This is a genomic window from Mycolicibacterium helvum, from assembly GCF_010731895.1.
Taxonomy (GTDB): Bacteria; Actinomycetota; Actinomycetes; order Mycobacteriales; family Mycobacteriaceae; genus Mycobacterium; species Mycobacterium helvum.
Window position 1 is genome coordinate 575371 of record NZ_AP022596.1, and the last position, 115343, is coordinate 690713.

Below are 115343 nucleotides of genomic sequence, written 5' to 3' on the forward strand. Positions count from 1 at the left end.
AGTACATGATCCAGCTGCCATACGACCCGAGTCTGGCCATCTTGCGGTAGTTCTCCGGACCGCGCTGCAGGCCCCTGTCGAACACGATCTTGTTGTCGTCGAGCAGCGGCGCGAGTCGGTTGAGCTGCTCGATATCGCCCTTCAGCGGAGCCCGAGCCTGGCTGAGAAGGCTTGTCAGCGAGGATGTCCCGTTATCCAGCGAGGTGATCGCGGTGCCGATGGGATCGCGATCCTGCGCCAGGCCGCTGATCAGTTTCTCCAGCTTGTCGATGGCTCCGGAGAACTTGTCGCCGTCCTTGGCGAGCGTGTCGACGACGACCCGGAGGTTGTCGATCAGCTGCTCGACGGTTTGACTGTTGTCGGCCAGGGCATTCGAGAACGACGATGTCTTGCTCAGCAGTGAATCGAGCGTGTCACCCTGGCCCTGCAGGATGTTGATCAACGACGCGGTGAGTGCGTTGACGTCCTGGGGGTTGAGCCCCTGGATCACCGGGCGCAGGCCACCGAGCAAGAGATCCAGGTCCAGCGCACCCTGGGTGCGGTCCTTGGGTATCTGAGCCCCCGCAGGCAGCACCCTGGCCGAGCCGGGACCATCGATCAGTTCCAGGTAGCGGTCACCCGTCAGATTCAGATAGCGCACTGCCGCTTGGGTTCCGGTGGTCAAGACGACGTCGCGATCGGCATCGAATTTGACCAGGACGCTCTTGTCCGGCTGTAGATCCACGCTGTTGACCGTGCCGACCCGGACTCCGGCGACGCGCACCGTATCGCCGTCCTTCAGCCGCGACGCATCACCGAACACCGCCGAGTACCCGGACGTCGAGCCGCTGCGGTAATTGCTGAACGTCAGAAACAGGAAGGCGGTCAGGACCACCATCACGACAGCGAACACCCCGAACTTCACGAGTGTGCTTGTGGTGCGCATTATCCCGGTTGTCCGATCTGTGCGGTATTGCGCGGCGGGCCGTCCAGCGGGCCGAACAACAGTTGCTTGAGACCGTCGGAGTTGAGCAGGATGCCCTGGTTGCCGTACTGCCACGGGTTGATGCCGGTGTCGGTGACGAGGTACTTCGACCGGTTGCCGTAACCGATGTAGGGCAAGCCCATGCACTGCGGGCCGCCCTTGGCCGCAACCTTGGGCAGGTTCGACGGATAGCGGTAACGCTCGATGCCGAGGGTGAAGGCGACGTTGACCAGAACGCCGGGGTCCATCAGCGGCGGCTGCAGCCGAACGAAGTTCATGCCTTCGAGTGTGCAATTGATTGCCGGCGCATATTCGTTGAACAGGGCCGTGGTGGGCGCCAGCAAGTGGAGCACCTTGCTCAGCGCCGGCTGGTTGGTGCCAAGCACGTCGTTGCCCTGATCGGCGAGCCCGATCATGTTGACCAGGAAGGTATCCAGGTTCTGCCGCTCATCGACAATGCTCTGGCTGACCTTGTTCGCGTTCTGTACGGTGCGAACCAGATCCGGGGCGGCGTCGGCGTAGGCGGCGGCGACCGGTGCGGACAGTTCGATGTCTCGCGCCAGGTTCGGCAGGCTTGGCTCGATTTTTGCCAACAGGCTGTCGAAGTCGGCCACCGTCTGGCCGAATTGCTTGCCGCGCCCGGCGAACGCCGACGAGAGTGCGCCGAGGGTCTCGTTGAGCTGGGCCGGATCGATCTTCTTCAGGATCTGCGTCAGCTGCTGGAACACCGTATTGATCTCGACGGTGACATGCTGACCCTGCAGAACCTGGCCGGGGTACATGGGTTTCAGTGACGGATCAGCGGGTGGTTCGAAGTTGACGTACTTGGCGCCGAAGACCGTCGTCGAGGCGATGTCGGCGACGACGTTGGACGGAATCTTGCGCAGCTGTGCGGGATCCATCGCAAGGTGCAGGACGGCCGCGCCATCGGGGCGGGTTTCGATCGAGTCAACCTTGCCGACCTGGACACCGCGCATCTTCACTCTGGCGTCAGGGTTCATCACCAGGCCGGCGCGGTCGGAGATCACGGTCACCGGAACCGTTTTGGTGAAATCGCCACGGAACAGCCCGACAGAGACAGCGACGATCGCGGCGACAATCACGACCGTCGCCAGACCCGCCACCGGTCGCGCCCAGCCGCGTGCGCCGAAGTTGTGGCCAGTTCTGGCCGCCACCGGCACTGCGTTGGTTTCGGTTTCCGATCGGTCGGCCGGCCCCGGACCAAGGTTTCGCGTCACTCTTCTCCCTATCCGGACAGGTTGAAGTTGCCGTTGGATCCGTAGATGGCCAGGGAGACCAGCAGGGTGACCGAGACGACCACGATCAGGGAGGTCCGGACCGCGTTACCCACCGCAACCCCGACTCCCGACGGGCCGCCGGTGGCGAAGTAGCCGAAGTAGGTATGGATCAACAAAATCGTGATCGCCATCAACACCGCCTGCAAAAAGCTCCACAGCAAGTCAATCGGATTCAAAAACGTGTTGAAGTAATGGTCATAGAGGCCCCCGGACTGACCGAACAACACCACCGTCGTGAACTGGCTGGCCACAAAACTCAAGATCACCGCGATCGAGTACAACGGCGTGATCGCCACCATCCCGGCCACAATCCGCGTCGAGACCAAGTATTCGACCGGAGGGATACCCATCGATTCCAGGGCATCGATCTCCTCATTGATCCGCATCGCCCCCAACTGCGCGGTCACCCCCGCCCCGAACGTGGCCGCCAACCCAATCCCAGCCACCACCGGCGCACTGATCCGCACATTGATAAACGCCGCCAAAAACCCGGTCAACGCCTCAATACCAATATTGCCCAACGAGGAATAACCCTGCACCGCCAACGTGCCACCAGCAGCCAACGTCAAAAACCCGACGATCACCACAGTGCCGCCGATCATCGCCAACGTCCCGGCACCCATCGAGATCTCCGCGATCAACCGGATGATCTCCTTACGGAAATGCACCGTCGCATGCGGCGTACCAGCAATCGCCCGCCCATAAAAAATCGTGTGATCACCAATACGACCAAACGTCCCCAACGGACGGCGCACCTGACGCGCGATCCGCGGATACAAAGCCTGCAACGACGCCACCCCCGGACCTACCGCGCACTCATCCGGATACCAATGGCCGTCACGACCACGTTCACCACAAACAACGCCATGAACGCGTACACCACCGTCTCATTGACCGCATTACCCACCGCCTTGGCGCCACCACCAGTGATCGTCAACCCCCGATAACAGGCCACCAAACCCGCGATCAACCCGAACAAGGCCGCCTTCACACACGAGATGATCACCTCCGGCACCCCGGTCAACAACGTGATTCCCGCCGCGAACGCCCCCGGATTCACATCCTGAACAAACACCGAAAACACGTAACCACCCAAAATCCCGATGATCACCACCAACGAATTCAACAGCAGCGCCACCAAACCCGACGCCAACATCCGCGGCGTCACCAACCGCTGCACCGGATTAATCCCCAGCACTTCCATCGCATCGATCTCTTCACGAATCGTGCGCGACCCCAAATCCGCACACATCGCCGTCGCCCCAGCACCCGCCACAATCAACACCGTCACCAACGGACCCACCTGCGTCACCGCACCAAAAGCCGCACCAGCCCCCGACAGATCCGCAGCCCCAACTCCCGCAACAGAATATTGAGCGTGAACGACACCAACACCGTGAACGGAATCGCCACCAACAACGTCGGCGCCAACGACACCCGCGCCACAAACCACGACTGCTCCAAAAACTCCCGCCACTGAAACGGCTTCCGAAACACAAACCGCACAGCATCCGCAGACATCGCGAACAAACCACCAATAGCCTGCATCGGACCCGACAAACCGCTCAGAGCGACGCCCGGCGACCAACGATCCGGCCCCTTACCCGCCATCGGTGCCCGGCCCTTCCAGAATCGTCACCGCGGCTACCGCAGTCGGCCCACCGATGTTGTGGGCCAGCCCGATTCGGGCTCCGTCCACTTGGTTTGCGGCGCTACCACGGAGTTGTTCGAAAAGCTCTACGCACTGGGCCACTCCGGTGGCACCAGGTGGGTGCCCCTTGGCCTTCAGGCCGCCGCTGGGATTCACTGGCAGCGCTCCGCCAACACAAGTCACTTCGGCCTCCATCAACTTGTAGGCCTCCGCATGTTCGGCGAAGCCGAGATCTTCATAGCTGATCAGCTCGATGCCGGTGAAGAAATCGTGAACTTCAGCCACATCGATATCAGCAGGCGCCAAACCTGCCATACTGAACGCTCTCTTGGCTGCGCGAACGGTAGCGGGGAACGTGGTCAGGTCGGCCTTGTGCTGATGCATCACCGAGTCCAGGCCGAGGCCCACGCCCCGTATCCACACCGGGCGGTCGGTGAAGCGGTCCACGACATCTTCGGTGGCCAGCAAAAGTGCTGCGGCACCGTCACTTTGGGGCGCACAGTCATACACGCCGAACGGTGTCACCACCGTCGGCGCCGCGAGCACCTCGTCAACGGTAACCTCAAAGCGGAGACGAGCCTTCGGATTGGTCACTCCATGCCGATGATTCTTCACCGCAACCATCGCCATGTGCTCACGGGTGGCGGGGGTTTCGTGCAAATAGCGCGCAACGTGAAGCGCGAATCCGGCCGGCGCAACCAATCCCAGCGGGTAATCCCACGCCATGTCTCGGGCCATCGCCTCCCACTCCCACAGCAATTGCTTGGAAGCGGTCTCGCGAAGTTTGTCCGCACCCATCACCAATGCCACGTCGGCCGCCCCCGACGCAACGCCGTAGAGGGCATTGCGGACCGCGTCGTTGCCGGTGGCACAAGAGTTCTCGATCCGCGTGACAGGGAGGTCGGGCAGGCCGAGAGAGTCGGCCAGGATGCCTGCCGGAAATCCGTCCGGGGTTCCCATCGCGCCGAACCACGCTGCGTCAATCTCAGACTTGTTGACGCCCTTGTCAACGCGCGCGGCGCACTCGGCGAACGCCATCGGAAGCAGATCCTTCAGACCCAGGGCGAAATGTTCGCCGAACGCCGTCATTCCGGCGCCCACGATCGCGACGCGCCTCATGCCGCACCCCACGACCGGACGGACGGTTCCCGTGGCGTTGCGGCCTGATACGGCTCGAACGAGTACCCGTAGTCGGGCACACCGGATCTCATCGCAACCCGGCGCAGTGTGAGCCGTCCGCGGTCACCGATTCGCACCGCCCCGGCTTCCACCCCGGTGACCTTCACCAAGGCGCGGATAGTGACGTCATCGAGCTCGACGATGACCAACGAGTACGGAGTGCGCAGGCCTGGCACCGGAATATTGACGGTGACCTCGGTGTAGACCGTTCCCGCCCGGGGCAACGGCACCAGCTCGTAGTCGGTGGTCAGCCGGCCTTCCTCATCGAGGCGGTAACGGGGCGGAAAGTCCAATTCGTCGCTGCCACTGTGCCGGCCGGCCTCCCATCGCACCTTGGCCTCGAAGGCCCGTTCGTAGGCCGCGAGCGAGATCGGGATCTCGCGGCCCGTACCGACGTTGGTCTGGGGGCGCGGACGCGCCACCGGTTCGCGCCGGTAGACCGCGGCGTCTCCGCCGACCACGGTCACCCCGGACAGGCTGGCCTGCTCGACGGCCACCAACGGGCCGTTGGTGCGTGACTCGGCAAGCGCTGCCAACGCGAACAGCCCGGCACTGGCCCCCGATGTCGGCAACGTCGGCGGGTCACCGCCGCACAGTTCGGCGACGCGGTCGTGGTCCACTCCGGCCAGAGCCACCGGGGTGTCGAGCCAGGCAGCCGCCAGCGAGGCGACCAGGCCGCGTTCGTGAAGCAGTCGCGGGTCGCCATAGTCGTGGACCACGCCGCTGGCGTTTCGGGTGCGGACTGGAAGACTGCGCGCCACCCGCGCTGCGGTGCGCACCTGCAGTCCGCTGTCCGCGGTCAGGATCGCCGCCGCCCCAGCAGGATCCAGATCGGCGCCGATGACCAGCGTGCGCGGTCGGGCCGAACTGACCGCGTCCAGCGTGGCCGGCGCTCCCCCCAGTCGCTCGTCGACCTCGAGCTCGGGATCCAGTCCAAGGCCGGCGAGCAGCACCGCGGCGTTGCTGCTTTCCAGCAGCGGCAGGTCCCTGCTGACCAGCACGACCCGTTCGACGGCGCTGCCTTCGGACAGCGCCGCCCGGCCCGCTTCGACAGCCAGCGTGATTGCGTCCTCATCATCGCCGGCAATGCGATGCGCCTCACACCCCCACGGCGGTAGGTAGGTGCCAATGGCGATGATGTGCGGCATCAGTTCTCCGGCGCCACTTAGGTGACCGCGCCGGCGGTTTTGAGTTCGATAATGCGGTCCCAGTCCAGGCCGAGTTCGGCGAGGATCTCGTCGGTTTGTTCGGCGAATCCCGGCGCCGGCCCGGTCAGCGGTGCGGCGACGTCGAACTGAACCGGATTGGCGACGAGTTCCAATTCGCCTGCCTGCACGATGTATTCGTTGGCACGGATCTGCGCGTCCTGGGCCGCCTGCAGGGTGTCCTGCACTGGCGCCCACGGCCCCGCCAGCGTCGAGAACCGCTCGCTCCACTCCGGCAGCGGCCGCTTGGCCATGGCCTCACGCAGGATGTCCACGGCGGCGGCGGTGTTCTCCGCGATCGATTCCGCGGTGGCGAACCGCGGGTCATCGGCCAGTTCACCGAGCTCCATGTGCTTGCACACGTCGGCCCAGAACTTTCCTGGCTGCATCATCACAAACGAGATGTAGCGGTTGTCAGCGGTCTCATAGAGCCCGACCAAGGGATTGATCGGCGAACCATGCACACCCGGCGGCGGCTGCACCATCAGCTGCTGGAGGTGTTGAGTCAACGCCACGGTATGCCCCATCGACCACAGTCCACTGCCGAGCAGGGACACGTCGACCACCGACGGTTCACCCGTGCGCTCGCGCTGGAACAGTGCGGCCGCGATACCGCCCGCGAGATTAGTGCCCGAGATCGTGTCACCGTAGGCCGGTCCCGGCGGGGCGATCATGCCTTCGATGCCCGGCGGCGTGATGGTCGCGGCGGTGCCGGCGCGGCACCAGAAGGCGGTCATGTCGTATCCGCCCTTCACCGATTCCTCGCCGCGCGGACCGAGCGCACTGCCACGCGCGTAGATGATCTTCGGGTTGACGGCTCGGATGTCGTCGACGTCGATCCCGAACTTTTGGCGGTGGCCAGGCAGGAAACTGGTGAGGAACACATCGGCGCGGCGCGCCAGTTCGAGCAATACCTCTTTGCCCTCAGGCACCGACATATCCAGCCCGATGCTGCGCTTACCCCGGTTGGCGTGCTCGATGTTCGGGTTGGGGTCACCTTCGACCCGCAGCGGGCCGGTCTGCCGCAGCCCGCGCTGCGGATCTCCAGTCACCGCATGCTCGACCTTGATGACGTCGGCACCCCACTCCCCGAGCACCGCTCCGCACGAAGGTACAAAGCCGTACATCGCGACCTCGAGGACGCGAACCCCTTCCAGCGGCCTCACGACACGACCGCCGCGAGAGTCTTGCGCTCGAGGAATTCCTCCAGGCCTGCCACACCCATCTCCCGGCCGACACCGGACTGTTTGTAGCCACCGAACGGGCTGTCCGGACCGAAGTAGTTGCCGCCGTTGATCCCCATCGTCCCGGTACGAATCCGCCGGGCGATCGCCAGCGCACGGTCGTGGCCGCCGAACACCCCACCGGACAGGCCGTAGATGGAGTTGTTGGCGATCCGGACCGCGTCGTCGTCGTCGGAGTAGGCGAGGACGGCCAACACCGGCCCGAAGATCTCTTCCTGCGCGAGCTCACTGTCGGGCTCGACGTTGGTGATCAGAGTCGGCTCATAGAAGAAGCCGGGCCCGTCGACCTTCTTGCCACCGGTGACCACAGTCGCGCCAGCGGCAACCGCACGCTGGACCATGCCGTCCACCTTGGCGCGCTGGGTGTCGTTGATCAGCGGTCCCATATAGGTGGCCGGATCAGCCGGGTCGCCGTAGCGGACCATGCCCATGAAGTTCTTCACCAGCTCGACGATCTCGTCGTGGTTCTTGCGGGGCACCAGCAGCCGCGTGGTGATCGCGCACCCCTGACCGGCGTGCGAGCAGATCATGAACGCCGCCATCATGGCGCAGTTGTTGAAGTCGGCGTCGTCGAGCACGACCATGGCCGACTTGCCGCCCAGCTCAAGAAAGACCTTCTTGATGGTGTCGCTGGCCGCCGCCATGATCTTGCGTCCGGTGGCCGTCGACCCGGTGAAGGTAACGACATCCACGTCGGGGCTGGTGGTCAGCGCGACGCCGACCGCGGCGTCGGTGGAGCTGATCACGTTGACCACACCGGCCGGGATGTCGGTGTACTTCGCGATCACCTCACCGAGCGCCAGCGTGGTCAGCGGGGTGTCCGGCGCGGCCTTGAGGACAACGGTGCAGCCGGCGGCGAGCGACGGACCGAGCTTGGCCAGCGCCAGCTGATTGGGATAGTTGTAGGCGATGATGGCGGCCACCACGCCGGCGGCTTCCTTCTCCACCCAGCGATGGTGGCGCTGCCCGCGACTCTCGATCTCGCCGAGGTCTTCGCTCATCGCGTAGGTCTTCAGCAGGTTGGCGTAATAGCCGACGATCCTGATCGGGTCGTCGAGCTGGGCACTCTCGGTCAGCGCGCGCGTCGCGCCGACCTCGGCGATCGTCAGCGCACGCAATTCGTCGCTGTGCTCCACCAACGCGGTATGAAGCTGTTCCAGGCAACGGATCCGCAGTTCGACGTTGGTCGACCAGTCGGTCTTGTCGAAGGCCGTGCGGGCCGCGGCGATCGCACGCTCAGCCTCGGCGACGCCCGCATTGGGTGCGTAGCCGACCACGTCACCGTTCGCCGGATTGACCGACGGATAGGTGTGCGCAGACCCGACGAGCTGGCCGGCGATCAGCATGTACCGCTCGGACACCTGGCCCCCCGCCGCTTGCTCACTGCTCGCGATGTGTGCCGTCGCGTCCTGGGCCGGCATCAGCATGTCCTCCCGTCGTGGATAACTTGATTCTCATATCCGGCGAATCATACATTCGGCTCATGAGAACTCAAGCCGCATTCGCGGAACCTCTTGGTATCGGACACGCGTCCGATAAATGCGGCTTCGTACCGCATCTCCGCAGTTAGACACATTGCGCGGAAGTGTCTTGCGAAATGGATCACACCGAGAGTAGCGTTCTCATATCAGAAAGGGCGATTCTTGACATTCGAGATCTGCTGGATCCGCAACGCTGCTGCGTGCGGACGCCCCGTGGCCACGATCGATCTGAATCCCGCCGGGACTGACTTCTCCTACGTCGCTGATGTCACCGACCGCGCGCAGATCCACGCCACGCTCGCCGCCGTCACACCCGACCACACAGCGGTTCACGGCGTTGATCACGTATCGACACACACCGACAGCTAGCAACGAAAGAGAGGAACACCTGTGGGACGAGTCCAAGGCAAGGTTGCCTTCATCACCGGCGCTGCACGCGGGCAAGGCCGTAGCCATGCCCTGAGGTTGGCCGAAGAGGGCGCCGACATCATCGCCGTCGACTTGTGCAAGGACGTCGAGACCATCGGCTACAAGATGGCCACTGTCGAGGATCTCGAGGAGACCGCCGAACTGGTGAAGAAGACGGGGCGGGGCATCGTCACCGCACAGGCCGACGTGCGCGAGGCCGCCGAACTCAAACAGGCGCTCGAGCAAGGCCTCGCCGAGTTCGGCAAGGTCGACATCGTCGTGGCGCAGGCGGGCATCGCCGGAATGAAGGGCCAGCCGCCCCTGCAGGCTTGGTGCGACGTCATCAACACCAATCTCATCGGCACCATCAATGCGATCCAGGTTGCGCTGCCTCATCTAGAGGAGGGTGCCTCGATCGTCGCGACCGGCTCCACCGCAGCGCTGATGGACGCTCATCAGAAGGACAACCCGGGCGCCGACCCCGGCGGCATGTCCTACATGGTCGCCAAACGCCTGCTATCCCACTATGTCCACGATCTGGCGACTGAGCTCGCGGTGCGAGGCATCCGGGCCAACGTCGTGCACCCGACGAACTGCAACACAGACATGCTGCAGAGCGAGCCGATGTACCGGTCCTTCCGTCCGGACCTCGAAAATCCCACCCGCGCGGACGCCGAACCGGTGTTCGGCATCCAGCAGGCGATGAAGGTGAATTTCGTCGAGCCGTTGGACATCAGCAACGCCGTCCTGTGGCTGGCATCCGACGAGGCGCGCTACGTCACCGGCATGCAGCTGCGCGTTGATGCCGGCGGCTACCTCAAGTGGTACGACTACCACGTCTAGCTCGGGAAGGGAAACTGTGAAGGTCCGGGTTGACCAGGAGCGGTGCCAGGGACACACGCTGTGCGCCATGATCGCTCCAGATATGTTCCAGCTCAGTGATATCGATGGCAGTTCGTCAGCCGTCACCGAGGCGGTCCCACCTGACCAAATTGAGCTCGTTCGCGAAGCTGCGCACTCCTGTCCCGAACAGGCGATCCTCATCGAAGAGGACTGAGGACCTTCTGCCCAACCATGAACTATCAAGGGAGACAATGCCTTGAGCATCGATGACGCCACCGGCGACACCGAGCGGAAGCAGCCGACCTATCACTTCGATCGGCATACGCCGGAGTATCGGCAGCAATTCGAGAAGATCACCGAAGAAATGCAGTCTCGGTGCCCGATGGCCTGGACTGACGTCTACGACGGCCATTGGGTAGCCGCCGGCAGCAAAGAGGTATTCGAGCTGGCGCGGTGTCCGGCGGTATCCAACCATCACGACCTCACCGGCGAGACCCCCTACAAGGGCATCACGATCCCAAAGGCCCAGCGGGCGACCGTGGTTCGCGGCGGCATCTTGGAGATGGACGAGCCTGAGCACAGCGACTACCGCGGAGCGCTGAACCCGTACCTGTCCCCCGCCGCGGTCAAGCGCTGGGCACCGTTTGTCGACGAGATCGTCCGCGCGTCTCTCGACGAGAAGATCGAGTCGGGGCATATCGACTTCGTCGACGACCTCGCCAACATCGTGCCTGCGGTCCTCACGCTGGCCATGATGGGCATCGAGCTGAAGAAGTGGCCGGTCTACAGCGAACCCGCGCACCTGTCCGTGTCCACCCCGGAACACTCCCCGGACGCCCCCCGCGTCGCGGAGATGAACCGGCAGATGGGCCTCGACATGGTCACCACCATGATGGAGATCAGAGAGAATCCGCGGCCTGGCCTGGTGAACGCGTTGCTGCAGCTGCGTATCGACGGTGAGCCCGCCCCCGATCTGGAAATCCTGGGCAATCTCGGGTTGATCATCGGCGGCGGCTTCGACACCACCACCGCGCTGACTGCCCATTCACTGGAATGGCTGAGCGCGAATCCCCTTGAGCGCGAGCGACTCAGCCGTGAGCGGGACAAGCTCCTTGATCCGGCTACCGAAGAATTCCTGCGGTTCTACACTCCCGCACCCGGCGACGGACGCACCTTCTCCGGCGACGTGGACGTCGAGGGGCATCAGTTCAAGGAGGGTGAGCGGCTCTGGTTGTCCTGGGCGATGGCCAACCGCGACCCTTCGGTGTTCGAGAAGCCCAACGAGGTCATCCTCGACCGGAAGGGCAACCGGCACTTCAGCTTCGGAATCGGCGTTCATCGCTGTGTCGGGTCGAATGTCGCGCGCACGGTGTTCAAGGCAATGTTGACCGCCGTGCTCGACCGCATGCCTGATTACGTGTGCGATCCCGAAGGCACCGTGCACTACGAGACCATCGGCGTCATTCAAGGCATGAAGCACTTGCCTGCCGACTTCACACCGGGGCCGCGTCTTGGACCCGGGCTCGACGAGACCCTGGAGCTGCTCCAGAAGGCTTGTGTAGAGCAGGGACTCGCGCGACCCATCACTGAGCACAAAGAAGCAGCCGTCATCGACTGGCGCTGACCTGTTCTGCGCCGAACCGTCTGAAAACGACTCGTGGCCCCTCCTTTTGGAGGGGCCACGACTCGTTGTGAGGTTAGGCAGCACCCTTCTTAGCGCTGCCGCCGGACGCACCGGACTTCTTCGCCGAGGTGGAACCCTTGGCCGAGCTATCGCTCTTCGCCGAGGTGGAACCCTTGGCCGAGCTATCGCTCTTCGCCGAGCTGCCCGACTCGGCATTCGAGGAATCCTTCGCCGGCGCCTTGGGAAGCGACGGCAACGACACCTTCGGTGGTGCAGGCAACGACAACTTCGGCGGTGCAGGCAACGACAACTTCGGCGGTGCGGGCAGCGACAACTTCGGCAGCGACGGGGTCGACGCCGTCGTGCTCGGAGTCGTAGCCGCCGACGAATCGGCGGCCTTCTTGGCGGCCGTCGGTGCGGGAACCTTCAGCGAGACCGTCGGCGCATTGCCGGCGATGCTCGTTACCGTGTCGTTGACGCCCGCTGCCGTGGCGGCCGCTGCGGCACCGGCCGCGGCCAGCGTTGTCGCCGCTGCTCCGCCGCCGGCATTAATGCCACCACCGATGTGGATACCACCGATGTTGATGTTGATCGCCGCTGAGATGCTCGCGTTCAACGCCTTCGCGAATGCGGTCAGCTGAGCGCTGATATGCGCCCCTGCCGACGCCAGCGCGTTGACGACGGCCTCTGGCGACGGGAATGCAGCAAGTGCGGCCTTGATTGCCGTATCCAGTGCTGCACCACCGACGATCAGCCCGTTGTTGAGAGCGCCGATCAACGCATTGCCGGCTGCCACACCGGCATTGAGACCCGCCTGGAGCACCGCAGCACCGTTGTTGAACAGTTCCTGTCCGGCCGCAAGTGCCGTCTGAAGGCCACCGCCGACTGCTCCGGAGAGCGCATCCACGAACACCGCCGGGTTCGGGAACGCTGCCACGGCCGCGTTGAACGCCGCGGCGAGTGTCGCACCGCCGTTCGCCAGCGCGTCGATGATCGCCTGTGCCCCATCGAGGTTCAGGTTGAGCGCGGCCTGCAACGCAAGCCCGAGGTTGACATTGATGTTACCGAGAGCGTCGACGAACGCGTTGATGAACGCCGCCGGGTTCGGGAAGGCCGCCAGCGCCGCCTGGAACGCCGCCGCCAGCGCGCTTGCCGGATTGCCGAGTGCGTTGAGCAGCGCCTGGAAAGCCGTCGACCCAGCCGCGATGCCAGCCTGGATCGTGTCGGCCAGTTGGCCGGTGAACGTGGTGAACGCGTTCGCCAGGATGCCCAGCGTTGGGTTGATCGCCCCCAACGCGTTGGCGAATGCCGCCACGAAGGCCTGTGGGCTCGGGAAGTTGGCCAGTGCGGCGTTGAACGCCGCGGCCAGTTTCGCCCCACCGGAGATCAGGGCGTTCAGGAACGCCTGTGGTCCGTCGATCGCCACGTTGAGCACTGCCTGCAAGGCCAGCCCGAGGTTGACATCGATATTGCCGAACGCCTGCACCAACGCATTGATGAACGCCGCCGGGTTCGGGAACGCCGCCAACGCCGCCTGGAACGCCGCCGCCAGAGCACTAGCAGGGTTGCCCAGCGCATTGAGCAGCGCCTGGAAACCGGTGAGCCCGGCCGCAATTCCCGCCTGGAGCGTCGCATTCAACTGACCCGTGAACGTCGTGAACGCGTTCGCCAACACGCCGAGGGTCGGGTTGATCGCCGCGAGTGCACCGGTCAGTGCCGCGACGAACGCCGCCGGGCTCGGGAAGTTGGCCAGTGCGGCGTTGAACGCCGCGGCCAGTGTCGCCCCACCGGAGATCAGGGCGTTCAGGAACGCCTGTGGTCCGTCGATCGCCACGTTGAGCACTGCCTGCAAGGCCAGCCCGAGGTTGACATCGATATTGCCGAACGCCTGCACCAACGCATTGATGAACGCCGCCGGGTTCGGGAACGCCGCCAACGCCGCCTGGAACGCCGCGAACAAGGCACTAGCCGGATTACCGAGCGCATTGAGCAGCGCCTGGAAACCGGTGAGCCCGGCCGCAATTCCCGCCTGGAGCGTCGCATTCAACTGACCCGTGAACGTCGTCAGCGCATTGGCCAGCACGCCGAGGGTCGGGTTGATCGCCGCGAGTGCACCGGTCAGTGCCGCGACGAACGCCGCCGGGCTCGGGAAGTTGGCCAGTGCGGCGTTGAACGCCGCGGCCAGTTTCGCCCCACCGGAGATCAGGGCGTTCAGGAACGCCTGCGGTCCGTCGATCGCCACGTTGAGCACTGCCTGCAAGGCCAGCCCGAGGTTGACATCGATATTGCCGAACGCCTGCACCAACGCATTGATGAACGCCGCCGGGTTCGGGAACGCCGCCAACGCCGCCTGGAACGCCGCCGCCAGAGCACTAGCAGGGTTGCCCAATGCGTTGAGCAGCGCCTGGAAACCGGTGAGCCCGGCCGCAATTCCCGCCTGGAGCGTCGCATTCAACTGACCCGTGAACGTCGTGAACGCGTTCGCCAACACGCCGAGGGTCGGGTTGAACGCCGCCAACGCACCGACGAACGCGTCGACGAAGGCCTGTGGGGACGGGAAGTTGGCCAGTGCGGCGTTGAACGCCGCGGCCAGTTTCGCCCCACCGGAGATCAGGGCGTTCAGGAACGCCTGCGGTCCGTCGATCGCCACGTTGAGCACTGCCTGCAAGGCCAGCCCGAGGTTGACATCGATATTGCCGAACGCCTGCACCAACGCATTGATGAACACCGCCGGGTTCGGGAACGCCGCCAACGCCGCCTGGAACGCCGCGAACAAGGCACTAGCCGGATTACCGAGCGCATTGAGCAACGCCTGGAAACCGGTGAGCCCGGCCGCAATTCCCGCCTGGAGGGTCACAGCCAGTTGGCCGGTGAACGTGGTGAACGCGTTCGCCAACACGCCGAGGGTCGGGTTGATCGCCGCGAGTGCACCGGTCAGTGCCGCGACGAACGCCGCCGGGCTCGGGAAGTTGGCCAGTGCGGCGTTGAACGCCGCGGCCAGTTTCGCCCCACCGGAGATCAGGGCGTTCAGGAACGCCTGCGGTCCGTCGATCGCCACGTTGAGCACTGCCTGCAAGGCCAGCCCGAGGTTGACATCGATATTGCCGAACGCCTGCACCAACGCATTGATGAACACCGCTGGATTCGGGAACGCCGCCAACGCCGCCTGGAACGCCGCGAACAAGGCACTAGCCGGATTACCGAGCGCATTGAGCAACGCCTGAAAGCCGGTGAGCCCGGCCGCAATTCCCGCCTGGAGCGTCGCATTCAACTGACCCGTGAACGTCGTGAACGCGTTGGCAAGGATGCCCAGAGTCGGGTTAACCGCTGCAAGCGCACTGGTAAGCGCCCCAACGAAGTCTGCCGGGCTCGGGAATGCGGCCACCGCAGCATTGAACGCCGCGGCCAGCGTGGCACCGCCGGCGAGGAGAGCGTTGGCCAAATCCGCCGCACCCTGGATACTGACGTTGAGCGCAGCCTGCAGGGCCAGCCCGAGGTTGATGTTGACATTGCCGAACGCCTGCACGAGGGCGTTGATGAAGATCTGCGGCTCCGGGAAGGCAGCCAACGCATTGTTGACGGCGTGGGCAAGGGCGCTTGCGCTGTTGAGCAGACCGTCGACGACCGACTGCACCGCGGTGTTACCCGAACCGATTCCGGCGATCAGGGCGGCTTGCAGCGCGTCGCCCAGCTGAGTGATCACGGTATCGGCAGCGCCGTTGAGGGCATTGAGCCCGCCGCGCACTCCGTTCCAGCCCTCGTTGATCGCCTGGATCACCTCTGTCAGCGTGGACAGCGACACGTCGGCCAGAGCCGACAGCGCCCGGTCTTGGGCGAAGTGCAGGTTAGGTGGTGTCACCTGAATGGGCGCCAGCGCAATCGCGCTCGCGCCAAATACTGCCACCCCCGCGGTCAGATATGACCGAACAGCAACGTCCATGACTATCCCTTCAAATGGCTGTGCCCCCGACATCGGCGAACTTACCTGAGAAGAACCTAAGTAGCCAAGCAGTTGTTCTGAGATTTCCATGGTTGCTGTGTCGTCCGAGTTAACGAATACAGCAGCATTAGCTGAACGGTAATTAGCTACGCTTATTTAACGCACTTGCATATTTATCGACAGCAAAGAATGGAACGTCTGCTGCCGGCTCCGAGCCCCAGAGGGATCAAGATCCTCCTGGGGCCGGCCCGTTCCGCTGCTGGACGTCGTCAAACCCAGTGACTCCTGGTACGAACGTGGTCGGCAGCTGCGCCCGGCCTCGCCCAGCGTTGGCCTACCAATCCGATGCGCCCGACGGTCACACAGCAAGTGATCCGGGTTCCGTGGCCGCCCAAGCGCTCGTTCGCCACGTCCAACGTGCAGCGAGGACCAGTTCAGGAAATATTCACAGAGATTCACAGCGGGCGACACGCCCGCTGTGGCGCGAGAGCGCCTCCCCGGCTTGTGGTCCGGCACCATCGGACCACCCTCAATCCACAGGCCCAGGCCCATGGCACGCCAGTTTGGAAGATCACGGTTTGAACCGCGGCGCGGCTGGGAACAAAGTGGTCAGTGAGTTCAGCCCGGCCAGGCCAAGACGGGTCAGACCAGCCTTGAGCGCACAGCGTCGCCAGCCAAGCGAGCGACCATTGAATTTACCTGCGCGCCACATAGTTGGTATTCGCTGTCAATTTTTCTGAATGAGCGCTTTGATTGATCCATGAGTTAACTGCGTGCCAACAGGCCGAATCTCTGGCATGGGTTAACCTAGAAAATCCTGAGAGTTCGATCATCGGCCCCTGAACCCGTCCAGCAAACATTGGATGACGACCGGTGGCTGGGTGGTGCACCAGTGCTCCGGCGCACGGACAGGTCGGGGTTATACCGAACGCCGCGCCACAATTAACCTCGGCGCAGAGTACCGACGCGACCAGCACACCGTCGCCCATGAGGTGCGGCCACGACGAGCAGACGAGCCCGAACTTCCCGCCCTATTTACCGCGGGGCAGGCCCAGCACCTGCTGGGCGATGATGTTGCGCTGAATCTCCGAGGTTCCCCCGGCGATCGTGCCCGAAAAGCTTCGCGCATGACGCTCGAACCAGCTGGCGAAGTAGTGGTCCAGATTCATGTGGGCATATGGTCCCGTGCTGCACGGATGCACAAGCCCATCGGAACCTGCTGCCGCAAGCGCATATTCGGATGCCCGAAGCTCGGCTTCGGATCCGAACAGCTTGACCACGGAGACCGACGCCACGTCGGATTCACCACGCGCGGCCTTCGCCAGTCCTGAGGAACCCATCAGGCGCAATGCCTGGTAGTCCATGATCATCGACGCGTACTGGTCTTTTTCCAGCGGCGTCTTCGGCTCGAAGTCGCCGATCATATTGGCGATGCGGTCGGCGAATCCCAGCCACATCATCGTGCGTTCGTGGCCCAACGATCCGTTGGCCACGCCCCAACCGCCGTTGAGCGGGCCGACCAGATTTTCAGCCGGCACCCGCACGTCGGTGAAGAACACCTCGTTGAAATCCTTGTCGTCGATCCCGCAGATCGACGCGAACGGCCGGCAGACCACCCCGGGGAGGTCGGTCGGGATGATCAGCACGCTGATGCCCTTGTGCTTGGGCGCATCCGGATCGGTACGAACGAACGTCAACAGGAAGTCGGCATCGTGCGCACCAGATGTCCACACCTTCTGGCCGTTGACCACGAAATCGTCGCCGTCGCGTACCGCGCGGGTTCGCAGTGAGGCCAGATCCGATCCTGCGCTCGGCTCGCTCATGCCCAGCGACGCGGTCTTCTCACCCTTGAGGACCGGCACCGCCCAGCGGTGCTTCTGCTCATCGGATCCGGCCGAGATCAGCGACGCCGCAATGATATTGACACCCTGCGGATTGAAGCTGTGATAGATCCGCCGCTTGCACAGTTCCTCAAGATGCACGAACTGCTGCAGGATCGAGGCGTTGCGGCCACCGAACTCGGGCGGCTGGGCGGGCAACAGCCAACCGTTGTCGAACAGCAGCCGTTGCCAGCGCCGCGCCCAGGCCGGCATGTGCGACACCGACCGTGGCCGCTCGAGGGTCTGCGCCTCGGTGGGCAGATTGGCGTCCAGGAACGCGCTGAACTCGTCGCGGAAGGACTCGACCTCGGGATCGAATGAAAGCTGCATCTAGAGTTCCCTGTACTCCTCGGCGATGAGGGCACGGTGCTCGGCAGCACCGCCCAGCATCAGCTCTCCGGACTTGGCGCGCTTGAGCGCGAATTGGACATCGTTCTCCCATGTGAAGCCCATGGCCCCGAAGAGTTGCAGGCCGTGTCGGAACACCACCGACTGGCAATCGCCGGCCGCGGCCTTCGCCATCGAAGCGGCCAACCGTCTGCGCGGGTCGTCGGCACTAATGGCCAAGGCGGCGAAGTACGCGAGCGCACGGGCCCTTTCGATCGCGACGTGCATGTCGACCGCCTTGTGTTGCACGGCCTGGAAGGAGCCGATCGGAACCCCGAACTGGTGACGGTCGCGCACATGTTGCAGAGCCAGGTCGAGAACACGCTGGCACGCTCCGACAGTCGTGATCGCCAGTCCGGTCAGCGCGATATGACGGGCCTGCTCGGGCGCGGAGTGCACGCGATCGTCGTCGGAGACGAGCACGCCGGGAAAGGTCACGTCAGCGATGTGTAGCACCGGATCGAATACCGGGATGCGGGTGATAGTCGCGGCAGCGGCCTCGACAATGAAAACCCCGCCGTCGGTCAGCACGGCCAGCTTCTGCGCTCGGTCGGCGTCTAGGACGTATCGGGCGGTCCCAGACAGCACCCACCCGTCGGCATCTCGATGCGCGGTGACCCCGCCGAACACCGCGGCGCCCGGCTGCTTCGGGTCGTAGCGGTCCCCGGCCAACGGCGCGAACTGCGTGAGAGTGGCCAGGAACGGGGTCGGATCGGTCGCGCGGCCGAACTCTTCGAGCACGATCGCCAGCTCGACGGCGTTCTCAGGGTCGGCCAACTCGGTCCAGCCAGCCTCCGCGTGGGAGTCCCACAGGGGGCCCGGGTCGACGCCATCCTCGGCGATTCCGCGAATCAACGAAGCGGGGCACTGCTTGGCCACCGCATCGCGGACAGTGTCCTGCCACAACCGCTGATCAGCATCGAATTCCAGTAGCACCCGCCGCCTCCTGCCCGGACCGGACCAACCCGAATGGAAATATGATTCTCCATTCGCGCGTCATCGGTTCTCCCTAGACGGTATCGCACTCTAGCGGCTGATTTGCTTGCTGCCTACGGACGGGTGAGGCAAAGTGGTAATGACGTTCTACTCTCAATCACGAGAACATTATTCTTGCCCGTGAAGAACTACGATTTACACTGAGGCAGACACCCCGGAAGGTGGGTTTGGTGATAGAGCACCGCGACGGGACGACGACGCCCGTGATCGACGCGAGCGTGCACATCTTCTTCGGGTCGACCCCCGAGTTGCGCGGCGTGATGCGGGAGCCATTCAAGAGTCGCGGCTTCCCCGATTACGAGATGGACTGGTACGGCGCCCCCGGCGGCGAATACCTCAGCGAGGCTCGCGGGCCGGACGGCCAGTACCCCGGCTCCGACCCGGCCATCGTCGCCCAGCACCTGTTCGCCGATCGCGGCGTCGACGTCGCCGTCCTGCACCCGATGGGCCGGGGCATCATGCCCGACCGTCACTTGGGCACCGCGATCCTGGCCGCCCACAACGAGATGCTGATCTCATGCTGGCTGGATCACCCCGAATTCGGCGAGCGATTCCGCGGCACCATCCGGGTCAACCCCGACGACATCCGCGGCGCGCTGCGCGAAATCGACAAGTACAAGGACCACCCCGGCGTGGTGCAGATCGGCATCCCGCTGCAGTCCCGCGAGCTGTACGGCAAGCCGCAGTTCTGGGAGCTGTGGGAAGCGGCCGTCGAGGCCGGTCTGCCGGTGGCCGCCCACATCGAGACCGGCGAGGGCATCGCGTTTCCGCCGACCCCGTCCGGACACACCAGGACCTTCGAGCAGTACCTGAGCTTCATGTCGCTCAACTACATCTACCACCTGCTGAACTTGATCGCCGAGGGCGTTTTCGAACGGCTGCCGGAGCTGAAATTCGTCTGGGCAGATGGCGCCGCGGACATGGTGACGCCGTTCATGTGGCGGATGGACTGCTTCGGACGCCCGCATCTGGAGCAGACACCGTGGGCTCCCAAGATGCCCAGCGACTACCTGCCCGGCCACGTCCACTTCATCCACAACAGCCTCGATGGGCCGGGGGACGCCGACTTCGCCGACGAATGGCTGTCGTTCACCGGCAAGGAGGACATGCTGATGTTCGGCTCGAGCTATCCGCACTGGCATTGCGCCGACGTCCTCGACTTGCCCACGGCGTGGACTGCCGAGCAGCGCGAAAAGGTCTGCTGGCGCAATGCCGCGCAGCTCTACGGCATAGATATTCCGGCCGTCATCAGAACACACTGAGTCGCACAGCGAGCTGAGGAGAAACTATGACTCTGACCCACATCCAGGAACGGGTCGCTCCTGCCGAGCGCATTGCGATCCGTTGCGTCGACTCCGATGTACATCCGGTCCCCCGCCGCGGCGTGCTGCAGGAGTACATCCCGGAGCCGTTGCGTAGCAAGTACTTCAGGAATCACCGTGTCGGCGAGACGATCTACTACGACGCCCCCGATTACGCGCACGCATACGCGATGCGGGTCGACACCTTCCCCGACGACGGCGAGTTCGCCTGCAGCGATCCAGAACTTGCACTTCGGCAGGCCGTCATGGAGGCCGGCGCCGACGTCTGCATCCTCGAACCCGCGCACGCCCCCTGCCGGCTACCGGAAGCGACCGCGGCATTGTCCTACGCGCACAACAGCTGGCAGGCCGAGCACTGGCTGGACAACAAGACCAACTGGCACGAACGCTGGCGCGGCTCGATCCTGGTGGCCACCGAAGACCCCCTCGGCGGCGCCCGCGAAATCGAGAAATGGGCCGAGCACCCGTACATGTCGCAGATCCTGATCAAGGCCGAACCCCGCCCGTCGTGGGGTGACCCGCAGTACAACCCCCTCTGGGAAGCCGCCACCAAGCACGACATGCCCGTCAGCTGCCACCTATCCCGCGGTTTCTTCGAGACTCTGCCGATCCCACCGGTCGGCTTCCCGAGCTACAACCACGATTTCATGGTCAGCTACTCGCTACTGGCCGCCAACCAGGTGATGAGCCTGATCTTCGACGGAGTCTTCGACCGCTACCCCACCCTGCGCATCGTGTTCGTCGAGCACGCCTTCAGCTGGATCCTGCCGCTGATGTGGCGCATGGACGCCATCTACTCCGCGCGCAAGTCCTGGCTGGACATCACGCGCAAACCGTCCGAGTACGTCAAAGAACACATCAAATTCACCACCCAGCCCCTGGACTACCCCGAAGACAAAACCGAACTGCTACGGGCCTTCGAATGGATGGAATGCGAGAAGATCCTGCTCTTCTCCTCCGACTACCCGCACTGGACGTACGACGACCCACGCTGGCTGATCAAACACCTGCCCGAGCACGCCAGGGAAGCGGTGATGTTCCGCAACGGCATCGAGACCTACAAGCTGCCGGAGACCGTGCCCGCCCTCGAGGGCCAGACGCGGGTGTTCTGAACAATAATGACAGAAGCACAAAAGCAGCCCCGCCTGGCGCAGGGTCGGGAGCACGTGGTCGCCACCATCGACGAAATCCCGCCGGGCACACACAAACTGGTCCCGATCGGCCGGCACGGCGTCGGCGTATACAACGTCAACGGCACGTTCTACGCCATCGCGAACTACTGCCCGCACGAGGGTGGCCCGCTGTGTTCGGGGCGCCCGCGTGGCCGCAACATCGTCGACGAAAACGTCCCCGGCGACGCCGTGATGGTGCGCGATATGGAATTCATCTACTGTCCGTGGCACCAATGGGGGTTCGAGTTGGCAACAGGCACCACGGCGGTCAAGCCCGAATGGAGCATCCGCACCTACCCGGTACGCGTGGTGGGCGACGACGTTCTCGTGACGGCATGAGCACGCCGGTGACGGCCGGTCCGCAACTGCGCGACGGCGAGCAGGTTTTCGAGATCAACGGCGGCAACGTCGTGTACGAAATCCTGGGTGAAACCGGCGATTACATCGCCCTGACCCCAGGCGGCCGATACAGCAAGGACATCGAAGGCTTGCGCCCGCTGGCCGAAGAACTGGTCAAGGGTGGTTACCGGGTCCTGCTGTGGGACCGCCCCAACTGCGGAAAATCCGACCTGCAGTTCTACGGCAAGAGCGAATCACACATGCGCGCCGAGACATTGCACGGGCTGATCACCGGCCTCGGTATCGGCCCGTGCGTCATTGCCGGCGGCTCCGGTGGTGCCAGGGATTCCATCCTGACGACGATCCTGCACCCCGAGATCGTCACGAAGCTGGTGACCTGGAACATCGTTGGCGGCGTATACGGCAGCTTCGTTCTTGGCTCGTACTACCTGGTTCCGAGCATCCTGGCAGTCCGCGGCCTGGGCATCAAAGGACTTCTACACGTTGATGAGTGGAAAGAACGCATCGCCGAGAACGCCGTCAACAGGGACCGGATCCTGGCGCTGGACGCCGACGAGTTCCTCCGGGTCATGCTGCGCTGGCTCAACGCGTTCGTCCCCAAACCCGGCCAGGCGATCCCCGGTGTCGACGACGAGCTCTTCGCAGACATCAAGGTGCCCACCCTCATCATTCGTGGCGGCGAGAACGACTGGGATCACCCCAAACGCACCTCGCTGGAGGTGAACTGCCTCATCAAGGGCTCGACGCTGATCGACCCGCCGTGGCCGGAGGACGCCTGGGAGCGTGCCGGCGAGGACCGAGCTTCTGGGAAGGTCAAGCGGTTCAACATGTTCGACACCTGGGTGCAGGCGGCCCCGGCCATTCTTGACTTCCTCGGCCGATGAGCAACCGGTTCGGATCAGACCATGCGGATGTGAATCTCGCAGTTGGTCGAGGCTTCCAGCGCGGTGTGCACCCGACTCTCCGGGATCCGAGCCATGTCATCTTTGCGCAACGTCACGACGATGATGTCGTAGCCGTCACCGCCGGCGGTTCGCTCGATCTCACCGCGCAAGCCGAAACCGGCCAGCACCCCGTGAACGTCCTCGTCGGTGCCACGACTGACATAGGTCACCACACCGGAGACCGGCTCCGTGCCGAAGGCCTTGGTACACAAGGTGATCGCACCGCGGGTGAATCCGTCTGGATCGTTGGCGTCGGTACTGCTGATCAACAGTTCGGCAACACGCCGACCACGCGGCATCGCGGCCAGACTGTTGTCGACCACCGTCACGCCGTCCTGTTCGGCAAGAGTGCGCAGCGCCGCGACGCCCTCGGTGAGCTGGGCCGGCGTCAGCTCACCAGACGGGTCGACATCGACACGAACCACAGCCGTTCTCATGCGCCTCAGCGTAGCGACCGCGTGCCGAGCGCCCGAACCAGAAGAGGTGACCGATGAACACGACCGCACCCGCGGGCACGGCCTTGACCGTCGCCACCGCACCCGGCTGCTCATCCCGATTGCTCCGGCTGCCTGAGACGGTGGAGAACATGAGCGCCTACGCGTCCGCCGGCGGCTACGAGCTCCTGGCGAACGCCGAATCGCTGCTCGCCGAGGTGGAGAACTCCGGCCTGCTGGGCCGCGGCGGTGCCGCGTTCCCGCTGGCGGTCAAACTGCGGACCGTGCGCGCCGCGCACACCAGGGGCCACGAGACGGTGGTGCTGGCCAACGGTGAGGAAGGCGAGCCTGCTTCGGTCAAGGACCGCTGGCTGCTCCGCCACCGCCCGCACCTAGTGCTCGATGGCGTGCGACTGGCCGCGCGGCTGGTCGGTGCGACGCGGGCCTATGTCTATGTGTCCGATCCGGATGCGACGCGCACCATCGATATCGCACTCAACGAAGTCGGCTTCGATACGGTTGGTGGCCTGGATATTTCGATCGTGACCGTGGAACCCGGTTACGTGGCCGGCGAGGAAACCGCGGCGGTGCGGGCCATCAACGGCGGGCCGGCCAAACCGACCGACAAGCCGCCACGACCGTTCCAGCACGGTATCTCCGGGCATCCCACCCTGGTCAGCAACGTCGAAACCCTGGCGAACCTGCCGTATCTGCAGCGCCACGGCGCGGCGGCCTTCCGGTCAGCCGGCACGGCCGCGTCCCCGGGCACCTTCCTGGTGACGATCACCGGCGCGGGACTGCCACCCGCCCTGTACGAAGTCCCGCACGGCATGTCGTTCACCGACCTACTTGCGCTTCACGGTGTTTCACCGGAATCGGTCCAGGGCGCCCTGATGGGCGGCTACTTTGCCGGGCTGCTCAACCGCGATGTGCTGGGCACCACCCTCGACCACGAGACCTTCCGTCAGCTGGGCAGCGGCCTTGGTTGCGGTGCGATCGCGATCCTGACCGACGACTGCCCGGTGGCGGTGGCAGCGTCGGTACTGGCCTACTTCGACCGCGAGAACGCCGGGCAGTGCGGGTCGTGCTTCAACGGCACGGCGGCGATGGCCGCGGCGGCGGGTGCACTGCGCGACGGGCTAGCGACCGCCGAAGACGTTGCCCGCCTGCAGCGTTGGTCAGTCGTGCTTCGCGGCCGTGGTGCCTGCGCCACCCTTGACGGGGCGGCCAACGTCGCGGCCAGCCTGCTCAAACATTTCCCCCAGATGGTCGAACAGCATCTGGCCGGCGCGTGCGATCCCTGCCACTCGGCCGCGTTCAGCGCCCAGCGGCCCTACGAAGTGGAGGCGGTGACCCAGCGATGAGCAGGGCGATGCGAATCCGGCTGGACCGGACGATCTGCGACGGCTTCGGCATCTGCGCCAAGCACGCGCCGAAGCACTTCTCACTCGACGACTGGGGTTATGCATCCCTGATCGGCGACGGCACCGTCGAGGGGGCCGACCGCGACGATGTCTTGCGGGCGCTGTTCGACTGCCCGGTGCACGCGATCGTGGAGATCAGCGGCGACGAATTCGACGGCGAGGCACGACCAAGCCCGGATACGCCGGCGGCCGATGAGACGCCGGTCTTCGAGGCGCGCTGGGGCTACGCCCAGTGAGCCGCGTTCCCCTGCCACAGGTCGTGGGAGAGAACGAGTTCTTCTGGACCTCCGGCGCCGACGGCACACTGCGCATCCAGGAATGTCAGGGCTGCACAGCGCTGATCCACCCGCCCCAGCCGGTGTGCCGGTACTGCGGCAGCCACGTTCTCAAGGCGCGCCCGGTCAGTGGGCGGGCGGTGCTGTCAGCCTTCACCGTCAACCAGCGTTTCAGCATTCCCGGATTGCCGGCACCCTACGTAGTGGCGCAGGTCGCGATCACCGAGGACCCGCGCGTCCGGTTGACCACCAACATCGTCGACGCCGATCCCGATGACCTGGAACTGGGCCAGCTCGTCGAGGTCGTCTTCGAACAGAACGACGACGTCTATCTCCCGCTATTCCGTCCGGTTACACCGAAGCAGATTGCCGAGACACCGGCCGACGAGATCCCCCCGCAGGACTTCGCCAAACATGTCCGGCCGCCGCTGACCACGACCAAGTTCGAGGAACGTTCGGCGATAACGGGTATCGGCGCATCGCGGCTGGGACGCCGGCTGATGGCCAACCCGCTGGCGCTGACAGTCGAGGCCTGCGAGGCCGCGGTGGCCGACGCGGGATTGACGTTCGCCGATATCGACGGACTGTCCACCTACCCGGGCCTCGACATCGCCGGCATGGGCGAAGGTGGAGTGACCGCACTGGAAGGTGCACTGGGACTGCGTCCCGCCTGGTTCAACGGCGGGATGGAAACCTTCGGCCCGGGGGGGTCGATCATCGCTGCCATGATGGCGATCGCCACCGGGATGGCCCGGCACGTGCTGTGCTTCCGCACCCTGTGGGAGTCGACGTTCCAGGAACTGCTCAAGCAGGGCAAGATGGCTCCCCCCGGCGGCCTGCGCACCACCAGCTGGCAGATTCCCTTCGGTGCCACGTCGGCCGCGCACACATTGGCGCTCAACGCCCAACGCCACTTCGCGCGGTATGGAACCACCCGCGAGACGCTGGGCTGGATCGCGCTCAACCAGCGCGCCAATGCCGCGCTGAACCCCACCGCCATCTACCGCGACCCGATGACCATGGACGACTACCTGTCGGCGCGACCGATCACGACACCGTTCGGGCTCTACGACTGTGACGTGCCCTGCGACGGCGCGGTGGCGGTGATCGTCTCGGCGGTGGAGACCGCGCATGACATGCCCAAGCCGCCGGTGTTATTCGAGGCGGTGGGCACGCAGATCATCGAACGCACCGATTGGGATCAGTCCACACTGACGCACGAGCCGCAGGTGCTCGGCCAGGCGGCGCACATGTGGACCCGAACATCGTTGCGCCCCAGTGATGTCGATCTCGCCGAGCTCTACGACGGATTCTCGTTCAACTGCCTGTCCTGGATCGAGGCGCTCGGGTTCTGCGGTATCGGCGAAGCCAAGGACTTCCTGGACGGCGGCACCAACATCGCGCGGGACGGGGTGCTGCCGCTGAACACCCACGGCGGCCAGCTCTCGCACGGCCGCACCCACGGTATGGGCCTGATCCACGAGGCCGTCAGCCAGCTGCGCGGCGAGGCCGCTGACAGGCAGGTCGCCAATGCCAAAGTCGCAGTGGTCAGTAGCGGCGGGCTGACGCCGAGCGGCGTGCTGCTGATGCGGGTCGATGACTAGCGCGGCGAGCGAGAAGCCGAAGGCGGATCGCGCATGAGCCAGGTGCCCACCCGTCGGGTGGTGCCGGTCGACGGGATCCCGATGTCGGGCCTGTTCGCGCAAGCCCCCGCCCCCCGGGCGGTCATCGTCGCGCTGCACGGCGGGGCGTCCTCGGCGGCCTACTTCGACTGCCCGGGGCACCCCGACCTGTCGCTGTTGCGCAGCGCTGCCGCGGCAGGTTTCACGGCCGTGGCCCTGGACCGGCCGGGCTACGGCGCGTCGGCCCCGTACTCCGACCAGATGTGGGAGCCGCAGCGCCGGGTCGAACTGGCCTACGCGGCCGCCGACGCGATGCTCGGCACACGTGACCGCGGCGCGGGCCTGTTCATCCTCGCCCATTCCAACGGCTGCGAACTTGCGCTGCGGATGGCTGTCGACGAGCGCGGACGTGACCTACCGGGTCTCGAACTGGCCGGCACCGGTCTGCGCCAATACCCCGCTGCCGCAGCCATTCTCAAGCAGGCCACGCCCACCCACCGGCCCGCGGGCATCCGCGAGCTGATCTGGGCGCCCGAGGAGCTCTACCCCGCCGACGTCGTCAACGCCGTCGGATCCGCGGGCGCACCACCACAGGAAGCCGGGGTGTCGGCCAACTGGGCCGGCCGCGACTTCCCGGCACTGGCCGCCCACGTCGTCGCGCCGGTCCGGTTCACCGCCGCCGAGCACGAGCGGGTGTGGGACTCCACCCCCGAGGCGCTGGCCGATATCGCCGCGTTGTTCGTCCAATCGCCGCACGTCGAGCTCCACCATCAGGATGGCGCAGGACACAACCTGAGCCTGGGTGTCGCAGCAGCGCACTACCATTCGAGCGTTTTTTCGTTTGTGAACCACTGCATCACCGCTGATGCGAACCAGGAGGCTGGCTAATGCGTGTCGGATTCATCGGGCTGGGCAGCCAGGGCGCGCCCATGGCGCGCCGGATCGTCGAGGGTGGTTACCCGACCACGCTGTGGGCCAGGCGGGCAGCGTCGCTGGAACCGTTCGCCGATACCGCGGCGACGGTGGCGGCCACCCCGGCGGAACTGGCCGCGAACAGCGACCTGGTCTGCCTGTGCGTGGTCGGTGACGCCGACGTTCTCGAGGTCGCCACCGGCGAGGGCGGGGTGCTGTCGGGACTGCAGCCCGGCGGCATCATCGCGGTGCATGCCACGGTGCACCCCGACACCTGCCGGCAGCTGGCCGAGACGGCCGCCGCCCAAGGTGTGGCCGTCGTGGACGCACCGGTCAGCGGCGGCGGCCCGGCAACCCAGGAAGGCAAGCTTCTGGTGATGATCGGTGGTGACGAGGACACCGTCGAGAAGGTCCGGCCGGTGTTCGCCACCTACGCCGACCCGATCGTCCACCTCGGTGGCGTCGGCGCCGGACAGGTGACCAAACTGCTGAACAACCTGCTGTTCACAGCGAACATCGCCACCGCCAAGACCGCACTCGACCTCGGCGCGGCACTGGGCGTGGCACCGGAGAACCTCTCCGAGGTGATCACCCGGGGCTCGGCGAACAGTTTCGCGCTGGGCAGCGTGGCCCGCTTCGGCGGCAGCCTCGACATCCTCAAGCAGGTCGCAGCGGGGCTGCTACACAAGGACGTCAGCCTCATCGCCGGTATCGCCGAGAAGGCCGGCGCCCAGCCCGGTGCGGTGCTCGATGCGGCCGACGCAGCGTTGAGGTTGATGGACAACCCCCGGTGAAAGTCGGCTTCGTCGGCACAGGCCGGATGGGCGCACCCATGGTGCGCCGCCTGGTCGGCGCCGGCCACGACGTCAGGGTGCTGGGCCGCACGCCCGAACAGCTCTCCGCCGCAAAGGATTTGGGGGCTACGCCGACCGATGGCCTGGCGGAGCTGGCCCGCGAGGCCGACGCCGTGGTGGTCTGCGTGTTCACCGACGAGCAGGTACGGCAGGTGTGCCTGACCGATGACCTGCTGGGTGCGATGCCCTCAGGCTCGGTGCTGGTCTTACACACGACCGGCAGCCCGCGCACCGCCGAGGCCATCGCCGATCGGGCCGGCGCGCGCGGCGTCGGCGTGATCGATGCACCGGTCAGCGGCGGACCCCACGACATCACTGCCGGGACAGTGACGTTGTACATCGGCGGCGACGACCAGGCGGTGCAGCAGGCGCTCCCGCTGCTGTCCAGCTACGGCGATCCGGTGCTGCACGTCGGACCGCTCGGTTTCGGCCAGCGCGTCAAGCTGATCAACAACACGCTGTTCGCCGCGCAGATCGGGATCGTGGCCGAGGCGGTGCGACTGGCCGGCCGGCTCGGCGTCGACGAGGCCACCCTGCTGAGCGCCCTTCCCCACGGCAGCGGCACCAGCCGGGCCCTGGACTCGATTGCCCGTGTCGGCTCGGCCGCCGGATTCATCGGCGCCGTCGGCGAATTCATCGGCAAAGACATCGCCGTCGTCCGCGCCACGGTGGCCGATTTGGGCAGTGACCTCGGCCTGCTCGATGAGGTGGTCGACGCCGGACTTTCCGGCCAGAAGACTAGGTGATTCGGCCATTTTCCGCTCTCCCGTATGCCCCACTGTTAGCGTTACAATCATCCAGCCTTCCGTAACGCTTTTGAACCAGCCCTCGCCTCGGAGGAGAACGCAATGACCCAGGCCGAACTCGTCTTCGATCCGTTCTCGCAGGAGTACTTCAACAACCCGTTCGACATCTACCGTCGGATGCGGGACGAGGCACCGCTGTACTACGACGCCAACGAGGACTTCTACGCCATCTCGCACCACGAGGACGTGTCGGCGGCCTTGAAGGACCACGACAGTTTCTCGTCGTCGCGGGGCTGCGATCTGGCCATGGTCAAGAGCGACGAGCTGCCACAGAAATCGATCATCTTCATGGACCCGCCCGAGCACCGGCACATGCGCAGCTTGCTGAACAAGGCGTTCACACCGCGCGCGGTGCAGTCGCAAAAGGAAGTCGTCAACGAACTCGCCGATAAGTACCTCGCTGCGGCCAATCCCGACGCATTCGACGTCGTGCAGGATTTCTCCGGGCCGTTCCCGGTCGAGGTCATCACCCGAATGGCCGGGGTGCCCGAGGAATACCGCCAGCAGGTTCGGCACTGGATCGACACGAGCCTGAGCCGTGAACCTGGGCAGATCGGTTACAGCGAGGCCGGCATGCAGGCCAACATCGACACCGGGATCTACTACTACGGCCTAGTGCAGGAACGCCGCGCCGACCCGCAGGACGACATGATCAGCCGCCTGATCGCGGCCGAGATCCCCGACGACGACGGCAATCTGCGCCGGCTCGACGACATCGAAATCTGTGGCTTTGCAACGCTTCTCGGCGGGGCGGGCGCTGAGACCGTGACCAAGCTGATGGGGACCGCGGCGGTCACTTTCGCTCGCTTCCCCGACCAGTGGGAGAAGCTGCTGGCAGACCGGGACAAGGTCCCCGCCGCGGTGGAGGAACTGCTGCGCTACGAAGGCCCGGTGCAGTACAACGTGCGCTTCACGCTGCGCGACACCGAGGTGCCGAGCGGGAAGATTCCGGCCGGTAAGCCGGTGTTCCTGTTGATGGCCTCGGCCAACCGGGACTCGGCCGCTTTCACCGACGCCGACGTCTTCGATATCGACCGCGACCGCACCGAGGCGCAGAATCTGGGCCTCGGCTATGGCATCCACAGCTGCCTGGGCGCTGCCCTGGCTCGCATGGAAAGTGCTATCGCACTGGAGAAACTGCTCGACTTCATGCCCCGCTACGAAGTGCGATGGGACGGTTTGCGGCGAGTCCAGATGCAGAATGTCGCGGGTTACTCGCACGTCCCGGTTAAGGTGCTGCGATGAAGATCGAAGTGGATTTCGGCCTGTGCGAGGCCAACGCGATCTGCATGGGGATCATTCCGGAGGTGTTCGAGGTCGACGACCAGGATTGCCTGCACGTCCACAACGACGACGTGACCCCGGAGAACGAGGCGCAGATCCGAGATGCGGTGCGCCAGTGTCCCCGACAGGCCATCTCCATCAAGGAATAGCGCTCTGCGGACGGCGGGCCCATCCAGATGACGACACTGCTCGACCACGAACCCAACTTCGCTCAGCCGTGGGCGTCTCATCGCAAGCGGATCTACCTCGGCACCGCGCTGTTCACCGCGTTCATGTTCGTCATGATGACGATCGGGGGTCGTCACCGGGCTGAGCGTGTTCGTCACCTGGACACGACTGATCCGGCCCGGCCTCGCGCTGGAATCCCGGATTCGTTGTCTGTGGATGGCCTTCGCCGGTGTGGCCATCCTGATGAGTAGTACCGCCGTGTATTTCCTGGCGGAGGTGGGCGCCGGCTTCTCCGACATCGGCCAGGGCGCGTTCGGCTTGTGGTTCAAGTTCATTGGCGAGAACGTGCCGTTCATCGTGCTCCCGCCGGTGGTTCTCTACTCGATCCATGTGCAGATCGACTACCTCACCCGCAAGGCCGCCCGAGCCGGGGCGGGCGATCTCAGCTAGCGGGGATCAGGTCGGCGCCGATCGGCGGACAGCTCATCGCGCCGCTTCGGAAGGTCTCAGTCGGCGCCACCGCGATATCACTGATCGCCGCCGCCGCCAGTGCCTGCGCCTTGAACACACGTGCCGCCGAACTCAGCCGGTGTTCGACCGAATCCACATTGCGGTCGAGTTCGACGGGCCGCGCCTCACCCCACAGCGCCACCTCGGTCATGCCGTAGTCCAGAGCCCGCAGCACACCTTCGCGGACCCGGGCGTCGGTGTCGACGAGATCGGCGGCGACCGCCAGCGCCTGCGGGTGCGGCTGATCGTCGCCGGCCGCGAGCACGGATTCGAAGTCGACGGTCTGGGCCCCCAGGATCGACAGGGGCCGGGTGTCACCGGGCTCGGCGAGCAAGACGTTGACGTCCCACCCGGCCATCACCCGGTCGAAGATCCAGCCGCCGGCATGCTGCACCGCCTCGGCGACGCTGGGCGCGACGATGTCGAGCCGGTATCTCATGATCCGGCGTTCGGTTTCAGCTGAGTCGCCAGCGACCTGGAGTATTCCCTGAACACTTGCGTCAGCGGTATCGACGGGTCGAGTAGCCATGAGGTCTCCATTCCGTTCACAAATGCCAGGATTTCCACGGCCTTGCGGGCCGCGTTCACGTCTGTTCGATAGCGACCCTGCGCCTGGCCGCTGCGGATGCGCTCCGCGATGATCTCCACCGCCTGCCGGTAGCGGTCCACCAGGCGGTCGTGCAGCGGGGCGTCGGGGGCGATGTTCTCCACCATCAGCACCGCGAAAGTCCCGACCAGCTGGGGCGACCGGTCGAATCGGTCGGCAGCATTGGCGATGCCCTCGACGAGGTCGCCGGTCAGATAGTCGGCGTGCTCACTGTCGTCGGCATCGCGGGCGTCGAGCACTGCGTGCAGCAGCTGCTCCTTGGATTCGAAATGGTGCAGCAGCCCGGCAGCAGTGACGCCGGCCTCACTGGCAATCTGCGCCAGGGTGGTGTTGCGCCAGCCGTTTCGCGCCAGCAGCCGCTGCGCAACATCGAGAATGCGCTGTTTACGGTCCTCACCCTTGGCGAGAAGGGTCGCGTAGGGGCGGGTCTCCGTCACTGCGCTCCCTTCCCAGACCAACCTAGTGAACACACAGTAGGTTGGTTTGGGCGGATGTGACAAGGGTCTCAGTAAAAAAATTCCAGTAGGCCGCGCGCTCGGCCCGAGATCGACGTCACGGCCGCGACGGGGTCCGTACAAGCAGCCGTGAGGTCGACCTCGCGGGCCGGCAGGACTGGCCGAGCACAAAGGCCAATTCGCGCCGGTTACAAACCCAGCGACTTGGCGATGATCACCTTCATCACCTCGCTGGTACCGGCGTAGATCCGGGCCACCCGCGCATCGGTGTAGAGCCGGGCAATCGGATACTCCATCATGTAGCCGTACCCACCGAAGAGCTGCAGGCAGCGGTCGATCACCCGTTGCTGCATCTCAGTGCAAAAGAGCTTGACCCGCGCCGCGTCGGCACCACTGAGATCGCCCTCGACGTGCAGCATCACCGCCCGGTCGAGCATCGCCTGGGCGGCCTCCACCTCCGTCGAGCAGGCAGCAAGCTCGAACTTGGTGTTCTGAAAAGAGGAGACCGAGGCACCAAATATCTTGCGGCTCTGGGTGTATTCGATCGCGGCAGCGATCGCCGACCGGGCCTGTGCCACCGATCCGACCGCCACGGTGAGCCGCTCCTGCGCCAGGTTGTGCCCCAGATAGCTGAAGGCCTGACCTTCGGCGCCCAGCACGTTGGCGGCAGGCACACGCACGTCGACGAACGACAGCTCCGCGGTGTCTTGCACCTTGCAGCCCATCTTCTCCAGCTCACGCCCACGGGTGAAGCCCGCCATCCCGTCCTCGACAACCAGCAGTGTCAGGCCGGCGCGACGGTTGTCCGGGTCGGTGGAGGTGCGAGCCACCACGACCACCAAATCCGCTTGCATGCCACCGGTGATGAACGTCTTGGCGCCGTTGACGATGTAGTCGTCGCCGTCTCGCACGGCCGTCGTGCGCACCCCGGCCAGGTCCGACCCGGTCCCCGGCTCGGTCATCGCGACCGCGGTCAGCAGCGTGCCCGCGGCAAGCCCGGGAAACCACCGGGTGCGCTGCTCGTCATTCGCGTAGTGCAGGAAGTACGGCAGGATCACCTCGAGCTGGGTGCGCACCGTCGACAGCGTCACCAGGGCGCGCGCCGCTTCCTCCTGCAGCACCACGCTGTAGCGGTAGTCGTCCTGTCCCCCGCCGCCATACTCCTCGGGCAACGTGATGCCCATGATCCCGGTCTCGCCGAGCTTGGCGAACGTCTCACGCGGCATCCGACCCGCCTTCTCCCACTGCGGATATGCGGGTACGACCTCCTTCTCGATGAAGTCTCGAGCGAGTTCGCGGAAGGCTTCGTGGTCTTCGGTGAACAGATCGCGGCGCATCAGGCCCCCGTCAATTGATCAGCTCGACGATGGTGGCGTTGGCGGTGCCGCCGCCTTCACACATCGTCTGCAGCCCGTAGCGAATTCCGTTGTCGCGCATGTGGTAGAGCATGCGCGTCATGAGCACCGCACCCGAGCCGCCGAGCGGGTGACCCAGCGCGATGGCCCCGCCCAGCGGGTTGAGCCGCTCGGTCGCAGCTTTAGTGTCGGCCGCCCATGCCAGCGGCACCGGCGCGAACGCTTCGTTGACCTCGAACACCCCGATGTCGTCGATACCCAGCCCGGTTTTGCCCAGCACCTTCTGCGTCGCCGGGATGGGACCGGTGAGCATCAGCACCGGATTAGCGCCGGCGACCGCGCCGGCGACGTAGCGCGCCAGTGGCGTCCAACCTTGTCGGGCAGCATGTTCGGCGGTGGTGACCAGCAGCGCGGCCGCGCCGTCGGAGATCTGTGACGAGTTACCGGCGTGGATGACGCCGTCCTCGGTGAATGCCGGCTTGAGGCCGGCCAGTTTCTCGACGGTGGTCCCCCGGCGGATGCCCTCGTCGGCGTCGACCACACCGCCCTCGGTGGCCACCGCGACGATCTGCTCGGTGAAGGCACCGCGATCCTGTGCGGCGGCGGCGAGTTCGTGGCTGCGCGCCGAGAACTCGTCGAGATCGGCGCGGCCCAAGCCCCACTTCTGGGCGATCATCTCCGCCGAAATGCCTTGGTTGAATGAGAAATCGTCGTAGCGCTCAATCACCTTGGGGCCATATGGCATGCCGGTGGCGCGTGCCGAGCCGAGCGGAACGCGGCTCATCACCTCCACCCCACCGGCGACGACCACATCCTGCTGACCGGACATCACCGCCTGCGCCGCGAAATCCAGTGCCTGCTGGCTGGATCCGCAGGCGCGATTGACCGTGGTCCCTGGAATGGATTCCGGCCACCCGGCCGCCAGAACGGAGAACCGGCCGATGTTGCTGGACTGGTCACCGACCTGGGACACACACCCCCACACCACGTCGTCGACCGTTGACGGGTCGAGTCCGGTGCGCGCGGCGAGCGCGTTCAGCACCAACCCCGACAGGTCGGCGGCGTGCACGCCGGACAGTCCGCCGTTTCGCTTGCCGACCGCAGTGCGGACCGCCTCGACAATCACCGTTTCCCGCATTACTGCTCCTGCTCCTTAGTTTCCAGGACTTCTCACGCGACAACACCCTGCTCCCGCAGGCGGGCGATCTCGTCGCCGGACAAGCCCAACTCGGCCAGCAGCGCATCGGTGTGCTCACCGAGGCCCGGCACCGGGCCCATCGGCTGCTCATAACCGGCGATGATCGGCGGCGGCAGGATGGCCTCGATCGGCCCGGCCGTGGTCTGCACTGTCCGCCAGCGGTCGCGATCCGACAGCTGGGGATGTGCGAGCACCTCACTGGGCAGGTTGTAGCGGGCATTACCGATGCCCGCGGTGTCAGCGGTCTTCTGGATGTGCGCGAGATCGTACTTAGCACACCAGGTTTGGATGGCCTCGTTGAGGACATCGCGGTTGGCGACGCGATCGGAGTTGGTGGCGAAGCGCGGGTCGTCAGCCAGGTCAGGCCGCTCGATGATGTCACGGGCCAGCCGTTGCCACTCTCGGTCATTGGTGGTGCCCAACACAACGGTCTGGTTGTCGGCGGTGTCGTAGGAGCCATAGGGCGCGACCGCCGGGGAGTTCATCCCCAACGGTTGCTGGTCGATTCCGGAGTGCTGAGCGTAGGTCAGCGGATAACCCATCAAGTCCATCATCGTGTCGAACAGGCTCACGGTGACCGCCGCACCCCGGCGCTCCCGCTGGCCGCGGGAGATCAGCATCGCCATGATCGACAGCGCCGAGTACAGCCCGGTGGAGATGTCGGCGATGGGCGGGCCGGGCTTGGCCGGCATACCGGGATAGCCGGTAACTGCACATGATCCGGACTCGGACTGCGCCAAGAGGTCGTAGGCACGCTTGTTCGACAGCGGGCCGCCCGCGCCGTATCCGTCGATCTCGACGGCGATCACATCGGGTTGGCGGTCGCGCAGTTGCTCGGCTGAGATGCCGAGCCTGGCGGTGGAGCCGGGCGCCAGATTCGACACCAGCGCGTCGGCGCGGTCGAGCATCCGGTGCAGGATCTCCAGGCCCTCGGGCGACTTCAGGTCCAGCGCGATGGATTCCTTGTTGCGGTTGGCCCAAACAAAGTGCGCCGCAAGGCCACCCGGGCCATTGACGACGTCGTCGTAGTGTCGGGCGAAGTCCCCGCCCGCCGGATTCTCCACCTTGATCACGCGGGCCCCGAAATCGGCCAGCACCCGCGTACAGATCGGCGCCGCTATCGCCTGTTCCAGAGCCACGACGGTGATACCGGCCAGCGGGGCTGCCGGTCGTTGCGCAGAAGTCATCAGATCACCATACGGACGGCCGAGCGGCTGCTGGCCACTAGTAACTCTTGGGCAAGCCGAGCACGTTGGCGGCGAGGAAATTGAGGATCATCTCCTGGCTGACTGGGGCGATCTTCATCAGCCGCGATTCACGGAAGAATCGGGAAATGTGGTACTCCTCGGAGTAACCCATGCCGCCGTGAGTCTGCAACGCGCGGTCGGCCGCCCCGAACCCGGCGTCCGCGCACAGATATTTGGCCATATTGGCTTCCCGACCGCACGGCTTTCCGTTGTCGTAGAGCCAGGTCGCCTTACGCAGGATCAGCTCGGCGGCATCCAAGCGCGCCAGCGAGTCGGCCAGCGGGAACTGGATGCCCTGGTTCATCCCGATCGGCCGGTCGAACACCACGCGTTCGTTGGCGTATTTCACCGCCCGGTCCAGTGCCACCCGCCCGATGCCGAGCGCCTCGGCAGCGATCAACATCCGTTCCGGGTTCAGCCCGTGCAGGATGTAGGAGAATCCCTGGCCCTCTTCACCGATGCGGTCAGAGACCGGGACGCGCAGATCGTCGATGAACACCTCGTTGGAGCTGACCGCATTGCGCCCCATCTTCTTGATGGGCCGGATATCGACGTGGTCCCGGTCGATGTCGGTGAGGAACAGTGACAAGCCGTCGGTCGGCTTGCCCCCGCGCTTTTCCGCGTCCTCGCGGCTCTCGGTTCGGGTCAGCAGCAGGATCTTCTCGGATTCCAGCGCCTTGGAGATCCATACCTTGCGGCCGTTGACGATGTAATGGTCGCCGGAGTTGTCCCGACTGCGTTTGGCGAATGTCGTGATCCGCGAAGTATCCAGTCCGGCACCGGGTTCGGTAACGCCGAAGCAGACGTGCAAGTCTCCATTGACGATTCGCGGCAGCGTCGCGGCCTTCATCTCGTCGGAGCCGAACACCACCACCGGCTGCATACCGAAGATGGACATGTGGATCGCACTGGCGGCGTTCATAGCTCCGCCAGAGCGGGCGACCTCCTCGGCCAACAGTGTGGCCTCGGTGATGCCCAGACCGTGGCCGCCGTATTCCTCCGGGATGGTCATCCCCAGCCAACCGCCCTTGGCGATGGCGTCGTAGAACTCTGAAGGGAACTGGTGCTCCTGGTCCTTATCCATCCAGTACTGGTCGTCGAAGCGTGATGCCAGCTCCCGCACCGACTTACGGATCAGTGCCTGATCCTCGGTCAGCTCGAAGCTCATCCCTGCGGACATCTTCGCCCTCCAGTTCCTCGGGTGGTCGGTGACCACATAGGTCATCGTCGGCGCGAAGGGTCTGCCCGCCTCGCACCGACGACCAACGACTCGGCGTGCGGCTTTAGGTGCCGCTGTTCGCCTTGGCGGCGTCCATCAAGGCACTGTCGCCCCGTTCGCCCTTCTGATGATGGCTGCGCGCCTGGATCGACACGTCGTGGCCCTCGGCCGCCTTGCGCAGCGCGCCGACGGTGGCCTGCTCACGCGCGATGTGAGTGAACGGGTCCCAGTGGTACCAGCGGCACGCGTTCTCGTAGGTCATCTTGTTGATCTCGGCGTCGGGCACGTCGTGTTCCTTCAGGACCTCGTCGAGCTGCTCGGGGGCACCGGGCCACATCGAGTCGCTGTGCGGGTAGTCGGCCTCCCAGCAGATGTTGTCGATTCCGATGGCGTTACGCAGCTGCACACCAACATGATCGGAGATGAAGCACGTGAGGAAGTGCTCCCGGAAGACCTCCGACGGCTTCTGCCTGCCGAAGTCCTGCCCAGTCCAGGTCGAGTGCATCTCGTAGGTGCGATCGGCGCGTTCCAGGAAGTAGGGAATCCAGCCGGTACCACCCTCCGAGAGCGCGATCTTGAGGTTCTTGTATTCCTTGATCGGCCTGGACCACAACAGATCCGCAGCGGCCTGCACGATGTTCATCGGCTGCAGCGTGATCATCACGTCCATCGGAGCGTCCGGCGCGGTGATCGCCAGCTTGCCCGACGAGCCGATGTGAACGTTGAGCACCGTGTCGGTGTCTACCAGCGCCTCCCACATCGGCTTCCAGTGGTCGAAGTCGTGGAAACTCGGATAGCCCATCGCCGCCGGATTCTCGCTGAATGTCAGGGAGTGCACACCGCGCGCGGCATTGCGGCGGATCTCCGCGGCGCATGCCACCGGATCCCAGATCACCGGCAGCGTCATCGGAATGAACCGCGCCGGATAGGCGCCGCACCACTCCTCGACATGCCAGTCGTTGTAAGCCTGCACCAGTGCCAACGAGAACTCCGGGTCTTCGGTGGCAAACAACCGGCCGGCGAAGCCGGGGAAGGACGGGAAACACATCGATCCGAGAATGCCGCCGGCGTTCATATCCTTGACCCGCTCGTCGACGTCGTAACAGCCGGGCCGGATCTCGTCGAGCCCCTGCGGCTCCAGGCCGTACTCCTCCTTGGGCCGGCCAGCGACCGCATTCAACGCGACGTTGGGAATGACGATGTCGCGGAAACGCCACATATCCGAGCCGTCGGGGTTGTGGACCAGCCGGGGTGCGTCGTCGACGTACTTCTGCGGCAGATGGTTTTTGAACATATCGGGCGGCTCAACGATGTGATCGTCGACGCTGATCAGGATCATGTCCTCGTTGCGCATGGCATTCCTTCCGTGGCGACCCGCTTAATGAAAACTAGCTTCTCATTCCACGAGAATCAACATTCGACAGTTGCCTCACCGGTGCGCCGCGGCCCCCATCCGAGCCCCCACCACACCCGCCCGACCTCGGATTTTCCGCGCAGCTCACAAGCGGGGATTGACCTTCCGGCAAGATCATGAAAATCTGTTATCCGGATATGAGAATGCGATTCTCTACCTTGAGAGGGGGTTACCTGTGCGCTTGACGCCGCTACCAGCCGAACAGTGGGACGACGAGGTGCAGTCCGCCCTGAAGAGCATGCTGCCGCGTGACCGACAGAACCCCGAGGGTGCCGGAACAGCGCTGTCCACCCTTGTGCGACATCCCGACCTCACCAAGGCGTACCTGGGCTTCAACGTCTACTTGTTGTTCGGCTCCACGCTTCCAGCCCGGCTGCGCGAGGTGGCCGTGCTGCGGGTCGCGCATCGTCGCGACTGCACGTACGAGTGGGAGCACCACGTCGAGATGGCCAAGGCGGAGGGCCTGACCGAGGCCGACGTCGAGGCCATCCGGCGCGGCGAGGCCAATGACGAGCTCGACCGGCTGGTACTGAAGGCCACCGACGAACTCGAGGACAAATCCAATCTCACCGACGAAATCTGGGCCGCGCTCGGCGAACATCTCGACGAGCGCCAGCGCATGGATTTCGTCTTTACCGTCGGCGCCTACGGCATGTTGGCCATGGCGTTCAACACTTTCGGCGTGCAGCTCGAGAACGAAAGGTAACTACGTTGGCATTTTTCCCGAAACCAGCTGCGGGTAGCTGGACGCAGAACTGGCCCGAACTGGGCACTGGTCCCGTCGATTACACCGACTCGATCGACCCCGAACAGTGGAAGCTCGAGCAGCAGGCGATCTTCAAGAAGACCTGGCTCCAGATGGGCCGGGTGGAACTCATCGGCAAGAAGGGCAATTACGTCACCCGCGAGCTGCCGTCGGTCGGTCCCGGGGTGTCGATCATCATCGTCAATGACGGTGACGAAGTCCGCGCGTTCTACAACTTCTGCCGCCACCGCGGCAACAAGCTGGTATGGAATGACTATCCAGGCGAAGAGGTTTCGGGCTCGTGCCGGCAGTTCACCTGCAAGTACCACGCCTGGCGCTACTCACTCAAGGGTGACCTGACCTTCATCCAGCAGGAAGGCGAGTTCTTCGACGTCGATAAGGCGGACTACGGGCTGGTGCCGGTGCGCTGCGAGGTGTGGGAGGGCTTCATCTTCGTCAACTTCGACGACAACGCCATCGGGCTGCGGGAGTACCTGGGCGAGTTCGCCGAGGGCCTCGAGGGCTACCCATTCCACGAGATGACCGAGCACTACAGCTACCGCTCGGAGGTCAACGCGAACTGGAAGCTCTTCATCGACGCGTTCACCGAGTTCTATCACGCGCCGATCCTGCACATGAAGCAGGCGGAGCGGGAAGAAGCCGAGAAGCTGGCCAAGTTCGGCTTCGAGGCGCTGGCCTACGACATCAAGGGTGACCATTCGATGGTGTCGTCGTGGGGCGGTATGTCCCCACCCAAGGACCTGAACATGGTCAAACCCATCGAACGGATCCTGCACAGCGGACTCTTCGGCCCGTGGGAACGGCCCGACATCAAGGGCATCCTGCCCGATGAGTTGCCGCCGGCAATCAACCCCGGCCGCCACAAGACCTGGGGCACTGACTCATTCGAGTTTTTCCCCAACTTCACGCTGCTGTTCTGGGCGCCGGGTTGGTACCTGACGTACAACTACTGGCCTACCGCGGTGGACAAGCACATCTTCGAGGCCGACCTGTACTTCGTGCCGCCCACGAATCTGCGGCAGCGGCTCTCGCAGGAGTTGGCGGCCGTGACGTTCAAGGAATATGCATTCCAAGACGCCAACACGCTGGAGGCTACCCAGACCCAGATCGGCACCGGGGTCATCAAGGACTTCCCGTTGTGTGATCAGGAAATCTTGCTGCGCCACCTTCATATGACCGCACACCAGTACGTGGACAGGTACAAAGAAGCCATGGCCAACGGAAACGGCTCAGCTGCCGCCAAGCTGATGAAGGAAGACGCAAATGTCTAAGCTGCCAGAAGAATTCGCCGATTTGGAGCGCTTCAGCGACTGGTGCCTGCCGACAGAGGAAGAGCGCTACGAGAAGCGGCTGAACTCGACGATGTCCGAGATGCAGGAGTTGTACGACGCCGGCATGGAACGGCTCGAAGACATCATGGTCTACGTCGACGCCCGCTTCCCACTCAAGGGGATGCCGGAGGACGCCAAAGCCCTGGTCCACTTGGGACAGTCGATCGTCCAGGTCAGCTTTCCGATCGAGGTGTGGAAGCAGCCCCGCGTGCTCGACAGCGGCGCGGCCTATATCCAACTCATCAAGGAGCCGGTGGTCTAGTTTGTCTGCTCTTCACGCAAGCGGTTCATCGCCGCGCGCAACGACCCTCAAGGCGGCCGGGTACGTCGACGTCGACGCGGGCGAGATCGTCCGCCCCGGCATCGTGAAGGTCGATGGCGACCGAATCGTCGCCGTCGGTGGCGACATCGATGCGGAGTCATCGACTGTGCTCGATCTGGGGGACGCCATCCTGCTGCCCGGCCTGATGGACATGGAAGTCAACCTCCTGATGGGCGGCCGGGGGGAAACCCCCGGCCTTTCCCAGGTTCAGGACGATCCGCCGACCCGGGTCCTGCGCGCGGTCGGCAATGCCCGGCGCACATTGCACGCCGGGTTCACCACGGTGCGCAACCTCGGACTCTTCGTCAAGACCGGCGGCTATCTGCTTGACGTCGCATTGGGCAAGGCCATCGACGCCGGCTGGATCGAAGGCCCGCGCATCGTCCCGGCCGGCCATGCCATCACCCCAACCGGCGGCCACCTGGACCCGACGATGTTCGCCGCGTTCATGCCCGGCGCCCTTGAGTTGACGGTCGAGGAGGGCATCGCCAACGGGGTCGACGAGGTCCGCAAGGCGGTGCGGTACCAGATCAAACACGGGGCGCAACTGATCAAGGTGTGCGTCTCCGGCGGTGTCATGTCGCTGACCGGCGAAGCAGGCGCGCAACACTATTCGGATGACGAGCTGCGTGCGATCGTCGATGAGGCACACCGGCGCGGGCTGCGAGTGGCCGCGCACACCCACGGCGCCGAGGCGGTCAAGCACGCGGTCGCATGCGGGATCGATTGCATCGAGCACGGCTTCCTGATGGACGACGAGGCGATCCAGATGCTCGTCGACAATGACCGGTTCCTGGTCACCACTCGCCGCCTGGCCCAGGCGATGGATGTCTCACACGCGCCGAAGGAGTTGCAGGACAAGGCGGCGGTGATGTTCCCGAAGGCCGAGACGTCGATCAAGGCGGCCTACGAGGCCGGGGTGAAGATCGCCGTCGGCACCGACGCGCCCGCGATCCCGCACGGTAAGAACGCCGACGAGTTGGTCACCCTGGTGGAATGGGGCATGCCGCCGGCCGCGGTGCTGCGGGCCGCCACCGTCGTCTGCGCCGACTTGATCAACGTCACCGACCGTGGCCGGATCGCCGAGGGGCTGCTGGCCGACATCATTGCCGTACCCGGTGATCCGTTGTTCGACATCACCGTTACCAAAGACGTTCGCTTCGTCATGAAAGGCGGGAAAGTCTATGTCCACAAGAAGGACTGACGATATCGTCGAGATTCAGCAACTGCTGGCCCGCTATGCGGTGACCATCACCCAGCTTGACGTCGAGGCCCTGGTCAAGGTCTTCACCGAGGATGGTACCTACAGCGCGTTCGGTGAAACCTATTCGCTAGGCCGGTTTCCGGAGCTCGTCGAGGCAGCGCCCAAGGGGCTGTTCATGACCGGCGAGTCGCTGGTCGAATTCGACGAGAGCGACCCTGACGCCGCCACCGGAACCCAGCCGCTGTGCTTCATCGAGCACTCCGCCCACGACATGCGCATCGGCTACTACCGCGACACCTACCTGCGGACCGAACAGGGCTGGCGGCTGCGGACCCGCGCGATGACCTTCATCCGGCGCACCGGTGTGCACGATTCGGGCCGTCCGCACGCGATCGGCCGGCCGGCGGGCGGATGACCGCGGCAGCCGAATCCGGTACGACCGTCGAAGAGTTCCGCAGTCGGTTGAGGGCCTGGCTCGACGCGAACGACCTGACGCCCGGTCCGGATCATTCCCTGCCGGCACACATCGAGCAGATGAGCCGAGTCCGCCGGGCCCTGTACGACGCCGGGTGGATGCGATACGGCTGGCCCGAAGAGGTGGGCGGCCTTGGCGGGTCGGTGATCATGCGGATGGTGGTCGCCGAAGAGGTGCTCGGCCGCAATATCGCCGAGCCGGGCCCGTATTCGATGATGGAAGTCCTTGTGCCGACCATGATCTCGTATGCCCGCCCGGAGCTGGCCGCCGAGATGGTGCCGCGCTATCTGCGCGGCGAGGAGCACTGGTGCCAGGGCTTCTCAGAACCTGGCTCGGGTAGTGACCTGGCGTCGTTGTCCACCAAGGCCACCCAGCGCGGTGACGAGTGGGTGATCAACGGCCAGAAGGTGTGGACCAGCTTCGCCCAGTTCTCCAAGCGCTGCGTGCTGCTGACCCGCACCGGATCGCCGGACACCCCCAAACATGAAGGCATCACCGCCTTCTTCGTCGACATGGATTCGCCGGGCATCATGGTGCGGCCGCTGCACACCATGCACGGGGTCGACGAGTTCTGCGAGGTCTACTTCGATGACGTCGTCGTGCCAGCCGATCGCATGCTCGGCAATCCCGGGGACGGCTGGCGACTGGCCAACGACCTGTTGCCGTTCGAGCGGTCGACCTGCTTCTGGCAGCGGATCTCGTATTTGTTCACCCGGTTGGACCGGCTGACCGCCGACGCCACCGACGCCGGGGACTCCGAGCTCGGGGCGGCCTACCTGGCCCTACACACCGTCCGCTGCCGGTCGGCGAGCACCCAGCACCGCTTCGCCGATGGGGCGAAGCTGGGCGCGGAGACCTCGATCGACAAGGTGCTGCTGGCCAGCGCCGAACAGCGCCTCTACGAGACCGCGCGCGATGTACTGCCGGGTGTCCTCGAACTCGATGAGACGCCTTGGCGGTCGGAGTTTCTGTACTCGCGGTCGGCCACCATCTACGGCGGCACCGCCGAGATCCAGCGCAATATCATCGCCCGCCGGCTCCTCGACCTCGGGAAGGAATGAGACGTGGACGACGGCGAACTCGGGATGCTGGCTGACACGCTGACGAAGTCGATGACCTCCGCGGCTGCCGCAGGAACACCCAATGTCGAGGATGTCCTCGCCGACCTCGGCTGGCTGGAGATGCTCGACGAAATCCCGGCTGAGGCAACCGCTCTGGTGTTCCGGCTGCTCGGCCAGACCGGCACTCACGCCGGTGTGGTCAACGACGTGGTACTCGCGGCGGCCGGACGCGCACCCGGCGGGACGATCGCACTTCCGTACACCGGCGGCCGCTGGGTGGTTTGGGAGCGCACCGACGACGCGCACTCGGCGCTGGATCCCGAACTGCCCATCCGCACCACCGAGGCCGGTGACGAGGTCCCGCTGGCCAAGGGGCGCCTCGCGCTCGGGTGGTGGCTGGCGGGCTCGGGGCGGGCGATGCTGACGCTAGCCCGTCAGCACGCCGTGGATCGGGTCCAGTTCGGCCGACCTATTGCGTCGTTCCAGGCAGTGCGTCATCGGCTGGCCGAGACCCTGGTCGCGATCGAGGGCGCCGAAGCGACCCTGTTCGCAGCCCAGGACGACGGGAGCGACCTAGCCTGTTTATTGGCCAAGGCGGCGGCCGGTCAGGCCGCGCTGACCGCGGCCAAGCACTGCCAGCAGGTGCTCGGCGGCATCGGCTTCACCGACGAGCACGACCTGCACCGGCACGTGAAGCGCGTCTACGTGCTCGATGGGCTGCTCGGTTCGGCACGTGACCTGACCCGGGAAGCGGGTGCGGTCGTTCGCTCGCTGGGGCACGCCCCACGGCTGGGAAATCTGTGACGTACGCCATGGCGGCGAATGTGCTGGTCGCCCTTTAGACTGTGCGGAACGAAAAATTCAGCCCATATTGGATTGAGAACGTAATTCTCTTCGCTGAGAGTAGTACTCTCTTAGCGTGAGCCACATCCGAACCGCTGATTCGCGCTCGTTTAGAGTCCAGCAGTGAACAGTCCAAGCGAAGAGCCTGCCTGGAAGCAGCGCGCTGTTGAGCGGTCCATCCGGACCGCCAAGGTGCGTGCCGGGCAGCGCGTGCAGCGATTCTTGGATGCCGCACAGGCCATCATCACCGAAAAGGGCAGCACCGACTTCACCGTGCAGGAAGTGGTGGACCGGTCGCGCCAGTCGTTGCGCAGCTTCTACTTGCAGTTCGACGGTAAGCACGAGCTGCTGCTGGCGCTGTTCGAGGACGCACTGAGCCGCGCTGCCGATCAGATCCGGGCCGCGACATCGGCCCAGAAGGATCCGCTGGACCGGCTCAAGGTGGCCGTCACCCTGCTCTTCGAGCTTTCCCGGCCAGACCCGGCCGCCCGTCGACCGCTGTTCACCGACTTCGCACCGCAACTGCTGATCTCGCATCCCACCGAGGTGAAGGTCGCCCACGCACCGCTGGTCGCGCTGTTTTCCGAGCTGATGATCGAGGCCGCCGCAGCCGGTGAGCTGCGCGAGGACGCGAACCCACGCCGGATGGCGGCCATGACGATGCAGACCATCATGTTCATCGCCCAGTCGAGCTCGGTGGAGGACGAGGAGATCCACACGCCGATCAGCGGCGAAGAAGTCTGGACCTTCTGCTCCCAGGGCTTCGCCCGTAAGTAGTGCGCCGGCTCACTGCGGTTCGGTCGCCGGCGAAAGTCCTTGTGCGATGAGCGTTTCCGCGGCGCTGTAGGGATCGCACCGGCCGTCGGCAACGGCGTCGGCCAAAGCATCGAGATCCGGGTGGCTGTGCAGACGGCTCTGCGCCAGCGACAGCACCTGTGCCCGCGCCCGCGCGGTGCGCCGGGCCGGCGTGTCAGCACGGCGGTGGGCCTCGATCGCCTCGATGAGCTCCCCCACCCCTTCCGCCCTGGCGGCAACCAGGGTCAGTACCGGAACGTGCGTCTCGAACTTGAGGTCGCGCACCGTCTGGGCGGCACCGTCCCGGTCGGCCTTGTTCACCACCACCAGATCGGCGACCTCAAGTAAACCCGCCTTGGCAGCCTGGACGGCGTCGCCGGCACCCGGATTGAGGATCACGATCGTGGGATCGGCGACCGCGGCGATCTCGATCTCGGACTGTCCGACTCCCACGCTCTCCACCAGCACGACGTCATGGCCCAGCGCGCCGAGCAACCGGATGGCGGCGGGCACGGCGGCGGCCAGGCCACCGAGATGACCGCGGGTGGCCACCGATCGGATCAACACGCCGGGGTCGTTGATGTGGGCAGCCATCCTGATCCGGTCACCCAGCAGAGCCCCGCCGCTGTACGGCGACGACGGGTCCACCGCGAGCACCGCGACCCGTTGTCCGCGTTCGCGATACGCCGCGACCAGCACCGCGATCGTCGTCGACTTACCGGCACCAGGCGGACCCGTCACGCCGACCACCGGCACCACGGCCGGACCGACCAGGGCGAGCACCTCGTCACGGCGGGCGCTCTCGACGAGGCTTAAAAGTCGCCCGACAGCGCGGGTGTTCCCGCCGCGGGCTGCGGCGATGAGCTCGGCGACGTCCATAGACGGCAACGCTAGCGCGGAGATGGTCACCACTTCGGGTTGATCTTTTTCGAGCCCCATGAGAATACTATTCTCTCAAGTAGAGAGTGTCAGTTGCAAGAAGGGTAACGTTATGCAGATCAGTGGGACTTCGGCCGTCGTCTTCGGTGGCGCGGGCGGCCTGGGCGAGGCGACCGTGCGCAAACTGCACGGGGCAGGGGTCAAGGTCGTAATCGCCGACTTGTCCGATGAGAAGGGCGAGGCACTCGCCGGCGAGCTCGAAATTCCCTACGTGCGCACCGATGTCACCAACGACGACGATGTGTTGGCCGCGATTGCCGCGGCCGAGGCGCTCGGCCCGCTCCGCGTCTCGGTGGACACCCACGGCGGCCCGGCCGGCGGCGGCCGGCTGGTCGGCAAGGACGGTTCGCCGATGGAGATGGCGGCGTTCACCAAGACCATCACCTTCTACCTGACCGCGGTGTTCAACGTTATGCGGCACGTCGCCGCCGCGATGGCCCGTCAGGAGCCCGACGAGAACGGTGCCCGCGGCGTCATCATCAACACCGCGTCGATCGCCGCGTTCGAAGGCCAGATCGGGCAGCTGCCCTACTCGGCCGCCAAAGGCGGTGTCGTCGCGATGACACTGGTTGCTGCACGCGATCTTTCGCCGCTGGGGATCCGGGTGATGTCGATCGCGCCGGGCACCATCAACACCCCCGCATACGGCAAGGCTGCCGATCAGCTGGAGGCATACTGGGGCCCGCAGGTACCGTTCCCCAAGCGGATGGGACGTTCGGTCGAGTACGGCGCACTGGCACTGTCCATCGCCGAAAACGACTACCTCAACGGCGAAACCATCCGGCTGGACGGCGCATTGCGCTTCCCACCGAAGTAGCGCCCCCGCTACTTCTTGGCTGACTTTTCTACGAGCCCATCGACGATCGTGTTGAAGTCGGCGGTGCCGAACGACACGTACTCCGCGAGGTTCGCGTAGTCCAGCGAGGCCATCACCGACTTTTCCAGCTGCAGGTTCATCAACCGCTTGGTGGCTTCGACTGCCTGCTGCGGCAGTTCGATGATCTTCTTAGCACACGCGATCGCCTCGGACACCGGTTCAGCGACAACATGATTCGCCAGCCCTAGTTCCACGGCACGCTGAGCCTTGATGCGCACACCGGTCAGGGCGAACTCCTTGGCCTGCAGCAGAGAGATCTGCGATCCCCACACCAGCGGGCCGCCGTCGGCGGCGACCAGGCCGATGGACACGTGCGGGTCGGCGAAGAATGCGTTCTCGGCGATGTAGACGATGTCGGAGAGTGCGGCCAGGCTGCAGCCCAGCCCGACAGCCGGCCCATTGACGGCGGCGATCACCGGAATCCGGCAGCGGACCATGCCGATCACCAGATCGCGACCATGCTTGATCGTCTTCTGCCGCAACGCTTCATCGTTGCGCAGCTCATCGAGGTAGTTGAAGTCGCCACCCGCAGAGAACGCCCGCCCCGAACCGGTGATGACGGCCGCCCGCGCGGAGGCATCCTCGTTGAGCGCCTCCCAGATCTTGGCCAGTCCGACGTGGAGGTTGTCGTTGACGGCGTTCAGCTCGTCCGGACGGTTCAGCGTGATGATGCGCAGCGGGCCATCGGCTTGCACATCGATCTCGTCTGGCATGTCGTACATGAGCTAGATCCCCAATCCCAAGATGCGCCCCGCGATGATGTTCTTCTGAATCTGTGACGTTCCGCCCATCACACTCTGAGCACGGCTGTAGAGATAGGCGCCGAACAGCTCCTCGTCATCGGTGCCGACGGTGGCCAGGGCGGCATGGCCGACCGATTGCTCGGTCCAGGTCATCAACAGCTTGTCCAGCGAGCCGTCCGGACCGTGCTTGATGCCGTCGAGCTGCTCGGAGAGCCGCCGCCGCACGTGCAGACGCAGCATCTCGGTCTGCACCCAGGCCCACGACAGTTCATTGGGAGCCGGGCCGGTCACCCGGGACGCCATCTGGCGCACCAGTTTTCCGTACCGCGCCGAGAAGCCCAGCGTCGACGGTTCGCGCTCGTGGCTGACGACGGTCATGGCCAGCTTCCAGCCGTCACCCGGCGCACCGACCATATTCGCGGCCGGAACCCGGGCACCATCGAACTCGACCTGACCGAACTCCTTGGTGACACCGCTGATCATCTTCAGCGGCCGTTGCACAATTCCCGGCTGATGCATCGTCACGATGAACGCCGAGATGCCCTTATGCTTGGGCACCTCTTTGTCGGTGCGCGCCAGCACCAGACACCAGTCGGCACAGTCGGAGTAGCTGGTCCAGATCTTGTGACCATTGATGACGTACTCATCACCATCGCGGGTTGCGGTCGTGGTCAGCGACGCCAAATCCGAACCGGCCCCTGGCTCCGAAAACCCTTGGCACCAGCGCTCGGTGCCGTTGATCATGCCGGGCAGGAATCGCTGGGCCAGTTCCTCGCTGCCGTGATGGCGCAACCCGACCACCAGATAGCCGAGGCTCGGACGGGCAGGCGCGCCGGCCTTGGCGATCTCCTCATCGACGATCACGTCGAAGACGGTCGGCAAGCCTTGGCCGCCGTACTCTTGCGGCCACGACGTGCCGAAGAAGCCGGCCGCGTATAACGCCCGATGCCACTCTCCTGCTTTGGCCCAATAGGCGTCACCCGAGGTCGGGAACTTGCCCTTCTGTTCTTTCAGCCAACCGCGCAGCCGCTGCCGGAAGGCGGCCTCGTCCGGCGAATCACGAAAGTCCAATGGTCAACTCCTCCAACTTGACTGGCCAGGCCTCGGTGGCGGCCAGCACCCGACGCAGATAGATATGGGCCAGGCACTCCCAGGTGTTGCCGATTCCGCCGTGCACCTGAATCGATATCTCGGCGACCGTGAACGCCGCTCGCGCACAATAGATCTTGGCCACGCGGGCGGCCTCCACGGCCTGCTCGCCTGGCAACTCGTCGACCGCCCATGCGGCATGGCGCAGGACGCTGACCGACCCTTCGATCAGCGCCAGGCCGTCGGCCAGCATGTGCGCCACAGCCTGATACGAGCCGATGGCCGCGCCGTACTGTTCGCGAACCTTGGCGTATTCGGTTGCCAGAGTGTGGGTACCGCGGGCGGCGCCGACCAGGTCGGCCGTCGTGATCACGAGCGCAAGGGCGTACCAGCGCTGCGCCTGCTCGGTGGTCAACTGCCCCACCGCCTCAGGGGTGCCGGCGACCGCGGCGGTGACCCTGGTCAGATCGGCGGCGTCGCGAACGCCACCCACTTCGACCGACTCCACGGTGGTGCCAGCGAGTCGCAATGCTGCACCGACACCGTCAGCATCGATGACCGTATCCCCGACCGCGATGCTCGCCGGGAGCGGATCGGTGCCGAGAAGGCGGTAGAGGTCGTCGGAGAGCACCGGTCCGAGGAACGGCACGTCGACCAGAGCACGGGCAAATTCCTCGGCGACCAAAGCGACTTCGACACCGCTGGCACCATCGGAACGAAGCGACCGCCAGCCGGTCGCGTCAACGGTTTTGGCCAGCCGGGTCCGCCGGGACTTGTCGTCCAGGTCCGCAACAGACCCGGGGCCGAAGTCATCGGCCAGCTTGGCCGCGGCGGCGCGCAGCTGCTGCTGCTCACTCGTCAGACGTACGTCCATACCGCTCCTTGAGAACTCGCCGTAGCGCCTTACCCGATGGCAGACGTGGGATTTCGGGCACGAACACGATGTCACGCGGGCGTTTATAGGAGGCCAGCCGATTGGCGACCAGCGCGTCCAGCTCGTCGGCCCCGACCTCCCCGGCGGTCGCGACCGCTGCGATAACCGCCTCGCCGTCTTGCGCGTCGGGTACTCCGAACACCGCACAGTCCCGCACGGCGGGGTGGCCGTGCAGGACCGACTCGACCTCGACGGGAGCTACCTGGAAGCCGCGTACCTTGATCATTTCCTTGAGCCGGTCGGTGATTCGCAGCCAGCCGTCGTCGAGGTGACCGGTATCGCCGGTGCGATACCAACCATCGTCGAACGCATCGGCGGTGGCCTCCTCGGGGAGATAACCCGCCATCGCTGACTCCGAGCGCACCTGGATCTCGCCGGTCTCCCCCTGCTTGACGGGCCGACCGGTCTGGATCGACACGATGCGCACCGCCGGAATCGGCCGGCCCACGGTGTCCAACCGGGCCTGATCTCTGGGACAGCATGCGATGACCGGCACCTCACTGGTGCCGTAGGCCGAGATCCAGCCGACACCGGTCCGCCGTGTCACTTCATCAGCCACGCTGGCGGTGACCGGCGTGGCGCACCACAAGATGTAGCGCAACGAGGACAGGTCGAATGCCTCCAGCGTCGGATGCGATGCGATCGCCAGTGCGATTGGGGCGACGGCCATTTCGACCGTGATGCGGTCATCCTGGATATGCTGGAGCATCGCGCCGACGTCGAACCTGCGGTGCAGGCGCATCCAGGCACCCGCGTCGAGCACGGTGACGATGTTGAGCAGACCGAGGATGTGCGAGGGCGGCGTGACGATCTGCATACGGTCGACAGCCGTAAGACCCAGCGCCTGGCGCCAGTGCCGCACCCCCGCTGCCAGCGAGCGGTGCGTGTGCCGAACCGCCTTTGGCATTCCTGTGGTGCCCGAACTGAAGACCAGCACTGCATCGGAATCGGCCACCGGTTCGCACGGGGTCGGTTCCGACGGGGTGATCGGTTCGTCGAGGCTCAGCATCGGCATCACGTCGGCCAGCACCGGGTTGTCACCGACGGCATGGTCAGCGCCAGCCACGTCCAATGCATGACCGACGTCGGCGGACTTCCAACTCGGACTGATCAATACCGCCGACGCGCCGAGACGCCAGATGGCCTGTATCGCGAAGATGAACTCGGGCCGGTTCGACGCCATCAGCGCGACCCGCTCGCCGGCCTGCACCCCTCGACGCGCCAGTGTGTCAGCCAACCCGGCGGACAGCGCATCGACCTGGGATCGTGTGTACATGCGGTCCTCGAAGGCAAGCACTCTCACGTCGCTCACGGCGCGGTCCGCTCGCACATGGTCAGTGACAATCCCATCGACAGGTCAGTGAACGAGAACATACTATCGCCAGTAGAGAACTGTATTCTCATCTGGGCAGAATGATAGTGCTCAAAACCCGAGGAGAGAAGTAGATGGCCAGCTTGTCCTGGACGGCCACCATCACGCTGGACGGCACCACGGTCACGGTGCCCCTGAACGACGGTGACACGCTGCTGGAGACGGCGCGTCGGGCCGGATTGAGCCCGCCCTACAGCTGCGAGGCCGGCAACTGTGGCACCTGCATCGCCACCGTCACCGAAGGCACGGTCACGATGCGGATGAACGAGGTGCTCGACGACGGCGAGATCGACGACGGGCTGGTGCTCACCTGTCAGGGCGTGCCCCAGACGGACGTGACCCTGAGTTACGACGACTGAAATTCGTCGAGCGCCGGTGGCGGCCGATAGTCGGGCTGGTACCCCACCACCCGGATTGGGCTGCCGACCAGGCGGTAATCCCCAGCCGTCACGGTGACTTCCGGCGTCTCATCGAGCGCCTCGGGAAGCGATCGCACCGCGGCAGCAGGAATGCCCAGCGGGCGCAGTCGCGCCTCCCAGCCCACCGCGGAGTCGGCGGTCAGCGCGTTGGTCACGACCTCGAGTACCTTGTCACGGTTAGCCGCCCGTTCAGCCATCGTCGGGAAGCCCTCGATACCAGCCTCAGCGGCGAAGGTCTTCCAGAAGCCGTCGTGGGTGACGAACAGCGCCAGATAACCCTCGGCGGTCGGAAATAGTTGGGCGGGAACATAAAACGAGTGAGCGCCGAAGGGATACCTGAGCGGGTGCACGCGATCGTTGAGGTATGCCGAGGCTCGGTAGTTCAGCTGCGAGAACATCACGTCGCGCAGCGACACATCCACCTGCCCGCCCTCGCCGGAGACGATCATCGCGAGAAGTCCCAGCGCCGCGGTCAACCCGGTGGAGTTGTCGGCCGATGAGTAGCCCGGCAGGGTCGGCGGCGCATCGGGGTCGCCGGTCATGGCGGCCACCCCGGTCGCCGCCTGGATGACGTAGTCGAAGGCGGGATCGTCGCCACCGTCGAGTCCGTAGCCGGTCAGCGCGACGCACACGATCTTCTCGTTGTGCACCCGCAGCGCGTCGTAGGTTAGACCGAAGCGCCGGATCACCGATGGCTTCATGTTGACCAGCAGCGCATCGGAGTTCGCGGCCAGCTCACCGAGGCGCTGTTGGCCGGCCTCCGAGGCCAGGTCCAGGCACACGCTGCGCTTGTTGCGGTTCAGGCTGGCGAAGTAACTCATCCCGACCTGGCGAGAAATCTCCCCGCCCGGCGGCTCGATTTTGATCACCTGCGCGCCGAGGTCGGCGAGCAGCATGGTGGCGTACGGGCCGGCCAGCATCGTGCCGACCTCGAGGATCCGGACGCCGGACAGTGGTCCGGAGTTAAGGGGCCCCTTCATTGAACTTCGGCGGCGAGCTGTGAAATCACCTCGCGGGTACGGTATTTCGAGGCCACCAGCTCGTCGCGGGTCTCCCCGATCGGCAGCAGCCGAACCGACAGGTCGGTCACCCCGGCATCCGCGAACGCGCGGAACCGCTTCAGAATCGACTCTTCATCCCCCGCGGCACACAGGTCACCGACATCACGGGCGTCACCACGATCCAGCAGTCGCTGATAGTTCGGTGATGTCTCGGCTTCGGCCAGAATGCGATTGGCCCGGTCCTTGGCGGCCGCGATCTCAGAGTTCGCGCAGAGGGTGACCGGGATTCCGGCGACGATCCGCGGTGCGGGCTTGCCGGCCTCGGCGGCGGCCTTGTTGATCTTGGGAGCGATGTGCTCGCCGATAGCCTTCTCGTCGGCCATCCACAGCGTGGTGCCGTCGGCATGCTCACCGGCGATCTGCAGCATCACCGGGCCAAGCGCGGCGACCAGCACCGGCATCTTCGTCTCGGCTCCGAGCGCGGTCGGGTTGTGCACGGTGAAGTTGTCATTCTCGACGTCGACGGGGCCGGGCCCGGCGATCGCCGTGTTGAACACCTGCAGGTAGTCGCGGGTGTAGGCGGCCGGTTTGTCATACGGCAAGCCGAGCATGTCCCGGATGATCCAGTGATGCGACGGTCCGACGCCTAGCGCCAGTCGGCCGTTGGAGATGGCGTGCACCGAAAGCGCCTGGCGGGCCAGCGCAATGGGATGCTGCGCCTGTAGCGGGACCACAGCGGTACCGAGTTCGATGCGCGTGCTGTGCGACGCCATCAACGCGACCATACTCAGCAGATCAAAATCGTCGGGCACCTGCGGCATCCACGCGGTGGACAGTCCCGCGGCATCGGCCCATTCGATGTCGGCGATCAGCTTCTTCACCTTGCGGGCCATGTCGCCGCGCTCGGCACCGATCATCACACCAAGACGCATTACTCACCCCACCTGTTCTGAGGTCAGCGCTCGGACGTCACGGACAAGGGTGTCCAGCGACGTTCCGGTCGGAAATACTGCGGCCGCGCCGGCTTCCAGCAGCTTGGGTACGTCACCCAGCGGAATCGTGCCGCCGACGATGACCGCGATATCACCCGCGTCGGCAGCACGCAGCGCGTCGACGGTGCGCTGGGTCAACGCCAGGTGTGCACCCGAGAGAATGGAAAGTCCAACGACGGCAACGTCTTCCTGAAGGGCGATCGACACGATGTCCTCGATGCGCTGGCGGATTCCGGTGTAGATCACCTCGAAGCCGGCGTCACGCAGCGCGCGAGCAACGATCTTGGCGCCCCGGTCATGCCCGTCGAGGCCAGGTTTGGCAACCAGGATGCGGGCGCTCATCAGAAGACCACCGGCTGCTGGAATTCGCCCCAGACCGACTTCAGGGTGGACACCATCTCCCCCACGGTGCAATAGGCGTTCGCGCAGTCGATCAGCTTGTGCATCAGGTTGTCATCGCCTTCCGCGGAAAGGGCCAGTGCGGCAAGAGCCTCTTTCACGGCGACGCCGTCGCGCTCTGCCTTGACTTTCGCCAGCCGCCTGAGCTGCTTGTCCCGGCCTTCGGCGTCCAACTCGTAGGTGGCCAGGTCCGGCGCCGGTTCGTCGACGACGAACTTGTTCACCCCGACGACCGGACGCTCGCCCGCCTCGACCTCCTGGTGAATCGTGAACGCCTCGTCGGCAATCAAACCTTGCAGATAGCCATCCTCGATGCAGCGCACCATGCCGCCGTGCGCTTCGAGGTCGGCCATGATCTCGATGATGCGTTCCTCGGTCGCGTCAGTGAGCGCCTCGACGAAGTAGGAGCCGCCCAGCGGGTCGGCCACCCGGGCGACGCCGGTCTCGTAAGCCAGGATCTGCTGAGTGCGCAGCGCCAGCGTTGCGGACTCCTCGCTGGGCAAGGCAAACGGCTCGTCCCATGCGGCGGTGAACATCGACTGCACGCCGCCGAGCACGGAGGCCAGCGCCTCGTAGGCCACTCGGACCAGGTTGTTCTGCGCCTGTGGGGCGTACAACGACGCGCCACCGGATACGCACCCGAACCGGAACATCGAGGCTTTGTCGGTCTCTGCGCCGTAGCGCTCCCGCACGATGGTGGCCCAACGACGGCGTCCGGCACGGTATTTGGCGATCTCCTCGAAGAAGTCGCCGTGTGTGTAGAAGAAGAACGAGATCTGCGGGGCGAACTTGTCGATGGTCATCCGACCGCGTTTGACGACGGTGTCGCAGTAGGTGACACCGTCAGCGAGGGTGAACGCCATCTCCTGCACCGCGTTGGCGCCGGCGTCGCGAAAGTGCGCTCCTGCCACCGAAATCGCGTTGAAGCGCGGCACTTCTGCAGCGCAGAACTCGATAGTGTCGGCGATCAGCCGCAGCGACGGCGTCGGCGGCCAGATCCAGGTGCCGCGGGACGCGTACTCCTTGAGGATGTCGTTCTGGATGGTGCCGGTCAGCTTCTCGCGCGGCACCCCCTTCTTCTCCGCTGCCGCGACGTAGAACGCCAGCAGGATGGCCGCGGTGCCGTTGATCGTGAAGCTGGTGCTGATCGTGTCCAACGGAATGTTGTCGAACAGGATCTCGGCATCGGCCAGGGTGTCCACTGCCACGCCGACCCGGCCGACCTCTTCGCCGTACTCGGGGTCGTCGGAGTCGTACCCGCACTGGGTCGGCAGGTCCAGGGCCACCGACAGTCCGGTGCCACCCTGTTCAAGGAGATAGCGGTAGCGGCTGTTCGACTCCTCGGCGGTACCGAAGCCGGAATACTGGCGGAAGGTCCAGAGCCGTCCGCGGTAACCGCTCGAGAAGTTGCCCCGGGTGAACGGAAATGCACCCGGCGCGGGAGGATCGCCACTGCGGTCGGCCGGTCCATATACCGGCTTCAGTGGGATTCCCGACGACGTTTGGGATTGGTGGTCCATCGGTGGATACCGTAGTTGCAGTTTTGGAGAATGCCAATACCGCTTTGGGCAAGTCGCGTGCAGTTTCTGCCGTAGCTGCTGGTGGGGCCGTCGAGCCCTACGAGCCCAAGCGACCGGACAACACGTGCGCCTGCTCGAGCAACAGTGTGCCCAGTTCGTGTCTGCGGCCGGGTTTGAAGCGAGTCTCGACGCCGGTGAGGCTCAACGCCCAGGAGGGCCGGCCGTTCTGATCGAACACCGCCGCGCCGATGCCCCAACTCCCCTCCACAATCAGGGCGGGATTCACGGCATAGCCGGTGATCCGGGTCGCCTCGATCCTGGCCCGAATCGATTCTTCGCTGTGCTCGGGTCCCCAGTCCGCCACCGGGCGGGCCCGGTCGAAGTAGTCGTCGACATCACGGGCCGGTAGGTGGCTCAGAATCGCCAGCCCGGCCGAAGCCACACCGAGGGGAAAGCGGATGCCCTCCCGCAGAACGTGGGAGCGCAGCGGAAAGCTGCCCTCCGCATGCAAGATGCAGACCGTTTCGTCACCGCGACGGGCGGACAGGAACGCGCTCTCCCCGGTCGTCGCAGCGAGCCGATTGACCACGTCGCGAGCCTGGCCGCTGACGTCGTACCGGTTGGCGGCAACCGCACCCAGCAGATACATCTCCGGCCCCAGCGACCATCGCCCGTTCTTGGGGTCCCGGTCGATCAACCCGACCTCGGCCAACGACGTCAGTAGCCGGTGCGCGGTAGGGCGGGCAAGGCCGGCGACCTTTCCCAGCTCGGTCGTGGACGCGCCTTCGGGTTCGGCAGCACCGACCGCACCCAGCAACGCAGCGACCCGCGCGACCACGGGCGATCGGTCTGGGCGAGCAGTCACGGAAGACGATCATAGGCGTTCATCAGATGAACGCTTAGGCGATCGGTTATCGCACCGCGAACACCTTCGGCACGGATTGCCGTGAGTGGTTGACTGCTCAGGGCACTACTTGTTGAGTAGGTACCCGGCACAACGGTGCGTTTACAGAGTGGACGCCGGCTGGTTTGGGAAGGTGCGATGACATCGAAGGTGTACGAGTCGGCTGCCAGCGCAGTTGCCGATATCGCCAGCGGCGCGACGCTGGCTGTGGGCGGCTTCGGCCTGTGTGGGATTCCCGACCAGTTGATCCAAGCACTCCTCGACGCGGACGTTACCGACCTGGAAGTGTTCTCCAACAATTGCGGAGTCGATGACTACGGGCTGGGAATCCTTTTGTCCGACAGGCGCATCCGTCGTATCACCGCATCGTATGTCGGGGAGAACAAAGAGTTCGCCCGGCAATATCTCGCCGGCGAACTCGAGGTCGAGCTCACCCCGCAGGGAACCCTGGCCGAGCGCCTGCGTGCCGGCGGTGCGGGGATACCCGCCTTCTACACCCCCGCTGGTGTCGGCAGCGTCGTCTCCGACGGCGGGTTGCCGTGGCGCTACGCGCAGGACGGTTCGGTGGCGATCGCGTCACCGCCCAAGGAGACCCGCGTGTTCGGCGACAAACGGTACGTCCTGGAAGAGTCGATCAATGCCGACTTCGCCCTGGTGCACGCCTTGCGCGGTGACACCGACGGCAACCTGGTCTTCAACCGATCGGCAATGAACTTCAACCCGTTGTGCGCGATGGCCGGCCGCATAGCCATCGCTCAAGTCGAGGAACTTGTCGCGCCAGGCGAAATCGACCCAGCGACTGTACATCTGCCTGGCGTCTTCATCTCGCGCATCGTGCACACCGGAGCGCAGCGCAAGCGCATCGAGAAGCGAACCGTCCGCTCGGCACAGGAAGCGAACTGATGACCCAACCAGCAGCCACGGCAGGGTGGACCCGCGACCAGATGGCGGCGCGCGCTGCCCAGGAGATGATCGACGGTGAATACGTCAATCTCGGCATCGGGTTGCCCACCCTCATCCCGAACTATCTGGGGTCCGATGTGCGGGTGACGCTGCACTCCGAGAACGGCATCTTAGGCACCGGCCCCTACCCCACCGAAGATGCGGTCGACGCGGATCTCATCAATGCCGGCAAGGAGACCGTCACCGTCAATCCCGGTGCGGCGTTTTTTGATTCAGCGCTGTCATTCGGGATGATCCGCGGTGGCCATATCGACACCGCGGTACTGGGCGGCATGGAGGTGTCCCAGACCGGCGACCTGGCCAACTGGATGGTGCCCGGGAAAATGGTCAAGGGCATGGGCGGCGCAATGGACCTCGTGCACGGGGCGGCACGGGTCATCGTGCTGATGGAACACACCGATCGCGCCGGCAACCCCAAGATCGTGAAGCAGTGCTCGCTGCCGTTGACGGGCGTCGGCGTTGTCGACCGGATCATCACCAACCTGGGCATCATCGACATCGTCGGCGACGGCACACTGGTGTTGCGCGAATTGGCCCCCGGCGTCGAGGTTGCCGACATCATCGCGGCAACCGAACCCGAACTGACAGTGGAGCTCTCGGGCTGAACGGATCTCAGAAGCCGGAGAGGATCACCGCATTGGTGTCGGCAGCGGCCTGCCGCAGCACGCGCGCAGCGCGGTAGGCCTCCGAGTCGTACCACGCCCGAGCGGCCTCGACCGATTCGAACTCCAGCACCACGGTCTGGTGGCCGTGCCAGTCGCCTTCGAGCACTTGTGGTTTGGCGTCAACGGCAAGGACCTTGACCCCACCCATCGCCGCGCCTGCGGCCTGGCCGTAGGCCTTCATACCCTCGGGGTCTTGGATTGCCTCAGTCAAGATGACGTACCCCTTGGCACCCGTAGCCATGCCGCTCCTCTCAAGCGAGAATGATGTTCTCGTAATTCGAGTGACAGGTTTCCATGCCAACCGGGGTGAACGCAATGACCAATGTCGACGCCCTGATCGCCCGGACCACGCGGTATGCGGACCGGCCACCGTGCGAGTCTCGGCATCCTGACTGGAACCGTCTACATTCGACAAGAACGGCTCTGGAGGCGCACATGATCAAGCTCGAACTGCCCTACGTCACCGTGACGGTCGACGATCGGTTGCGCAGCCGCCTGGCCCGCACCGGCGATCGGCTGCGCATCACGCTGACCTCGCACCTGCGTAACGCGGCCGACGAGCTCGACGGTCTGGGCCGCAAGGCCACTGCGGCCTGCCAGACCGCGGCCGTGCGCGTCGACACGGCGATGGCCGCGGCCAACGACCGCATCGCCCCGGAGCCGACGGTCGGCACACCGCACCTGAAAGTCGTATGAGCGCACCCAGCGTCTTCATCACCGGAGCGGCCGCGGGTATCGGCCGGGCAACTGCCCTGACCTTCGCGCGGCACGGCTATCGCATCGGCGCCTACGACATCGACCCCAGTGGGCTGGCCGCACTGCGCGACGAGATCACCGGGCTCGGCGGCGAGGTCGTGATCGGCGAACTCGACGTCACCGACGCCGCCGCATGGTCCACTTGCCTGGCCGAATTCACCAGTGCGGCAGGAAAACTCGACATCCTGGTGAACAACGCGGGAGTGCTGGCCAACGGCGACTTCCAGGACATCCCGCTCGATGTGCAACGCCGGATGATCGACATCAACTTCTATGGCGCGCTCGCCGGGCTTCATGCCGCGTTCCCCTACCTGCGCGACACCGCACACGCACAAGTGGTCAACATGTGCTCGGCATCGGCGCTCTATGGCCAACCCGAACTCGCCACCTATTCGGCCACCAAGTTCGCACTGCGCGCGCTGACCGAGGCGCTCGAGCTGGAATGGCGCCGCTACGACATCCGGGTCCTGGCCATGTGGCCGCTGTTCGTCAAGACCACCATGACCGCCGGTATGGAAACCGGCAGCACCAAATCACTCGGCATCAACCTGGGGCCCGACGAAGTGGCCGCGGCCGTCTATTCGGCGACCCACCGCGGCCGCGGCCGGTTGCCCAAGGTGCACTATCCGGTAGGGCGCCAAACCCGCGTGCTCGCGGCGATGTCGCAGGTGACGCCCAACTGGATGCAGCGGTTGCTCACGAGGATGTTGGCGCGGACCTGATCCCGACCTGAGTCACCCGATCGAGGTGTAGGGCCTGCGCGGCGGCTGCTGATTCAGCGTAAACGACTGGCACAGACCACGATTGCTCGCCACGCACGGAACGCCGTTGATCGTCGGCGCACTTCCTTGCAAGTAACACTGACCGGTGTACTGGTTATTGATGTGCCCGGGCGGACAACCCTGCGCGGTAGCCGCCGGCGCCGCGACCATGACGCCCACCATCAGCACGGCGCCGACGAGCGTCCGCACCAAGCACGTCATCATTGCCACAGCTCGCCTTTCCGCAAGCCAGACTACTGGTTTAAAGGAATGCCAACGGACGTGATTAGTATCGGGACCATGCCGGAGCTGAGCGCAGAGTCGACCGAAGCCCGCCAACCCACATCCCCATCGCGTTGGATCGCGGTTGCGGCTCTGGTGATCGCGCTGATCGCCGCCGGGGCGGCCGGGTGGGCTCTCCTGCGGCCCGCACCATCGAGCCCGGCGCCGTCCACCTCATCGCAGACCGGTGACCCCAAGGCCAACGCCTGCGCTGCCTACCGGCTCGTGAGTTCGGCCGTGTCGTTGCAGAGCCACGCCGACGCGGGGACCGAAGTGCAGGGCGTCGCGGCCAATGCGCGGCTGGCGATGTCGGGCGGCGCAACCTACCTGTTGGCCCACCTGAATCCCGGCACGCCGGCCGACCTCGCCGATGCGATTCGCGACTTTGCGACCGGATTGCAGGATATTTCGATGAACGCGTTAGCCGGGGTGTCCAACACCGACCTGGCACAGGCCGACCGCCTGCGCAACGCCGAGACCACAAACACTCGGATCGCCGAACTCTGCAAATAGCCACTACGGCGGGTTTTACAGGTTGAGTTCAACTGGCGTTAGCCCGAAGTTCGGCAATGCGCCAGGTGGGGGCCAGCCCCGAGTAAGGGGCGTCTCCTTGGATTTCCATGGCAGTGAACCACTCGGCGCATTTGCCGGTTGATCTTCTTCCTGAAGGGAATTCCGATCTTGTCCAAGCACCGCAAGAAAACGCTCCGCGTGGTGACCCCAGCCTTCCTGACCACAGGCGTCGCCAGTGCGGCAATGGTGGGAGCGGGCGTCCTGTTCGCCATCACCGATGCCCCCACCACCACGGCTTCGCCCGCTTACAAACTGACCTCTGGCGAGTCCGAGCTCTGGCTCTGGCCGAGCACGCCGGGAGGCAACAACGTCAGCCTCAAGACCGTCACGGGTGCCGCCTCGGCCAACGCCGCTGGCGACCTCGTCTCGCTGTTCATCGGTAACGGCACCGCCGAGCATCCCAACGGTGGCCTGCTCATCGGCAACGGTTACAGCTATAGCGCAGCAGACGCCCAGTGCGCCAGCGCCGCATGCAACGGCGGCAAGGGTGGCCTGCTGATGGGTAACGGCGGCAACGGCTACAACGGCGGCAACGGCGGCAGCGCCGGGCTGTACGGCAACGGCGGCAACGGCGGCGACGCCACCAGCGCCAACATCAACGGCGGCAAGGGTGGCAACGGCGGCAACGGCGGCCTGCTCGCCGGCAGCTCCGCCTCCGGTGCGCTCTTCGGCGGCGGCGGCGGCAACGGCGGCAAGGGTATCGCCGGTGGTGCCGGCGGCAACGGCGGCGACGCCGGCGCCTTGGCCGGTAGCGGCGGCACCGGCGGCGCCGGTGGCGCCAGCACGACCGCCGGTGTTGCCGGTGGTGCCGGCGGCAACGGCGGCAACGCCGCGAGCCTGCCGATCGCCGGTAGCGGTGCTGCCGGCGCCGGTGGCGCCGGAGGCGCCGGCTACGGCGCTGGTGCCGCTGGAACCGACGGCGGCAAGGGCGGCAACGGCGGCAAGGGCGGCTTCTACGGCTCGGCAGCCGGCGGCGCAGGCGGCGCGGGGGGCGCAGGCGGCGCAGGCACTGCAACCGGCGGCAACGGCGGTGCAGGTGGTACCGGTGGCACCGGCGGCCTGGCGTCCGGCAACGGCGGAACCGGTGGAACCGGTGGAACCGGTGGCGCAGGCGCAGGCGGTGCCGGCGGCAACGGTGGCACCGGCGGCAGCGGCGGTGCGGGCGGCGTGGCCGGCAACGGCGGCGCGGGCGCGGCCGGTGGTGACGGCGGTGCCGGCACCACGACGGGCGGTACCGGCGGCAACGGCGGCACCGGCGCTCTTGGCGGCAACAACGGTGGTGCCGGCGGTGGCGGCGGTAAGGGCGGCAACGGCGCCACCGGCGCGACCGGCGGTAAGGGCGGCACCGGCGGCTTCGGCGGGTTCAGCGGCGGCGCCGGCGGCAACGGCGGCACCGGCGGCACCGGCACGAGCACGGGCAAGGGCGGCAACGGTGGCAACGGTGCCACCGGCGGCGGCAGCGTCCTGTCCGGCGGCAAGGGCGGCAATGGCGGCACCGGCGGCAAGGGTGGCAGCACCGCGGGCAGTGTCGGCCAGGGTGGCTCAGGGTCCATCGGTGGCAGCCCCGGCAAGGGCGGCACCGGCGGCGCTGGCGGATAACTCCGCCAATCGACAACGAATCGGCCCCCTCCGAAAGGAGGGGGCCGATTTCGTCGGTGCGTCGCCGGCGCCGGGTTGCGGCGAGCCGGTCAACCGTTCAGATCAGGCGCGTCCGCCATTGAGCGCACATGCCATCTGCGCGTTCTTCGCGTCGGTGTTCATGTCGCTGGCCGTCGTATTCAGCGAGTCGCCACCGCCCCGAATTCCCATGAGCAGGAGCAGCTTCGCGGCACGGAACGACCACGACCGCATGGGGGCTGAGATATCGCCGGGCAGCCCAGGCGTGTTGGCGGCATCCAACGCTGTCGACGCGGCCTCCCGCAGTGCGGTGCGGCCGACGACGTTCGAATTCGCAACGTTCGGATCGTCGTAGTTGACGTTGTTCCCACCACCGGCGGTGTTGTACGCGAAGTCTTCGTAGTTATTGGCCGCGTAGTCCAGCGCCACACCGAACTGCTTACAGGCTGTGACGACGGCGTCGTAGTTGCCCGGGTCCGGTGGCGCGGCGTCCGGCGGGGGCACGTCCAGCGGGGGCGCCTGCGGCGCCGCATTGGCCGGAACCGACCCGGGCCCCGGCGCCTGGCTCTGCGCGTCCGGGTCAGCGGCGGCAATAGCGCTGGCGCCCAACGTTAATCCCGACGCCAAAAAAGCGGCGGTAAGGGCCCGGCCGCACAACACTGTTGTTTTCATCGCTTCCTCCTGGATCGTGGGCTCCCCCGAACCGTCCGGCTGGAAGTTCCAAACCAGCCCTACCCCGAACCCGTGACATCAGGGTTCCCCAGGGTCAGGACGACAGTGATGATCGACGGGATAACTGACGGAAAAGTGAACGGACAACGAACACCGGGCGCCGTCGAAGGATCCATCCGGTGTCACCTTCACCGGCTTCACGCCGAGTTGGTACCACCTCGAGACCGAAAACGCCGCGCCAGACCGTATACCCAGGGAAATGACGCCCGGTAGACGGTAATCGGGTGGGAGTTGTTGGCGCGGTGTTTACCGCCCCGACACCCGCCAACTCAATGATTCCTCCGAACGACTTGTGGATATCAACGACGAGAGGCGCCAACACGACATGTTGAAACGCTTTGCCGCAGTGGCTGGAGTATGCCTGCTAGCCCCGATGGGAGCGGCTCCGCTGGCGTTGGCCGACCCGCCAGCTGACCCCAACGTGGCACCTGCCGCCAACGTCGGACCGGCGGGGCCCGTGCCCTCCGCTGCGCCCGGAGTTCTCAAGACACCCGACGGCTGGGTGCTCAACGTCACGGGCAAGAACGAGTCCATGGAACCTGTGGCCTCGCTGACCAATTCGCCGTGGTCGCGCGAGTACCTGGTGGACGGAACGTTCACCGGTGACGTCAGCGGTGGCGGCAGCACCAAGCTGGCCGGTGGCACGCTGGAGGCCGGCTACCAGATCGGCTGCGGCATCATTCAGGACGACCTCGAATCCATCACCAGTGCGGGTATCACCCCGGGCGTCGGCATCCCGCTGGTCAACGGCTCGCTCCTGCCGATCACCCTCGGCCTATCGCTGTCCGAGCAGATCAAGATCGACCTCAAGCCGGGCACGGTGAATATCGTTCCGGTGGGCAAGAAGTCGTTCAAGGGCACTAAACCACGCGTCTCGATCACCGGCTTCCGGATCAAGATCGACGGTTGCGCGGGCCAGTCCTTCATCCGCTCGTACGCAACGCTGACGAGCTCGACCGACAACACCGACGACGTGGTGACCTACCTCGGCGTCACCAAGGCCGTTTAACAACTTCACATCGTCGTTCGCACAATCGGCTGCCCGTCACCGACGCGGTGGTGGGCAGCCGATTTGAACACCGAAAAGACCGAACCGGGACGTTCAGTGGATGAGATTCGGGCGCTGGCTGTTGGCGCTGCGTTCACCAATTGGACACCCCACCAATCAATCATTTCTCAGGGACAATCCCAGTGACAGACGGAAGGCGCCGACAGGACATGTTGCATCGCTTTGCCACCGCGGCTGCAGTTTGCATGCTGATCCCGATGGGAGCGACCCCGCTCGCGTTGGCCGACCCGGCCGATCCGGCGGCGCCGCCCGTCATCGACGCTGGTGCTCCACCACCGGACAACGGCGTCGTCGCTTCCGAGGTTCCCGGTATCGCCAAGACTCCCGACGGCCGCACCCTGACCGTACTTGCCAAGGACGAGACCCAGCTGCCGGTGGCACCGCTGACGACGTCCCTGTCCTCCCGCGACTGGGTGGTCGGTGGAACGTTCACCGGTACCACGACGGGCTCGGTCGCCGGCGGATCGCTGGAGGCCGGCTACCAGATCGGCTGCGGCGTCGAAATGGACAAGATCAAGCTCAACGGCTCGATCGGCGCCACCCTGGGTAACGGCAGCCTCACCACCACCGGCGTCTCACTTCCGGGGTCGATCAGCTTCCCGATCCAAGGGCAGGTCGAGGTGGAACCCCGTCCGGGCACCATCACCAACGTCGTCGTCGACAAGAAGTCGTTCAAGGGCACCTCCTCGCGCATCACGCTCAAGGACATCCATATCAAGGTCGACAACTGCGTCGGCGCGTCGTCGCTGCGCTCGTACGCGGTGCTGACGAGCTCGGGCACCGACGCCGACGACATCGTCGCCTATTACGGCGTCACCAAGGTCTTCTGACCTCGTAATGGGCTATCTCTACAGAACGCTCGTCACGGGTGCGGCCACGGCCGCACTCGCAGTCGGGGCGGCGGTCACCGCCATGGCGACCGCCGTCGCCGACGACCTGCCGCCTGCGGACCCCGGGGCACCGCCCCCGCCGGCCCAGCAGGGGTTCGTTCCCCCGGCGGCGACCATCTCGGATTCTGTCAACGGATTCGCGAACCTCTTCGGCGGCCCCGCCGGGAACCAGATGTTGCTCGGCCAGACGCCGGCGCCGGCCGTCGCAGCCGCAGGCACCGCCCCCGCGACTCCGCCGAATGTCGATGTCCTCGACGGCACTCAGCTCCTGCTGCCGCGGAACTATCGCACCATGCAGGGTGCTGATGATCCGACGCCGTCTCCCTACGATCTCCAGCAGGGTGTGCCACCCGGCCCGTTCGCCCGGGTCGACGGGCTCAAGGGCGTCCACGCGATGATCCACGGCGCGTTGGGTCGCATGCCGGCCGAACAACTCGGCCAGCCGCTGCCTGGAACCGCGCCATTACCGGGGATCAACATCCCGGCCGGACCCGAGCAGTTCCTGCCTGACCCGGCAACACCGCCGCCCCCCGGCGCGCCCGCGGACCCGGCCCTGCCGCCACCGGCTCCGCCGGCTCCGGCAGGCTGACCGCATTCTCGCCGCCGTTCGCGGCGTCATCGCGCCCGTAGCCGACTACGGTGTGACGAGAATCGAGGCCAGAAGGGGATGGCGCTATGAGTACCGACGATCGCACGTCAGCGCCGAAGCTGATACTCGCGACCGCGGCCGCGATCGGTGCCGCCCTCGCCGGGCCGGCAACTGCGGTAGCTGATCCCGGCCCGAGCGACCCACCGATTCCGCCGGCGGCGGACATTGCACCCAACGCGACCATCGGCAGCGCACTGGCTCAGGCAGGCGCGCCCGCCGTCGGGCCGCTCGGACTACCCGACCTGTCCGCGTACGCCCCTGGACTTCTACTGGGGCAGAACTCGGTTCCATCGGCACCAGGAACGCAGGGTGCTGTTGCAACCCCGGACCTGCACGCCTTCAACAATCAATATCTGGTGCCGCAGAACGTCACACCCGCTGCACCGGGCCAGGGCGTCGCCGACATCGGCATCGGCCCGTCGGCTGATCAACCGGGCACGGGCCGACTGGCTTTCCTGCGCCGCCTTCACGAGATGTATCAGGGCGGCGCGCTCGACGGCGCATTGCTCGGGCAGGTCCCCTACGAACAACTCGGCGAACCACTGCCGGGCACGGCCCCCGGCCCCGAAATCAATGTCCCGCCCGGACTCGGCTTCGGCCTGGCAGATCCGGCAGAACCCGCGCCGGCCCAGTGAGTACGACGCGCGCGACATTCACCCAACGGCAAAGTGCCGAGGGGATTCTGGTGCTAGCATCCCAAACCTATGCCTGCTAACGCCCCGCGCGTAATCGTCGAGCCAGACGACGGTTTGGATCCGGTCCTCGAATTCATGATGAGCGCGCAAACCTCCCTTCTGATAAAGCAATTCACCTTCACCGAACCCAGCCTGATGGAAGCTGCGATCGATCGGAAGAAGGCCGGCGTCGACGTCCGGATCATGCTGAATCCGCAGCGGTCGAGTGGCGACCGGGCTAACGACGAGAGCTACGAGGCATTCAAGAGCGCCGGCATCGACGTCCAGTGGGCAAGCCCGAAATTCTATGTGACGCACGAGAAGTCGATCGTCGTCGACGGAAGCGCGGCCATGGTCGCCACCTACAACCTGATGATCAAGTACTTCACGCTCACCCGCGACTACGGGATCATCACGCACGATCCCCAACACGTGGCACAGATCGTCGACGTGTTCAACGCCGACTGGGAGCACCGCGACTTCACACCACCCAGATACGAAGGACTGCTGTGGAGTAACTCCAATTCGCGCTACCACATGGCTCGATTCATCGACTCCGCTGAGCGCAAGCTGTACATCCAGCACCCGAAGTACGTCGACGCCGTCATCCTCGACCACATTGCGGCAGCCGCCCACCGCGGCGTCAGGGTGCGAGTCCTGTGCGGAGGCAAGCACGGCATCAGCGAATGGGACATCCTCGACACGTTCGCCTCGCTGCGGACGCTGCGCCGGTTCGGGGTCGAGGTCCGCAAGCAGAAGAACCTGCGGGTGCACGCCAAGCTGTTGATCATCGACGGCCGAGAGGTTCTGGTCGGGTCGATGAACATTGACCGCAGCGCTTTCGATCTGCGCCGCGAACTCGGCATCACCACCGATGACCCGGACGTCGTGGCTCGACTCAAAGAGGTCTTCAAGAGCGACTGGCAGATTTCCAACCACTACGAGCCGCCCGACCCGTTGGAGAAGAACCGTCCCGTCGAGGACGAGTTCCCGCATGACCACGATCTGGTCCATGAGTGAGCCCGGCCCAACCCTGCATAAGGTCTCCCTACTGGAGATCGCCCGCACGTTCAACCACATCGCGCTCGCATCGTTCGGCGGCGGCCTCGGAGCGTGGTCGCGGCAGGTCATCGTCGTCGAGAAGAAGTGGCTGGGCGAGGAGGAGTTTCTCAGCGCCCTGACGATGTGCCGGATCGTGCCAGGCGCCAACCAGGTGAACCTTGCGGTCTTTGTCGGCACCAAGATGAAGGGCTTGATCGGCGCCGTTGCGGCGGTGATCGGGCTGTGCCTGATACCCGTCACGATTATCCTCGCGCTCGGCTTCGTCTACTTCACCTTCAAGGAGATACCCGCGGTGAAGGGCGCACTGCACGGCGCCTCGGCCGCTGCCGTCGCCCTGACTCTGGCGATGGTGATCCAGACCGGCCAGAAGTGCCTCAAGGGCGTGATGCCGGTCGTCTTCTTCCTGGCCAGCTTCGTGCTCAACGGCCTGTTGCGCTGGCCGTTGTTGGAGACACTGGCGATCCTGGCACCACTGAGCCTGATCTGGGCGTGGCCGAGGAAGAAGCCGGAGCCCGTCGACGCATGAAAACCCTCCTCGCGGTCATCGGCATGTTCGGCTCGTTGTCGCTGCTGTCGATCGGCGGCGGCAACACGGTGCTGCCCGACATGCACCTTCAGGCAGTGAGCGGCCACCACTGGCTGACCAACTCCCAGTTCGCTGACATCTTCTCGATCTCGCAAGCCGCGCCGGGGCCGAGCATCCTGATCGTGGCGCTCGTCGGCTACGCGGCCGGGCTGGGCGTGGCCGGGGTCCTTGGCGGCGTCATCGGCGGTGTGCTCGCCACGGTGGCGATGGTGGTGCCCGCGGCGGGGCTGATGTACCTGATCACCCTGTCCTGGCAGAAGGCCCAGAAGTCCAAGCTGCGGTACGCCGTTGAAAAGGGTTTCGCCCCGCTGACCGTGGGGCTGGTCCTGGCGAGCTCAGTGGTCATGAGCAAGGCCGCCGATCACGATTGGCGGGCCTATCTGATCACCGGTGTCGCGACGCTCATCTTCGTCCGAACCAAGACCAACCCGCTGATCGTGGTGGGCGCCGCGGCACTGCTGGGGTACGTCGGCTTCGTCTGAGCGCGGGGTCAATCAGACACCGGTCAGCTGGCCAATGAGACCTCCCGGCAGTAACTCGGGATAAGTTGCAGCGATGCGAGTTGACGGGCGCGATGTTGCCGTTTCCGGCGACGTGCTGCTCCCGTTGGCCCGCCGGACCAACGACATCGTTCGACTCGGGCTGGCCACGCTCTTCCTGGCCATCGTCATCACCAGCTCACTGATCACCCGCAACGACTGGGTCGGGCTGGAGAAATCGGTGTCGCGGATCGTGGGGGTGCTCACCCCCACCCAGTCCAACCTGGTCTATCTGGCCTACGGCGTGGCGATCCTGGCGCTGCCGTTCGTGATCCTGATCGGATTGATCGCCGCGCGGCAGTGGAAGCTGTTCGCGGCCTACGCAGCGGCCGGGTTCCTTGCCGTGTTCTCGCTGTCCATCACCGGCAACGGTATTGCCGCGCCCCGCTGGCATTTCGACCTCTCGGAGCGGCTGTCGACCACGTTGTCGCAGTTCCTCGACGATCCCCGCTGGATCGCCATGCTCGCCGCGGTCCTGACGGTCTGCGGGCCATGGCTGCCGGGCCGCTGGCGTCGATGGTGGTGGACCCTGTTGTTGGCGTTCGTGCCGATTCACCTCGTTGTCAGCGCGGTGGTTCCGGCCCGCTCACTGCTCGGATTGTCGGTCGGCTGGTTCGTCGGTGCGCTGACGGTGTGGGTGGTGGGCACCCCGGGTCTCGAGGTGCCCCTGGATGGAGCGGTGCGGGCGTTGTCCCGCCGGGGATTCCTCGTGACGTCTCTGACCGTGGTGCGCCCGGCCAGTACCGGTCCGCTGGAGTTGGCGGCGGCCGACGATACCGGCGCGCGCGTGGTCGTCGAGATGTACGGGCCCAATCAGCGCAGCGGCGGCGCAATGCGCCAGTTCTGGCGGTGGCTGATTCTGCGCGACGCCGAGACCGCGCCGCTGCAGGCCTCGATGCGACGCGCCGTCGAACACCGCGCGTTGATGACGATCGCGGTCGGCGATCTGGGGGTGTCCAACACCACCACGATGGCCGTCGGTGCGCTGGCGCGCGGGTGGACGCTGTACGCGCACACCCCGTCGCTCGGCACCCCGATCGGGGCCACCTCCGATGAGGCGCTGGTGACCACTATCTGGGGATCACTCGGGGTGTTGCACCGGCACCAGATCGCGCATGGTGACCTGCGTTTCACTGAGATGACCGTCGAGTCCGGCAAGGTGTTGTTCGGCGGCTTCGGCAGTTCGGAGTTCGGCGCGACCGACGAACAGCTGCAGTCGGATATCGCCGCGCTGCTGGTGACGACGACCGATCGATTCGGCGCCGAACCGGCCGTCCGGGCCGCCGTCGACACGCTGGGCAAGGAGATCGTGCTCAACGCGTCGCGCCGCCTCACCAGAGCTGCGGTGCCCGCCCGAATTCGCAAGTCGGTCAACGATCCAAAGGCCATCATGGCCGCCGCGCGCGACGAGGTGAAGCGGCAGACCGGCGCCGACGAAATCAAGACCGAGACCATCACCCGGTTCACCCGCAAGCAGGTCATCCAACTGGTCCTGCTGGTGGCCCTGGTCTACGTCGCCTATCCCTTCATCAGCACCGTACCCACGTTCTTCAGCGAACTACGTAACGCGAACTGGTGGTGGGCACTACTCGGGCTTGCGGTGTCCGCGCTGACGTATATCGGTGCGGCAGCGGCATTGTGGGCGTGCGCTTCCGGGCTGGTCAGCTTCCGCAACCTGGTCATCATGCAGTTCGCCAACACCTTTGCCGCCACCACCACACCGGCCGGCGTCGGCGGGCTGGCTCTCAGCACGCGCTTCCTGCAGAAGGGCGGACTGGGCGCGTTGCGGGCCACCGCGGCCGTCGCACTGCAGCAAGCCGTACAGGTGATCACCCATGTGACACTGCTGATCTTCTTCAGCGTGGCCGCCGGGGCCACCGCCGACCTGTCCCATTTCGTGCCGAGTGCCACGCTGCTCTACCTGATCGGCGGTGTCGCGCTGGGCGTGCTGGGGACGTTCCTGTTGGTCCCACGGGCGCGCCGCTGGCTCGGCACCTCGGTCCGCCCCCGGATCCAGGAGGTCGGCAGTGAACTTCTCGACCTGATCCGCGAGCCCAAGCGGTTGGCGGTCATTGTGCTGGGTTGTGCCACAACCACTCTTGGACAAGCGCTGGTGTTGTGGGCCAGTATCGAAGCCTTTGGCGGTGACACCACGTTCGTCACGGTCACCATCGTGACGATGGTCGGCGGCACCCTCGCATCGGCGGCACCCACGCCCGGCGGTGTCGGCGCGGTGGAGGCGGCACTGATCGGTGGGCTGGCCGCCTTCGGCGTGCCCGCCGCTGTCGGAGTGCCCGCGGTGCTGCTCTACCGGGTGCTGACGTGCTGGCTGCCGGTGTTCGCGGGTTGGCCGATCATGCGGTGGCTCACCGCAAAAGAGATGATCTAGGGCGATGCGTATCTTGGCGGTGCTGTCCACGCTGGCACTTGTTCTGACGGCATGCGGTGCGCCGGGCAAGCCGGCCGCAGACTCGGCGTGGCCGCCATCGAGCGGCCGCGGCCAGTGCGGGGTTACCAAGCAGACCGACGTGGCGTCGCGAATGCGCGACGGCACGATCCTGCGCGCCGACGTCTACCGGCCGGACACCGCCAACGCCGTGCCGGTGATCCTGATGCGTACCCAGTACGGAAAGTCGGGCGCACAGGTCCAACCGTCGCGCTATCAAAGCCCCGACTGGTTCGCGTCGCATTGTTATCTCGTTGTCATTCAAGATGTTCGGGGTCAGGGCACATCGGGGGGAACCTTCAGCGAGTTCACCCATGACGGCGACGACGGCTATGACTCGGTCGAGTGGGCCGCCGCCCTGCCCGGGTCCAACGGCAAGGTCGGCATGTACGGCTCGTCGTACGTCGGCGCAACGCAATGGCTCGCCGCGACAACGACTCCCCCGCATCTGGTCACCATCGTGCCGGCCAACACCGCTTCGGACTACTTCGACGGCTGGATGTACGAAGGCGGTCAATTCCGGCTGGCGTTCGTCCTGCCGTGGGCGATCGGTCTGGCCACCAGCGCGGCGACCAATCGGCGTGACGACGCCACCGCGGCCGCACTGAAGCTGGCCGCGGCGGAAACCACGCGATGGCTGGACTTCCGGCCCTACGGCGCTCTTCCGGTGCTGCAACCCGCCAATCCCGCTGTGGCACCGTGGTATTTCGACTGGATCACTCATTCGTCACGTGACAGCTTTTGGCGGCAGTGGAGTATCCGTGACCGCTACCCGTCGGTGCGGGTGCCGGTGCTCGACGTCGAGGGATGGTACGACGCGTTCCTCACCGGCGGGATCGAGAACTTCACCGGGATGGTGAGTTCAGCGGGCACGCCACAGGCCCGGACGAACCAACGGCTGGTCATCGGTCCGTGGGATCACGTCGACTGGGGTCGCCGGGGGTCCGAACCAGCTCCGTTACTCAAGGACATCGGCAGCGTGGGCGACAGTCCGATCAACGAGCTGATGCTGTCGTGGTACGACCACTTCCTCAAGGGCGTCGACAATCACGTCTCAGGCACACCGCGGGTGGACTACTTCGTGATGGGCGCCAACACGTGGAAGTCGGCCGACAGCTGGCCGTTGCCCCAGACCCGGTGGAGTAGATATTTCTTGTCCGGCGACGGCCAGATCGACTCGCGCAGCGGCACACTGAGCACAGCGACACCCGCTGCGGATCAGGCACCGGACCGCTACCGCTACGACCCGACCGATCCCGCTCCCAGTGCGGGCGGGCATTCGTGTTGCGGCGCCCGCTCGGGCCCGCAGGGTCCCTACGACCAGACCCCCGTCGAACAGCGTTCCGACGTCCTGGTCTACAGCAGCGATCCGCTTCCGGAAGACACCGAAGTGACCGGGCCGACGACCGTCGATCTCTGGGCCTCGTCCTCGGCCGTCGACACCGACTTCACCGCGAAGCTGATCGTGGTCAAGCCTGACGGCGACGCGATCAATCTGAACAACGGCATTCTGCGGACCGCGTTTCGCGATTCGTTGGCTGCACCGCGCCCGGGTCTTCCGGACCAGCCCCACGAATACCACATTGCGATCTGGCCGACGAGTTACCTGTTCCGCGCCGGCGATCGGATCCGGCTGGAGATCTCCAGCAGCGACTACCCGCAGTTCGCACCCAACCCGAATACCGGCCAACCGTTCGGACAGAGCGCCGCGACGCTGCCCGCAACGCAGACGATCCTGCACGATGCCGCCCATCCGTCAGCGGTGGTCATCCCGGTGATTCCGGCAAGCGGCCAGGGATCCGACCGGTTCCCCATCACGTGACGACGCAAGGGTGGGCGTCGATCAGCTGCCCAGGAGTTCCCGCAGCAGCGCTCTATCCGAATCAGGAAGTCGCACAGGCGGATACCGCAAGACAGATCGGGCCGTCACGGTAGGACATACGCCTTAGGGAAGGACTGACAGAAAGTAGTGCCCCGCAGAATCAAGCCGGGGGCCAACAAGCGTCTACTGGCGTGCGGCGCAGGACTTCTGGATCAGATGCCACACCGGCACAGTGAGGCGTTGAAGTAGCTCGCCGAGAAGCCGTCGATCACCGGCTGGCTAGAGCCCGGGACGCGGCAACGGGTCGGGCAGACCCCTTGGCGAACCGTAGATCTACCTGGGCCGGACCGCATCGGCGGCCGCGCCAATGAACACGGCGTACGCGGCGGACATGGCGATCTGATCGATCATGTCGGCGTCTCCACCGAGCTCACGAATCTGATCGGCAATCGCATAGCGGATCAGATCGACCGACGTCATCATGGAATCGCTCATCGTTGTAGCCACTCGCTCTCGGTCCTATTCGCTTTCGGCTGTAAGGCAGAGCCACAGTGCCGCTACTACGAAGAAGACGACGTATGCAACTTTGCCCAACTCGATCACCGTAGCTCCGATCTTTCTCAAGTACCTGAGACCGACCTTAGAGTTCAAAAGTTAGTTGGGCTAGTGGATTTGCACAGTCGTGACCATGAGATCCTCGACGAGAGTCGAGCAGTATGACCCCGATCACAATGTGGGCTAAGACGTGGCCGGGTCCGCTCCATCTTTTTTCTTGCACGATCCGGGTTGAGCCTTCGATCCGCTCGACCAAGCGGCGACAATATCCATCGAGCACAGGTTCAACTCGCTGTGGACCTCTCCCTCCAGCGACTCCCGCGAATAGAACGCAAGGGTCCAGCCCAACGGGGCCTGAATGCCGGGCTGGGCGATCGGATACAGGTCGACGACGTTGGGCACGACCCAGTCGGATGCCGACTGCGCATCGCCGGTGCAGGTATGACCGCGGAACGACTTCTCGAACGCGTACGCCGCGGCTTGTCGCGCGGTCGAAGCGGCCGCACCCTGAGTCGCCATCGCCCCCTCGAGTGGCGCCGCCCATTCACTTGGGTGCGTGGAAGGTTGCGACCTGGTCTGGTCGAGATACCCGTTCTCCATGATGATCAGCTTCGGCGCGAAACACACCGAGTCGTCCTTCTTGTCCTCGTCGTTGATCCACTGGGCGATCTCGGGCCACAGCAGCGCCAGCGGCAGCGCGCCGGACGAGTCGATCAGGCCACCGTCAAGGTCGAAGGTTCGATCGTCGCCGTTGCATGAGTACAGCCCGCCGGTCGGCGAAACGTAGGGGAAGCGCGCGCTGAGCAGGGCGGCGGTCGACAGGCGAATATCGCTGGGATCGCGATCGCCCTTGCCGCGGCACGTGTTGTCGAACACGTCCTTGGTGGCCGGCAACGCGGGTAACGCCTCGCCTCGCCGGAATCGCTGTTGATTCAGCGCGAGGCAGTCGGTCGCGCTGGACCCGTTCAGATCCTCCGGCGGAGACACGGTCGAGAGATCGAGGGCGGTAGCGGTGACCCGACACCCATCGGTGACGGACGTACCGTTGAGGACGAGCAAGGGAAAGGCGATGGTCCCGTCAGGGTTTTTCGCCGTTTGCATGAGACCCCGGTCCAGATGGCCGCCTTGTTCGGCCGCCGCCTCCTCCCATGCTCGCTCCAGCACGGCAGCACGATCGGAATCGTGAATATTGATGCGCAGCAATGCATTTGCCAGATCCCGGAATGTCATCGCCGCGACGGTGGGGCCAAGGAAATCCGCTTTCAACGAATCCACCCAGGCAGTTGCGTTGGGAGCGGCATGAAGTCCGGCCAGACCGAGACTGCCCCCGGAAATGCCGCTGGCCAAAAAGATCGATTCCAATGGCAGCGCCTGGTCCTGTCGGCATGGGTTGTTTGCGGCTTGTGTCAAGCACCGCATCACCAGTGCCGTCCAATACGCCGCCCTTATCCCGCCTCCTGCCGATGCGACGAAGACCAACGGGATCTCAGTGCGACCAGGGTTCTTGCTGCGCTGGACGACCGCCCATTGATCAAGGGCCGCCGTCAGCGAGATCTGGGACAAGGGCCCATTCGACGCGCGATCAGAACTGGCAGCGAGGCGCTCGCCGAGGCGGGTGTCGTGATACACGTATTTGTCGTCGATTGCGGAGTTGATGATGAGACACAACAAGATCCCGAAAATGAACGGGGTACGCCGAAAACCTATCGCCGCCAGCAGCCCCCAGGTTCGAACCTGATCGCTCAGCATCACCAGTGCAGCACCAACAAAGGCAAGCGCAATGCAGAGGGCCAGAATGGCACCCCAGGGCCCCAGAATGTGGCCGCCCACCTGTGGATAGAGCCCCATTGCGAGAAATAGTGGAATGGCCAGTGACCCCACAGCCGCGGCAGTCCACCGTCCAGGTCGACCGTCGCGACGATCGGCGTCAGCATGCGCACCGTTGATACGCCCGGACGCGTGAAGAACCGCGAATGTCGCTGCAACAACCCCCGCACCGACAACGATTGCTCCAATCGGAAATCCGAGAATGAGCAAACCGCCGTAGCCGTATTGATGAACCGTCAATAGGCGGACACCGTTACGAACCGCAAGCGCGGTCAACACAACCAGCGGGATCACCGCAACTGCTATCGAATACGGCAAGCCGATTTTGCGATTCGAGTCGGCATCAGTGTTGATGATATCGGGTTTCGTTTCGACCAACGTAAACTGGCTGTACACGCCGATCAATAAATAGATTATTCCAGGGCCCAGGAACACAACGCCGATAGGCCAGCTGAATTTCAACGCGGCCACACCTATGCCGACCAAGACAACGCCGAGGATTATCGATCCGATACTCTTGGTCCTCGCTTGGCCCTTCGGCTCGACCGGCTCGTGTACGTTCTCGTTCAGCGGGCCCGAAGGCAAGACATCCGACCGCGGCAAATATGCACGCATGCAGAGATTCGCCGTCACCAGCATCACCGCCACCAGGACAGCGGCGATCCCCGCCGTCCGCCACCCGATGCCGCCGCCGTCACCGAATGGAAACAAGAACGCGTCATCGAATTGGCGGCCGAGATCACCGCGAAGTCCACCGAACACCAGCAAAAGTGCACCAATGCCGATCTGGATCCGCAGAGCGAGTACATACGCCCAGGTGTTGCGCTTCTTTCGAGCCGTCTGCAGCTCCTCCACCGTGTCGTGGAGCATCTCCCGGGATCCGATCAACCCCACTCCGAGGCCGATGACAACAGACCCGAGCATCAGCCATTTTAATAGCGACAGGACACCCGTTAACCAGATGAGCCAGCCCTGCTGAGTTATCCCCGAAGCGAGGAAGGCAAGGTCCTGGAGAATCACGAAAATCAGAAAGCCCACCGCAGTGAATTTGGCCATCGTGAGCAAGCCGTCGACCCCCGAGACTCGACTCAGCGCGACATCTACCTCTTTTGAGGCTGCCTCATCGCCGCCAGCTTTCTTTCCCTTCATTTTTGCTTTGAAGTCTCTCAACCTGCGCGTGGCACTGTCGTTGATGTGGAACGCGACGACGACCAACGGCGCCGCAATCAAGGCGATATCGGCAAATACGTAGATGCTCAGCACAAAGCCAAGCGCTAGTCCCGTGTTCGGGCCAGAACCAAGTGCGGGTAGGGAGTACCGGTCGCTCCACTGGTTCCATTGGTTAATCGCATCCGACGCCGCACCGCGCGACCCCAGCGAAAAGGGCGACGTGATTGTCGACGCTCCCGCGGACGTACCACCCGCCAAATGCATCAGCGACAGCGTGCTGTCGACTACTTCGACCACACCCCATCCGACATAGAACACAAACAGCATTGCCGGCCACGTAACGAAGAACCGCAATACGCGCCGGACTGGGGAACGCGGCGACCGTGACTCAGGTTCGGCAGGTCTGTCTTCCAGCGTTGTGGTCATCCGGTACCCACTCGAATGGCCGTGGCCCGAAAGCCTTTCACCTTGAACGAATTCCGCACCGTGCCTCCTCGGCCCTGCGGTTCGCCAGGTGGCGACTCCACCCAGTCTCGCGAACTGCGTAGTGCAGTTCGATCAGCACATTAAGTCTCTTCGCGATGATTTCATCCCGCGCAGCCGACAATGAGTGCAAGCGAGTGTGTTTTCGCGTAGCAGCGTGCGCGTGGCGAAAAAAGTCGAGTACCCGACTACGCGTTACGAGAAAGCCTCAACGACACGGAATCTGTGGTGCGGGCGAAGGGAGTCGAACCCTCACGCTCTTTCGAGCAATGGCACCTAAAGCCATCGCGTATGCCATTTCGCCACGCCCGCGGAACGAGACGATTCTAGCGCCGCCGGCGCGGCACCCTTGTCAGTGGTGGCCGCTGTCTTCCTCGTCACGCACCGGTGAACCTATAACCGCTGGCACGGTACCGTCGTGGTGTGTCCACGACGCGCCGCCGCAGGTTCGCGCTGATCATTTTGGTGATCATCGCCGCCAGTGGCTGCCTGGCATTGGGCTGGTGGCAGTGGAGCAGATTCGAGTCGACGTCCGGCACCTTCCAGAACCTGGGCTACGCCCTGCAGTGGCCGATGTTCGCGGGATTCTGCGTGTACGCCTACCGCAAATTCATCCGCTACGAAGAAGCCCCACCCGCACCTCCATCCGACGCGGATCAAGTCACCGAGATTCCCGCTGGATTGCTGCCCGAACGTCCCACCGCCCAAGCCACTTCCGATGAACTCGATCCCGCAATGCGCGAATACAACGCCTACCTCGCCGAGCTGGCTCAGGCCGACAAGACCCCAGAAGATCAGAACAGGACCACCGCATGAGTGCACCCGAGTCGCCCGAAGCCCACACGCAGGCGGGCGTGCCGAACGAGACGATCCGCAAAGCCCTTCGCGGGTATCGGGTCCTGGCGTGGACAACGGGCATCTGGCTGATCGCACTCTGCTACGAGATGGTGATGAAGTACATCGTGAAGGTCGATGACCCGCCCACCTGGATCGGTGTGGTGCACGGCTGGGTCTACTTCATCTATCTACTGTTCACCGCCAACCTCGCGGTGAAGGTGCGCTGGCCGATCGCCAAGACCATCGGCGTGCTGTTGGCCGGCACTATTCCGCTGTTGGGCATCATCGTCGAGCAGGTGCAGACCCGGGAGCTCAAGACCCGGTTCAACCTCTGACTGGATCGCCCTCGAGTTCGAGCTCCTCAGGCGACCAGTCCTCGGCCGCGGCGGCAGCCGGAGCAGGCAACGTCAGCGCGATCACCGCGGCCAGCGCCGCCGCACCGGCGGCGATAAGCAGCGCGACGCGGAAACCCGCCAGCGACGGCACCGCGTGACCGGCCAACGAGATCGTCATCGTCGACAGCACGGCCCCGATGACGGCACTGGAGATCGAGGTCCCCAGGGAGCGGGCCAGCGCGTTGATTCCGTTGGCGGCAGCGGTTTCTGACATCGGGACCGCCGCGTTGATCAGCGCCGGCATCGATGCGTAGGAGAAGCCGACGCCGAGGCTGATCACGATGTTGAACACCATCACCTCGACCGGACTGACCAACAGGTAGGCCCCGGCCAGATACGCGACAGCGATGATCGTCGCGCCGACGACGAGGGTGAACTTCGGCCCCCGCCTGGCCGCCACTCGCGCGGCGATGGGCGCTGCGGCCATCATCGCCAGGCCGCCGGGCGCCATCCACAAACCCGCCTGCAGCATCGTCTGACCGAGCCCGTAGCCGGTTTGCGGCGGCAATTCGAGAATTTGCGGTCCGACCAGTGACATCGCGAACATCGCGAAGCAGACCGCAACCGAGGCCACGTTGGTGGTGAGCACGGACCGCTTCAGTGTGGTCCGCAGGTCGACGAGCGGCGCGTCCACCCGGAACTGCCACCAGGCAAAGACCGCGAACACCACGAGGCAGCCGACGAACAGCGACACCGTCGTCGCGTTCGTCCACCCCCACGTCGAACCTTTGGAGATCGGCAGCAGCAGGGTCACCAGTCCGACCGTCAGCAACACCGTCCCGAGCGGGTCGATACGGTCGTTGGAGGTGGCCGGGACTTTCGGCACCAGGAAGTAGAACAGCAACACCGATCCGACCCCGAGGCCGGCGGCACCCCAGAACAGGGTGTGCCAGTCCGCCTTCTGGGCGATGACCGCCGACAGCGGCAGGCCGAGCGCGCCGCCGACGCCCAGCGACGCGCTGATCAAACCCATCGCAGAGCCCACCCGGTCGGCCGGTATCGCAGCCCGCAGCACGCTGATAGCCAGCGGGATGATCGGAATGCCGAAGCCCTGCAGCCCACGCCCGACGATGAACGGGAGCAGTGAGCTGGTCATTGCGGCGATCAACGACCCGACCGTCAGGGTGGCCGCACAGACGATGAGCATCGGCTTGGGTCCGTACATGTCGCCGAGCCGGCCGAACACCGGAGTGGTCACCGCAGCGGTCAGCAGCGTCACCGTGATCGCCCACGAGGCATTGGCCGGGCTGGTGTGCAGCAACGTCGGGAGTTCGGGAATCAGCGGGATCATCAGCGTCTGCATCAGCGAGACGCTGATGCCGGCAGCCGCCAGAACGGCGATCAGAACACCGGGGTGCGCCGCCCGGACCGAGTGACGACCCACCCGAGCATGATGACACAGTTAGATGCGCTAGAAAAACGCGGTAAATTTCCCCTCAGACCAGCACACGCAGCGCGGGTATGAGCAGCGCCAGCGCCCGGCCGCGGTGCGACGCCGCGTCCTTCTCCTCGGGACGCAGCTGCGCGGCGCTGCGGGTCTCCCCCTCCGGCACGAACAGCGGGTCATAGCCGAAGCCGCCCGCACCGCGCGGTTCCCGCGCGATCACCCCGGGCCACTCGCCGCGCACGACCGCGCTGTCATCGGGCCCGGGTCCGTAAACCAACGCGCACGCGGACACGAACGCGGCCGAGCGCCGCTCGTCGGGCACGTCGCGCATCTGAGCCAGCAGCAGCTCGTTGTTGGCGGCATCTTCGCCATGTACGCCGGCCCACCGCGCCGAGAGCACACCGGGCATTCCGTTGAGGGCGGTAACCGTGATCCCCGAGTCGTCGGCGACGGTCGGCAGACCTGTGGCGGCATAGCCGTCGCGTGCCTTGGCCAACGCGTTCTCCTCGAAAGTGGCGCCCGTTTCGGGAGCCTCCTCGAAGGGCGGCACGTCGTCGAGCGACAACAGGGTCAGCCCCGAGACCCCGGCGGTATCGAGAACCCGGCGCAGCTCGGCCAGCTTCTTGGCATTGCGGCTGGCGACGAGGAGGAGCGGCGCCATCGTCAGGAGCCGAACGCCTTCTTCGACGGCGGGCCTTCCGGCAGCACCCCGGGGTAGGGCAGCTCCAGCGCTTCGCGTTGCACGGCGAACAGCGTCTCGCACGACGCGAGCGCGGCATCGAGCATCTTGTCCAGCGTCGTGCGAGGGAACGTCGCACCCTCACCGGTGCCCTGGATCTCGACAAGCGTTCCGGTGTCGGTGGCGACAACGTTCATGTCGACTTCGGCGCGCGAATCCTCCTCGTAGGGAAGGTCGACCCGCACCCGGCCGTCGACCACGCCGACGCTGACCGCGGCAATGGCACACGACAGCGGACGCGGATCAGACAGCTTGCCGCCCGCGGCCAGATAGGTCACCGCGTCCGACAGCGCGACATAGGCGCCGGTGATCGCCGCGGTCCGGGTCCCGCCGTCGGCCTGCAACACGTCGCAGTCGATGGCGATGGTGTTCTCCCCCAGGGCCGCCAGGTCGATGCACGCCCGCAGCGAGCGGCCGATCAGCCGGCTGATCTCCTGGGTGCGGCCACCGAGGCGGCCCTTCACCGACTCACGATCCGAGCGGGTGTGGGTGGCACCCGGCAACATCGCGTACTCCGCGGTGAGCCAGCCCTGCCCCGAGCCCTTGCGCCAGCGCGGCACACCGTCGGTGACGCTGGCCGTGCACATCACCCGGGTCTCGCCGAAGGTGATCAGGACCGAGCCGGCCGGATGGGAAGTAAAGCCGCGGGTGATGGTGACCGGCCGCAGCTCGTCGTCAAGCCTGCCGTCTTGTCGTCGGGACACGTCGCAACCCTAGCCCAGCGACGATGCGGGCCGGGGAGGGTCCGAGTCAGTGCCGACGGACCTCGATGGTCTCCCCGCACACCACGGCGTGCACCGGGCCGTCGAACTCGGCCTTGGCCTCGCTGATCACGTCTTCGCGTGAAGTCCACGGCGGGATGTGAGTCAGCAACAGCTCGCCGACGCCGGCGCGCTTGGCCATCTGGCCCGCCTCGGTACCCGACAAATGCAGATGTGGCGGACGGTCGGGCGCATGAGTCCAGGACGCCTCGCACAGGAAAACGTCTGCGCCGCTGGCCAACTCGACGAGCGATTCGCATACCCCGGTGTCACCGCTGTAGACCAGGGTGGCACCGCCCGGGTCGGTGACCCGCATGCCGAACGACTCGGTCGGATGCGTCACCAATCGCGGCAATACGTTCAGGGCGCCGAACTGCACCGGTTGCTTGTCCTGCCAGTGATGGATCTCGAAGATGTCGGAGAAGTCGTCGAGCTCGCCACCCAGCGGCGAGGACGCCGCGGCCAGCCGGCTCCAGGTGTCGCTGGGGCCGTACATCACCCCGCGGCCTTTGGCCGGGCTCGGGTGGTATCGACGCCACACGAACAGCCCGGGGAGATCCAGGCAGTGGTCGGCATGCAGATGCGACAGCAGAACGTGAACGTCGTTTGGGTCGGCGTAGCGCTGCAACGCACCCAGCACGCCGCCGCCGAAATCGAGAACAAGCGGTGGCGTGTCGGGTGCAGTCAGCAGGTACCCGGACGCCGGCGAATCAGGCCCGACAACGCTGCCGGAGCAACCAAGGATGGTGATTCGCACAGTCACTAGCTTGCCATGCCCAGATGCCGCAAGAGGAAAACATGACGGGTTTGGATACGAGAATCACGTCGTCGCACCGACGTGACGCTGAACAGGGTGGACACCGGTGATTACCGGCCCAAGGAACCGGGCCGCCAGGGCTGTGAACGCCTCGGGATCGCCCGTCGCCTCGAACGCGTGCTGGCCGACGGAGCCGCCGTCGTCCTCGTGCGGACGCAGCAGATCGCGCTCAGTCAGCACTTTCAGCAAGTCTTTGGCCGTCTCCTCGGCGCTGGACACCAGCGTGACCGAATCCCCCATCGCCAGCTGAATCAGCCCGGACAGCAACGGATAGTGCGTGCAGCCCAACACCAGCGTGTCGACCTGCGCGCGCTGCAGCGGCTCCAGGTATCCCTCGGCCAGGTTCAGCACCTGCCGGCCGCTGGTGACGCCGCGCTCGACGAAGTCCACGAACCGCGGGCACGCCACCGCCGTGACGTCGACGTCGCGGGCGGCAGCGAACGCGTCCTGGTAGGCCGCCGAGGCGATGGTCGCCTGAGTCCCGATCACGCCGATGCGTCCGGTCCGGGTGGTGGCTACGGCGCGTCGCACCGCCGGCAGGATCACCTCGACGACGGGCACGTCGTAGCGTTCACGTGCATCACGCAGGCACGCCGACGACGCGGTGTTGCAGGCGATGACGAGGGCCTTCACCCCGCGCTCGACGAGGCCGTCGCCGATGGCCAGTGCGTGCGCCCGGACCTCGGGAATGGTCAGCGGGCCGTACGGGCCGTTGGCGGTGTCGCCGACGTAGATGATGTCCTCGTCGGGCAGCTGGTCGATGATCGACCGGGCGACGGTCAGCCCGCCCACACCGGAGTCGAAGATGCCCACGGGCGCGAACCGGTCGGTCATGACGTCAGCCCGGGAAGTTGGCCGGCCTTCTTACGTTCCCTGGCCTTGCGTTCCGGGCCGGACAGCCAATACGCCGCGAGCACCCCAGCGATCGCCCCGCACAGGTGCCCCTGCCAGGACACGCCGCCGCAGCGGTTCAGCTCGGGCACCGCCCCCCACAGGACCCCGCCGTAGACAAGCAGCACCACGATGCCCGTCACGATCTGCCAGATGTGCCGGGTGAAGAAGCCGAACACCAACAGGAAGGTCAGCCAACCGAAGATCAGCCCGGAGGCGCCGATGTGGTTGGTCTCCAACCCGCAGCCGATATTGCCGATCAACCAGGTACCCAGGCCGCCGAGGATCCAGATGATCGCCGTCGCCCAGACGAACCGCGCCATGCCGGTCAGCGTCACCAAGAAGCCCAGCACCAGCGCCGGCACGGTATTGGCGGCCAGGTGCTGCCAGCCTCCGTGGAGCAACGGCGCGAAGAGGATGCCCCACAGCCCGTCCGTCTCCAGCGGCCGGATGCCGTTGCGGTCCAGCGAGTGACCCGAGAGCTGGTCGATGAGCTCGATGACATAGAGAATCGCCACGAACGACACGATGGTGGCGCCGCCGACCTTCCAGGCCGCCGGCTTCTTCGGCTGCGGCGGGGTCGGCGAGTAGCCCAACGGCTGGTTCATCCGTTATCCGCCTCCGCTGTCACGCCCAGAGCTGGCCTTCCAAAGCCGCCTCGGCTTCATCCAGGCTACCGGCGTAGGCACCGGTGGACAGATACTTCCACCCGGCGTCACATACGGTGAACGCCACGTCAGCACGCTGACCGGCCTTGATGGCCTTGGCCGCCACGCCGAGCGCGGCGTGCAGGATCGCGCCGGTGGAGATTCCGGCGAAGATGCCCTCGACCTGGATCAGCTCTCTGGTACGCCGCAGCGCGTCGATCGAGCCGACCGAAAAGCGGGTGGTCAGCACCTCGGGGTCGTACAGCTCGGGGATGAAGCCCTCGTCGATGTTGCGCAGCGCGTAGACGCCTTCGCCGTAGCGCGGTTCGGCGGCAACGATCGCGATGTCGGGGACATGCTCGCGCAAAAAGCGCCCAACCCCCATCAACGTGCCGGTGGTCCCGAGTCCCCCGACGAAATGGGTGATCTCGGGCAAGTCCTTGAGCAGCTCGGGCCCGGTGCCGTAGTAGTGCGCGTCGGCGTTGGCCGGGTTGCCGTACTGATAGAGCATCACCCAGTCGGGGTGCTCGGCGGCCAGTTCCTTGGCCCGGGCCACCGCGGTGTTCGAGCCGCCCTCCGCGGGCGAATAGATGATCTGGGCGCCGTAGAGCTCAAGGATCTGCCGGCGCTCGATCGAGGTGTTCTCCGGCATCACGCAGATCAGCCGGTAGCCCTTCAGCAGCGCGGCCATCGCCAGCGAGATACCGGTGTTGCCGCTGGTGGGTTCCAGGATCGTCGTCCCCGGCGTGAGCAGCCCGTCCCGCTCGGCCTGCTCGATCATCCGCAGGGCGGGGCGATCCTTGATGGATCCGGTCGGGTTGCGGTCCTCGAGTTTGGCCCACAGTCGGACATGCGGGCCCTCGGTGCCGTCCCAGCGCGGCGACAGCCGCGGCAACCCGACCAGCGGGGTGTCGCCGACCGCCTGCACCAGCGAGCCGTAGCGGGTCAATTCGTCTCCAGCTCAGCCGCCGGCCACAGCCGGCAGGATCGTCACCGAGTCGCCATCACCGATCTCGGTGTCCAGCCCACCGGAGAAGCGGACATCTTCATCGTTGACGTAGATGTTGACGAACCTGTTCAGCTTGCCGTTGTCCACCAGCCGCTCGGAGATGCCGGAGTAGTTGGCCTCGAGATCGGCGATCACGGCCTGCAGCGTCGCGCCGTCGGCCGCCACACGCTTTTCGCCGCCGGTGTGGCTGCGCAGGATGGTCGGGATGGACACCTCGACGGACATGGGTGGCTCCTTTTTCAGCGTGCGTACTGCTCGACGATGGTGACAGGTTCTTCGGTGACCGCCCCGTCGACGATCCGGTAACTGCGCAACTCGTGCTCGTCGGGATCCCGGGTGGAGACCAGGACGTAGTGCGCGTCGGGCTCGGCGGCATACGAGATGTCGGTGCGGCTGGGGTAGGCCTCGGTCGCGGTGTGCGAGTGATAGATGACGATCGGAGCCTGACCCGAGTCTTCCAATGACCGCCAGAGCTTCAGCTGCTCGCCGGAATCGAACCGGTAGAACGTCGGCGACCGCTCGGCGTTGAGCATCGGGATATGCCGCTCGGGACGGTCGGAGCCCTCCGGCCCGGCCAGCACCCCGCAGGCTTCGTCGGGGTGGTCGGCCCTGGCGTGGGCGACCATGGCGTCGACCAGGTCGGCACGGATCACCAGCACGGCGGGGATGTCCTCCTGTGGTCGAGCTCAGCGAGCAGATGCGTCGAACGCACCGGGTAACAGGTCACGGTAGGTCGGTATTCCGGCCGCCGACTCCGCTGCCAGTACAGCGACCACCACCGCGCGCGCCAAACAGTCTGCCCCGGCCGCGCCCAGCCTCGCGAGCGGCTTGGTCTCCGGCACCATCTGCGTCGGCGTGCCCGCGTCCGGTTCGAGCTCGATCGCCCCGGTGGCCAACGCGAAGACGGTGTCCCCGTCTAGCGGGGTGTGCGCCGGGCGGATGGTGTGTGCCAAACCGTCCTGCGCAGCAACCGCGAAGCGCCGGCACGCGGCCGGTGACAGCGCGGCGTCGGTGGCGACCACCGCGATGGTGGTGTTCAGCGGACCGGACTCGGCGTCGAGCGCGGTGAGTGCGGCGATCTGCTCGGCGGGCGGTGTGACCAGCCCGAACTCCTTGACCAGGTGGCTCATCCAGGGCAGCCCGGTGGCCGGATCGATGACATTGCCTGCGCTGTTGACGATGACGATCGCGCCGACGGTTACCCCGGAATCGAGTGTCATCGAGGCGGTGCCGACGCCGCCCTTGAGCACAGCGGCGCGCGCACCAACGCCGGCGCCGACGGTCCCTACCGCCACGTCCACGCCGGCCGACTCCGCGGCCGCATACCCGAAGTCGGCGGTCGGCCTGCACGCCCAGCCGCCGACCGGAAGGTCAAAAATCACCGCGGCCGGAACTATCGGGACGACGCCGCCCTCCATCGCCACCCCGCGCCCCTGCTCCTCCAGCCAGGTCATCACGCCGTCGGCGGCGGCCAGCCCGTAGGCGCTGCCGCCGGTGAGCACGACTGCATCGACGTGCCGGACGCTGTTGGAAGGGTCGAGCAGGTCGGTCTCGCGGCTACCGGGCGCTCCTCCCCGGACGTCGACGGCCCCGACCGTTCCGGGCGGCGCGACGATGACGGTGGTCCCGCAGGCCCAGCCTGATCCCAGCGTCGCGTCGGCGTCGAGGCGACCGTGATGACCGACGAGAACGCCGTCGACGTCGGTGATGGAACCGCGACTCATCGGATCGGCTTACCCATCAGCCCGAGCACCAGATACTCCTGTAAGACGGTCAGCCACTGATACACGTCGAGGTGCCCGGCCAGCGGGTGGTCGGCGGGTAGCCGGTCGGGGCCCTCGGGCCCGATCTCGAGCATCGCGCCCAGCGCAAGTCGGACGTCGTTGATCGCCGATATCCAGGCGTTGGCGTCGCCCTCGGTAATCTCGAACCTGCCCCCACCGTCGGGCAGCGTGTCCAGAACACGTTGCGCAGCAGCCTTTTTGGCATCGATGATGCCCGGCTCGTGCAGGCTGCGCAGGGCGCCGTTGAGGCTCTCGGCGGCCGCCGAGCCGGCCGGGTGATCGCGCTGCGGTTTGAAGAAGTCGGGCAACAGCCGCCGCATGGTGGAGTCCTCCGGCGGCTGCGGGTTGCCGGCGCGGATACCGGTGATCTGCTCCAGGGGATCCGACGGTGTCGCGGCCTCACGTTCGTCGAGCATGCCCTGCACCGAGGACACCATGTTCTTCAGCAGCGCCGCTTCGTGCGGAGCCAGTGCTGAACGGAAACGGGGACCCGCAGCGGTGTCGACCCGCTTCCATTTACGCACGTTGTTCCTGACCGATAGACCGGTTGGCCTTGCTCAGCGGTCCTGCTGCATGGTCGCCCACAACCCGGCGGCGTGCAGCTTGGACACGTCTACTTCCATGGACTCCCGGCTCCCCGCCGATACGACTGCCTTGCCCTCCTGATGAACCTGCAGCATGAGCTTCGTCGCGTGCGGCTCGCTGTAGCCGAAGAGCTTCTGAAACACGTAAGTCACGTAGTTCATCAGATTAACCGGGTCGTCCCAGACGATCGTCACCCAGGGGTTGTCCAGGGCAGTGACGGATTCAGTCTGTTGCTGTCCTGCGGCGTCCGGTCGGGTCGGAGCTGCTTGCGAGCCCATGCCGATAAGGATAGCGAGCGGGGGCAGCCCCTATGGTGATGAGCCCCTCGGGCGACGAACAATCTATCCAGTCCGTGGGACGGCCGATACCGTTGCGCTGTGACCGCCGCCCTGCTGACGGACAAATACGAGCTGACGATGCTGGCCGCTGCGCTGCGCGACGGTTCAGCCGGACGCATGACCACATTCGAGGCGTTCGCCCGTCGCCTGCCCGACGGTCGTCGCTACGGAGTGGTGGCCGGAGCCGGGCGATTTCTGGAAGCCTTGAGCGAGTTCGTTTTCGACGACGAAGCACTGACATCCCTCGCATCGTTCCTCGACTCCACGACGTTGGACTACCTTCGGGACTTCCGCTTCACCGGCGATATCGACGGCTACGCCGAAGGCGAGCTGTACTTCCCCGGCTCCCCGATCCTGTCGGTCACCGGCACCTTCGCCGAGTGCGTGTTGCTGGAGACACTCGCGTTGTCGATCTTCAATCACGACACCGCGATCGCTTCGGCGGCCGCCCGCATGGTCAGCGCAGCCGCCGGCCGGACACTGATCGAGATGGGTTCGCGGCGCACCCACGAACATGCGGCGGTGGCGGCCGCCCGGGCCGCCTATATCGCCGGATTCACCGGCACATCCAATCTCGAAGCCAACCGCCGCTACGATATCCCCGCGATGGGGACCAGCGCCCACGCGTTCACGATGCTCTATGCCACCGCCGAGGGACCGGACGAGCAGGCTGCGTTCCGCGCGCAGGTGGACGCGCTAGGCGCCGGGACGACCCTGCTGGTCGACACCTATGACGTGACGACCGGCGTGGCCAACGCGATCGCCGTCGCCGGAACCGCACTCGGCGCGGTGCGCATCGACTCCGGTGACCTCGGTGTGCTGGCGCGGCGAGTACGTGCCCAGCTCGACGAACTGGGGGCGACCGGCACTCAGATCGTCGTCTCGGGGGATCTCGACGAGTTCTCGATCGCCGCGCTGCGCGCCGATCCCGTCAACAGCTATGGTGTCGGGACTTCGGTGGCCACTGGCTCCGGCGCCCCGACGGCCAGCATGGTCTACAAGCTCGTCGAGGTGGACGGCCTGCCGGTGGAAAAACGCAGCAGCCGCAAGGAATCTCACGGCGGCCGCAAGGCTGCCCTGCGGCTGTCGCGACCGACGGGCACGATCGTCGAGGAGGTCATTTACCCGGTGTCCGCACCCCCCGAGGTGACCGACCCCGCACGGGCGCTGACCGTGCCCCTGGTGCGCGGCGGGCAGCCCGTTGCCGTAGCCGATCTGGCGGCGGCGCGCGCGTTGGTGGCCAGCGGCCTGCGCAGCTTGCCGTGGGAGGGTCTGGCGCTGTCGCAGGGCGAGCCGGCGATCCCGACCCGTCAGGTGCCGATGCGGTGAGCGCGGACGAATTGCCGCCGGTGAGCGAGTTGCTGGCGACGGCGGTGGCCGCGCTGGGCGGCAACGAGCGGCCAGGCCAAGTACAGATGGCCGAGGCAGTGGCCCAGGCGTTCGCCGGCGGTGAGCACTTGGCGGTGCAGGCCGGCACCGGAACCGGTAAGTCCCTGGCGTACCTCATTCCCGCGATCGCCCGAGCCGTCGCCGACGAAACCCCCGTCGTGGTGTCCACCGCGACCATCGCCCTGCAACGCCAGCTCGTCGACCGGGACTTGCCCCGACTGGTCGATGCGCTGGCCGCCACCCTCCCCCGGCGACCCAAGTTCGCCCTGCTGAAGGGGCGTCGAAACTATCTGTGCTTGAACAAGATTCACAACGGCGGCGGCGAAGAGAATGCCGAATCCCCGCAGGAAGAACTGTTCGAGCCGGTGGCCGCGACCGCATTGGGCCGCGACGTCGCCCGGTTGACGGCGTGGGCGTCGTCCACCGAGACCGGTGACCGAGACGAACTGAAGCCAGGTGTGCCCGACCGGTCCTGGTCGCAGGTCAGCGTTTCGGCCCGAGAATGCCTCGGGATGGCGCGCTGTCCGTACGGCACCGATTGCTTCTCCGAACGGGCGCGCGGCGAGGCCGGCCGTGCGGAGATTATCGTCACCAACCACGCGTTGCTGGCCATCGACGCGATCGCCGACGCCGCGGTACTACCCGAACACGACTATCTGATAGTCGATGAGGCGCACGAATTGGTGGACCGGGTGACGTCGGTGGCCACCGGCGAGCTGACTCCCACCCCGCTCGGCGTGGCCACCCGGCGCATCGCCCGGCTGGTCAGCCCGCAGCTCGCCCAGCGGATGGAGGCGGCGGTGGCGACGTTCTCCTCGGCGATCCACGACGCCCAGCCAGGCCGGCTCGACTATCTCGACGACGAGCTGGCCACCTACCTGACCGCTCTGCGGGATGCCGCCACCGCCGCCCGCGGCGATATCGATCCGGCGCCGAAAGATCCGAAGGCCGCCGCGGCACGCAGCGAGGCGATCGCGGCGCTGACCGAGATCGGCGACACCGCCTCGCGGGTGCTGGACTCGTTCGTGCCGGCGATTCCGGATCGGACGGAGGTGGTGTGGCTGGATCATGAGGACGGTTCGGCGGGCAGGGGCGGAGCGACCCGGGGATCGGGTGGGGGCAACCTCAGACCGGTCCTGCGGGTGGCGCCGCTGTCGGTGGCCGGGCTATTACGCACTCGGCTGTTCGACACCGCCACAACGGTTTTGACATCGGCGACGCTGACCATCGGCGGCTCTTTCGACGCGATGGCCGGCGCATGGGGCCTAGGTGGCGGGCCGGCGTGGAAGGGCCTCGACGTCGGCTCCCCGTTCGAGCACGCCAAGTCCGGCATCCTCTATGTCGCCGCGCATCTGCCACCGCCCGGTCGCGACAGCGCCGGCAACCCCGAACAACTCGATGAGATCGCCGGGCTGATCGAAGCCGCCGGCGGCCGCACGCTCGGATTGTTCTCGTCGATGCGTGCGGCCAAGGCGGCGACAGAAGCACTGCGGGCGCGGATCGACACCCCAATCCTCTGCCAGGGCGATGACGGGACCGCGGCCCTGGTCGAGCGCTTCGCCGCCGATCCCGAGACATCCCTGTTCGGCACCCTGTCGCTGTGGCAGGGGGTCGACGTACCGGGTCCGTCACTGTCCCTGGTTCTCATCGACCGCATCCCGTTCCCGCGTCCCGACGATCCCCTGCTGACCGCGCGACAGCGGGCCGTCGCCGCCCGCGGTGGGAACGGGTTCATGACGGTCGCCGCCGCGCATGCCGCGCTGCTGCTGGCGCAGGGAGCGGGCCGGCTGTTGCGCCGGGTGGACGACCGGGGCGTCGTCGCGGTGCTTGACTCGCGGATGGCCACCGCACGCTATGGCGGCTACCTGCGCGCGTCGCTGCCGCCGTTCTGGCCGACCACTGATCCCGCGCGTGTCAGACAGGCACTTCAGCGGTTACGGGGCGACGTCGCACCGTGAATTGGGATCGGTAGAGCCCGTCGACCGCACTATTCTGAAAGCGAATTTTCCCAGTACGCCGGTCTGACGCCTCGGAGAGGGTAGCCCTCATGCACCGACGATCCCTCACACGCCTGCTCGCGCTCGCGGGCACAGCTGTGGTGCTGGCCGGCTGCGGCTCCACCATCTCGGGCAAGGCGGTGTCGGTGTTCGACGACCCGTTCAAGGTCGGCGGCCTGCAGGCGGTCGACGGGGCCAGCGGTTTGCGCTCGAATGCCGAGAAGCCGACCCGCAAGGTCTCCCATAGCGATGGCGGCAAGAACGACGAGATCGCGGTCCAGTCGATCAGCGATCTGGAGGCGTTCTGGAAAGACAACTACACCGGCACGTTCGACGGCGAGTTCAAGCCCGTCAAGGACCTCGTCTCGTGGGACTCCGACGCCTATGACGGCGAATTCTGTGGCGACACGACCTCCGGGCTGATCAACGCCGGCTTCTGCGAGGACGACAACACCATCGGCTGGGATCGGGGCGTGCTGTTGCCGGCGTTGCGACAGGCCAACGGCGACATGGCCATCACGATGGTGCTTGCCCACGAATACGGCCACGCGATTCAGAAGATGGCCAAGCTCAACAAGAAGGGCACTCCGACCCTGGTGGCCGAGCAGCAGGCAGACTGCTTCGCCGGTGTCTACATGCGGTGGGTGGCCGAGGGGAACTCGAAGCGGTTCACGCTGAGCACTGGCGATGGACTGAATAACCTTCTGGCCGCGATGATTTCGTTCCGCGACCCGCTGCTGAGCCAGGACGACTACACCGATGGCGGTGACGAACACGGGTCGGCGTTCGAACGGATCTCGGCCTTCCAGTTCGGCTTCACCGACGGACCGTCGTCCTGCGCCGGTATCGACGCCCAGGAGATCGGCCAACGCCGCGGCGACCTGCCCATCGAGCTGCAACGCGATCAGACCGGCGAGTGGCCGGTGACCGAGGAGTCGACCCGGGCGATCGTCGAGGCGATGAATATCCTGTTCAAGCCCAAGAATCCGCCGACGCTGAGCTTCGATGCCGGCTCGGCGTCCACGTGCCCCGACGCCCGGCCCAGCCCGCCGGTGTCCTTCTGCCCGGCCACCAATTCCATCGCCGTCGACTTGCCCGCCCTGGCGAAAATGGGCGCCTCCAACGAGGGTGAGGACAACGTTCTGGTCACCGGCGACAACACCGCCTACTCGGTGCTGGTGTCGCGTTACATGCTGGCGGTGCAGCACGAGCGCGGCGGCCTGGTGCTCGACAACGCCGAGGCTGGGTTGCGCACCGCGTGCCTGACCGGCGTGGCCACCACCAAACTGTCCAAGGAAGTCACCACCTCCGACGGCAACACCGTCGCCCTGACGGCAGGCGATATCGACGAGGCGGTCTCGGGTCTGCTGACCAACGGACTGGTCGCCAGCGATATCAATGGCGAGTCGGTGCCCGCCGGGTTCAACCGCATCGACGCCTTCCGGATCGGGGTGCTCGGCGATCAGGATCGCTGCATCAAGCGCTTCCCGTAGGCCGCCGGAGTTCCCACCGACGCCAGACAGAAGGCGTCGGCCGCGCCGTCAGGGACGCTATCTGGAGCCGAAACGGGTGTTGTGTTACGGCGTCATGACGCGTGGCTCTCTTCGTCTGGAGGCGTTGCCTCGATCTCGTGACAGTTGGGTGTCGTCGGTACGTGATTGAACCGGTCGGTCAGCCAACTCATGCTCCGCTCACCGTCGACAAACGGCGACAGCAACGAGTTCACATCGAGTTTGTTGAATAGCGGAGGTTGCTCGTTGGTCCAGAGGGTCACGTCGGCACCTTTGGCGCACCAGTCCGCGGCTGTTTGACGCACTGACATATACGGCGCGAACGGATCCCAGCGATTGTGCTCGAAGTAGACCGGACCGGAGGGCCTGACGTTGCCGATACGTTGTGCGGCAAGCAGACTCTTGAACGGATCAACCGCAACAGCCTCGTAGATGTTGTTCGTGAACCAGCCGTCGAAATGGCGGAACATGTAGTCGATTCCGGTTTGCAGCAGGCACTGGCGTCCGGTGTTGTCGAGCATCTCCAGACCACGTGGGGTCAAGGTGTCACGGATCGGCTGTTCCAATTGTGGATACGAGGCGAAGATGCCGCGCAACACGTAACCGGTTGCTCCGGCCAGATAGTTTCCGTCGATGGGGGCTAGAACGGTCGCCAAATCGGTTGGTGCAGAAGCCGCATACGTGCCGACCACGTTGAGCTCAGGTCCATATGTTCCCGCCAACTCGGCAGCCGACAATGCGGCGTGACCGCCGGACAGCCATCCCCAAAATGCGACTGGACCGTGTGGATCCAGGGACGTGCCCGGCAGTTTCATCGCCGCGCGGGCGGCATCGATCAGTGCGGTGCCACCGGCGATGCGGTTCAACAATTGCGGCGACATCGAGCCGTGCACACCGGCCCCAACGCCGTCGGTGACGACTATGGCGAATCCGCGGGCAAGTAGCGTTGCGATCCAACCCTCTTCGACATTGAACATCAGGTCGAACCCTGTTTGCAGGGATGCGTGGATGCCCTGATTGAACATCCGCGATGGCGCGCATTGCTCACCCATCCCGTAGGGAATTGTCGCGTAGGCAATCAGCGGACGTGGACCTTTGCCCGGCCACGGGTTGTCCGGCTCGATGTAGGTGCCAGTCACCGCGACGGGGCTGCCCTGCGCATCGGTACTGCGGTACATGATGCGGGTTCCGGTACCGACGAACGAACCGAGCTGCCCAGAAGGCTCCAGTACCAAACGTGAAGGCTCCGTGCGAATGAAGTCACCATTTTGCCCATCCGGAAGCGGGTCGGGAGGGGTGTAGAATTGCTCGTATCGGCTTTCGTCGGCTCGCACGACAGGGATGGCCCGGACGGCAGGGGCAATTACGGCGAGGGCGGCAAGCAAGGCGGCAAGCCAGAAAGTTCGCCGTCTTGCTATTTCAGTAATTCGTTTTACTCCAAGGCAATTCACTAGACTAACCAGCCTTTCTTGTCGGTTTTGATGTTGCGCCTCAGATGACCACTTGGTCGGGGCGAGGGATTGTGAGGCTGTCTGCTCACGGTTGCGCGGATCTCGGCGGCTACGTGACGTGGGGGACGTGGCCCGGAACGGGTGTAGTCATAGCGGAGGTCTGCAGCTGACCGCGAAGCATCAGTCAGTTATGTGAGTGCGCGCTGGGATGCGTCGCCGGTTGGTCGGTAAAAGCGCTGTTGGACAGCAACTCTGGAACTCAGATTCCGGAGCTACCGACCTTGGCCCGGAGCGCCGTGGCCGTTTGGCGGAACATCCATCTGCTGGCGCAAAACGAAACGCTGAATCTTGCCGCTCGGCGTTTTCGGCAGGCGGGTAACGAAATGCACATCGCGCGGATAGGCGTGCGCCGCGAACTGCGTCTTAACTAGTTGTTGCAGTTCAGCTTTCAACTCTTCTGTGTCCACCGACGTGTCGGTGAGCACAATGAATGCTTCGAGAGCCTCACCCCGAAGCTCGTCCCGTCGCCCGACCACCGCAACTTCGGCGACCGACGGGTGGGTGATCAATACGCTCTCGACTTCGAACGGGCCGATGCGATAGCCCGCCATGATGATCACATCGTCGTCACGTGCGGAGAAAAAGAAACTGCCGGCGTCATCGACATGCCCGGTGTCGCCGGTCAGATACCACCGTCCGTCATCGACGAAGCGAGCAGCCGTGTGCTCCGGTGCATCGAGGTAGCCGCTGAACCACATCGACGGGCTTTCCGGCACATTCACCGCAATCCGGCCGTCGATGATGCCCATCGTAAAGCCAGGCATTGTTTGTCCCATCGAGCCGGGAATCAGCGGACGGCGTAGGCCCTCTGCCCAATGGTTGTTGACCACCATGCCCAGTTCGGTTTGCCCGTAATGATCGCGTACCTCCGTGCCCAGCGCCTGCTCAGCCCACCGCGTCACGTCCGGCGTCAGCGGCTCTCCGGCAGATGACGCGCATCGCAGCGAAACGCCGTCGACGTCGGTCTGGTCTTTGCAGAGAGCCCGGTACACGGTCGGAGCTGCGGTGAAGTTGGTGACGTTCAGTTCAGCGAGAACTCGGGCGGTCAGTGAGGACGAAAATTGCTCGTGGAGAAGATGATTCGGCACCCCGATGGCAAGCGACCCGACGATGCCGTAATACAGGCCGTAGGCCCACCCTGGATCGGCGGCATTCCAGAACACGTCGGTGTCAGCGACGTCGAGTCCCCAACGCATGTAGGTGACGATCGAGGCCAGCGCACGGAGCGGCACCACCACCCCTTTGGGTGAGCCAGTGGTACCGCTGGTGAACAGGAGGATCAGCGCTCCGTCACCGCCGACCGTCACCGACTCGGTCATGGGCTCGTTCTCCGCCACGAGGGAGTCGAACTGTTCCCCGGCGACGATCGTGGTGATTCCGTCGATGCCCACCAGCTTGTGCGCCTGCGTTGGTTCGGTGACAACGACTTTCGCTTTCCCCGCGGTGAGGCGAATGTCGATTGCCGGAGTCGAGAACGCGGTGAACAGCGGCAGATGCACGGCTCCGAGCCGGAGGATCGCCAGGAGCGTGACGACCAGCTCGCTGCGCTTACCCATCAGCACGCCGACGGCGTCTCCGCGGCCGACTCCCCTCGCCGCCAGCGCGGATGCCAGACGTTTGGACCGGTCGCCCAGATCACCGTAGGTGAGCTGTTCTGCCACCAGCGAGTCGCCATCCAGGTGCAGTTCGATGAATGCGGTGTCGGCCGGGTTGTGCCGATCAAGAAGTAACTCGGTGGCGTTCGCGCTCGGCACGCCGTATCGGGTGAGCCACAGTTCGAGCTGATCGGACATTGACCGGACCCCGTTACCGGGCTCGGTATCATGCGCGGCGGCAGAGGAATTCGGCACAGACTCTCCTGGTGGATGTGATGTGGCGAGACGTTGTCTTCAGGGTGTCTCGTGAGGTGTTGTGGTTGGGCGGACCCGTGTGCTGGTCCAGTCGCTGCTCGCCCGAGGAGCCTCAGCTTTGGCCGCGGCGTGCAAGTCCACGGATTGCCTCGACACCAGCGGGGTCGATGATGTCGCCGTGTTTGGCCATGTTGTTGGCGTGTCCCAGCATGTGCTGGGCAAAGGCGGCATCGATGGCCACTCCGTAGCCCTGGGCATCGAGTGCGGCGTTGATGCTCGCCTTGGCGAGCCGCAGGCCGTAGGCAGGCATCTCGGCTATGCGCGTCGCGAGGTCCACGGTGAACTGGTCAAGTTGTCCGTCTGGAACAACGTGGTTGACCATGCCGCGCTCGTGGGCCTCTTGGGCCGTCACAGCGGCACCGGTGAACAGCATCTCCTTGGCCTTACGCGGTCCGACCTCCCACATGTGGGAGAAGTACTCCGCCCCATTGAGACCGAGGGCGACGACCGGATCGGCAAATGTTGCCGTTTCGCCTGCGACTATCAGATCCATCGGCCACAGCAGCATGAGCCCGCCGGCGATGACGCGGCCGTGAGCTTGCCCAATCGTCGGTTTCGGCAGATCACGCCATCGCCGACACAGACCGAGATACGCCTCGCATTCGAAGGCATGCCGACCCTCTATTCCCGGCGTCGTCAGGCCGGCACCAAGTGTCGCCACCGGATCTGCGGGGATCGGCGAGTCACGTTCGCTGACATCGTGTCCGGACGAGAAGTCCGGCCCCGCCCCGGCCAGAATAATGGCCTTCACGCCGTCGTCCCTGGCCGCGCTCACGAACGCCGCGTCCAGGTCATAGAGCATCTGCGGGTTCTGTGCATTTCGCCGCTCGGGTCGATCAAGGACGAGCCGGGCGACCCCGGGTGCCGGCGTTTCCCGGCGAACGAGGGACGTCATCGTGCTTCCGTCGCCGTCAGCTCCGCCGCGTCCCGCCAATACGGCTCGCGCAACCGGCGTTTGAAGAGTTTGCCGGTGTCTTCCCTCGGTAGCGAGTCCACCACGACCACTTCCCGTGGGACTTTGTAGCGAGCGAGGCGTGCCGCGACGTGCGCGCGGATCTCCTCGGCGTCGAGGTCGGCATCGGGGGTCGGCTCGATGTACGCGGCGATCACCTCACCTAGATCTGGATCCGGGATGCCGAAGACGGCGGCATCGCCGACGCCGTCCAACTCCAACAGAACGCCCTCGATCTCGGCGGGATAGATGTTCACACCACCGGATACGACCATGTCGTTCAATCGATCACTGAGATACAGGTACCCGTCCTTGAAGTGACCGATGTCGCCCAGACTCAGGTATCCGTCCCGTTCCATCGCACGACGTTTCGCGTCATCGCCGATGTAGGTGAAATCGGGCCAGCCGGTGAAGCAGCGTCCATAGATTTGTCCGTCGGTCCCGTCGGGTACCTCGACACCCTCTTCATCGAGGATGCGTATGTCCGCGTCGCCGATTGGCCGACCGACCGTTCCCGGGTGGGAAAGTGCCTCGGCAGAGTTGCACGCGGTGAACGCTCCGATCTCCGCACCCCCGTAGTACTCGTGGACGATCGGTCCCAGCCAATCGATGATCGCGGCTTTGACGTGCGGCGGGCACGGTGCGGCGGCGTGCACGATGGCGGTCAACGACGACAGGTCATAGGCCGCACGCTGGTGCGGTGAGAGCTGCAGAAGCCTGTTGAACATGGTGGGAACCACCTGCAGGCTGTCCACCCGATGTTCTTCGATGAGTTGAAGCAGTTCTTCGGCGTCAAACTTGGCCATCAGGTGAACGTTCATCCCCATGGCCAACGCAAACATCGCATGCACGTTGGGCGCCGAGTGGTAGAGCGGTGCCGGGATCACGGTGGTTCCACCGGGCTTGAGCTGGAAGAGCTCTGCGACGGTTGAGACGACTGCCGAGCGGTTCTCGTCCTTGATGGGATTGCGCAGGACGCCCTTGGCGCGGCCGGTTGTCCCCGAGGTGTAGATCACGCTCATCGGGGCGGGCTGCGCCGGTTGCGACCAGGGCTCCGGCGCTGTGCTCCACTGCTCCAACAGTGGCAGTTCACCGGTGATCTCAGGTATTTGGAGGCCATAGGCCCGGGCGACCTCCATGGGGACGCCGGCCTCGACGATGATGACGTCATCGCCGGCCCGCTCCTGCACATTCGGCAGCAGATCGGAGTGAACAACGGCCACTTTGGCACCGCTGTCTGTGAGTGCGTGGGCCAAGTCGTCACCGGTCCAGTGCCAGTTGATCGGGACGGGAGCTGCGCCGAGGAGGCTTACCGCGAGGGTGAGCTCGATGAAGGCCACCTCGTTACGCATGACGATGGCGACGCGGTCGCCTTGACCGACGCCGACGCCGACGCTGTCGAGGGCGGTGGCTATCCGTGCGGCGCGCTCCTGCGCGGCGCTGACGGACCTTTCGTGCTGCCCGCAGGTGATCCGGGCGGATGAGGTCATTGTCGCGTCCGATCAGTGGAAGTCAGCCGGGCAGGGAGTGAACGGAATGCGCCTGGCCCACTCGACGGTGGCGTTTCCCAGCACTTCGTTCCAGCTCTGGCCTTCGAGCACCGCCTTCTCCTCGACCTCGGCAAGGACTGCCGGTGGTGTGTCGTTGACCTCGACGCCGGCGAATTCGGCCCACTTCTGTGTGGAGTTGCGGAACTGGCGCGTGGTGAGGGGCGACCCGATGGCGTTGGCTGGATCGCGCATCGCTTCTTCGGAGGTGATGAACTGCACGCCCAACCTGGCCAGCTCTGCCAGAATGCGGTCGACCGTCATGCCGGCGATCGTGGTGCCGTGGATCAGCAGAATATGAGCGGGTGAGCGCCCGAGTGCGCGGGCAGCTGCGGAGGCTTGCTCCCGGACCTGAGCAATGGCGGTGCGTACCAGCGTGTCTTCGAGCCAGTTCTGGACATCGAGGTCGGCCAATGCCAGCGCGCGCTGGTAAGCGACGGCGAACTGCGCGTCGTAGAACCACAGCGTGACCGGTGAGGACAGGTAGCCGGTGCGGGTGAGGTGGGTCTGAACCTGGCGGGTCTTCTCCAGGGTGTCGCCTTCCATCGCGAAGGCGTAGCGGAAGTAGCGCGACGGTGCCTGCTCCAGCCACGGGCTGAGGATCTTCTCACTCTTGTCGACATCCCCGAGGTAAGTGTCGGCATCGATCCAGTTGAGGCTGATGTGCTGATGAGTGTGATTGCCGACATGGTGACCAGCGGCGCACCAGTCGTCGAGGATCTTCAAGATGCCGGGGTCATCCTCGGTCGGCGCGGTGCTGTTGAACGCGTACACCTCGGGCACGTTGTGATTGGCGAAAGCCTCGATCATCGCCTGGCTGACGGACTTCGGTCCATGCCCGGCGGGAAAGGGGATGCCCGTCCACTGGAATTGGTCGTCGATGGTCACGGCGACGCGCAATCCGGCGAGCGGGTCAATTGAGTGATTCATTGCTAACTCCTGACGTCGATGGGCAGAGCCAGCATGATTTGCGCCACAGTGGGGCGTCGATATGCCGAGAGGACACTTTTGTGTGTGGTGTGATCACACTCACGTCGGCTACCGGTGGTCGATAGGCTCAGCCCATGGCGCGCGATGCGGGACTTGCGGCCCCTCCCTTCGTCGTCTGGCTCGACGAAGTCGGTGTGGGAGGCTTCGCCGACCTCGCCGACGAACTCTGGTCTCAGGTTCCCGCCCTCCACAGCAGCCCTCCGGGGGCCCGGGACGTGCTTCGCTCGTCTGTCGTCTCACACTTCGCTGTTCTTCGGGCGAGTTTCCTCGGCGAGCCGCACCAGGCCGTGACGCTTCCGAGCGCGGCCCGCGAGTTTGTGGAGTACATGGCGCTGGCCGACGCATCGCTGTCGGGGATCCTTCGGTCCTACGAGATAGGGCATGCCAGCATTTGGCGCGGCTACACCCGCTTCCTACGGGAGTCGTCGCTTCCGCACGCGCTACGAGCCGACGAGCTGGAAGCCGGTTCGATCCGCATGTTCGAGTACATGCAGGCTATGACCAGCGAGACCGTCGTCGCCTTCAACCAGGTCCGCATATCCGTTATGCAGGAACGCGACTCGCGACGAGGCGAGATCGTCAAGGGTGTCCTCGCTGGTTCGCTGGACGCGACGAACCTGCTGGAAGGTCTCGGCTATCGCGCCGACGATACCCATATCGGGTACGTCGCCTGGTCGGTGGCCGAGAGCGGCGTCGGGGAAGTGGGCGAGCCGGTGCGACGCCGCATCGCGGCTCTGGCCCGACAACATCTCGCCGTGCCAGCGGGGGTGGCGAGCGTGCATGGGTGGTTTACGCCGATCTCTGTATCGGCGTATGGCCGCCTGCGCGACCTTGAGCTGCCGCCCGGCGTGGGCGTGGCCTTCGGCGCTCCCCGGACAGGTATCGAGGGATTTCGACACACCCACGACGAGGCTCAGCTGAGTGCTCGGGTGACTCCACCAGTGAACAGGCACGCCTGCTTCCCGGATGTGGCAGTCGAAATACTCGTCGCCCAGCGTGACGATCTAGCACGGCGTTTCGTGGAGGACCGGCTGGGCCCGCTGTTGGCACACGAGAGCCGTGACCGGATGCTGGCCACCTTGCAACACTTCGTGGAGACCTCGGGTAGTCCGTCACGGTGCGGGCGCAGGCTGGGGCTACACGCCAACACCGTGACCCAACGCATCCGACGCATCGAGGAGATTCTGGGGCACCCGATCGACCCCGAAGACCTCTCCCTGCGGGTCGCCCTCGCGGTACGACCAGCGCTTCCGAGCGAAACCAATTGAGACCGATGAAGCATCCCGGGTTTGATGCGGACCGCTGAGGAACGGACTGCCGCGACCGACGGCTTCGGATTTTAACAACCCGATCTTCGTCTCGGCAGACCACGAATCCCCCGTATTCACCGGTGGCTCCGTCACTGACATCGGTTGCTGCGCAATCAAACTGAGCCCCTTCGCCCGGTGATCGGCCTTCCTGGGCGAGCGTTTACGACCACCGGGCTGCACATTCTCAATCCCGACGCTCGTTGAAACCGCACTGAAAGCGACGTTTTGGCGATTTCATGCTCTCAGTGCGGTGTGAATGCTCAGATCTTTTTAGTGACCCCGTACCAGGACAGGATCGCGTCGCCCTCGTCGGTGGACTTGGAAAGTGTCGCGTAGGAGCGGATGAACGACTCCCCCACACAACCGTCGATCTTCACGTGGAAGTTGCTGATCGACACCCACGGGCGGTCGCCCTTGTACTCCTTCTTGGTGACCGGAACGATGTTGATGATGCCCGGCTTGAGGCCGACGGTGATAGCGCCGCCGACGCTGCCGCCAATACCGGGCAGCAGACCCTCCGCCGCGTTGTTCGGGAAGTCCAGACCGATGATGCCGAGCGACGTATTGACGCCCATGGTGCCTCCCAATGCGACACCATTGGAGGTGCTCATGTCGATACCGCAGCCGATCTGGTAGCCGACCTCGAACACGCCCTTGGGCACGTCACTGGGTCCGTCGAGCGCGCCGTTGAAGACGCCGCTGACGGTGTATTCGCGCGACGAGATCGCCGTGGTCAGCGGTGCGATCGGCATCTGCACCTCGTCCTTGGCCGAGATCGTCAAGGTCCAGCCGTCGGGCGATTTCGTGCTGATCGGCGGCGTCGACATCACCTTGCCGTCGTCGACCGGCGGAGCGGGCGCGTCTAGGGCAGCGGGGTCGGCGGTGGCCTGCTGGGCCAGATCCGGGGCGCCTGGATCGGGATCGGCCGACGCGGGCACCGCCGTCGCCAACAAGGTGGCCACCAGCGCTATCGGCACCGCACGACGAACAAACACTGCCCGAACGCCTTCCCGGATGCCGTTGGTCCGCCCCGATGCGGAACCCTCGACGCTCCTTTTGGGAACCTACAGGTGGCCCCCATGCCCTGCTAACCGCTTCGAGAACTCCCAGCGTTACGCCAGCGTGACGAGACCGAGCTCGTTGTCGCCGGCCAGCAGGCAGTGATGCGGCAACACCCGCACCGTGTAGCCGAGCGCCCCGGCCAGCGGCAGCGGGGTCGTCGTGGTGAAGATGTCGGTGCCGCCGTCACCGGAACCGGCGTGCGCCATGGCGATGGTGACCGGGTCCTGCAAGGCATCGGCGGCGTCGACGCGGCCGAGCACGGCCTGCACCACCACCTCGTCAGGCTCGAGCCCGGCGAGCTGCACGGTGGCCGTCAGCGTCAGCTCCGACCCCAGCAGCGGAGTGTCCGGCAGGCCGGTGCTGTCCACATCGGTGATCTGGATCTTCGGCCAGGCTTCCTTGGCCCGAAGCCGGTAAGCCGACAGGTCGCGGGCCGCACCGAAGGGCAATCCGTCGACGGGCGCGCTGGTCCGGGCGAACGACTGGGCCGCTGGCGCGTAGTACTTCTCGGTGTAATCGCGCACCATCCGCGACGCGAGCACCTTGGGGCCCAGCTCCTGCAGGGTGTGGCGGACCATCTCGACCCACCGGTTCGGCACACCGTTGTCGTCACGGTCGTAGAACCGCGGCGAGACCGAATTCTCGAGCAGATCGTAGAGAGCGGCGGCCTCCAGGTCATCGCGGCGACCCTCGTCGGCCACGCCGTCGGCTGTCGGTATCTCCCAACCGTTTTCGCCGTCGTACCACTCGTCCCACCAGCCGTCCCGGATGGACAGGTTGAGGCCGCCGTTGAGCGCGCTCTTCATGCCGGACGTGCCGCAGGCCTCCAGCGGTCGCAGCGGATTGTTCAGCCACACATCGCAACCCCAGTACAGCAGGCGCGCCATGGACATGTCGTAGTCGGGCAGAAAGGCGATGCGGTGGCGCACTTCTGGGCGATCGGCGAACTTGACGATCTGCTGGATGAGTGCCTTGCCGGCGTCGTCGGCGGGATGGGACTTGCCGGCCACGATCAGCTGGAGCGGCTTGTCCTCGTCGAGCAGCAACGCCTCGAGGCGTGCCTGGTCACGCAGCATCAGCGTGAGGCGCTTGTAGGTGGGCACCCGACGGGCAAACCCGATGGTCAACACATCAGGATCGAAAGCAGTTGCGATCCAGCCCAGTTCAGCCTCCGAGGCGCCGCGCTCCAGCCAGGACCGGCGCAACCGGAGTCGAACGTCCTCGACCAGCAGCGCACGCAGCTGCGAGCGGATCCACCAGATGTGACCGGTCTCGACTTGTTGCAACCGCTGCCAGACGCTGGGTTCGCGCAGCGCCTCGGTGGAGCCGGCCAGCTCGCGGCCGAGCTGCAACCACTGGGGGGCCGCCCAGGTGGGGCCGTGCACGCCGTTGGTGATCGACCCGATCGGCACCTCGGAAGGGTCGAAGCCGGGCCACAATTCGTCGAACATCATCCGACTGACCCGACCGTGCAGCAGCGACACCCCATTGGCGCGCTGGGCAAGGCGCAGACCCATATGCGCCATGTTGAACTTCGACGGATCGTCCTCGGCCCCGAACGCCAGCACCCGCCCGACCGGAACGCCAGGCAGCAGCCCGGTTTTACCGTCGTCGCCGAAGTAGCGCTGCACCATATCCACCGGAAACCGGTCGATGCCGGCCGGCACCGGGGTGTGCGTGGTGAACACTGTCGCGGACCGCACCAGGGTGAGCGCGGTGTCGAAGTCCAGCTGCTGCTCGGACATGTACTCGCGAATGCGCTCCACGCCGAGGAAGCCGGCGTGGCCTTCGTTCATGTGGAACACATCGGGGGCAGGCAGACCTTCGATCGTGGTGAACGCGCGAATCGCCCGCACCCCGCCGATCCCGGCCAGCAACTCCTGCTTGATGCGGTGTTCCTGGTCGCCGCCGTACAGCCGGTCGGTGACGTTGCGGAGGTCATGCTCGTTTTCCGGGATGTCAGAGTCCAACAGCAGCAGCGGAATCCGACCGACGTGTGCCACCCACACCCGGGCCCGCAACACTTTGGCATCCGGCATCGCGAGCTCCACCAGCACCGGTGCGCCGGCAGCGTCGGCCAGCAACCGCAGTGGCAGCCCCTGCGGGTCCAGCGACGGATAGTTCTCGTGCTGCCAACCGTCGGCGGTCAGCGACTGGCGGAAGTACCCGGACCGGTAGTACAGGCCGACCGCGATCAGCGGCAGACCCAGGTCGGAGGCCGACTTCAGGTGGTCGCCGGCCAGAATGCCCAGACCGCCGGAATAGTTGGGCAGCACTTCGGCGACGCCGAACTCCATCGAGAAGTACGCGATCCCGGTCGGCATTTCCGCGGCGTCCTGCGGCTGGTGCCGCTGAACCTCTTGAAACCACATCGGCCGGTTCAGGTAGTCGTCCAGATCGGCCGCGAGCTGATCGAGGACACCCAAGAACTGCGCGTCGGCGGCCAACTCGTCCAGCCTGGCCGGGTTGACCGCACCGAGCAGGGCTACCGGATCCTGCCCGGTTTGCACCCACAGCTGGGGATCGATCGAGGCGAACAGGTCCTGTGTCGGTTTGTCCCACGACCATCGCAAATTGGTGGAGAGCCGACCGAGTGCTGCGAGCCGATCGGGCAAATGGGCGCGGACCGTGAACCTGCGGAGAGCCTTCACGTGTTCCCACCTTACTGAGATTCGATAGCGCCCACGGCCGACCGCGTGCTTCTTCCCCCCGCATTCACTCGGGCTACTACGGTGTGAATAGAGCGCGATGCGGTTACCCCGAGGAACGAAGACCGACAACGAGAAGACCGACGGAGCCGGCGCGGGGCAGACCACGCCGCACAGGTTCAGGAATGGAGTGGTTGGGTGCCCGGTCGTATCGAGATCGATGACGTCGCGCCCGTCGTGTCCTGCGGCACCTACCCGGCCAAAGCGGTCGTCGGCGAAGTTGTGCCGGTATCGGGGACGGTGTGGCGCGAAGGTCACGACGCGGTGGCAGCGACGTTGGTGGTGCGTTACCTCGGCACGGCCTACCCGCAGCTCGGGCAAAGCCCGGCCCGCCGCGTCAAGGCACTCGAAGGCGCCGATCGGGCCGCGGCGGCTCCGGCCAACCGGATCAAGCCAGCGCTCTACGCGATGGCGACTGGACGCACACCGGATCTGTTTCACGGCCAATTCGTGCCCGACCGGGTGGGGTTGTGGACGTTTCGCATCGATGGGTGGAGTGATCCGATCACCACATGGCGGCACGCTGTCACCGCGAAACTCAACGCCGGTCAAGGCGAATCGGAACTTGACAACGATCTGGTGGTCGGTGCGCGACTGCTGGCGCGAGCGGCCACCGGGGTACCACGTGATCGCCGCACACCGCTGCTTGACGCTGCGGCGGCCTTACGCGAGCCCGGCGACCCGCTGACCCGCGCAGCGTTGGCCCTCTCCCATGAGGTCACCGACCTGCTGGCGCAATATCCGCTACGCGAGCTGGTCACCCGGGGAGCCACTTACGGGGTCTGGGTGGACCGGCCGCTGGCGCGCTGCGGCGCCTGGTACGAGTTGTTCCCGCGTTCCACTGGCGGCCGAGACGAGCGCGGCAGGCCGGTGCACGGCACGTTCACGACCGCCGCTGCCGCGTTGCCACGGATCGCGGGGATGGGATTCAACGTCGTCTACCTGCCACCGATCCACCCGATCGGCAAGGTGCACCGCAAGGGCCGCAACAACAGCGTGACCGCCGAACCCGGCGACGTGGGGTCGCCCTGGGCGATCGGCAGCGACGAGGGTGGTCACGACGCCGTCCACCCCGAGCTGGGGACAATCGACGACTTCGACCGCTTCGTGGCCGCCGCGCGCGACAACTGCCTCGAGGTGGCATTGGATCTTGCGCTGCAGTGCGCCCCGGATCACCCCTGGGCCAAGGACCATCGGCAGTGGTTCACCGAGCTGCCCGACGGCACCATCGCCTACGCGGAGAACCCGCCGAAGAAGTACCAGGACATCTATCCGCTGAACTTCGACAACGATCCCGGCGGCCTCTACGACGAAGTACTGCGCGTGGTGCGGCACTGGATAGACCACGGCGTCAAGATCTTTCGGGTCGACAACCCGCACACCAAGCCACCGAACTTCTGGGCGTGGCTGATCAGTCAGGTCAAATCGGTCGACCCCGATGTGCTGTTCCTCGCTGAGGCGTTCACCCGGCCGGCCCGGTTGAACGGTCTGGCGAAACTCGGCTTCACCCAGTCGTATTCGTACTTCACCTGGCGTACCGCCAAGTGGGAGATCGAGGAGTTCGGCCGCCAGATCGCTGAGCATGCGGATTACACGCGGCCCAACTTGTTCGTCAACACCCCCGACATCCTGCACGAGAGCCTGCAGCAGGGCGGCCCGGGAATGTTCGCGATCCGGGCCGTTCTGGCCTCGACAATGGGCACGTCATGGGGGGTGTACTCGGGCTTCGAGCTGTTCGAACACCTGCCGGTGCGCGCGGGCAGCGAGGAATACCTGGACTCCGAGAAGTACGAACTGCGACCGCGAGACTTCGAGGGCGCGCTGGAGCAGGGACTCTCCCTGGAGCCATTCCTTCGGCGCCTCAACGAGATCCGCCACGTCCACCCGGCGTTGTGTCAGATGCGCACCATCATGTTCCACCACGTCGACAACGACGCACTGCTGGCCTACAGCAAGTTCGATCCGGTGTCCGGCGACACCGTGCTGGTAGTGGTGACACTGAACGCCTTCGGCGCCGAGGAGGGCACCTTGTGGCTGGATATGGCCGCATTGGGTATGCACCCCTATGACCGGTTCTGGGTCCGGGATGAGATCACCGGAGAGGAATACCAGTGGGGAGAGTCGAACTACGTGCGCCTGGAGCCCTCGCGGGCCGTCGCGCACATCATGAACATGCCGTTGATCCCGCAGGAGCAGAGAGCAATTCTGCTGCGACGGGAATGACGGGAACTGCAAAGGAGCCCTGGCAATGACGAGAACAGAGAAGCTCGCCAGCCCGCATCTGGCACCCGATCCCGCCGAAGTGGCCAGGCTGGTCGCCGGCGTGCATCACAACCCGCACAGCATTCTGGGTGCCCATGAGTACGCCGATCACACCGTCATCCGCGCGCTCAAGCCGCATGCCGAGGAAGTGGTGGCCCTGGTCGGCGACGAACGTCACCGGATGGCGCATATCGACTCCGGCGTGTTCGCAGTGGCGCTGCCGTTCACCAACCTGGTTGATTACCGGCTCGAGGTCACGTATCCGGGCGGTCACACCATCACCGTGGCCGACGGCTACCGGTTCCTGCCCACGCTGGGAGAGATGGATCTCCACCTGTTCGGCGAGGGGCGCCACGAGCGGCTGTGGGAGATCCTGGGTGCACACCCGAGGTCATTCACCACCGCCGACGGTGTCGTGGAGGGCGTCTCGTTCGCGGTGTGGGCGCCGAATGCCAAAGGTATCAACCTGATTGGCGAGTTCAACCATTGGGACGGCAACGACGCACCAATGCGCGTGCTTGGATCCAGCGGCGTGTGGGAGTTGTTCTGGCCCGGCTTCCCCACCGACGGGCTGTACAAGTTCCGGGTCCACGGGGTCGACGGTTCGGTCACCGACCGAGCCGATCCGTTCGCGTTCGCGACGGAGGTCCCACCGCACACCGCGTCGCGGGTGTTCACCTCGGACTACACCTGGGACGACGCCGGCTGGATGACGCAGCGGGCGGCCCAGAACCCGGTGTTCGAACCGATGAGCACCTATGAGGTTCACCTCGGCTCCTGGCGGCCCGGCCTGAGCTATCGCGACCTGGCCGAGCAGCTCACCGATTACGTTCTGGCGCAGGGTTTCACCCACGTCGAACTGCTGCCGGTGGCCGAGCATCCATTCGGCGGCTCGTGGGGCTATCAGGTGACGTCGTACTACGCACCGACGTCCCGGTTCGGGACGCCCGACGAGTTCCGGTTGCTGGTGGACACCTTGCACCGGGCCGGTATCGGCGTCATCGTCGACTGGGTGCCTGCGCACTTCCCGAAGGATGCTTGGGCGCTGGGCCGCTTCGACGGCACACCACTCTACGAGCACTCCGACCCGCGCCGCGGTGAGCAACTCGACTGGGGTACTTACGTCTTCGACTTCGGCCGGGCCGAAGTGCGCAACTTCCTGGTGGCCAACGCCCTGTATTGGCTGCAGGAATTCCATATCGACGGCCTGCGGGTGGATGCCGTCGCATCCATGCTCTACCTGGACTATTCCCGTCCGGCCGACGGCTGGACGCCCAACATCTACGGCGGCCGGGAGAATCTCGAGGCGGTGCAGTTCCTCCAGGAGATGAACGCGACCGTCCACAAGATGGCGCCCGGCATCGTCACGATCGCCGAGGAGTCCACTTCATGGCCCGGCGTAACCCGCCCGACCAACCTTGGCGGGCTTGGCTTTTCGATGAAGTGGAACATGGGGTGGATGCACGACACCCTGGACTACATCAGCCGCGACCCGATCTACCGCACCTACCATCACGGCGAGCTGACCTTCTCACTGCTCTACGCGTTCAGCGAGAATTTCGTCTTGCCGATCAGCCACGACGAGGTGGTGCACGGCAAGGGCACGCTGTGGGGCCGGATGCCGGGCAACGATCACGTCAAGGCGGCCGGGCTGCGCAGCCTGCTCGCCTATCAGTGGGCGCATCCCGGTAAGCAGCTGTTGTTCATGGGCCAGGAGTTCGGCCAGCGCGCGGAATGGTCGGAGGAACGCGGCGTCGACTGGTACCAGCTTGACGAGAACAGCTACTCCAACGGGATCATGCGGTTCGTCGCCGATATCAACGGGTTGTACCGCAGCCGTCCAGCGTTGTGGAGCCAGGACACCAGGCCGGAGGGCTACTCCTGGATCGACGCCAACGACTCGGCCAACAACGTCCTGAGCTTCCTGCGCTACGGCAGTGACGGTTCGGTGATGGCCTGCGTGTTCAACTTCTCCGGTTCCGAGCACACCCGCTATCGGCTGGGCCTGCCGCACAGTGGAACCTGGCGTGAGGTGCTCAACAGCGACGCGACGCTCTACAACGGTGCGGGCGTCGGCAACTTCGGTGCCGTCGAGGCCGGCGACGAGCCGTGGCACGGCCGGCCGGCATCGGCGACGCTGGTGCTGCCGCCCACCTCGGCGATCTGGCTCGAGCCGGCCTAAAGCTCAATACAGGGCGTTGGCGAGATTACGCCGGCCGGTGATCACGTCGGGATCGGCTGGGTCGAACAACTCGAACAACTCGATGAGCCGAGTGCGGACCTTGGTGCGGTCGTCATCGGAAGTCTTGCGCACCAAGGCGATCAGCCGATCGAAGGCCGGGATGACGTCCTGATTGAGGATCTGCACATCGGCTGCGGCGAAGGCGGCGTCGATATCGTCGGGCGCCGCATCGGACTCGGCGACCGCGTCGGTACTGTGGGCGGTGGCGCGCTCGAGGAAGGTCATCTGCCGCAACGCGCCCTTGGCTTCGGTATTCGCCGGGTCGGCGTCGAGGATGGCCTGATACGCCGCCGCCGCGCCGGCGAAATCGCCGGCGTCGAGAAGGTCACGGGCTTGTGCCAAGGCCGGATCGACGGCCGCCTCGTCCTCGGAATCAGCTGAGCCGGGGAGCTTTCCGGCAGTGGCCGACAGCAGTGAGTCGACCCAGCGACGCAGCTGCTCGGGGGGTTGCGGGCCTTGGAAGCTGGCCAGCGGCTGTCCGCCGGCCAGGGCCACCACCGTGGGAACCGCCTCGATGCCGAACATCTGGGCCACGCGCGGAACCACGTCGACGTTCACCGTGGCCAACGACCACGTGCCGTTGTCGTCAGCAGCCAACGCGCCCAATACCTGGGCCAGCTGCACCGAGGTGTCGCTGCGGGGCGACCACAGCACCACCACAACCGGCACTTCCCCGGAGCGGACCAGCACCTCGGCTTCGAAGTTCGCCTCGGTGATCTCGACGCCACCGCTGGGGGCGGTCGCACCGCCGGATGCTGGCTGCTGAGCCCGTTGTTTGAGGCCGGATAGATCGACGGCACCAGCCATGGCGGGGCCGATCGAAGGGCGTGGACGCGTCACGTACCCAAGTCTGTCACGTCGTCGTTCGGGCCGAATCCCGCGGTTGAGAAGAAGCCGCTGGAACCGCCCCGCCACCCAATTTCGCCGTCCGATCAGCCCATATGAGGAAGATCACACTTCCCAGGGGCACGATGCTCCCCAGCAACGCCAGCAACCACGTCCCCACGCCCCACGAGTAGGCGAGTCCGGCCAGGAGAGCAGCGATCACGAATGCGATGAACACCAGTCCGTGCGCCATCCCGAAGACCTTGACCCCGATCTCGGTGCGTGGGCTGCCCAGGTACTTGAAGTACATCCCGACCAGCAGTCCAACCCAACTCACCGCTTCGGCCAGCGCGACCAGCCGGAACCGGCCGGCCGTGCTACGGATATCAAAAGTGCTCGCCATGCCGCCATTGTGCCGCAGCCGCGCGCCAGCTACTACGCTGCGTCGTTGCTGCGGCCGCCGCTACCTCGTCAGGCGCGCAGGATCAGCGCATCGCCCTGGCCGCCGGCGCCGCAGAGCGCGGCCACCGCATAGCCCGAGCCGCGCCGAGATAGCTCCAGCGCCGCGTGCAGGGTGATGCGTGCGCCCGACATACCAATCGGGTGTCCGACCGCAATGGCGCCACCGTGGCGGTTGACCCGGTCGGCGTCCACGCCCAGCTCGCGGGTCGAGGCCAACGCGACGGCGGAAAACGCCTCGTTGATCTCAATGACATCCAGCTGGTCGGCGGTGATGCCTTCCCGAGCGAGGGCCTTTTTGATGGCATTGGCCGGCTGGGACTGCAGCGTGGAGTCCGGGCCGGCGACCACGCCGTGCGCACCGATCTCGCACAGCCACGTCAGGCCCAGTTCTTGGGCCTTGGCCTTGTTCATCACCACGACAGCGCAACCGCCATCGGAGATCTGCGAGGCCGAACCGGCGGTGATGGTGCCGTCCTTGCGGAACGCCGGCTTGAGCCCGGACAGCGATTCGGCCGTGGTGTTGGCCCGGATGCCCTCATCCTCGGCGAACTCGATCGGGTCACCCTTGCGCTGCGGAATCGACACCGGGACCACTTCGTTGGTGAACGCCCCGTCCTTCCACGCCGCGGCGGCCTTCCGATGCGAGGTGGCGGCGAATTCGTCCTGCTCGAGGCGGGTGAACTTGTCGGCGTCGTTGCGCTGCTCGGTCAGTGCGCCCATCGGCTGATCGGTGAAGACATCGTGCAGGCCGTCGTAGGCCATCGAGTCGACCACGGTGACGTCGCCGTACTTGTAGCCCTCGCGGCTGTTGATCAGCAGGTGCGGTGCCTTGGTCATCGACTCCTGACCGCCGGCGACGACGACGTCGAACTCGCCGGCCCGAATGAGCTGATCAGCAAGCGCGATCGAGTCGATGCCGGACAGGCACATCTTGTTGATGCTCAGGGCAGGCACGTCCCAGCCGATTCCGGCGGCGACGGACGCCTGGCGGGCCGGCATCTGGCCGGCGCCGGCGGTCAGCACCTGGCCCATGATCACGTACTCGACCAGCGACGCCGGGACGTTTGCCTTCTCCAGGGCACCCTTGATGGCGATCGCGCCCAAGTCGCTGCCCGAGAAATCCTTGAGTGAACCCATCAGTTTGCCGATGGGAGTGCGAGCCCCAGCAACGATCACCGACGTCGTCATTCCTGCCTCCCTGAACGTTTTGAGCCGCTCCGATGCGGCTATTCACGGATCCCCCAGTAGTTGAACCCGATCTGATTAGGTTACCTTTGCGTTATGACCGCCGAGCAAGTCGACGCCCGTCCCGTCCTGGCCAGTGCGCTCGTCACCGCTGTCGACCACGTCGGCATCGCGGTGCCGGATCTCGATGCGGCGATCCAGTGGTATCACGAGCACCTCGGCATGATCCTGGTGCACGAGGAGATCAACGAAGACCAGGGTATTCGCGAGGCGATGCTGTCCCTGAAGAACGCCGCACCGGACTGTGCGCAGATCCAGCTGATGGCCCCGCTCGATGAGACGTCGACAATCGCCAAGTTCATCGACAAGCGCGGCCCCGGCATCCAGCAGATGGCCTACCGGGTCAGCGATCTGGACGCCATCTCGGAACAGTTGCGTGGCCAAGGTGTCCGGTTGATCTACGACGCACCGCGACGCGGAACGGCCAACTCGCGGATCAACTTCATCCACCCCAAGGATGCCGGTGGCGTCCTGGTGGAACTCGTCGAGCCGGCCGCTTCCCACTAGCCGGTTACGACCACTTTCGGGTCGGTCCGCGCGAAGCCCTGTTGGCCCAGCACGCGGTGTGCCAATGCCGCCGGTCCTCCAGCCCAGCCGCACCCTGATCGACCGGCCACACCACTACGTGTGCTGTGCCCGAGCGGATTTCGTGATCACATCCGGGGCACCGATAGTTCTTGACGGCACGCGCCCCCGGGATCGGCCGTACCTCGTAGCCGAAGCCGTCGGTACCCAACTCGACTCGGCGCTGGCCGGGCAGCGGCGGCAAACCGCTCCCCTTCCGACGGCTCGGTCGGCGCCGTGGCATCAGAAGAGCCGGAACTCGTCGCTGTCCATCCCGCGCATAACGTCGTAATCGAGAGTGACACAACGTATCCCGCGATCAGTGGCCAGCGTGCGCGCCTGCGGCTTGATCTGCTGGGCAGCGAACACGCCGCTGACGGGAGCCAGCAGACTGTCGCGGTTGAGCAGTTCGAGGTAGCGCGTCAGTTGCTCGACACCGTCGATCTCACCGCGGCGCTTGATCTCTACTGCCACCGTGCGGCCCTGGTCGTCACGGCACAAGATGTCCACCGGACCGATCGCAGTCATGAACTCGCGGCGGACCAGCGTATAGCCGTCGCCCAACAGTTCGATGTGCTCGGCCAGCAGCTTCTGCAGATGGGCTTCGACACCATCCTTCACCAAGCCGGGATCGATCCCGAGCTCGTGGCTGGAGTCGTGCTCGATGCCCTCGATGGTGATACGCAGCTGCTCACCGGTTTTGTTCTCCACCACCCATACCGGCAAAGAATCGTCGGGCGCCTCCTCGGTGAGCCAGCACGGCGGACTCATCCAGTTCAGCGGCTTGTAGGCACGGTCGTCGGCGTGCACGCTGACCGAACCGTCAGCCTTGATCAGCAGCAGCCGGCGAGCCGAGGGCAGATGAGCGGTGAGCCGACCGACGTAGTCGACGGTGCATTGAGCGATCACGAGGCGCACCGCACAAGCTTAGGGTCTGCGGCCCGCGACGAATTAGGCTGACGCCACCATGAGTTCCCACCCCAGCGTTGCCCAGCGGTTGGGCCGGGTTCTGGAGCGAGTCACCCGGCAGAGCGGTCGGCTGGTCGGCACCCCGGCCTACGGCTCACTGCTGCTGGGCAAGGTCGATGAAAGCCCGGCCCGTCGGCGGGTCCGGATCCAGACGCTGGTCACTGTCTCATTGCTGGCGGTGAACGTCATCGGGATCCTGGTGGCGGCGCTGTTCGTGACGGTGGCATTCCCGGTGCCCAGCGTGTTCCACGACGTGCCGCCGTGGCTCACCTACGCGGTGGCCCCCGCCTATGCCGCCTTCGCGCTGGTGTTCGGCAGCTGGTGGATCACCACCCGCACGGTCAACGACCTTCGCTGGGCCGTCGAGGGACGTACACCGACACGGGTCGACCAGCGCAATGCGTTCTTCACCCCGTGGCGGGTCGCCATGGCGCAGCTGGCTCTGTGGGCGGTCGGCACCGCCGCGTTCACCGTCCTCTACGGGCTCTACGACCCCGCCTTCATTCCCCGGATCGCCCTCGCGGTGGCCTTCTGCGGCATCCTGGTGTCGACCGGCGCCTACATGTTCACCGAGTTCGCCCTGCGCCCCGTGGCGGCCCAGGCACTGGCCGCGGGGCCGCCCCCGCACCGCCTAGCGCCCGGGATCATGGGCCGCACGATGACGGTGTGGATGCTGGTCTCCGGGGCGCCGATGATCGGAATCGGGCTGACCGCACTGCTTTCACTACTGCTGAAGAATCTGACCAGGACGCAGTTGGAAGTCGCGATCATCATCATCTCGCTGGCGGCGCTGGTGTCCGGCTTCCTGCTGATGTGGATTCTGGCCTGGCTCACCGCAACTCCAGTGCGGGTGGTGCGCTCGGCCCTCAGGCGCGTCGAGGGCGGGGACCTGAGCGCCAACCTTGTCGTCTTCGACGGCACCGAACTCGGTGAGCTGCAACGCGGTTTCAACTCCATGGTGAACGGGCTTCGGGAACGGGAGCGGGTGCGCGATCTGTTCGGCCGCCACGTCGGGCGCGAAGTCGCGGCGGCGGCCGAATTGCAGCGGCCCACGCTGGGCGGAGAAGAGCGCCATGTGGCAGTGCTTTTCGTCGATATCGTCCAGTCCACCCGATTGGTCAGCACGCTGCCACCGATCGAGGTCGTCGAACTGCTCAACCGGTTCTTCGCGGTCGTCGTCGAGGAGGTCGACCGCCATCGCGGAATAGTCAACAAGTTCGAGGGTGACGCGACGCTGGCGATCTTCGGTGCCCCCGTCACGTTGGAGAACCCGGAGGACGACGCACTGGCCGCGGCCCGCACGATCATGCAACGACTCAAGCGGGAGGTACCCGAATGCCCCGCGGGTATCGGGGTCACAGCCGGGCAAGTGGTCGCCGGCAACGTGGGCGCCAACGAACGATTCGAGTACACCGTGATCGGCGGACCGGTCAACGAGGCCGCACGCCTGTCGGAACTGGCCAAGAACGCGGACAGCCGCGTGCTGGCGTCGGCCGCGGCGGTCGAGAACGCCAGCGAGAAGGAACGAGCCCGTTGGGTGTTCGGTGACACGGTGACCTTGCGCGGCCACGACCAGCCGACCCGGCTGGCGGTACCCGTCTGAATCAGGCCACCGGGCGACAGCTTCTGGCCAGAGTCCGGCGATCATGGTGGATATGGCCGCCTCGGCGGAAGCGTCGAGGCGGGTGCATACGGTGAGCTGTCGTGGCGTTCGACGATGTCATCGCATTCGACTTAGCCAGTGCGGTAGAGGTATTCAGCCGCGTACCACTGCCGGATGGGCGGTTGGTGTGCTGATCCGAGGTTCCCGCCCGCGATCCACGAGCAACGGCCCGACCACGATGTCGATTTTCCGCTAGTGATGTCGCTGCTGGCGTGTAAAAGTTCCAGATATGCACGACGATTTCGACCACTGCTACCGGGCCGTGCAGTCCAGGGACTCCAGGTTCGACGGTTGGTTCGTCACCGCGGTCAAGACCACCGGTATCTACTGCCGGCCCAGCTGCCCGGTGCGCCTACCGCTGGCCCGCAACGTGTGCTTTTATCCCAGCTCGGCCGCCGCCCAGCGGGCCGGTTTCCGGGCCTGCAAGCGATGCCGCCCCGACGCATCCCCGGGATCGCCGGAGTGGAACGTTCGCGGCGACGCTGTGGCCCGGGCGATGCGACTGATCGCCGACGGCACGGTGGACCGGGAAGGCGTCACCGGATTGGCCGCCCAGGTGGGATACACAACCCGTCAGCTCGAACGCGTGCTGCAGGCCGAGGTCGGTGCGGGTCCGCTGGCACTGGCCCGTGCCCAGCGGGTGCAGACGGCACGGGTACTCATCGAGACCACCGACATGCCGTTCAGCGATATCGCGTTCGCGGCGGGCTTCGCCAGCATCCGGCAGTTCAACGACACCCTCCGAGCGGCGTGCGATATGACACCGACGGCGCTGCGGCACAAGACCATCCACCGCGATCGGTGCGGCAGTGCGCCGGGCGGGCAGGCGTTGACGCTCCGGCTGCCGGTACGGACGCCATTTGCCTACGAGGGTGTGTTCGGCCATCTGGCGGCCGGCGCGGTGCCGGGCTGCGAAGAGGTGCGCGACGGCGCCTATCGCCGGACGCTGCGCCTGCCCTCAGGTTATGGGGTGGTCAGCCTGACACCGCAGCCCGACCACGTCCGGTGCCAGCTGGTGCTCGAGCAGGTCCGCGATCTCTCGACGGCGATCGCCCGGTGCCGGCGGCTGTTGGACCTCGACGCTGACCCCGAGGCCGTCATCGACGTGCTGGGTGTCGACGCCGACCTGCGGGACCTGGTGGCCAAGGCGCCAGGGCAGCGGATCCCGCGAACCGTCGACGAAGAGGAGCTGACCGTGCGAGCCGTCCTCGGGCAGCAGGTTTCGACCAAGGCAGCGCGTACCCA

The 115343-nt window shown here is 65.5% G+C and carries 109 protein-coding genes, 1 tRNA gene and 2 pseudogenes (2 of these 112 only partly in view); 53 read left to right on the forward strand and 59 right to left on the reverse strand.

From position 1 onward, the window contains the following. From G6N38_RS02620 to G6N38_RS02655, 8 genes and pseudogenes are all read right to left on the reverse strand, one after another. Positions 1-928: the 5' portion of an MCE family protein gene (locus tag G6N38_RS02620; protein ID WP_163751759.1), read on the reverse strand. 98 nt of this gene lie to the left of the window's left edge; the window shows 928 of its 1026 coding nt (coding positions 1-928); it begins with the start codon at positions 926-928; its stop codon lies off the left edge, out of view. Then, entirely contained in the window at positions 925-2145 is a 1221-nt protein-coding gene (locus G6N38_RS02625; protein ID WP_246228136.1) for an MCE family protein, read from the reverse strand. The genes G6N38_RS02620 and G6N38_RS02625 overlap by 4 nt, the downstream gene beginning before the upstream one ends. A 65-nt stretch (positions 2146-2210) precedes the next feature. Further along, a complete protein-coding gene (locus G6N38_RS02630; protein WP_163746121.1) occupies positions 2211-3059 on the reverse strand; it encodes an MlaE family ABC transporter permease in 849 nt (282 codons plus the stop codon). Positions 3060-3067: 8 nt separating this feature from the next. Then, positions 3068-3873, reverse strand: a pseudogene (locus G6N38_RS02635) (MlaE family ABC transporter permease). Continuing rightward, positions 3863-5032 (reverse strand): thiolase C-terminal domain-containing protein, encoded by a 1170-nt coding sequence (locus G6N38_RS02640; RefSeq protein WP_163746122.1) that lies wholly within the window; start codon positions 5030-5032, stop codon positions 3863-3865. The pseudogene G6N38_RS02635 and the gene G6N38_RS02640 overlap by 11 nt, the downstream one beginning before the upstream one ends. Continuing rightward, positions 5029-6240, reverse strand: coding sequence for an OB-fold domain-containing protein (locus G6N38_RS02645; protein WP_163746123.1), 1212 nt, complete (start codon positions 6238-6240; stop codon positions 5029-5031). Before G6N38_RS02645 ends, G6N38_RS02640 begins: the two co-directional genes overlap by 4 nt. Positions 6241-6257: 17 nt before the next feature. After that, positions 6258-7463, reverse strand: a complete 1206-nt coding sequence (locus G6N38_RS02650) for a CaiB/BaiF CoA transferase family protein (RefSeq protein WP_163746124.1) — start codon at positions 7461-7463, stop codon at positions 6258-6260. Further along, complete coding sequence (locus G6N38_RS02655; protein WP_163746125.1) at positions 7460-8962, reverse strand: aldehyde dehydrogenase family protein; 1503 nt, start codon at positions 8960-8962, stop codon at positions 7460-7462. Before G6N38_RS02655 ends, G6N38_RS02650 begins: the two co-directional genes overlap by 4 nt. A gap of 273 nt (positions 8963-9235) precedes the next feature. Here G6N38_RS02655 and G6N38_RS31150 point away from each other — a divergent pair, with 273 nt between their 5' ends. Genes G6N38_RS31150 through G6N38_RS02675 form a run of 4 tightly spaced genes read left to right on the forward strand, consistent with a single transcriptional unit; the run spans position 9236 to position 11897 of the window. Next, complete coding sequence (locus tag G6N38_RS31150) at positions 9236-9391, forward strand: hypothetical protein (RefSeq protein ID WP_179968476.1); 156 nt, start codon at positions 9236-9238, stop codon at positions 9389-9391. Between the two features lie 21 nt (positions 9392-9412). Continuing rightward, positions 9413-10273, forward strand: coding sequence for a mycofactocin-coupled SDR family oxidoreductase (locus tag G6N38_RS02665; RefSeq protein WP_163746126.1), 861 nt, complete (start codon positions 9413-9415; stop codon positions 10271-10273). A 16-nt stretch (positions 10274-10289) separates the two neighbouring features. After that, entirely contained in the window at positions 10290-10487 is a 198-nt protein-coding gene (locus tag G6N38_RS02670; RefSeq protein ID WP_163746127.1) for a ferredoxin, read from the forward strand. A 42-nt stretch (positions 10488-10529) separates the two neighbouring features. After that, complete coding sequence (locus tag G6N38_RS02675; protein WP_163746128.1) at positions 10530-11897, forward strand: cytochrome P450; 1368 nt, start codon at positions 10530-10532, stop codon at positions 11895-11897. 73 nt (positions 11898-11970) lie between these two features. Here G6N38_RS02675 and G6N38_RS02680 read toward each other — a convergent pair whose 3' ends face one another. From G6N38_RS02680 to G6N38_RS02690, 3 genes are all read right to left on the reverse strand, one after another. After that, positions 11971-15837, reverse strand: coding sequence for a beta strand repeat-containing protein (locus G6N38_RS02680; RefSeq protein ID WP_163746129.1), 3867 nt, complete (start codon positions 15835-15837; stop codon positions 11971-11973). Positions 15838-16868: 1031 nt separating this feature from the next. Next, positions 16869-18047, reverse strand: a complete 1179-nt coding sequence (locus tag G6N38_RS02685) for an acyl-CoA dehydrogenase family protein (protein WP_163746130.1) — start codon at positions 18045-18047, stop codon at positions 16869-16871. Next, positions 18048-19040 (reverse strand): acyl-CoA dehydrogenase family protein, encoded by a 993-nt coding sequence (locus tag G6N38_RS02690; protein ID WP_163746131.1) that lies wholly within the window; start codon positions 19038-19040, stop codon positions 18048-18050. Between the two features lie 230 nt (positions 19041-19270). On the opposite strand from G6N38_RS02690, the gene G6N38_RS02695 reads away from it, so the two are divergent. The 4 genes from G6N38_RS02695 to G6N38_RS02710 are packed head-to-tail and all read left to right on the forward strand — an operon-like array spanning position 19271 to position 22838. Continuing rightward, on the forward strand, positions 19271-20362 hold the full coding sequence (locus G6N38_RS02695) for an amidohydrolase family protein (RefSeq protein ID WP_163746132.1): 1092 nt from the start codon (positions 19271-19273) through the stop codon (positions 20360-20362). 26 nt (positions 20363-20388) lie between these two features. Beyond that, the gene (locus tag G6N38_RS02700; RefSeq protein ID WP_163746133.1) at positions 20389-21534 is read left to right on the forward strand and encodes an amidohydrolase family protein; all 1146 of its coding nucleotides are present in this window, start codon (positions 20389-20391) and stop codon (positions 21532-21534) included. Between the two features lie 6 nt (positions 21535-21540). Then, positions 21541-21933 carry a Rieske (2Fe-2S) protein gene (locus G6N38_RS02705; RefSeq protein ID WP_163746134.1) on the forward strand — a complete coding sequence of 131 codons (393 nt, stop codon included), beginning with the start codon at positions 21541-21543 and terminating at the stop codon, positions 21931-21933. Then, a complete protein-coding gene (locus tag G6N38_RS02710) occupies positions 21930-22838 on the forward strand; it encodes an alpha/beta fold hydrolase (RefSeq protein WP_163746135.1) in 909 nt (302 codons plus the stop codon). The genes G6N38_RS02705 and G6N38_RS02710 overlap by 4 nt, the downstream gene beginning before the upstream one ends. 14 nt (positions 22839-22852) lie before the next feature. Here G6N38_RS02710 and G6N38_RS02715 read toward each other — a convergent pair whose 3' ends face one another. Further along, positions 22853-23335 carry a hypothetical protein gene (locus G6N38_RS02715; RefSeq protein ID WP_163746136.1) on the reverse strand — a complete coding sequence of 161 codons (483 nt, stop codon included), beginning with the start codon at positions 23333-23335 and terminating at the stop codon, positions 22853-22855. A 53-nt stretch (positions 23336-23388) separates the two neighbouring features. On the opposite strand from G6N38_RS02715, the gene G6N38_RS02720 reads away from it, so the two are divergent. From G6N38_RS02720 to G6N38_RS02760, 9 genes and pseudogenes are all read left to right on the forward strand, one after another. Continuing rightward, a complete protein-coding gene (locus G6N38_RS02720) occupies positions 23389-24696 on the forward strand; it encodes an NADH-ubiquinone oxidoreductase-F iron-sulfur binding region domain-containing protein (protein ID WP_163746137.1) in 1308 nt (435 codons plus the stop codon). A gap of 8 nt (positions 24697-24704) precedes the next feature. Continuing rightward, the gene (locus tag G6N38_RS02725) at positions 24705-24992 is read left to right on the forward strand and encodes a ferredoxin (RefSeq protein WP_163751760.1); all 288 of its coding nucleotides are present in this window, start codon (positions 24705-24707) and stop codon (positions 24990-24992) included. Beyond that, positions 24989-26635, forward strand: coding sequence for a thiolase C-terminal domain-containing protein (locus G6N38_RS02730; protein WP_163746138.1), 1647 nt, complete (start codon positions 24989-24991; stop codon positions 26633-26635). The genes G6N38_RS02725 and G6N38_RS02730 overlap by 4 nt, the downstream gene beginning before the upstream one ends. Before the next feature lie 33 nt (positions 26636-26668). Beyond that, positions 26669-27541 carry an alpha/beta fold hydrolase gene (locus G6N38_RS02735; protein WP_163746139.1) on the forward strand — a complete coding sequence of 291 codons (873 nt, stop codon included), beginning with the start codon at positions 26669-26671 and terminating at the stop codon, positions 27539-27541. Beyond that, complete coding sequence (locus tag G6N38_RS02740) at positions 27541-28359, forward strand: NAD(P)-dependent oxidoreductase (RefSeq protein ID WP_163746140.1); 819 nt, start codon at positions 27541-27543, stop codon at positions 28357-28359. Before G6N38_RS02735 ends, G6N38_RS02740 begins: the two co-directional genes overlap by 1 nt. Next, positions 28356-29165, forward strand: coding sequence for an NAD(P)-dependent oxidoreductase (locus G6N38_RS02745; RefSeq protein ID WP_163746141.1), 810 nt, complete (start codon positions 28356-28358; stop codon positions 29163-29165). Before G6N38_RS02740 ends, G6N38_RS02745 begins: the two co-directional genes overlap by 4 nt. Before the next feature lie 102 nt (positions 29166-29267). Beyond that, on the forward strand, positions 29268-30470 hold the full coding sequence (locus G6N38_RS02750; RefSeq protein WP_163746142.1) for a cytochrome P450: 1203 nt from the start codon (positions 29268-29270) through the stop codon (positions 30468-30470). Further along, the gene (locus G6N38_RS02755) at positions 30467-30658 is read left to right on the forward strand and encodes a ferredoxin (protein WP_163746143.1); all 192 of its coding nucleotides are present in this window, start codon (positions 30467-30469) and stop codon (positions 30656-30658) included. Before G6N38_RS02750 ends, G6N38_RS02755 begins: the two co-directional genes overlap by 4 nt. A 145-nt stretch (positions 30659-30803) precedes the next feature. Further along, positions 30804-31127 (forward strand): annotated as a pseudogene (locus tag G6N38_RS02760) (emopamil-binding protein); the annotation flags it as partial. Here G6N38_RS02760 and G6N38_RS02765 read toward each other — a convergent pair. The 7 genes from G6N38_RS02765 to G6N38_RS02795 form a co-directional block, all read right to left on the reverse strand. Continuing rightward, entirely contained in the window at positions 31120-31626 is a 507-nt protein-coding gene (locus G6N38_RS02765) for a hypothetical protein (RefSeq protein WP_163746144.1), read from the reverse strand. The pseudogene G6N38_RS02760 and the gene G6N38_RS02765 overlap by 8 nt on opposite strands. Further along, the gene (locus G6N38_RS02770; RefSeq protein ID WP_163746145.1) at positions 31623-32231 is read right to left on the reverse strand and encodes a TetR/AcrR family transcriptional regulator; all 609 of its coding nucleotides are present in this window, start codon (positions 32229-32231) and stop codon (positions 31623-31625) included. The genes G6N38_RS02765 and G6N38_RS02770 overlap by 4 nt, the downstream gene beginning before the upstream one ends. 206 nt (positions 32232-32437) lie before the next feature. Beyond that, a complete protein-coding gene (locus G6N38_RS02775; protein WP_163746146.1) occupies positions 32438-33586 on the reverse strand; it encodes an acyl-CoA dehydrogenase family protein in 1149 nt (382 codons plus the stop codon). Positions 33587-33596: 10 nt separating this feature from the next. After that, complete coding sequence (locus G6N38_RS02780) at positions 33597-34742, reverse strand: thiolase family protein (protein ID WP_163746147.1); 1146 nt, start codon at positions 34740-34742, stop codon at positions 33597-33599. Between the two features lie 32 nt (positions 34743-34774). After that, complete coding sequence (locus G6N38_RS02785; protein WP_163746148.1) at positions 34775-35989, reverse strand: CaiB/BaiF CoA transferase family protein; 1215 nt, start codon at positions 35987-35989, stop codon at positions 34775-34777. 37 nt (positions 35990-36026) lie between these two features. Next, complete coding sequence (locus G6N38_RS02790) at positions 36027-37229, reverse strand: acyl-CoA dehydrogenase family protein (RefSeq protein ID WP_163746149.1); 1203 nt, start codon at positions 37227-37229, stop codon at positions 36027-36029. 103 nt (positions 37230-37332) lie between these two features. Beyond that, entirely contained in the window at positions 37333-38622 is a 1290-nt protein-coding gene (locus tag G6N38_RS02795) for an amidohydrolase family protein (protein ID WP_163746150.1), read from the reverse strand. A gap of 235 nt (positions 38623-38857) precedes the next feature. Between G6N38_RS02795 and G6N38_RS02800 the strand changes: the two genes are divergently transcribed. The 8 genes from G6N38_RS02800 (at position 38858) to G6N38_RS02835 (ending at position 45461) form a co-directional block, all read left to right on the forward strand. Then, entirely contained in the window at positions 38858-39388 is a 531-nt protein-coding gene (locus tag G6N38_RS02800) for a carboxymuconolactone decarboxylase family protein (RefSeq protein WP_163746151.1), read from the forward strand. Between the two features lie 5 nt (positions 39389-39393). After that, positions 39394-40719: an SRPBCC family protein gene (locus tag G6N38_RS02805; RefSeq protein WP_163746152.1), complete on the forward strand. Its 1326-nt coding sequence runs from the start codon at positions 39394-39396 to the stop codon at positions 40717-40719. Beyond that, the gene (locus G6N38_RS02810) at positions 40712-41041 is read left to right on the forward strand and encodes a hypothetical protein (protein ID WP_163746153.1); all 330 of its coding nucleotides are present in this window, start codon (positions 40712-40714) and stop codon (positions 41039-41041) included. Before G6N38_RS02805 ends, G6N38_RS02810 begins: the two co-directional genes overlap by 8 nt. A gap of 1 nt (position 41042) precedes the next feature. Further along, positions 41043-42305 (forward strand): metal-dependent hydrolase family protein, encoded by a 1263-nt coding sequence (locus G6N38_RS02815; RefSeq protein WP_163746154.1) that lies wholly within the window; start codon positions 41043-41045, stop codon positions 42303-42305. Then, positions 42286-42720 (forward strand): nuclear transport factor 2 family protein, encoded by a 435-nt coding sequence (locus G6N38_RS02820; protein ID WP_163746155.1) that lies wholly within the window; start codon positions 42286-42288, stop codon positions 42718-42720. Before G6N38_RS02815 ends, G6N38_RS02820 begins: the two co-directional genes overlap by 20 nt. Beyond that, the gene (locus G6N38_RS02825; RefSeq protein ID WP_163746156.1) at positions 42717-43841 is read left to right on the forward strand and encodes an acyl-CoA dehydrogenase family protein; all 1125 of its coding nucleotides are present in this window, start codon (positions 42717-42719) and stop codon (positions 43839-43841) included. Before G6N38_RS02820 ends, G6N38_RS02825 begins: the two co-directional genes overlap by 4 nt. A 24-nt stretch (positions 43842-43865) precedes the next feature. Further along, positions 43866-44645 (forward strand): acyl-CoA dehydrogenase family protein, encoded by a 780-nt coding sequence (locus G6N38_RS02830; RefSeq protein WP_163751761.1) that lies wholly within the window; start codon positions 43866-43868, stop codon positions 44643-44645. 162 nt (positions 44646-44807) lie between these two features. After that, entirely contained in the window at positions 44808-45461 is a 654-nt protein-coding gene (locus G6N38_RS02835; RefSeq protein ID WP_163746157.1) for a TetR/AcrR family transcriptional regulator, read from the forward strand. Positions 45462-45470: 9 nt separating this feature from the next. Here the strand turns inward: G6N38_RS02835 and meaB are convergent, their stop codons facing one another. Beyond that, positions 45471-46358: a methylmalonyl Co-A mutase-associated GTPase MeaB gene (gene meaB / locus G6N38_RS02840; protein WP_163751762.1), complete on the reverse strand. Its 888-nt coding sequence runs from the start codon at positions 46356-46358 to the stop codon at positions 45471-45473. A gap of 112 nt (positions 46359-46470) precedes the next feature. On the opposite strand from meaB, the gene G6N38_RS02845 reads away from it, so the two are divergent. Next, positions 46471-47235: an SDR family NAD(P)-dependent oxidoreductase gene (locus G6N38_RS02845; RefSeq protein ID WP_163746158.1), complete on the forward strand. Its 765-nt coding sequence runs from the start codon at positions 46471-46473 to the stop codon at positions 47233-47235. Positions 47236-47243: 8 nt separating this feature from the next. Here G6N38_RS02845 and G6N38_RS02850 read toward each other — a convergent pair whose 3' ends face one another. Genes G6N38_RS02850 through G6N38_RS02865 form a run of 4 tightly spaced genes read right to left on the reverse strand, consistent with a single transcriptional unit; the run spans position 47244 to position 51337 of the window. Next, positions 47244-48017, reverse strand: a complete 774-nt coding sequence (locus tag G6N38_RS02850) for an enoyl-CoA hydratase/isomerase family protein (protein ID WP_163746159.1) — start codon at positions 48015-48017, stop codon at positions 47244-47246. A 3-nt stretch (positions 48018-48020) separates the two neighbouring features. Next, the gene (locus G6N38_RS02855; protein ID WP_163746160.1) at positions 48021-49109 is read right to left on the reverse strand and encodes an acyl-CoA dehydrogenase family protein; all 1089 of its coding nucleotides are present in this window, start codon (positions 49107-49109) and stop codon (positions 48021-48023) included. Continuing rightward, positions 49096-50001 (reverse strand): acyl-CoA dehydrogenase family protein, encoded by a 906-nt coding sequence (locus G6N38_RS02860; protein WP_163746161.1) that lies wholly within the window; start codon positions 49999-50001, stop codon positions 49096-49098. Before G6N38_RS02860 ends, G6N38_RS02855 begins: the two co-directional genes overlap by 14 nt. Further along, positions 49979-51337 carry a class I adenylate-forming enzyme family protein gene (locus tag G6N38_RS02865; protein ID WP_407663037.1) on the reverse strand — a complete coding sequence of 453 codons (1359 nt, stop codon included), beginning with the start codon at positions 51335-51337 and terminating at the stop codon, positions 49979-49981. The genes G6N38_RS02860 and G6N38_RS02865 overlap by 23 nt, the downstream gene beginning before the upstream one ends. Before the next feature lie 170 nt (positions 51338-51507). Between G6N38_RS02865 and G6N38_RS02870 the strand changes: the two genes are divergently transcribed. Beyond that, positions 51508-51792 carry a 2Fe-2S iron-sulfur cluster-binding protein gene (locus G6N38_RS02870; protein WP_163746163.1) on the forward strand — a complete coding sequence of 95 codons (285 nt, stop codon included), beginning with the start codon at positions 51508-51510 and terminating at the stop codon, positions 51790-51792. Here G6N38_RS02870 and G6N38_RS02875 read toward each other — a convergent pair. From G6N38_RS02875 to G6N38_RS02895, 5 genes are all read right to left on the reverse strand, one after another. Then, positions 51780-52832 (reverse strand): CaiB/BaiF CoA transferase family protein, encoded by a 1053-nt coding sequence (locus G6N38_RS02875; RefSeq protein WP_163746164.1) that lies wholly within the window; start codon positions 52830-52832, stop codon positions 51780-51782. The genes G6N38_RS02870 and G6N38_RS02875 overlap by 13 nt on opposite strands. Further along, the gene (locus G6N38_RS02880; RefSeq protein ID WP_163746165.1) at positions 52829-53785 is read right to left on the reverse strand and encodes an LLM class F420-dependent oxidoreductase; all 957 of its coding nucleotides are present in this window, start codon (positions 53783-53785) and stop codon (positions 52829-52831) included. Before G6N38_RS02880 ends, G6N38_RS02875 begins: the two co-directional genes overlap by 4 nt. A gap of 3 nt (positions 53786-53788) precedes the next feature. Continuing rightward, complete coding sequence (locus G6N38_RS02885) at positions 53789-54187, reverse strand: cobalamin B12-binding domain-containing protein (protein WP_163746166.1); 399 nt, start codon at positions 54185-54187, stop codon at positions 53789-53791. Continuing rightward, positions 54187-55764 carry a methylmalonyl-CoA mutase family protein gene (locus tag G6N38_RS02890; protein WP_163746167.1) on the reverse strand — a complete coding sequence of 526 codons (1578 nt, stop codon included), beginning with the start codon at positions 55762-55764 and terminating at the stop codon, positions 54187-54189. The genes G6N38_RS02885 and G6N38_RS02890 overlap by 1 nt, the downstream gene beginning before the upstream one ends. Before the next feature lie 97 nt (positions 55765-55861). Next, positions 55862-56629 (reverse strand): IclR family transcriptional regulator, encoded by a 768-nt coding sequence (locus tag G6N38_RS02895; protein ID WP_163746168.1) that lies wholly within the window; start codon positions 56627-56629, stop codon positions 55862-55864. A gap of 177 nt (positions 56630-56806) precedes the next feature. On the opposite strand from G6N38_RS02895, the gene G6N38_RS02900 reads away from it, so the two are divergent. Both G6N38_RS02900 and G6N38_RS02905 read left to right on the forward strand, forming a co-directional pair. Beyond that, complete coding sequence (locus tag G6N38_RS02900; protein ID WP_163746169.1) at positions 56807-57571, forward strand: CoA transferase subunit A; 765 nt, start codon at positions 56807-56809, stop codon at positions 57569-57571. Continuing rightward, positions 57571-58236, forward strand: a complete 666-nt coding sequence (locus G6N38_RS02905; protein ID WP_163746170.1) for a CoA transferase subunit B — start codon at positions 57571-57573, stop codon at positions 58234-58236. Before G6N38_RS02900 ends, G6N38_RS02905 begins: the two co-directional genes overlap by 1 nt. A gap of 7 nt (positions 58237-58243) precedes the next feature. Here G6N38_RS02905 and G6N38_RS02910 read toward each other — a convergent pair whose 3' ends face one another. Continuing rightward, a complete protein-coding gene (locus G6N38_RS02910) occupies positions 58244-58537 on the reverse strand; it encodes a DUF1330 domain-containing protein (protein ID WP_163746171.1) in 294 nt (97 codons plus the stop codon). A 194-nt stretch (positions 58538-58731) separates the two neighbouring features. On the opposite strand from G6N38_RS02910, the gene G6N38_RS02915 reads away from it, so the two are divergent. Both G6N38_RS02915 and G6N38_RS02920 read left to right on the forward strand, forming a co-directional pair. Further along, entirely contained in the window at positions 58732-58992 is a 261-nt protein-coding gene (locus tag G6N38_RS02915) for a hypothetical protein (RefSeq protein ID WP_163746172.1), read from the forward strand. Beyond that, positions 58989-59774, forward strand: coding sequence for an SDR family oxidoreductase (locus G6N38_RS02920; RefSeq protein ID WP_163746173.1), 786 nt, complete (start codon positions 58989-58991; stop codon positions 59772-59774). The genes G6N38_RS02915 and G6N38_RS02920 overlap by 4 nt, the downstream gene beginning before the upstream one ends. A gap of 12 nt (positions 59775-59786) precedes the next feature. Here G6N38_RS02920 and G6N38_RS02925 read toward each other — a convergent pair whose 3' ends face one another. After that, positions 59787-60038, reverse strand: a complete 252-nt coding sequence (locus G6N38_RS02925; protein WP_163746174.1) for a hypothetical protein — start codon at positions 60036-60038, stop codon at positions 59787-59789. A 75-nt stretch (positions 60039-60113) separates the two neighbouring features. Between G6N38_RS02925 and G6N38_RS02930 the strand changes: the two genes are divergently transcribed. Next, positions 60114-60608 carry a hypothetical protein gene (locus tag G6N38_RS02930; RefSeq protein WP_163746175.1) on the forward strand — a complete coding sequence of 165 codons (495 nt, stop codon included), beginning with the start codon at positions 60114-60116 and terminating at the stop codon, positions 60606-60608. A 429-nt stretch (positions 60609-61037) separates the two neighbouring features. After that, positions 61038-62267 (forward strand): hypothetical protein, encoded by a 1230-nt coding sequence (locus G6N38_RS02935; RefSeq protein WP_456320181.1) that lies wholly within the window; start codon positions 61038-61040, stop codon positions 62265-62267. Between the two features lie 102 nt (positions 62268-62369). Here the strand turns inward: G6N38_RS02935 and G6N38_RS02940 are convergent, their stop codons facing one another. Continuing rightward, entirely contained in the window at positions 62370-62957 is a 588-nt protein-coding gene (locus G6N38_RS02940; RefSeq protein WP_163746177.1) for an Rv2240c family protein, read from the reverse strand. 385 nt (positions 62958-63342) lie between these two features. Between G6N38_RS02940 and G6N38_RS02945 the strand changes: the two genes are divergently transcribed. The 9 genes from G6N38_RS02945 (at position 63343) to G6N38_RS02985 (ending at position 72754) form a co-directional block, all read left to right on the forward strand. After that, positions 63343-64026: an MspA family porin gene (locus G6N38_RS02945; protein ID WP_163746178.1), complete on the forward strand. Its 684-nt coding sequence runs from the start codon at positions 63343-63345 to the stop codon at positions 64024-64026. A gap of 209 nt (positions 64027-64235) precedes the next feature. Then, positions 64236-64916: an MspA family porin gene (locus tag G6N38_RS02950; RefSeq protein WP_163746179.1), complete on the forward strand. Its 681-nt coding sequence runs from the start codon at positions 64236-64238 to the stop codon at positions 64914-64916. A 7-nt stretch (positions 64917-64923) separates the two neighbouring features. Further along, entirely contained in the window at positions 64924-65565 is a 642-nt protein-coding gene (locus tag G6N38_RS02955; protein WP_163746180.1) for a hypothetical protein, read from the forward strand. 86 nt (positions 65566-65651) lie between these two features. Further along, the gene (locus G6N38_RS02960) at positions 65652-66260 is read left to right on the forward strand and encodes a hypothetical protein (protein WP_163746181.1); all 609 of its coding nucleotides are present in this window, start codon (positions 65652-65654) and stop codon (positions 66258-66260) included. Positions 66261-66329: 69 nt separating this feature from the next. Further along, the gene (locus tag G6N38_RS02965; RefSeq protein WP_163746182.1) at positions 66330-67319 is read left to right on the forward strand and encodes a phospholipase D-like domain-containing protein; all 990 of its coding nucleotides are present in this window, start codon (positions 66330-66332) and stop codon (positions 67317-67319) included. Further along, positions 67312-67887 carry a chromate transporter gene (locus G6N38_RS02970; RefSeq protein WP_163746183.1) on the forward strand — a complete coding sequence of 192 codons (576 nt, stop codon included), beginning with the start codon at positions 67312-67314 and terminating at the stop codon, positions 67885-67887. The genes G6N38_RS02965 and G6N38_RS02970 overlap by 8 nt, the downstream gene beginning before the upstream one ends. After that, positions 67884-68429 (forward strand): chromate transporter, encoded by a 546-nt coding sequence (locus tag G6N38_RS02975; protein ID WP_163746184.1) that lies wholly within the window; start codon positions 67884-67886, stop codon positions 68427-68429. The genes G6N38_RS02970 and G6N38_RS02975 overlap by 4 nt, the downstream gene beginning before the upstream one ends. Before the next feature lie 73 nt (positions 68430-68502). Further along, the gene (locus G6N38_RS02980) at positions 68503-70875 is read left to right on the forward strand and encodes a lysylphosphatidylglycerol synthase transmembrane domain-containing protein (protein WP_163746185.1); all 2373 of its coding nucleotides are present in this window, start codon (positions 68503-68505) and stop codon (positions 70873-70875) included. Between the two features lie 4 nt (positions 70876-70879). Continuing rightward, positions 70880-72754, forward strand: coding sequence for a CocE/NonD family hydrolase (locus G6N38_RS02985; protein WP_163746186.1), 1875 nt, complete (start codon positions 70880-70882; stop codon positions 72752-72754). Between the two features lie 333 nt (positions 72755-73087). Here the strand turns inward: G6N38_RS02985 and G6N38_RS30175 are convergent, their stop codons facing one another. The 3 genes from G6N38_RS30175 to G6N38_RS02995 all read right to left on the reverse strand — a co-directional run bounded on the left by G6N38_RS30175 (position 73088) and on the right by G6N38_RS02995 (position 77101). After that, on the reverse strand, positions 73088-73249 hold the full coding sequence (locus tag G6N38_RS30175) for a hypothetical protein (protein ID WP_170314141.1): 162 nt from the start codon (positions 73247-73249) through the stop codon (positions 73088-73090). A 243-nt stretch (positions 73250-73492) separates the two neighbouring features. Further along, a complete protein-coding gene (locus G6N38_RS02990) occupies positions 73493-76633 on the reverse strand; it encodes a hypothetical protein (RefSeq protein WP_163746187.1) in 3141 nt (1046 codons plus the stop codon). Positions 76634-77015: 382 nt separating this feature from the next. Then, positions 77016-77101, reverse strand: a tRNA-Leu gene (locus G6N38_RS02995). A gap of 111 nt (positions 77102-77212) precedes the next feature. Between G6N38_RS02995 and G6N38_RS03000 the strand changes: the two genes are divergently transcribed. Both G6N38_RS03000 and G6N38_RS03005 read left to right on the forward strand, forming a co-directional pair. Next, the gene (locus G6N38_RS03000) at positions 77213-77605 is read left to right on the forward strand and encodes a hypothetical protein (protein WP_163746188.1); all 393 of its coding nucleotides are present in this window, start codon (positions 77213-77215) and stop codon (positions 77603-77605) included. Further along, complete coding sequence (locus tag G6N38_RS03005) at positions 77602-77961, forward strand: DUF3817 domain-containing protein (RefSeq protein ID WP_163746189.1); 360 nt, start codon at positions 77602-77604, stop codon at positions 77959-77961. Before G6N38_RS03000 ends, G6N38_RS03005 begins: the two co-directional genes overlap by 4 nt. Here G6N38_RS03005 and G6N38_RS03010 read toward each other — a convergent pair. From G6N38_RS03010 to clpS, 12 genes are read right to left on the reverse strand one after another with little or no spacing between them, the layout of a single operon-like run. Then, positions 77951-79405, reverse strand: coding sequence for an MFS transporter (locus G6N38_RS03010; RefSeq protein WP_163746190.1), 1455 nt, complete (start codon positions 79403-79405; stop codon positions 77951-77953). The genes G6N38_RS03005 and G6N38_RS03010 overlap by 11 nt on opposite strands. A gap of 52 nt (positions 79406-79457) precedes the next feature. Then, a complete protein-coding gene (rdgB, locus tag G6N38_RS03015; RefSeq protein ID WP_163746191.1) occupies positions 79458-80069 on the reverse strand; it encodes an RdgB/HAM1 family non-canonical purine NTP pyrophosphatase in 612 nt (203 codons plus the stop codon). Positions 80070-80071: 2 nt separating this feature from the next. Then, the gene (rph, locus tag G6N38_RS03020) at positions 80072-80851 is read right to left on the reverse strand and encodes a ribonuclease PH (protein WP_163746192.1); all 780 of its coding nucleotides are present in this window, start codon (positions 80849-80851) and stop codon (positions 80072-80074) included. 46 nt (positions 80852-80897) lie between these two features. Then, complete coding sequence (locus G6N38_RS03025) at positions 80898-81671, reverse strand: cyclic nucleotide-degrading phosphodiesterase (RefSeq protein WP_163746193.1); 774 nt, start codon at positions 81669-81671, stop codon at positions 80898-80900. A gap of 57 nt (positions 81672-81728) precedes the next feature. Then, positions 81729-82559 carry a glutamate racemase gene (gene murI / locus G6N38_RS03030; protein WP_163746194.1) on the reverse strand — a complete coding sequence of 277 codons (831 nt, stop codon included), beginning with the start codon at positions 82557-82559 and terminating at the stop codon, positions 81729-81731. Continuing rightward, entirely contained in the window at positions 82556-83224 is a 669-nt protein-coding gene (locus tag G6N38_RS03035) for a rhomboid family intramembrane serine protease (protein ID WP_179968477.1), read from the reverse strand. Before G6N38_RS03035 ends, murI begins: the two co-directional genes overlap by 4 nt. Before the next feature lie 19 nt (positions 83225-83243). After that, positions 83244-84212 (reverse strand): PLP-dependent cysteine synthase family protein, encoded by a 969-nt coding sequence (locus G6N38_RS03040; RefSeq protein ID WP_163746195.1) that lies wholly within the window; start codon positions 84210-84212, stop codon positions 83244-83246. A gap of 12 nt (positions 84213-84224) precedes the next feature. After that, a complete protein-coding gene (locus G6N38_RS03045; protein ID WP_163746196.1) occupies positions 84225-84497 on the reverse strand; it encodes a MoaD/ThiS family protein in 273 nt (90 codons plus the stop codon). A gap of 14 nt (positions 84498-84511) precedes the next feature. Then, complete coding sequence (locus G6N38_RS03050) at positions 84512-84898, reverse strand: M67 family metallopeptidase (protein ID WP_246228139.1); 387 nt, start codon at positions 84896-84898, stop codon at positions 84512-84514. A gap of 60 nt (positions 84899-84958) precedes the next feature. After that, entirely contained in the window at positions 84959-85996 is a 1038-nt protein-coding gene (locus G6N38_RS03055; protein ID WP_163746198.1) for a P1 family peptidase, read from the reverse strand. Next, on the reverse strand, positions 85993-86580 hold the full coding sequence (aosR, locus tag G6N38_RS03060; protein ID WP_163746199.1) for an oxidative stress transcriptional regulator AosR: 588 nt from the start codon (positions 86578-86580) through the stop codon (positions 85993-85995). The genes G6N38_RS03055 and aosR overlap by 4 nt, the downstream gene beginning before the upstream one ends. Positions 86581-86613: 33 nt before the next feature. After that, on the reverse strand, positions 86614-86919 hold the full coding sequence (gene clpS / locus G6N38_RS03065) for an ATP-dependent Clp protease adapter ClpS (protein WP_163746200.1): 306 nt from the start codon (positions 86917-86919) through the stop codon (positions 86614-86616). 138 nt (positions 86920-87057) lie between these two features. Between clpS and G6N38_RS03070 the strand changes: the two genes are divergently transcribed. The 3 genes from G6N38_RS03070 to G6N38_RS03080 all read left to right on the forward strand — a co-directional run bounded on the left by G6N38_RS03070 (position 87058) and on the right by G6N38_RS03080 (position 91858). Continuing rightward, positions 87058-88308, forward strand: coding sequence for a nicotinate phosphoribosyltransferase (locus G6N38_RS03070; protein WP_246228140.1), 1251 nt, complete (start codon positions 87058-87060; stop codon positions 88306-88308). 20 nt (positions 88309-88328) lie between these two features. Then, the gene (locus G6N38_RS03075) at positions 88329-90326 is read left to right on the forward strand and encodes an ATP-dependent DNA helicase (protein ID WP_163751764.1); all 1998 of its coding nucleotides are present in this window, start codon (positions 88329-88331) and stop codon (positions 90324-90326) included. Between the two features lie 89 nt (positions 90327-90415). Beyond that, positions 90416-91858: a neutral zinc metallopeptidase gene (locus G6N38_RS03080; protein ID WP_163746202.1), complete on the forward strand. Its 1443-nt coding sequence runs from the start codon at positions 90416-90418 to the stop codon at positions 91856-91858. Between the two features lie 92 nt (positions 91859-91950). On the opposite strand, the gene G6N38_RS03085 is transcribed toward G6N38_RS03080, so the two are convergent. The 5 genes from G6N38_RS03085 to G6N38_RS03105 all read right to left on the reverse strand — a co-directional run bounded on the left by G6N38_RS03085 (position 91951) and on the right by G6N38_RS03105 (position 98726). Next, a complete protein-coding gene (locus G6N38_RS03085) occupies positions 91951-93111 on the reverse strand; it encodes a lipase family protein (protein ID WP_456320176.1) in 1161 nt (386 codons plus the stop codon). Between the two features lie 488 nt (positions 93112-93599). Beyond that, the gene (locus G6N38_RS03090; protein ID WP_163746204.1) at positions 93600-95180 is read right to left on the reverse strand and encodes an AMP-binding protein; all 1581 of its coding nucleotides are present in this window, start codon (positions 95178-95180) and stop codon (positions 93600-93602) included. 169 nt (positions 95181-95349) lie between these two features. After that, on the reverse strand, positions 95350-96192 hold the full coding sequence (locus G6N38_RS03095; protein ID WP_163746205.1) for an enoyl-CoA hydratase: 843 nt from the start codon (positions 96190-96192) through the stop codon (positions 95350-95352). After that, complete coding sequence (locus G6N38_RS03100) at positions 96189-97739, reverse strand: AMP-binding protein (protein ID WP_163746206.1); 1551 nt, start codon at positions 97737-97739, stop codon at positions 96189-96191. Before G6N38_RS03100 ends, G6N38_RS03095 begins: the two co-directional genes overlap by 4 nt. A 12-nt stretch (positions 97740-97751) precedes the next feature. Further along, the gene (locus tag G6N38_RS03105) at positions 97752-98726 is read right to left on the reverse strand and encodes a polysaccharide deacetylase family protein (protein WP_163746207.1); all 975 of its coding nucleotides are present in this window, start codon (positions 98724-98726) and stop codon (positions 97752-97754) included. Between the two features lie 134 nt (positions 98727-98860). Between G6N38_RS03105 and G6N38_RS03110 the strand changes: the two genes are divergently transcribed. Next, positions 98861-100054 (forward strand): PucR family transcriptional regulator, encoded by a 1194-nt coding sequence (locus G6N38_RS03110; protein ID WP_163746208.1) that lies wholly within the window; start codon positions 98861-98863, stop codon positions 100052-100054. Positions 100055-100356: 302 nt separating this feature from the next. Here the strand turns inward: G6N38_RS03110 and G6N38_RS03115 are convergent, their stop codons facing one another. Continuing rightward, a complete protein-coding gene (locus G6N38_RS03115; protein ID WP_179968478.1) occupies positions 100357-101091 on the reverse strand; it encodes an MspA family porin in 735 nt (244 codons plus the stop codon). 117 nt (positions 101092-101208) lie between these two features. Next, positions 101209-103809, reverse strand: a complete 2601-nt coding sequence (gene glgP / locus G6N38_RS03120) for an alpha-glucan family phosphorylase (RefSeq protein WP_163746209.1) — start codon at positions 103807-103809, stop codon at positions 101209-101211. A gap of 195 nt (positions 103810-104004) precedes the next feature. Here glgP and G6N38_RS03125 point away from each other — a divergent pair, with 195 nt between their 5' ends. Next, on the forward strand, positions 104005-106089 hold the full coding sequence (locus tag G6N38_RS03125) for an alpha-1,4-glucan--maltose-1-phosphate maltosyltransferase (protein WP_163746210.1): 2085 nt from the start codon (positions 104005-104007) through the stop codon (positions 106087-106089). 25 nt (positions 106090-106114) lie between these two features. Further along, on the forward strand, positions 106115-108310 hold the full coding sequence (gene glgB / locus G6N38_RS03130; RefSeq protein ID WP_163746211.1) for a 1,4-alpha-glucan branching protein GlgB: 2196 nt from the start codon (positions 106115-106117) through the stop codon (positions 108308-108310). Positions 108311-108313: 3 nt separating this feature from the next. On the opposite strand, the gene G6N38_RS03135 is transcribed toward glgB, so the two are convergent. From G6N38_RS03135 to G6N38_RS03145, 3 genes are all read right to left on the reverse strand, one after another. Beyond that, on the reverse strand, positions 108314-109210 hold the full coding sequence (locus tag G6N38_RS03135; protein WP_163746212.1) for a tetratricopeptide repeat protein: 897 nt from the start codon (positions 109208-109210) through the stop codon (positions 108314-108316). Between the two features lie 13 nt (positions 109211-109223). Then, complete coding sequence (locus tag G6N38_RS03140) at positions 109224-109598, reverse strand: DUF3817 domain-containing protein (RefSeq protein ID WP_163746213.1); 375 nt, start codon at positions 109596-109598, stop codon at positions 109224-109226. Positions 109599-109666: 68 nt separating this feature from the next. Then, a complete protein-coding gene (locus G6N38_RS03145) occupies positions 109667-110845 on the reverse strand; it encodes an acetyl-CoA C-acetyltransferase (protein WP_163746214.1) in 1179 nt (392 codons plus the stop codon). A 93-nt stretch (positions 110846-110938) separates the two neighbouring features. Between G6N38_RS03145 and mce the strand changes: the two genes are divergently transcribed. Then, on the forward strand, positions 110939-111409 hold the full coding sequence (mce, locus tag G6N38_RS03150) for a methylmalonyl-CoA epimerase (RefSeq protein ID WP_108058393.1): 471 nt from the start codon (positions 110939-110941) through the stop codon (positions 111407-111409). A gap of 4 nt (positions 111410-111413) precedes the next feature. Here the strand turns inward: mce and G6N38_RS03155 are convergent, their stop codons facing one another. After that, a complete protein-coding gene (locus G6N38_RS03155) occupies positions 111414-111710 on the reverse strand; it encodes an Rv1322 family protein (protein WP_163746215.1) in 297 nt (98 codons plus the stop codon). Further along, positions 111710-112384, reverse strand: a complete 675-nt coding sequence (gene nucS, locus G6N38_RS03160) for an endonuclease NucS (RefSeq protein ID WP_163746216.1) — start codon at positions 112382-112384, stop codon at positions 111710-111712. Before nucS ends, G6N38_RS03155 begins: the two co-directional genes overlap by 1 nt. Positions 112385-112433: 49 nt before the next feature. On the opposite strand from nucS, the gene G6N38_RS03165 reads away from it, so the two are divergent. Together G6N38_RS03165 and G6N38_RS03170 are read left to right on the forward strand one after the other, a co-directional pair. Next, positions 112434-114038 carry an adenylate/guanylate cyclase domain-containing protein gene (locus G6N38_RS03165; protein WP_163746217.1) on the forward strand — a complete coding sequence of 535 codons (1605 nt, stop codon included), beginning with the start codon at positions 112434-112436 and terminating at the stop codon, positions 114036-114038. Between the two features lie 289 nt (positions 114039-114327). Next, positions 114328-115343: the 5' portion of a DNA-3-methyladenine glycosylase 2 family protein gene (locus G6N38_RS03170; RefSeq protein ID WP_163746218.1), read on the forward strand. It continues 475 nt past the right edge of the window; the window shows 1016 of its 1491 coding nt (coding positions 1-1016); it begins with the start codon at positions 114328-114330; the stop codon falls past the right edge of the window.

Excerpts from the sequence above, each read along its gene's own strand:
- G6N38_RS02640 (WP_163746122.1), bottom strand. The coding sequence starts at position 5,032 with ATGAGGCGCGTCGCGATCGTGGGCGCCGGAATGACGGCGTTCGGCGAA.
- G6N38_RS02645 (WP_163746123.1), bottom strand. The coding sequence starts at position 6,240 with ATGCCGCACATCATCGCCATTGGCACCTACCTACCGCCGTGGGGGTGT.
- G6N38_RS02655 (WP_163746125.1), bottom strand. The coding sequence starts at position 8,962 with ATGCCGGCCCAGGACGCGACGGCACACATCGCGAGCAGTGAGCAAGCG.
- G6N38_RS02680 (WP_163746129.1), bottom strand. The coding sequence starts at position 15,837 with ATGGACGTTGCTGTTCGGTCATATCTGACCGCGGGGGTGGCAGTATTT.
- G6N38_RS02685 (WP_163746130.1), bottom strand. The coding sequence starts at position 18,047 with ATGCAGCTTTCATTCGATCCCGAGGTCGAGTCCTTCCGCGACGAGTTC.
- G6N38_RS02700 (WP_163746133.1), top strand. The coding sequence starts at position 20,389 with ATGACTCTGACCCACATCCAGGAACGGGTCGCTCCTGCCGAGCGCATT.
- G6N38_RS02705 (WP_163746134.1), top strand. The coding sequence starts at position 21,541 with ATGACAGAAGCACAAAAGCAGCCCCGCCTGGCGCAGGGTCGGGAGCAC.
- G6N38_RS02710 (WP_163746135.1), top strand. The coding sequence starts at position 21,930 with ATGAGCACGCCGGTGACGGCCGGTCCGCAACTGCGCGACGGCGAGCAG.
- G6N38_RS02715 (WP_163746136.1), bottom strand. The coding sequence starts at position 23,335 with ATGAGAACGGCTGTGGTTCGTGTCGATGTCGACCCGTCTGGTGAGCTG.
- G6N38_RS02720 (WP_163746137.1), top strand. The coding sequence starts at position 23,389 with ATGAACACGACCGCACCCGCGGGCACGGCCTTGACCGTCGCCACCGCA.
- G6N38_RS02725 (WP_163751760.1), top strand. The coding sequence starts at position 24,705 with ATGCGAATCCGGCTGGACCGGACGATCTGCGACGGCTTCGGCATCTGC.
- G6N38_RS02735 (WP_163746139.1), top strand. The coding sequence starts at position 26,669 with ATGAGCCAGGTGCCCACCCGTCGGGTGGTGCCGGTCGACGGGATCCCG.
- G6N38_RS02740 (WP_163746140.1), top strand. The coding sequence starts at position 27,541 with ATGCGTGTCGGATTCATCGGGCTGGGCAGCCAGGGCGCGCCCATGGCG.
- G6N38_RS02750 (WP_163746142.1), top strand. The coding sequence starts at position 29,268 with ATGACCCAGGCCGAACTCGTCTTCGATCCGTTCTCGCAGGAGTACTTC.
- G6N38_RS02755 (WP_163746143.1), top strand. The coding sequence starts at position 30,467 with ATGAAGATCGAAGTGGATTTCGGCCTGTGCGAGGCCAACGCGATCTGC.
- G6N38_RS02765 (WP_163746144.1), bottom strand. The coding sequence starts at position 31,626 with ATGAGATACCGGCTCGACATCGTCGCGCCCAGCGTCGCCGAGGCGGTG.
- G6N38_RS02775 (WP_163746146.1), bottom strand. The coding sequence starts at position 33,586 with ATGCGCCGCGATCTGTTCACCGAAGACCACGAAGCCTTCCGCGAACTC.
- G6N38_RS02780 (WP_163746147.1), bottom strand. The coding sequence starts at position 34,742 with ATGCGGGAAACGGTGATTGTCGAGGCGGTCCGCACTGCGGTCGGCAAG.
- G6N38_RS02785 (WP_163746148.1), bottom strand. The coding sequence starts at position 35,989 with ATGACTTCTGCGCAACGACCGGCAGCCCCGCTGGCCGGTATCACCGTC.
- G6N38_RS02790 (WP_163746149.1), bottom strand. The coding sequence starts at position 37,229 with ATGTCCGCAGGGATGAGCTTCGAGCTGACCGAGGATCAGGCACTGATC.
- G6N38_RS02795 (WP_163746150.1), bottom strand. The coding sequence starts at position 38,622 with ATGCGCAACGAGGACATGATCCTGATCAGCGTCGACGATCACATCGTT.
- G6N38_RS02810 (WP_163746153.1), top strand. The coding sequence starts at position 40,712 with ATGTCTAAGCTGCCAGAAGAATTCGCCGATTTGGAGCGCTTCAGCGAC.
- G6N38_RS02820 (WP_163746155.1), top strand. The coding sequence starts at position 42,286 with ATGTCCACAAGAAGGACTGACGATATCGTCGAGATTCAGCAACTGCTG.
- G6N38_RS02825 (WP_163746156.1), top strand. The coding sequence starts at position 42,717 with ATGACCGCGGCAGCCGAATCCGGTACGACCGTCGAAGAGTTCCGCAGT.
- G6N38_RS02830 (WP_163751761.1), top strand. The coding sequence starts at position 43,866 with ATGCTGGCTGACACGCTGACGAAGTCGATGACCTCCGCGGCTGCCGCA.
- meaB (WP_163751762.1), bottom strand. The coding sequence starts at position 46,358 with ATGGACGTCGCCGAGCTCATCGCCGCAGCCCGCGGCGGGAACACCCGC.
- G6N38_RS02845 (WP_163746158.1), top strand. The coding sequence starts at position 46,471 with ATGCAGATCAGTGGGACTTCGGCCGTCGTCTTCGGTGGCGCGGGCGGC.
- G6N38_RS02850 (WP_163746159.1), bottom strand. The coding sequence starts at position 48,017 with ATGTACGACATGCCAGACGAGATCGATGTGCAAGCCGATGGCCCGCTG.
- G6N38_RS02860 (WP_163746161.1), bottom strand. The coding sequence starts at position 50,001 with ATGGACGTACGTCTGACGAGTGAGCAGCAGCAGCTGCGCGCCGCCGCG.
- G6N38_RS02865 (WP_407663037.1), bottom strand. The coding sequence starts at position 51,337 with ATGTACACACGATCCCAGGTCGATGCGCTGTCCGCCGGGTTGGCTGAC.
- G6N38_RS02870 (WP_163746163.1), top strand. The coding sequence starts at position 51,508 with ATGGCCAGCTTGTCCTGGACGGCCACCATCACGCTGGACGGCACCACG.
- G6N38_RS02875 (WP_163746164.1), bottom strand. The coding sequence starts at position 52,832 with ATGAAGGGGCCCCTTAACTCCGGACCACTGTCCGGCGTCCGGATCCTC.
- G6N38_RS02880 (WP_163746165.1), bottom strand. The coding sequence starts at position 53,785 with ATGCGTCTTGGTGTGATGATCGGTGCCGAGCGCGGCGACATGGCCCGC.
- G6N38_RS02885 (WP_163746166.1), bottom strand. The coding sequence starts at position 54,187 with ATGAGCGCCCGCATCCTGGTTGCCAAACCTGGCCTCGACGGGCATGAC.
- G6N38_RS02890 (WP_163746167.1), bottom strand. The coding sequence starts at position 55,764 with ATGGACCACCAATCCCAAACGTCGTCGGGAATCCCACTGAAGCCGGTA.
- G6N38_RS02900 (WP_163746169.1), top strand. The coding sequence starts at position 56,807 with ATGACATCGAAGGTGTACGAGTCGGCTGCCAGCGCAGTTGCCGATATC.
- G6N38_RS02905 (WP_163746170.1), top strand. The coding sequence starts at position 57,571 with ATGACCCAACCAGCAGCCACGGCAGGGTGGACCCGCGACCAGATGGCG.
- G6N38_RS02910 (WP_163746171.1), bottom strand. The coding sequence starts at position 58,537 with ATGGCTACGGGTGCCAAGGGGTACGTCATCTTGACTGAGGCAATCCAA.
- G6N38_RS02915 (WP_163746172.1), top strand. The coding sequence starts at position 58,732 with ATGATCAAGCTCGAACTGCCCTACGTCACCGTGACGGTCGACGATCGG.
- G6N38_RS02920 (WP_163746173.1), top strand. The coding sequence starts at position 58,989 with ATGAGCGCACCCAGCGTCTTCATCACCGGAGCGGCCGCGGGTATCGGC.
- G6N38_RS02925 (WP_163746174.1), bottom strand. The coding sequence starts at position 60,038 with ATGATGACGTGCTTGGTGCGGACGCTCGTCGGCGCCGTGCTGATGGTG.
- G6N38_RS02930 (WP_163746175.1), top strand. The coding sequence starts at position 60,114 with ATGCCGGAGCTGAGCGCAGAGTCGACCGAAGCCCGCCAACCCACATCC.
- G6N38_RS02940 (WP_163746177.1), bottom strand. The coding sequence starts at position 62,957 with ATGAAAACAACAGTGTTGTGCGGCCGGGCCCTTACCGCCGCTTTTTTG.
- G6N38_RS02945 (WP_163746178.1), top strand. The coding sequence starts at position 63,343 with ATGTTGAAACGCTTTGCCGCAGTGGCTGGAGTATGCCTGCTAGCCCCG.
- G6N38_RS02950 (WP_163746179.1), top strand. The coding sequence starts at position 64,236 with ATGTTGCATCGCTTTGCCACCGCGGCTGCAGTTTGCATGCTGATCCCG.
- G6N38_RS02955 (WP_163746180.1), top strand. The coding sequence starts at position 64,924 with ATGGGCTATCTCTACAGAACGCTCGTCACGGGTGCGGCCACGGCCGCA.
- G6N38_RS02960 (WP_163746181.1), top strand. The coding sequence starts at position 65,652 with ATGAGTACCGACGATCGCACGTCAGCGCCGAAGCTGATACTCGCGACC.
- G6N38_RS02965 (WP_163746182.1), top strand. The coding sequence starts at position 66,330 with ATGCCTGCTAACGCCCCGCGCGTAATCGTCGAGCCAGACGACGGTTTG.
- G6N38_RS02970 (WP_163746183.1), top strand. The coding sequence starts at position 67,312 with ATGAGTGAGCCCGGCCCAACCCTGCATAAGGTCTCCCTACTGGAGATC.
- G6N38_RS02975 (WP_163746184.1), top strand. The coding sequence starts at position 67,884 with ATGAAAACCCTCCTCGCGGTCATCGGCATGTTCGGCTCGTTGTCGCTG.
- G6N38_RS02980 (WP_163746185.1), top strand. The coding sequence starts at position 68,503 with ATGCGAGTTGACGGGCGCGATGTTGCCGTTTCCGGCGACGTGCTGCTC.
- G6N38_RS02985 (WP_163746186.1), top strand. The coding sequence starts at position 70,880 with ATGCGTATCTTGGCGGTGCTGTCCACGCTGGCACTTGTTCTGACGGCA.
- G6N38_RS30175 (WP_170314141.1), bottom strand. The coding sequence starts at position 73,249 with ATGAGCGATTCCATGATGACGTCGGTCGATCTGATCCGCTATGCGATT.
- G6N38_RS02990 (WP_163746187.1), bottom strand. The coding sequence starts at position 76,633 with ATGCTGTTTGTGTTCTATGTCGGATGGGGTGTGGTCGAAGTAGTCGAC.
- G6N38_RS03005 (WP_163746189.1), top strand. The coding sequence starts at position 77,602 with ATGAGTGCACCCGAGTCGCCCGAAGCCCACACGCAGGCGGGCGTGCCG.
- rdgB (WP_163746191.1), bottom strand. The coding sequence starts at position 80,069 with ATGGCGCCGCTCCTCCTCGTCGCCAGCCGCAATGCCAAGAAGCTGGCC.
- murI (WP_163746194.1), bottom strand. The coding sequence starts at position 82,559 with ATGACCGACCGGTTCGCGCCCGTGGGCATCTTCGACTCCGGTGTGGGC.
- G6N38_RS03035 (WP_179968477.1), bottom strand. The coding sequence starts at position 83,224 with ATGAACCAGCCGTTGGGCTACTCGCCGACCCCGCCGCAGCCGAAGAAG.
- G6N38_RS03045 (WP_163746196.1), bottom strand. The coding sequence starts at position 84,497 with ATGTCCGTCGAGGTGTCCATCCCGACCATCCTGCGCAGCCACACCGGC.
- G6N38_RS03050 (WP_246228139.1), bottom strand. The coding sequence starts at position 84,898 with ATGGTCGCCCACGCCAGGGCCGACCACCCCGACGAAGCCTGCGGGGTG.
- G6N38_RS03055 (WP_163746198.1), bottom strand. The coding sequence starts at position 85,996 with ATGAGTCGCGGTTCCATCACCGACGTCGACGGCGTTCTCGTCGGTCAT.
- clpS (WP_163746200.1), bottom strand. The coding sequence starts at position 86,919 with ATGGGCTCGCAAGCAGCTCCGACCCGACCGGACGCCGCAGGACAGCAA.
- G6N38_RS03070 (WP_246228140.1), top strand. The coding sequence starts at position 87,058 with ATGCTGGCCGCTGCGCTGCGCGACGGTTCAGCCGGACGCATGACCACA.
- G6N38_RS03080 (WP_163746202.1), top strand. The coding sequence starts at position 90,416 with ATGCACCGACGATCCCTCACACGCCTGCTCGCGCTCGCGGGCACAGCT.
- G6N38_RS03090 (WP_163746204.1), bottom strand. The coding sequence starts at position 95,180 with ATGTCCGATCAGCTCGAACTGTGGCTCACCCGATACGGCGTGCCGAGC.
- G6N38_RS03095 (WP_163746205.1), bottom strand. The coding sequence starts at position 96,192 with ATGACGTCCCTCGTTCGCCGGGAAACGCCGGCACCCGGGGTCGCCCGG.
- G6N38_RS03100 (WP_163746206.1), bottom strand. The coding sequence starts at position 97,739 with ATGACCTCATCCGCCCGGATCACCTGCGGGCAGCACGAAAGGTCCGTC.
- G6N38_RS03105 (WP_163746207.1), bottom strand. The coding sequence starts at position 98,726 with ATGAATCACTCAATTGACCCGCTCGCCGGATTGCGCGTCGCCGTGACC.
- G6N38_RS03110 (WP_163746208.1), top strand. The coding sequence starts at position 98,861 with ATGGCGCGCGATGCGGGACTTGCGGCCCCTCCCTTCGTCGTCTGGCTC.
- glgB (WP_163746211.1), top strand. The coding sequence starts at position 106,115 with ATGACGAGAACAGAGAAGCTCGCCAGCCCGCATCTGGCACCCGATCCC.
- G6N38_RS03140 (WP_163746213.1), bottom strand. The coding sequence starts at position 109,598 with ATGGCGAGCACTTTTGATATCCGTAGCACGGCCGGCCGGTTCCGGCTG.
- G6N38_RS03145 (WP_163746214.1), bottom strand. The coding sequence starts at position 110,845 with ATGACGACGTCGGTGATCGTTGCTGGGGCTCGCACTCCCATCGGCAAA.
- mce (WP_108058393.1), top strand. The coding sequence starts at position 110,939 with ATGACCGCCGAGCAAGTCGACGCCCGTCCCGTCCTGGCCAGTGCGCTC.
- G6N38_RS03155 (WP_163746215.1), bottom strand. The coding sequence starts at position 111,710 with ATGCCACGGCGCCGACCGAGCCGTCGGAAGGGGAGCGGTTTGCCGCCG.
- G6N38_RS03165 (WP_163746217.1), top strand. The coding sequence starts at position 112,434 with ATGAGTTCCCACCCCAGCGTTGCCCAGCGGTTGGGCCGGGTTCTGGAG.